The organism is Streptomyces flavovariabilis (assembly GCF_000725785.1).
Classification (GTDB): domain Bacteria; phylum Actinomycetota; class Actinomycetes; order Streptomycetales; family Streptomycetaceae; genus Streptomyces; species Streptomyces hawaiiensis.
In genome coordinates this window covers 171,140-286,482 of the sequence record NZ_JNXD01000005.1, presented here as the reverse complement: position 1 = coordinate 286,482, position 115,343 = coordinate 171,140, and the positions used below count along the sequence as shown (strand labels likewise).

The following is a 115,343-nucleotide window of genomic DNA, read 5'->3' as shown; positions in this document are numbered from 1 at the left end:
CCGACCCCCCGGGGGAGTCGAAGAACACCTTCCCGGCGGTGGGGGCGTTGGCGTGGTACGACGGCGGCACCGCCTGCGCCTCGACCGGCTCGGGCGTCGGGTCGGTCACGCCCTGGTCACCGGAGAGGTCACTGTCGTCGACGCCCTGGTCGGGCTCCTCGGCCTCCCGCATGCGGTCCGGGTCCCAGAGCCCCTCGATGATCGGGTTGATGTACTCGTTGGCTTCGCGCAGCCAGTCGTCCCGGTCCCAGTTCTTCCAGGCGCCGTTCTTCCATTTGTCGATGTCGATTCCGTGCTCGCGGAGCCGGTCCCTGATGTCGTCCGGGATTTTGAGCTTGCCGTCGTCGGAGGCGGTGGCCGACGCGGAAGCCTCGCCGTCCGCCGTGGCATCGCCCGACTCGCAGGCGGTGGCGGTCAGTGCGAGCGCCGAGGCAAGGGCTATGACGGCCAGCACGGGGGAGTTCCTGCGGCGCGCCCTCCCTCCTCGGCTGGCATGGGACGACGGCCGTATGGATCGCATGATCTGACTCCCCCTGATGTGGAACGAACGTGGACGAACCGGCGCTTCGGCCCCGATTCCCGCTGTCACGCGGGACGTTCGGGACGAGCTCACGGTGTCCGGGAACGGCACCACACACTATGCGGTGGCTGTGGGGGCGGTCCGACGGGTCCGCAACAGTTCCGTTACGGAAAGGATCTTGAGGCAACCCGTAACCCGGTGAGTGGTCCGCGGTTGGTAGCGGTGGGGGGCCTGCTGTCCGTGCGCGGTCCTCTGTGCCCGTGATCAGTGGGAGGTCAGGGAAGTCGTGGCGAAATCACCCATGGGGGTTGTGCGTCAGAGGAGGCCGCTGTGGGGCGTACGCAGGTGAAATCCCTTCCCGGCGGAGCCGTCGACGACACCGCCCTCACCTCGCGTTCCGCGCACGAGGGGATCCTGCGCCGCCAGGCCGCGCGTGAATCCGCCGCCCGGACCTACGCCCGTGCCCTGCCGATCGTTCCGGTGCGGGCCCGCGGACTGACCATCGAGGGCGCGGACGGCCGCCGCTACCTGGACTGCCTCTCCGGCGCCGGCACGCTCGCCCTCGGCCACAACCACCCGGTCGTCCTGGAGGCCATCCGTAAGGTCCTCGACTCCGGCGCGCCCCTGAACGCCCTCGACCTGGCGACACCCGTGAAGGAAGCCTTCCTCACCGAGCTGTTTCGCACCTTGCCGCCAGGCCTGGCCCGGCGGGCACGCGTGCGGTTCTGCGGACCGGCCGGCAGCGAAGCCGTCGAGACCGCCTACGCGCTGGTACGCGCGGCGACCGGCCGGAGCGGTCTCCTGGCGTTCACCGGCGCCGGTCACGGAAGTACCGCCAGGGTCCTCGACGGCACCCTCGCGGACACCCGTGACAGGCGGGTCGTCCGCCTGCCCTACCCGCAGGACTACCGCTGTCCCTTCGGCGTCGGGGGCGAGCGCGGTGCCGACCTCGCCGCCCGCTGGACCGAGTCCCTCCTCGACGACCCCGCGTCCGGGCCACTGCCCGCCGGGATGATCGTCGAGCCCGTCCAGGGCGGGGGCGGGGCGATCCCCGCGCCGGACACCTGGCTGCGGCGCATGCGACAGCTCACCGCCGACCGGTCCATCCCGCTGATCGCCGACGAGATGCAGACCGGCGTGGGCCGGACCGGCGCCTTCTGGGCGGTGGAGCACAGCGGGGTGACCCCCGACGTGATGGTTCTCTCCCAGGCCATCGGTGGCAGCCTGCCGCTGGCCGTCGTGGTCTACCGCGACGACCTCGACACCTGGCAACCCGGCACCCCCGCCGACACCTTCCCCGGCAACCAACTCGCCCTGGCCGCCGGCACGGCGACCCTCGCCCACGTCCGCGAGAACGCCCTCGCCGAGCGCGCGGTGACCCTGGGGGAGCGCATCCTGGGCCAACTCCAGCAGCTCGCCTCTGAGCTCGCGTACGTGGGGGATGTGCGGGGGAGGGGACTGATGATCGGAGTCGAGCTGGTGAATCCGGAGGGGGAGGGGCACGCCGGCTTCCCGGGTGCTCCCGGAACTGCGGAGAGCGGCGTGGCGGCATCGATGACGCAGGGCAGCGGCCGCCAACCTCTCCCCGCGGCCCCGGACCTGGCTGCCGCGGTCCAGCAGGAGTGCCTGCGGCGCGGCCTCATCGTCGGACTCGGCGGCCGTCACGCGAGCGTCGTGCAACTGCTGCCGCCCCTGACCCTCACCGATGAACAAGCGACCGCCGTACTGGACCGCCTGGCCGACGCGGTCCGGGCAGCGGCCCGATGCCGTGGAGGTGGCACGGCAGCCGCACCGTGAACGCGGTGAGCTTCCCCGGCGTGGAGCCCGCGGAAGGCCTGCGCGCCAGGCCGCCTGGGCGCCGGACGTCTGCGCGCCAGACGCCTGCGCGAGGGACGCCTTCCCGCCCAACGCCCGCCCACCAGACGGCTGAGCGCCATGAGCTCCGCACGCCCACACGCCACGCCCTCGCGTCCCGCAGCCAAGCCGAGTGAAGCTGCTCGGCTCGCAGCCCCCATCCGCATGATCCGGAACCATCCCACGAGGTACCTGCCGTGAACGCCACCCCCCACCCCGACGACCACGCACCGACGCCGGGACCAGGCTCCGCAGGCGCCCGGACGTCGGGGACATCGCCGCGCCCGAGAGTCCCGCACCAGCGGCCGGCGGCGAAACCCACCCAGGGGCTGAGCGAAGGCCATGTCACCGACCCCCTGGAGCATCCCGACCCGGGCACCGTCGCCCAGGCCGCCGCCGTGGAGAACCTGCTCCGCTGCTGGGCGCGCGAGACCGGCCAGTCCGCCCCGGCCGACGGCGTGCTGCGCATCCCCCTTCCCGCCAGCGGCACGGCCCTGCTCGCACCGGTCCGCTACTGGTCTCCGACAGGCTGGCACCGCTTCGGCCCTCCCCGTCTGTCCGGTGCTCCCGACCACGCCTCACCGGCCGACGCCGTCACGATCGCCGCCCTGCTCACGAGAGAGACGTCCGCAGACGGCTCTGCCGGCAGCCGCGCTCACGACTCCCTCCCCACGGTCGCCCCCAGTTCCCCCGTCGCTCTCCGCGACGGCGTCGGGCTCGTCGCAGGTGTTGCCGACTCCCTCCGACGTGTCGCCGCCTTCGTCACCGACCGGCGGGAACGCCCGGCCGACGGCCCCGACCTCTTCCTGTCCGCGGAACAGGCACTCGTCCTCGGACACCCCCTGCACCCAACCCCTAAGAGCCGCGAGGGACTCTCCGAGACCGAAGCCCGTCTGTACTCGCCCGAGTCGCGCGGCTCCTTCCCTCTGCACTGGATGGCTGTCGCTCCCTCCGTCCTCGCCACCGACTCCTCCTGGACCGAACGTGGCCGCCCTGTCGCCGCGCCCCGGCTCACCGCCCGCCTCGCCGGGACCGCGCCGGCGTTCCCGGACGGATACGCCCTGCTGCCCCTGCACCCCTGGCAGGCGCACGAGGTCCGGCACCGCCCGGAGACCGCCGCCCTGCTGGACACCGGACTGCTCCGTGACCTAGGCACCCACGGCCCTCACTGGCACCCCACCTCCTCCGTACGAACCGTCTACCGAACCCATGCCCCCGCGATGCTGAAGCTCTCGCTGGGCGTGCGCATCACCAACTCCCGCCGCCAGAACCTCCGCAAGGAACTTCACCGAGGTGTCGAGGTCCACCGCCTGCTCCGCAGCGGCCTCGCACAGCAGTGGCAGTCCGTGCACCCGGGTTTCGACATCGTTCGGGACCCGGCCTGGCTCGCCGTCGACACGGCCGACGGCGCCCCGATGCCCGGACTGGACGTGGTGATCCGCCACAACCCGTTCAGCCCCTCGGACGACGTCTCCTGCGTCGCCGGCCTCGTCTCGCAGCGCCCGTGCTCCCCGGCCCCGCCCGAGGACGCTTCGGGAGGCCTGGAGAAGCACGGCCCGGCCCTGCGGTCCCGGCTGGCCGAGGTCGTCACGCGGCTCGCCCGCCGCACCGGCCGCCCCCGCGGAGCCGTCGCCGCCGAGTGGTTCCTGCGCTACCTAGCGCACGTGGTGCGTCCTGTCCTCTGGCTGGACGGTGAGGCCGGCGTCGCCCTGGAAGCGCACCAGCAGAACACCCTGCTTCTGCTGGATGCCGACGGCTGGCCCACAGGCGGCCGGTACCGCGACAACCAGGGCTACTACTTCCGCGAGTCCCGGCGCGCGGACCTCGACGCCCGCTTGCCCGGCATCGGAGAGCGCAGCGACACGTTCGTCTGCGACGAGGTCACCGACGAGCGGCTCGTGTACTACCTGGTGGTCAACAACGTGCTCGGCCTCATCGGTGCGTTCGGCTCCCAGGGGCTGGCCGACGAGCGGTTGCTGCTCGCCGCCTTCCGCCGCTTCCTCGGGAACGTCGCCTCCGGACCGGCCCGGCTGCGCACCTCGCTCCCCGACCGGCTGCTCGACTCACCTGTCCTGCGCTGCAAGGCCAACCTGCTGACCCGGCTGCACGGTCTCGACGAACTCGTCGGCCCGGTCGACACCCAGTCCGTCTACGTCACCATCGCCAACCCCCTGCACCCCTGACCGCCCTGATCGGCCCTGACCACAACTGACCTCCTTCATCCCTGGGGACATGCCCCACCCCCCTCTTCGAGAGGAGCGTTCGGTGCCTCCCTCCGACCCGATCGCCAAGACCGGTATCGCCGCCCCTGGCATGGCCGACGCGGCCTCCGGCACCGGGTCCCCTACCGACTCCGACGCCGGACCGGGCACCGACTGCGACGCCGACTCCGCTGCCTGCGCCGATGCCGAGTCCGGCGCCTGCGACGGAGACTTCCCGAGGGACTTCGCCGGTGCCGACACGTTCGGCCGCGTCGACTCCCGCCTCGGAACGGCCGATGCAGATCCCGGCGCGCTGACCGGCAAGCACCTCGGAGAGGGCGGGCACAACGACGACACCATGGACCTGCGGCTCCCGGACGAGCTCATCGCGCTCGCCGCGGTTGACGCGCTCGACGGTGACGGAGCCCGGAAGGGGGACCAGGACACGGCGCTGCCCTCCCTCTCCCACACGGCGACGGATGGGCCGCCCGGGCTCTCCGTCGTCCTGCGCCATGACGACCTCCTCGACCGCGTCGCCGAATGGGGCCCGGCCGACACGCCGGCAGGCGTGTTCCACCTCGTCCCCGCGCGCCTCGAACGCGACCTTCCGCTCATCTGCCGCTGGATGAACGACCCCGCCGCCGCGGCGTTCTGGGAGCTGTCAGGACCGCAGGACGTGACGGAGGACCACCTGCGGGCCCAACTCGCCGGCGACGGACGCAGCGTGCCGTGCATCGGCGTACTGGACGGAGCACCGATGAGCTACTGGGAGATCTACCGGGCCGATCTCGACCCGCTGGCCCGGCACTACCCCGCCCGACCGCATGACACGGGGATCCATCTCCTGGTCGGTGGGGTCGCCGATCGGGGGCGTGGCCTCGGCGGTCTGCTGCTCCGGGCCGTGGCCGACCTCGCTCTCGCACAGCGGCCCTCCTGCGCACGCGTCATCGCGGAACCCGACATTCGCAACACCCCCTCCGTCGCCGCTTTCCTGACCGCCGGCTTCCGGTTCTCCGCCGAGGTCGACCTGCCCGCCAAGCGGGCCGCCCTCATGGTCCGAGACCGGTCCCTCCGGCACCTGTTGTAGCGCTGTGTCACGGCGCCATCACTCAATGAACGCGGCCCGTGCCGCCGCAGTTCCCACCCGCGCGCGAATACTTTCGAGCAGCTCGGCACGGCCCCACTCACACAGCAGGCACTCACGCAGCCGGTCGATACGCCGCCACCCCACCCCCCCCGAGGAGCCCACGGCCTTGATCCCAGCCCCCGCCCCCGCCTTGATCACCCGTTTGTCAGTGCAGGGTCGTAGGGTGGTCGCGCTATGACGAAGCCCTCACTCCCCGAACTCCTGCATGCCGCCGTCACTGCCGTCGGCGGTACGGAGCGCCCTGGTCAGGTGGCCATGGCCGAAGCCGTCGAGGAAGCGATCGACGACGGCTCCCACCTGCTGGTCCAGGCCGGCACCGGCACCGGCAAGTCGCTGGGTTACCTCGTGCCCGCGCTGGCGCACGGGGAGCGGGTGGTCGTCGCGACCGCCACCCTGGCCCTGCAGCGACAGCTGGTGGAACGCGACCTGCCGAGAACGGTCGAGTCGCTGCACCCCCTGCTGCGCCGCCGCCCGGAGTTCGCGATGCTCAAGGGCCGGTCGAACTACTTGTGCCTGCACCGACTGCACGAGGGCGTCCCGCAGGACGAGGAGGAGGGCCTCTTCGACCAGTTCGAGGCCGCCGCACCCACCAGCAAGCTGGGCCAGGACCTGCTGCGGGTGCGCGACTGGGCCGACGAGACCGAGACCGGAGACCGCGACGACCTCACACCCGGCATCTCGGACCGGGCCTGGGCGCAGGTGTCGGTGTCGTCGAGGGAGTGCCTGGGCGCCTCGAAGTGCGCGTACGGCGCGGAGTGCTTCGCCGAGATGTCCCGTGAGCGGGCCAAGCTCGCCGAGGTCGTCGTCACCAACCACGCGCTGCTCGCGATCGACGCCATCGAGGGCGCCCCGGTTCTCCCGCAGCACGAGGTGCTGATCGTCGACGAGGCGCACGAGCTGGTCTCCCGGGTCACCGGAGTCGCCACCGGCGAACTCACTCCCGGCCAGGTCAACCGCGCGGTGCGCCGTGCCGCGAAGCTCGTCAACGAGAAGGCCGCCGACCAGCTCCAGACCGCCGCCGAGGGTTTCGAACGGCTGATGGAGCTGGCGCTGCCGGGCCGTCTGGAGGATATTCCCGAAGACCTCGGGTACGCCCTCATGGCCCTGCGCGACGCGTGCCGCACGGTCATCTCCGCCATCGGCGCGACCCGCGACAAGTCCGTCCAGGACGAGGACGCCGTCCGCAAGCAGGCCCTCGCCTCCGTGGAGAACGTGCACGACGTGGCGGAGCGCATCACGAACGGCTCCGAGTGGGACGTGGTCTGGTACGAGCGCCACGACCGCTTCGGCGCCTCCCTGCGCGTCGCCCCCATGTCAGTCTCCGGACTGCTGCGGGAGAAACTCTTCGCGGACCGATCCGTGGTCCTGACGTCCGCGACGCTGAAGCTGGGCGGCGACTTCAACGGCGTAGGCGCTTCCCTGGGCCTGGCCCCCGAGGGCACCGAAGGCGACGACGTCCCGAAGTGGAAGGGCATCGACGTCGGCTCGCCCTTCGACTACCGCAAGCAGGGCATCCTCTACGTCGCCAAGCACCTGGCGCGTCCGGCGCGGGACGGCGATCGCGCGGACATGCTCGACGAACTCACGGAGCTGATCCAGGCGGCGGGCGGCCGCACCCTCGGCCTCTTCTCCTCGATGCGGGGCGCCCAGCTGGCCGCCGAAGGACTGCGTTCCCGTATCCCCGAGTTCCCGATCCTCCTGCAGGGCGAGGAGACGCTCGGCGAGCTCATCAAGAACTTCGCGGCCGACCCGAAGACCTGCCTCTTCGGCACTCTGTCGCTCTGGCAGGGCGTGGATGTCCCGGGACCCAGCTGCCAGCTGGTCGTCATGGACAAGATCCCGTTCCCGCGCCCGGACGACCCCCTGATGAGCGCCCGGCAGAAGGCTGTCGAGGAGGCAGGCGGCAACGGCTTCATGGCGGTCGCCGCCACCCACGCCGCCCTCCTGATGGCCCAGGGCGCCGGCCGTCTCGTCCGGGCGTCGGGCGACCGCGGGGTGGTCGCCGTCCTGGATCAGCGTCTGACGACGGCCCGGTACGGGGGCTACCTGAAGGCGTCACTGCCCGACTTCTGGTTCACGACGGACCGTAACCAGGTACGGAAGTCGCTGGCGTCGATCGACGCGGCTGCCAAGCAGTCGGCAGACGAATGAGCTGCGGGGGTTGGCCTGCGGCAGCTGAGTCACCGGCCAACCCCATCTGCATGGGCCTTCGGGGGCTCACTCGGGGACGGCAACCACCCCAGGACAGCGCAGGGCCCCGGAACCGGCGCAGGGGTCCCGGGGCCCGGTCAGAGGGCAGGCCCTATGGGCCCACCCGACAGGTTGCGCGCTGTCAGACGCGCCGCAGTACGGCCACCACCTTGCCGAGGATGGTGGCGTCGTCACCGGGGATCGGCTCGTAGGCCGCGTTGTGCGGCAGGAGCCAGACATGGCCGTCCTCGCGCTTGAAGCGCTTGACGGTGGCTTCGCCGTCGAGCATCGCGGCCACGATGTCGCCGTTCTCGGCGACCGGCTGACGCCGCACCGTGACCCAGTCGCCGTCGCAGATCGCCGCCTCGATCATCGAGTCACCGACGACCTTCAGGACGAACAGCTCACCGTCGCCGACGAGCTGGCGGGGGAGAGGAAAGACGTCCTCGACGGACTCCTCCGCGAGGATCGGGCCACCGGCGGCGATCCGGCCGACCAGCGGCACGTACGACGCGGCCGGCTTGCCCGCCGTGTCCGTGGGCTGCACCGAGGCTGCCTGGTCGGAACCGCGCACCTCATACGCCCGCGGGCGGTGCGGGTCACGGCGCAGGAAACCCTTGCGCTCCAGGGCCATCAGCTGGTGTGCGACGGAGGAGGTGCTGGAAAGGCCGACGGCCTGACCGATCTCCCGCATCGACGGCGGGTAGCCCCGCCGCTGCACGGAGTCCCTGATGACCTCGATCACGCGGCGCTGGCGATCGGTGAGTCCGGAGCTGTCCGCCCGGATGCCGGGAGGTCGGCCCGGCAGGGAGCGCTTGTGCCCCTCAGGGTTCGTGGCTTCGTTCATCGCATGCACCGGCTCCAGTCGGCCCTGGGAGCGGTCCTGGGCAGTAATGGCGGCACTGTCTGCGGTGGTGGTCACGTCGGCCCCTCTCGATGGTCTCCCTGCTGGACAACGGTAGTTGCTTTCGAAAGGTTGCGCCAAACACACGTTCGAGTGAAAAATCGCGAATCACCGGACGCGATCATGTGTCCGGGTGTATTGGCGGCCGCGCCACCTGGCGGGCAAAAGGGCCCATTGCTGTACTCTTCACCGCCGGGGTGATCGCCTCGTGGACTGGTGTCCCCAGTCTGCCATCCGGCATTCCCCTGCCCCGGGGCCAGCTCTCATCTGTGCGGGAGTCCCACGTCCCCTCCTCGCGGCGCCCACGGTATCTCCGCATGTGCCGCGGCGATACGGCTGTGCGGGAACGGATGCCGCCGTGTCCCGGACGAAGCCGTCGCAGCAGCGTCTCCAGAGGGGTGCGAGGCCGGTGCGGAATGGTCTGCCGCACGGCACCTGCGCCTACGCGCGCGACACGCGGGAACGGCGTGGATGTATGAGCCAATCCCCACATCTAGTGGTTGGATTGCGGCAGCAGCCCAGAAGTTGTGGTCCCCCGGGTCTCGAGGCCCATGGTCATCGCCTATGCTTGGGGCTGCTTCGTGGGGCGCAAGAGGTCCGGCGAGGCTATTGAGTCTGCTGTGAGGAGGGTTGGGAGTTCATGCACTGCCCTTTCTGCAGGCACCCCGACAGCCGTGTCGTCGACAGTCGCACGACCGACGACGGCACATCGATCCGCAGGCGCCGCCAGTGCCCTGACTGCTCCCGTCGTTTCACGACCGTGGAGACGTGCTCGCTCATGGTGGTGAAGCGGTCCGGAGTCACCGAACCCTTCAGCCGTACGAAGATCATCAATGGTGTGCGCAAGGCGTGCCAGGGGCGGCCCGTCACCGAGGACGCGCTCGCCCAGCTCGGCCAGCGGGTCGAGGAGGCGGTGCGGGCCACCGGAAGCGCCGAGCTGACCACCCACGACGTGGGGCTGGCCATACTCGGCCCGTTGCAGGAGCTCGATCTCGTCGCCTATCTGCGATTCGCCTCCGTCTACCGGGCGTTCGACTCGCTCGACGACTTCGAGGCGGCCATCGAGGAACTCAGGGCACAGACGGGACACCCCGAAGCGGACGACGGAGGCCGCGCGGACGCGGCTGCGGGGAGCCAGGAAGACGACCGCGGGCCCCAGGGGACGGAACAGATCCCCGAGCCCGCAGGCGCCGCCGACTGACCGGCGGGCCGGACCCGGAAGGCAGCTCCGGGGCCCGGCCGGGCGGCGGCGATGAGAAGACCTGTTGCGGGCGGTGTGAGTGCGCGCCCGTAACACCAGACAGAACACCGTGCCACGGGAACAACGGGGCACTTCAGGGCGTTTTCGCCCGTACAGGGAGGCGGCATGACAGAGACGGCGAGCGGTCCGGCACGGAGTTCCCGCGCCAAGAGCCCCAAGGCGAGCAAGGGCCTGCGTATCGAGCGCATCCACACCACCCCTGGGGTCCACCCCTACGACGAGGTGGCCTGGGAGCGCCGTGACGTCGTCATGACCAACTGGCGCGACGGCTCGGTCAACTTCGAGCAGCGTGGCGTCGAGTTCCCCGACTTCTGGTCGGTGAACGCGGTCAACATCGTCACCAGCAAGTACTTCCGCGGTGCCGTGGGCACCCCGCAGCGCGAGACCAGCCTGAAGCAGCTGATCGACCGCATCGTGAAGACGTACCGGAAGGCCGGGGAGGACCACAAGTACTTCGCCTCGCCCGCTGACGCCGAGATCTTCGAGCACGAGCTGGCGTACGCCCTCCTGCACCAGATCTTCAGCTTCAACAGCCCTGTCTGGTTCAACGTCGGCACCAAGCAGCCCCAGCAGGTCTCGGCCTGCTTCATCCTGTCCGTCGACGACTCCATGGAGTCGATCCTCGACTGGTACAAGGAAGAGGGCATGATCTTCAAGGGCGGCTCCGGGGCCGGCCTGAACCTCTCCCGGATCCGTTCCTCCAAGGAACTGCTGTCCTCCGGCGGCAACGCCTCCGGCCCGGTCTCCTTCATGCGCGGCGCCGACGCCTCCGCAGGAACGATCAAGTCCGGTGGCGCCACCCGCCGCGCCGCCAAGATGGTCGTCCTCGATGTGGACCACCCGGACATCGAGGACTTCATCGAGACCAAGGTCAAGGAAGAGGAGAAGATCCGCGTCCTGCGCGACGCGGGCTTCGACATGGACCTGGGCGGCGACGACATCGCGTCCGTCCAGTACCAGAACGCCAACAACTCGGTCCGCGTGAACGACGAGTTCATGACGGCCGTCGAGCAGGGCGGCCAGTTCGGCCTGCGCGGCCGGATGACCGGTGAGGTCATCGAGGAGGTCGACGCCAAGTCGCTCTTCCGCAAGATCGCCGAGGCCGCCTGGGCCTGCGCCGACCCCGGCATCCAGTACGACGACACCATCAACACCTGGCACACCTGCCCCGAGTCCGGCCGGATCACCGCGTCGAACCCGTGCAGCGAGTACATGCACCTGGACAACACGTCCTGCAACCTGGCCTCGCTGAACCTGATGAAGTTCCTGAAGGACGACGGCAAGGGCAACCAGTCCTTCGAGGCCGAGCGCTTCCAGAAGGTCGTCGAGCTGGTCATCACCGCGATGGACATCTCGATCTGCTTCGCGGACTTCCCGACGCAGAAGATCGGCGAGAACACGCGCGCGTTCCGCCAGCTCGGCATCGGCTACGCCAACCTCGGCGCCCTGCTGATGGCCACCGGCCACGCCTACGACTCCGACGGCGGTCGCTCGCTCGCCGGTGCCATCACCTCCCTGATGACCGGCACGGCCTACCGCCGCTCCGCGGAACTCGCCTCGGTGGTCGGCCCGTACGACGGTTACGCCCGGAACGCCGACGCCCACAAGCGCGTCATGAAGCAGCACTCGGACGCCAACGACAAGGCCGTCCGCATGGACGACCTGGACACCCCGGTGTGGGCCGCCGCCAGCGAGTCGTGGCAGGACGTGCTGCGCCTCGGCGAGAAGAACGGTTTCCGTAACTCCCAGGCGTCCGTGCTCGCCCCGACCGGCACCATCGGCCTGGCGATGTCCTGCGACACCACCGGTGTCGAGCCCGACCTCGCGCTGGTCAAGTTCAAGAAGCTCGTCGGCGGCGGCTCGATGCAGATCGTCAACGGCACCGTCCCGCAGGCCCTGCGCCGCATGGGCTACCTGGAAGAGCAGATCGAGGCGATCGTCGCCCACATCGCCGAGAACGGCAACGTGATCGACGCCCCCGGTCTCAAGCCCGAGCACTACGAGGTGTTCGACTGCGCCATGGGCGAGCGGGCCATCTCCCCGATGGGCCACGTCCGCATGATGGCCGCGATCCAGCCGTGGATCTCCGGAGCCATCTCCAAGACGGTCAACATGCCGGAGACGGCGACCGTCGAGGAGGTCGAGGAGATCTACTTCGAGGCCTGGAAGCTCGGCGTCAAGGCGCTCGCGATCTACCGTGACAACTGCAAGGTCGGCCAGCCCCTCTCCGCCAAGACCAAGGAGAAGGAGAAGGCAGAGATCACGGAGAAGGCCGAGGAGACGATCCGTACCGCGGTCGAGAAGGTCGTCGAGTACCGCCCGGTCCGCAAGCGCCTCCCGAAGGGACGTCCCGGCATCACCACGTCCTTCACCGTCGGCGGTGCCGAGGGCTACATGACCGCCAACTCCTACCCGGACGACGGTCTCGGTGAGGTCTTCCTGAAGATGTCCAAGCAGGGCTCGACCCTCGCGGGCATGATGGACGCCTTCTCCATCGCGGTCTCCGTCGGCCTCCAGTACGGCGTGCCGCTGGAGACGTACGTCTCGAAGTTCACCAACATGCGCTTCGAGCCGGCCGGTATGACGGACGACCCGGACGTGCGGATGGCGCAGTCGATCGTCGACTACATCTTCCGCCGCCTGGCGCTGGACTTCCTGCCTTTCGAGACGCGCTCCGCGCTCGGCATCCACTCGGCCGAGGAGCGTCAGCGTCATCTGGAGACGGGGTCTTACGAGCCGTCCGACGACGAGGTGGACGTGGAGGGCCTGGCCCAGTCGGCGCCGCGCGCCCAGGAGCTGAAGGCCGTTTCCGCTCCGGAGGCCGATGAGGCGGTCAAGCCCGCCCCGCAGCAGGCCCACACCAGTGCCGAACTGGTGGAGATGCAGCTCGGCATCCAGGCCGACGCCCCGCTGTGCTTCTCCTGCGGTACGAAGATGCAGCGCGCCGGTTCCTGCTACATCTGCGAGGGCTGCGGCTCGACCAGCGGCTGCAGCTGACACCGACGCCTGAGCCGATGACGGAGGGGCACCGCCTGCGGGCGGTGCCCCTCTCGTCGTTTCTGCCTCGTCGGTGGCGAGGTCAGGGCCGCTGTGCCGCACCCATCGTCCTGGTGAAGGCGACGGGATCGCCCTCGAAACCACGGACTCCCGGGCGGAATTCCCACGGACCGGAGCCGTCCCGGGTGAACTCCGCGACCGTCGCCGCCGTCGCCCCCAGGACCCCGCCGAAGTGGTCCTCCGCCAGGACGGTGTACCCCTCGCGGATACGCAGTCCAGGGTTGCTCACACTGACGAAGGTGCGCTCCGCCGGGCGCTGCTGGATGACGACTCCGACCACCACGCGCGCGTACCGGACGTCGAGCCGGTCGAGTTCCAGCGTCATGACTTCGTCGTAGCCGAAGCCCTGGCCATCCTTGCTGTCCCGGTTGAGAGTGATGGTGCCGTCGGGGGAGCGGCTGTCGAAGTGCACCACGTACGCGGGATCGCCGTGCGGGTCGTCCGCCGGATAGGTCGCCGCGACCAGGTCCAGATCGGTGGACGGCTGCCCCGCCGGACTGGGATCCCACCGCACCGCGATCTCGACCTTGCGAAGCCCCTTGTTGAGCCCGTCCACCAGCGTCCCCTTCCCCGTCGACCCGTCCGTTGGCCCCAACTGACGGGCGTCCATGAGTGTTTGTCCATCCTGCCACGCGCGCGATACGCGCGTGGCGGAGCGGTCCAGCCGAGAGTGACCGACGCCACGCTCCGTGGCCTTACCATGGCGCGGTGCTGGTCAAGTGGATTCGCTGCACCGTGGTGGACCGCCGCGGTTTCGAGCGGGGGCAGCGGAAGTGGGCGGGGCTTCTGGGGGAGCCGGGTTTTCGCGGGCAGGGGGGTGGCTGGAGCCGAGGGCGGCAGGACGTGGCGCACATCTTCGCGTTCTGGGAGAGCCGCGCCTTCTACGACTCCTTCATGGCGCGGTCTCACGACCGGCTCGCGTCGGCCCAGACGGGCACGTTCAAGAACGCCCAGGTCAGGCTCTTCGACTACCGCTTCGACGTGAAGACCGGTTTCGAACCGCGCTTCACGGACGCCGACCTGCTCCGGGTGGCACTCTGCCGTATCCACGAGGAGCGGGCCGAGCACTTCGTGCTGATGCAGGAGAAGGTCTGGAACCCGGCGATGGCCGGCTCGCCCGGAATGGTGCGCGGGCTGTTCGGTGAGGCACCCGGGAACGAGTTCCTGGTGCTGTCGATGTGGCGATCAGCCGCCGAGCACGGCAAATACCGCACCGAACGTGTGGAGCGGCTGGCCCTGAGGGCGCAGACCGAGGCGGACGTGGCGGCGCTCACGGGGGACGTCGTGGACATGGAGTCGGGTTGGACGGTCTGATTCCGCTGGGACTGCTCCGGGCACGGTGCTGACTCCGGGGAACCCGGGCAGCGCTGTTCCGATCGAACATGCGTGCGACCGGTGTGACCTGTGGTGCAGGAATCGTGTGACCTACGCTGTATGGGGGCCGTGGGAGTGCTCCAGCGGCCCTCACCCGATCTAGGGTCTTGGCATGGCACGACCACGGCGCATCGTCCTTGTCCGGCATGGCGAGTCAACGGGCAATGTTGATGACTCCGTCTACGAGCGTGAACCCGACCATGCCCTGGCGCTGACGGAGCGCGGCCGACGGCAGGCCGAGGCGGCGGGCGAGCAGCTGCGCGAGATCTTCGGTGACGAGCGGGTCAGCGTGTACGTCTCCCCGTACCGTCGTACGCACGAGACCCTGCGCGCGTTCCACCTCGACCCCGGACTCATACGGGTGCGCGAGGAGCCCCGGCTGCGTGAGCAGGACTGGGGCAACTGGCAGGACCGGGACGAGGTCCGCCTCCAGAAGGCCTACCGGGACGCCTACGGCCACTTCTTCTACCGATTCGCCCAGGGCGAGTCCGGCGCCGACGTCTACGACCGGGTCGGCGGATTCCTGGAGAGCCTGTTCCGCAGCTTCGAGGACCCCGACCACCCGCCGAACGTCCTCATCGTCACCCACGGCCTGGCGATGCGGCTGTTCTGCATGCGGTGGTTCCACTGGACGGTCGCGGAGTTCGAGTCGCTGTCGAACCCGGGGAACGGTGAGGTGCGGATGCTCGTTCTGGGGGACGACGGCAAGTACACGCTCGACCGGCCGTTCGACCGCTGGCGAGATCCCGAGCCGTACGGGGTCACCGGATAGAGTGGCAGGGCGATGACCGCTGATTCCTCCCCCGACGTGCGCCTGGACCGCGCCCTGGCCTGCCTGCGCGGACTGTCCGTCGGGGACGCCTTGGGCTCCCAGTACTTCGTGCCGGTGAACTACCCGCTGCTGAAGCGCCGCGAGGTGCCGTCCGGGCCGTGGCAGTGGACGGACGACACAGAGATGGCCGGCTCGGTCGTCGCCGTCCTGGCCGCCCACCACCGCATCGACCAGGACGCGCTCGCCCGCTCTTTCGCCGAGCACCACGACTTCGACCGGGGCTACGGTCCTGCGGTCAACCGACTGCTGCGTCTTGTCCGGGAAGGCGGGGACTGGCGGGAACTCGCCGCCGCGCTCTTCAAGGGACAGGGTTCCTGGGGCAACGGCGCGGCGATGCGGATCGCCCCGCTGGGAGCCTGGTACGCCGACGATCCGGAGCAGGCGACCCACCAGGCGGAGATCTCGGCCTACACCACCCATCAGCACCGCGAGGCCGTCGTCGGAGCCATGGCCGTCGCCGCGGCAGCCGCCTTCGCTGCCGCCCCGGACGGACCGCCCGGCGCCGAAGCCCTCCTCGACGGTGTCATCGACCTGGTGCCGAAGAGCGCCGTGGGTGCGGGACTCCGCCGGGCCCGGGACATGCTCGACTACGGCGACCCGGGCACGGTCGCGGCGGTACTGGGGTGCGGACGGCGTACGACGGCCCACGACACCGTGCCCTTCGCCCTCTGGTCGGCCGCCAGAAGTCTCGGCGACTACGAGCAGGCGTTCTGGACGACCGCCCAGGTGGGTGGGGACGTCGACACCACGTGCGCCATTGTCGGCGGCGTGATCGCCGCAGGGAAGGCGGGGACACCGCCCGCAGAGTGGGTCGAGCGGACGGAACCGCTTCCGGACTGGGTGCCCACGTCGGCCTGACCCCAGGGCCCTGTCACTCTCAGAAACTCACCGTGCGCACCGGGAACTCTCCGTGACCACCCGACCGTTGTCCTGACCTTCGCTGTGCGAGCCGTCGGGGCGCGCACACGAACGCGCGATTCCCGCCGCCGCGCTGGGTGTGAACCCCGCGGTCGGCTGGAACGGCCTGACGGTGGAGGGTGTCGTCGTCGGCGCGCCTGGGCCGGCAAGGCCGCGGTCTACCGCCGGTGGCCGTTTCGCGCTTCGCTCAGCGGTTCACGAGTGTGACAGAGTGCAGGCCGAACCTTTCCAGGGGCGGGATCTTCGAGGGATTCCCGGAGCCAACCATGAGATGTCACGAGAAGCCGCCAACCGGGGGATCAAGCGAGGCGAGGTGCGCCCCGAGGGTGCGAACGGCTAGGTCTTCGACGCCGAACCGGCGATGGTGATGTACCGCTCCAGGATGTGCGGCTGTGACGGGCAGGATCGCGAAGTCGAGGAGACGATCGACCAGTTGACGGTTTCGCTGCTGCGGCCGAACGATGCCTGACCAGGGGTCTCACCCGCCGCGACGCGGACGCGGCGGACCGGGGTGTCGCGGGCGGTTCCGGGCGGCGTAATCTAGGGGCGCCATGCCGTACGAACCGCCTACTCACACCGTCGAGCGCTCCCTTCGAGCCACGACCGGAGCGAAGATCGTTGCAGGTGTCGACGAGGTGGGGCGCGGCGCGTGGGCCGGTCCCGTCACCGTCTGCGCGGCGATCACCGGATTGCGCCGTCCGCCCGAGGGGCTCACGGACTCGAAGCTGCTCACCATCAAACGACGTACCGTCCTCGCCGAGGAACTGCGGACCTGGGTGTCGTCGTACGCGCTGGGGCATGCCTCCCCGGAGGAGATAGACACCCTGGGCATGACGGCCGCGCTGCGGCTCGCGGCGGGGCGTGCGCTGGACGCACTGCCGGTCCGTCCCGACGCGGTCATCCTCGACGGCAAGCACGACTACCTCGGTGCGCCCTGGCGGGTCCGTACGGTGATCAAGGGCGACCAGTCCTGCGTGGCGGTCGCCGCGGCCTCGGTGATCGCCAAGGTCCAGCGCGACAAAATGATGGCCGAACTGGGTATCGACCATGCAGACTTCGGTTTTGCGGACAACGCCGGGTATCCATCACCCGTGCACAAGGCCGCACTGGCGGAGCGGGGCCCCACCCCCTACCACCGCTTGTCGTGGGCGTATCTTGATGCGCTGCCCCAGTGGCGGCACCTCAAGAAGGTCCGCAGCTGGGCGGACGGAAGTGTTCCGGAAATCGAGGGTCAGCTCGGCTTCGATTTCTGACGGTTTCGTTCGCACGCCACCCGCCGACGCGGGTCGTACCAACGTTTGATAAATATCAAGTCATGCCTCTCATTCCCGAGGAGCCTCAGATTCACGAGAGTGCCCAGGGTCCCCGCGCCACTCCGGCCAGCGGCCGCACCGCGCCGACCCCCCGTCCCGTACCCGGCCCCCGTCCCGCGGCTCTGTCGCGTCCCGGTCGCCCCGGCCCTCTCCGGCCGGCGCCGCCGGCGCAACGTGCGCCGCGCGAGGTGGCCGCCGAGCCCGCCCCGTCGGGTCCCGCCGCCGGTGCCGCCACTGCGGTCACCCCGCAGATCCAGCTGATCCCGGCTTCCGTGGAGGGGGCGCTCGACGCCGCCGAGGAGGCTGTGGACCTGCTGCTGGACTCCGGTCGTGCCCCCGGTGACGTGCTGGTGATCACCACCGGGGAGCAGCACCCGTGGGCCGCCCACGAGCTGTCCTTCGGTGAAGCCTCCTACTGGGCCCAGCACGACGCCGGCGACGACGTCTTCTACACGGATGCCGCCATCGCGGCCCGCGCCGCGTCGCGTCCGGTGGTCGTGGTCGCCGTCAACGGCGGTCCCGAGGCCGCAGCCGTGAGCGCTCTGTCCCTGGCCCACTCCCGGGCCGGCGCCCTGCTGATCGTCTGCGGCGACCCGCAGCGGATCAACTCGGTGCTGGGCGCGGGCGTCTGAGCCGGTGCCGTAGCGCCCGGAGGTGCGCTGGGGGGGTGACTGCGGGCGCCGCCACGGCGGCGCCGCACGGCGGGTGGTTCACCATTCCCGCAGGGCGGGAGGCCGTTCCCGCGTGAGGTCTTGGCCGAGCTGGGGAGTGCTTCGGCTGCTGTGGCAGACCGCCGTGCTCGCGGCTCGGCCAGGTCAGGGTTCGGGTGCTTGCCGGGATGCCCTCGCAGGCATCGGAGCGTGCCGCCCGACGGGACGCGGTCCCGGATCCGTGCGGAACGGTCCGGCCGGGGCTCAGCGTGCCGCCGCTGCGCGGCGCAGTACCTCGGAGGCGCCGCCGGTGCGCGGTATGGGCGGCGGTGCCTCCGACGTAGCGAACGGCTCCGGCGCCGAAGCTGAGTGAGGGCGACGCCCGCCACGGCCCTCGCCCAGGACCTGCCAGCCGTCACGAGTCAGCGTGATGTACGCCCCGCAGCGCAGCCCGTGCAGGGTGCACGCGTCGCGCAGCCCCCACATCCACGCGCCGTCCTCCTCCGTCCAACGCGCGTCGCCCTCACGGCAGTAGAGCAGCACCGCGGTGCGTACCGGCGTGCGGCGGCGCAGATCGTGCGGGATGACCCGGCGCAGCTGCGCGAGCAGCGTGTTGCGGAACATCCAGCCGTCGGCCGGGGCCGGACGGCGCACGAACGAGGCGCTCGCCCGCAGCCGCTCGTCCGGGTCGAGCACGGCGACGACAGCGGTCGCAGGCTGTGGGTGGTGACGGGCGTGCAGCCCGCTGACGATCTCACGGGGGTTGCGCAGGAATGGGATCCCGGCGGCGGCCCATTCCGCGGGTTCGAGCAAGCGGTTGGCGGAAGCGGCGGACGTCGACGCCGCTGCCGAGGCCGGAGCGAATCCGAAGGTCACGGTCCTCCCTTCGGCTACGCGCCCACACTGCGGGCGGGGTCGGATTCCTGGGAGCGCGCACCGCAGCGAAGGCCTACCGGAGCGGCCGGCGAGCCGTGCGGGAGCGGACCTCAATTCTTCCTGTCGAACTTGAATGCGGCAACGAGCAATTGAGGCGCCCGACCGTTATCAGATGATGCGCGGCTAATATCCCCACCGCGCGCGTCGCCGGACCACCCATGGGGCGTTCGAGCACGACACGTTCGTACGTCATGGTGGTGTGCGGCGTCCAGAGGTGTGCGCCGGGGCAGCCGGCCGGCCAAGGCACGCCGTCAGCCCTGCACGGCCAGCACCAGCGGCAACACCCCCTGTGCACCGGAGCGCCGGAGCATGCGGGACGCGACCGCGAGGGTCCAGCCGGTCTCCGTGTAGTCGTCCACGAGGAGGACCGGGCCGTGGGCCTCGGCCAGGGCGGACGCGAGGGCGGGCGGCACGACCAGAGCCCCGTCGAGTGCCTTCAGCCGCTGGGCGCTGTTGCTCCGGGAGCCCGAGTGCGCGTCACCGGTGTACTCGACCGAGCCCAGCAGCGGCAGCCGGCCGATCTCAGCGATGCGGGCCCCGAGGGAGTTGATCAGCTGCGGTCGCGAGCGCGAGGCGACGGTGACGACGCCCGCCGGGCGTGGCCGGCTCTCCGGTGCACCCGGGGCCCAGCCGCCGGGACCTCTGGCCCAGTCGGCCAGTACGTCCACCACCGCCTTCGCCACGTCGTCCGGCACCGGCCCGTCGGGGGCCTGGGGTGCGAGCATGGGCCGCAGCCGGTTGCCCCACCCGATGTCCGACAGCCGTCCCAGTGCGCGTCCCGACGCGGCCTGTTCGCCGGCCGGGATGCGTCCCTTGAGGTCCACTCCGATCGCCGGCAGCCCGGTGGGCCACATCCGTCGGGGCTCCACTTCGACACCTGCCCGGCCCAGGTCCACACGCGCGGCGTCGAGCGCCTCCTCGGACGTGTCGACGGCGAAGCGCGGACCCGCGCAGTTGTCGCAGCGACCGCACGGCTTGGCGGCCTCGTCGTCCAACTGGCGCTGCAGGAACTCCATCCGGCAGTCGGTCGTCGTCGCGTACGCGCGCATGGCCTGCTGCTCGGCCTCGCGCTGACGTGCCACCCACGCGTACCGCTCGGCGTCGTACGTCCACGGCCGCCCGGTCGCGATCCAGCCGCCCTTGACGCGCTTGACCGCCCCGTCCACGTCGAGGACCTTGAGCATGGTCTCCAAGCGGGAGCGGCGCAGCTCCACCAGGGGCTCCAGGGCGGGCAGCGACAAAGGCTTCTCCGCGTGCGCGAGGATGTCGAGCGTGCGGCGCACCAAGTCTTCCGAGGGGAAGGCGAGCGACGCGAAGTACTTCCAGATCGCCTCGTCCTCCTTGCCCGGGAGCAGAAGCACCTCGGCATGCTTCACACCACGTCCTGCGCGGCCCACCTGCTGGTAGTAGGCGATGGGGGAGGAGGGCGAGCCCAGGTGCACGACGAACCCCAGGTCCGGCTTGTCGAATCCCATTCCGAGCGCTGAGGTGGCGACCAGCGCCTTCACCTTGTTCCCGAGCAGATCCTCCTCGGCCTGCTGACGATCGGCGTTCTCGGTCTTGCCCGTGTACGACGCGACCGTGTGCCCCCGCTGGCGGAGGAAGGCGGTGACCTCCTCGGCGGCGGCCACGGTGAGGGTGTAGATGATTCCGGACCCCGGCAGTTCGTCGAGGTGCTCGGCGAGCCAGGCCATACGGTGCGCGGCGTCCGACAGCCGCAGCACGCTCAGGCTCAGGCTGTCCCGGTCCAGCGGGCCCCGGAGCACCAGGGCGTCCGAACTGCCGCCGGTGCCGAGTTGTTCCGCGACGTCGGCCGTCACGCGCGCGTTGGCCGTGGCGGTGGTCGCGAGCACCGGAACTCCTGGTGGGAGGTCGGCGAGCATGGTGCGCAGCCTGCGGTAGTCCGGCCGGAAGTCGTGGCCCCAGTCGGAGATGCAGTGGGCCTCGTCCACCACCAGGAGACCGGTGGCGGCCGCGAGCCGGGGGAGCACCTGGTCCCGGAAGTCCGGATTGTTGAGCCGCTCGGGACTCACCAGCAGGACGTCCACCTCACCCGCGGCGATCTCGTCCTGAACTGCATCCCACTCCTCCGTGTTGGAGGAGTTGATGGTCCGGGCGTGGATGCCGGCCCGAGCGGCCGCCTCGACCTGGTTCCGCATGAGCGCGAGCAGCGGGGACACGATCACGGTCGGACCGCTGCCCCGCGCCCGCAGCAGCGACGTCGCCACGAAGTACACCGCGGACTTGCCCCAGCCCGTGCGCTGGACGACCAGGGCCCGGCGTCTGTCGGCGACCAGCGCCTCGATCGCCCGCCACTGGTCCTCGCGCAGCCGGGCCTCTCCCGAGACGTCCCCGACGAGACGGGTGAGGACCGCGTCGGCCGCCGCCCGGAGTTCCGCGTTGCTCGTGTGCTCCATGCGTTCCATACAACAGGACGGCACCGACATCCGGAGCGGCGCACCGAGGGTTGTGGACGAGCCGGCCTTGGCTGACGTGTCCCTGATCGGACTTATCCACAGGGTCAAGCGGAGGTTTGCGTTCCGCGAGATCGTCTTCGCATGACGAACCACAGCGAAACGACCGGATCCCCCGAGAACGGTGACATCACCGGGCCCGAGGCGCAGAGCGGGCACAACAACGGTGAACAGGGCGAGAAGGCGAGCGACGCGTCCCGGCTGCACGGCCCCGGCCCCGCGCACGACCGTCACGACGGCGAGCATCAGGTCACCCTGCGCACCCCGGCCGAACTGGCCGACGCCCTGCCGTACCTGCTCGGATACCGCCCCGAGGACAGCATCGTCCTGGTCGCCCTGCACGACAGGGACGGACGCGGGCGGTTCGGAGGCCGGGCCCGGCTCGGTATCCCCGCGAACGCGGACGACTGGCCGTCCGCAGCCCGGCAACTGTCCCATGGCCTCGTGACGGGCAGCGAGCGCCGAGGCGCACGGCCGGAGTCGATGGTCGCCTTCCTGTGCCAGGAACCGGACAAGGGCCAGACCGGCCGGCAGGTCATGGAGCGGCTGCGGCCCCTGGCCCAGAGGCTGCGCGTCGAGTGCGGTTCCCTCGGCGTGGTGGTGGTCGAGGCGCTGTGCATCTCGGAGGGCCGCTACTGGTCCTACTGCTGTGACAACGCAGCATGCTGCTCCCCCGACGGAGCCCCCATGGGCCTGCCCGGCACCTCCGTGCTGGCCGCGGCGGCCACCTACGCCGGTATCCAGGTCCGCGGCACACTGCGGGAGCTCCGGGCCCGGCTGCTGCCCTGGGAGAACGCCGCGGCCCTCGAGCAGGAGGCCGCCCTGGACACCGCCAGCATGGCGCTGGTGCCGAAGATCCTGGACGAAGCGGGCCGGGCCGCCGTGGCCGACGAGACGCTGGAACTGGCCGGGAGGGTCCTGGACCGCTTCGCCGAGGCGCAGCCCGTCTCCGGCGTCCTCCTGTCGGATCTCCGCGACGACGAACTGCTCGGGCACGACGAGGCCGCCCGGCTGATCCTCGGCCTCCAGGACCGAGCGACCCGCGACCGCGCGGCCGAGTGGATGGAGGGAGACGAAGCCGGGCGCGCCCTTCGCCTCTGGCGGGCACTGGCTCGCCGCTGCGTCGGGCCGTACGGCGAACATGCCGCTGCGCCGCTCACCCTCGCCGGCTGGGTCGCCTGGTCCACCGACGACGAACTGGAGGCTCGCGAAGCCCTTGCCATGGCCCTGGGCGCCGATCCCGACTACCTCTTCGCCCGACTCCTGCACCAGGCCTGCAACGAAGGCCTCGACCCGGAGTCGATCCGCAGCTGCCTGCGAGCGGAGCGCGAAGGCCGTGGGAGCGTGGGGACCGACCTCTTGGAAGCACGGGCGGACGGTGACGCGTCCGAGGAATGCGAGACGAGCGCGGCGCGGGACCTCGAGCGGCACGACAGTCCCTCACCGGTAGCGGCGCCCCCCGACCTCCGGCCCTTCGGTAAGCCTTCACGAGCAGTGGTGCCGGCCGGGGGCGAGTCGCACGACAGGCCTTCACGAGCAGTGGTGCCGCACGAAGGCGAGTCGCACGACAAGCCTTCACCGGCAGGGGTCCCGTCACGCCGTCGCCGCCGTTCCCGTCCCGTCGGCACCACCGGTGCAGCCCCCGGCCGTACCGGCGCGGAAGACCGTGACACGGGCGCCCGGACTCCCCGCCGGCGCACACCGGCGGGCACCGCACACCGTGCCGGTGCTACCGAAACCGGCCCTCGCCCAGGCCGTGCGGCAACGGCGGGTACCGCACGGCCCGGCAGCGTGCGAACGGGCGGCACGCGTGCGCGTACGTCCAAGAAGGCAGCCATGCCCTGCCGGGACACGGGCCAGGAAGGCGTACTGCCCGGCCACAGCACGGACGGCGAGGAGTGAGCTTCCGCCGGGCGGCGGCACCCAGGCGCGTGGGGCCGGGCCACGGGCGTGACTCGGAGGACGCTCCCGCCGTTCACCTAGATGGCGGAACGGCTGGACGCCGTGACGCCGCACTGCCCCTGCCCCGCCGGAGCCCTCCGGCACCGGCGCCGAACCCGATCGAGGCGCACCGAGCGCAGAGGAAGCCTTCCCATGCAACAGCCGACTCCGCCCTCCGCCGCCGACGGCCGCGGCCCCCAGGGCGGCCCCCCGCCGCCCCTCGGGGCGGATCTCGACCCGCCCGGGGCGGGGGCGCCGCGGGTGGGGGACCAGGTCGTCCCTCCGCGACCAGCGGCACGTGTCGACGGTTACGGACCGAGGTTCCCCGGCAGCTCGTCATACCCCTCCGCGCCCACCGGCCCCGACTCGCGCCCACCGTCGTCACCGGGACCGGGGCGTTCGTCCCCTCGGTGGGCAGGCCAGAATCGTCGCCCTGATACGGGCTTGGGATACGGCTCAGCCTCCCCGCCCATCGCTCAGGGGCGGAATCCCTCCCCCGGAGGGCACTCGTCGTCGCCCCCGCCCCGGGGGGCCACGATCCCCGGACTGCGCTGGTCCGCCGACTTGCCCCCCGCCCACACCGCGATGATCTGTGTCGCCCTTCCCGGCCTGGCCATCTCGACCGAGGAGGGACAGCTGACCGGCCGGGGTCTTGAGGGGTTCTACCGTGCCGGCCGGCGCGTGCTCTCCCGGTGTGAGGTCCGCGTCGCCGGACGAGAACCCCTCGCGGTACAGGCCCGCATGGCCTCGGCCGACCGTGCCAGGTTCGTGGGCACACTCCGCACCTCCCCGCAGGCGGGCCCGGACCCGGACCTGATCGTGGAACGGAACCGCTTCGCGGACGGCACGGAGCGGATCACCTTGCACAGCGCGGCTCCCCGCCCGCTGCGGCTACCGGTCGAGATCGTCTTGGGCACGGACCTGGCCGATCTCGGGGCGATCGCCTCCGGCAGCGCGGGGCCCGAACTCCCCGCCAGTGTCCACGGCTGCGGCCTGCGCTGGTCCTGCGCCACCGGCAACGCGTCCGTCACGGCCGAACCGCCTCCCTCGGACGCCCTTGCCTCGACCGGGCTGCTGCGGTGGGAGCTCGACCTGCCGCCCGGCGGCAGCAGAACCGTCGAACTGCGGGTGCGGCCGGACGGCGCGGGGCCCCTGCGAGCCATGGGACGCGCCGCGACCAGCCCTCTGGCCGCAGCGCGTGCGGAGGCCGACGACCTGAGAGTCCCCGCCCTCCTGCGGACGAGCATCGAGGACCTCCAGGCACTCCTTCTGCGTGACTCCGCGAACCCCGCCGACACCCACCTCGCGGCCGGGGCGCCCTGGCGCTGCGGTCTGGCTCCCGCCGACGCGCTCGTCGCCGCCCGGATGGCGCTGCCGCTCGGCACCGGCCTCGCCGCGGCAACGCTGCGGATCCTCGCCCGGACCCAACTCCCCGGATCCGGAACGCAGTCCGGAATGATCCCCGGCCCCAGAAGGGACGCCGGGCCGCACCTTCCGCCGCAGTGCACCGGAACAGAGGCCACGCTGCTCTTCCCCGCCCTACTCGCCGAGGCCCGCCGCTGGGGCCTCCCCGACCAGGAGACGGAAGAGCTGCTGCCCGCCGCCGAGCGCTGCCTGGCATGGCTGCGGACCACCGCGGGCGACGGCACGTACCTGCGCGACCCGAACCAGGGCGGGCTCGTCCGCTGCGAGACGCAGGCACACGCTCACCGCGCCGCCCTGCTCGGCGCCGACCTGCTCGACGCCTGCGGCCGGGCGGGGGGAGCGGCACTCCGGCAGTGGGCGCAGGCCTTACGGACCGCGTTCCGGCAGGACTTCTGGATCGAAGACCGTGGGGGCGGCCGGCCCGCGGCGGCCCGTGCGCCGGACGGCAGCCTGGTGCCCCACCTGGGCGCGGCCGCCGTGCACCTCCTGGACAGGGGCCTGCTGGGCGGGGGCGAGCCGGCGCCCGGCCTGCTCGACAAGGTCCGGACCGAGCACCTCGCCCGGCTGCTCGGCAGCCCGGTCATGGACTCGGGGTGGGGCCTGCGCGGGCTGGGTGCGAGGGAACCGGGGTTCAATCCGTTCGGCCACCGCGCCGGGGCCGTACGGATCCAGGAGACGGCACTCGCCGTCGCCGGACTGGCTGCCGCCGGCTACGAGAAGGAAGCGACCTCACTGCTGCGCGGCGTACTCGAGGCCGCTGAGACCTTCGCCCACCGGCTGCCCGAGATGTACGCGGGGGAGCAACGTACGGAAGGGAGCGCTCCGCTCCCGCACCCGGCAGCTTGCCGCCCCGCCGCCACAGCGGCGGCCGCCGGAGTCCTCCTCCTGACCACCCTCGCCGGGATCCGCCCCGACGCCCCGGCCGGGACGGTCACCCTGCGCCCCGTACGCAGCGCACCCCTCGGCGAGATCGGCTTCACGGGACTGCGCGTGGCGGGTGCCCCGTTCTCCGTACGGGTCAGCAGACTGGGCCTGGCCATGGTCGAGGAGGCGGCCGACGGACTGCAACTGGGAGTGTGACGTGCGACGACGTGCCCGTTCAGGACAAGAGGGCAGGCGGTGAAGTTCCTGCCGGACCGAAGTGGATCACTGGGTGAAGGGACCGGTGAAAGGAGTGTTTATCGTCAGGCAGACGACTATGATCGCCGCATGCCCTACGACCCGTCAGCGTTTCCGCCCTTCGCCGTCACCGTGGACCTGGTCGTGCTGACCGTGCGCCGCCATGCCCTGTGCGCGCTGGCGGTACGCAGGGGCGAACCGCCGTTCCAGGGGCGTTGGGCGCTGCCCGGCGGTTTCGTACGGGCCGACGAAGACCTGGCGCAGGCCGCGGCACGCGAGCTGGCCGAGGAGACCGGACTGCGTGTCCACGACCCTGCCGTTCCGGCCCAGGACAACGGCGCACATCTGGAGCAGCTCGCCACCTACGGAGACCCCAAGCGGGACCCCAGGATGAGAGTCGTCAGCGTCGCCCACCTCGCACTCGCTCCCGACCTGCCCGCGCCCAGGGCGGGCGGAGATGCCAGCAACGCCCGCTGGGCTCCGGTCGAGGAACTGCTGCAGCAGGGCGGCTACGGGCGTGACGCCGAGCCGGCCGCGCCGCTCGCCTTCGACCACGCGCAGATCCTCGCGGACGGAGTGGAGCGAGCCCGCTCCAAGATCGAGTACTCGTCGCTGGCCACCGCCTTCTGCCCGCCCGAGTTCACCGTCGGGGAACTGCGCCGTGTCTACGAGGCGGTGTGGGGCGTGGCGCTCGACCCGCGCAACTTCCACCGCAAGGTCACGGGCACACCCGGCTTCCTCGTCCCCACCGGTGGGACGACCACCCGCCAGGGCGGACGCCCGGCCCAGCTCTTCCGCGCCGGTGGCGCGACGCTGCTCAACCCCCCGATGCTGCGCCCCGAGGTGTGAGCGGCGGGCCGAGCGCGGGCGGTGCCGGGCCCGGAACTCGCTCCCCCCCGCAGCCCGGTCATGGGGGAGGGTCCTGCCGGAGGCAAGCCCTGCGATGCCCGAAAAACCGGACATAGCGCGCTATCTTGCTGTGAGTGATCCAGGCCTTCGGACTGACCAGCAACCCCCGCAAAGACCTTCCGCCCGCAGCCGAAGACGTCTCCTTCGAGGCGCGGGCGGGTCGCATCACCGCGCTGCTCGGAGCACCGGGCGCCGGCAAGACGACGGTTCTCAGACTCATGCTCGAACTCCAACAGGGTCGCGGCATCACCCACTTCCGGGGCCGCCCCCTGCACCGCATCGCCCATCCCTCGCGCGAGGTCGGCGTGCTGCTGGGCGACGTGCCCGGGCATCCCGCCCGCACCGTCCGCGGTCATCTGCGCATGCTGTGTGCCGCCGCCGGGGTCCCGGTCCGGCGTGCCGACGAAGTCCTCGATGCGGTCGGGCTCGTGAGTCTGCGCGACGAACGCCTCGGCACCCTCTCCCGCGGCATGGACCGCCGCCTCGGCCTGGCCTGCGTCCTGCTGGCCGACCCGCACACCCTCGTCCTCGACGACCCGGCCGCCGGGCTCTCCACCCGCGAGAGCGCCTGGCTGCACGGCATGCTGCGCGCCCACGCCGCCCAGGGGGGCACGGTCCTGTTCACCACGGCCGACCCCAAGGGGGCCGCCCGCACCGCCGACCGGGTCGTCACGCTGGAGCAGGGCAGGCTCGTGGCCGACCAGGAGGTGGCGGAGTTCTCGCGTACCCGCCTCCGCCCCCGTGTCGCCGTACGCAGCCCGCACGCGGCCCGTCTGGCAGCGCTCCTGGCCAAACAGGCCCGCACCTCACAGCGCTCCGTCGAAGTCGTCCGAGAGGGCGGCAACCGCCTTTCGGTGTACGGCGGTACCTGCGCGGACATCGGCGAGATCGCGTTCCGCCACGGCATCGTGGTTCACCAACTCGCCGACGAGGTCGGAGACATGGGGCCCGGTGCGGGCCTCGCTCAGCCAAGCGGGCCGCGTGAGGGAAGTCTCGCCGAGCACGGGCGCGTCACTGACACGCACCGGGCGCCCCTTACGCCCCGGCCCGGAGAGCCGGCATCGTCCCGCGACCCGTCGAGGCCGTTCGCAACAGATCTCACACCCCTCACAACCGAGCCGCGACCCACGCTTGAGCCGAAATCTCCCTCAGGCGCACCGGAGCAAGCCGCACCGGAGCAAGCCGCACCGGAGCAGGTCGCACAGCCGTCGCCTCCCTCCGCAGACCCTGCGGTCATCTCCACCGAGCTCCGACCCGCACTTGAGCCGCGACCCCTCGCTGACGCGCCCCGCCCGATCACAGGCGAGCCGTCGCTGTCCTTCGGGCACCCGCAGCCCGCCGCCGAGCCGCACGAACCCCTGGACGCCTCCTCGACCAGCCACCCGAGCGACGGTCCTTCGACGGCGACGGCGACGGCGGCCGCGCCCAGTCCACCCCGCCCCGGCACCCGCTCGGCTCGCACGCTCGACGCGCTGCCCCCTCTGCCGCCCCCCATCTCCGTCCGCCCCGCGCCCAGTCCCCTCCGCCCCCTGCGCTACGAGATCCGCCGTGCCGCCGGGATCGGTACCGGGTTCCTGACGGGGGCCGTCGTACTCGCCGTGTCCGCCGTCACCGCCGTCGTGCTCGCGCGCATCGGGCACACTCCGCAGCCGCGTCTGCTGGCCGCATGGCCGCAGGAGCTGCCCCTGCCGCCGGCGGCGCTCGGCGCGGGACTGCTCGGTGCGCTGGCCTTCGGCGACGAGTTCCGCCACCCCGCCCTGGCGGCGGACCGCGGCACCGTGCCCCGCCGGCTGGGGCTGCTGGCCGCCAAACTGGTCGTCGCCTCGGCCACCGCGCTCGTACTGGCCGTCCTCACCGTCGGCTGTGACGCCGAGGTGCTCTATCTCGTCTACGGACGGGAACTCGCCCAGGTTCCCGCCGACTGGCTCCCCCTGAGTGCGAGTTGGATCGGGCTCGTGGTCGGCTGCGCCTGGGCCGGCGTACTCGCCGCCGGTGTCTTCCGGTCCACGACCGCGGGACTCGCCGCAGTGGCCGCCGTCCCCCTCCTCGTCGTCCCCGTCGTGCACAAGCTCGTGAACGGACCGTCCGTGCGAACCGCGGCCGGACTTCCCGAGCGACTGCGAGAGACCCTCCTGCCGCGATGGCCCTTCGGGGGAGAGCGCTACTTGGAGGCCGCGCTCACGTTGATCTCCCAACCTGTGGGCGGGGCACTGACGTTGTCGCTGACCGCGCTGCTCTGCGCGTATCTGCTCACCACCCTGCGCAGCAGGTTCCGGTGACGACTGTCCGTAACCCTTAGTCCGGCCATGCGCACAACTCCCCGCAGAACGCCCATTTCTTTCCGATAAGGCGTCAATTGCGACGGGGTGAGCGATCACCCTTTCGTGTGCTTTTCACCAAAGACCTCAAGGGAGTTGGAGACGACGCCGACAAAGGATGCGTGAGTACCCTTGCGCACACCATGATGACCGCCGCCCGCTCCGCTGACTCCGGCCTCGCGAGCCCGGGCGAACTCAACCGCTACCCGTACGCCGAGGCGCCCGCCGTCGACCGCGTCGGGGTCCCTGCCTGGGACGGCGGGGACCCCGAGCTGGGCCGTATGGGCCGACGCGCCGCGGGCAGCCGCGGCCGCGGGCTGCACGGCCAGCTCGTTCAGCAACTGGGTCAGATGATCGTCTCCGGCGACCTGGGCGCCGACCGCCCGCTGGTGCCCGAGGAGATCGGCCAGCGCTTCGAGGTCTCCCGCACCGTCGTCCGCGAGTCCCTCCGAGTCCTGGAGGCCAAGGGCCTGGTGAGCGCCCGTCCGAACGTCGGTACACGCGTACGCCCCGTCAGCGACTGGAACCTCCTCGACCCGGACATCATCGAGTGGCGGGCCTTCGGGCCACAGCGCGACGACCAGCGCCGTGAGCTGAGCGAGCTGCGGTGGACGATGGAGCCGCTCGCCGCCCGCCTCGCGGCCGGGCACGGGCGCGAGGACGTCCAGCAGCGCCTCACGGACATGGTCGAGATCATGGGCCACGCGATGGCCCAGGGTGATGCGCTCACCTTCTCCCGCGCCGACTCGGAGTTCCACTCGCTGCTCATCCAGGTCGCGGGCAACCGCATGCTGGAGCACCTCTCCGGGATTGTGTCCGCGGCTCTCCAGGTCTCGGGCGGTCCGGTCACGGGCTGTGACCGGCCGAACGAGGCGTCCCTGGCGCACCACGGCCGCATCTGTGACGCCCTCGCAACCGGTGACGGGGCGGCGGCCGAGGCGGCCATGCGGCAACTTCTCACGGTCCATCCCGAGGTGGAACGGGTCGTGCCCGCCCCGCGCGAGCACTGACCGAGTTCCGCGGGCGGCGCGGCCGGGTGTGCCACCCCCCTCCTGTGGCAGTACCTGATCGGTGATCCGCCTCCCGTCGGACCCCGTGGGATCCTGTGATCCTGCGGGGTCCGACGGCGCGAAGGGGTCGGGGCTCGGCAGTGCGGCCGAGTCGCCACCGCATGTGACCTCTTCTGTCCGCGTCTGACCGTTTTCGTTCGCTTACGGGGTGTGACTCGGGCCACGCAGATTGGGCGTAACGCTCGCGGGATGAGCGCGATGACCTAAGAGGTGACAGCCGCGGAGGGAATACGGACGCCGTTCACGGCGCTGTGCATCCTCCCGGCCCCCGCCCGCGCCGTCGGCCCATCCCCAAGCCGGCGGTCGGCTCCTGTCCACTGTGGACGGGGCCGGAAGCCGTTTTCCAACGTTCCGAGAGGTTGTTCGTGTCGGCCAGCACATCCCGTACGCTCCCGCCGGAGATCGCCGAGTCCGTCTCTGTCATGGCGCTCATTGAGCGGGGAAAGGCTGAGGGGCAGATCGCCGGCGATGACGTGCGTCGGGCCTTCGAAGCTGACCAGATTCCGGCCACTCAGTGGAAGAACGTACTGCGCAGCCTCAACCAGATCCTCGAGGAAGAGGGTGTGACGCTGATGGTCAGTGCCGCAGAGCCCAAGCGCACCCGAAAGAGCGTCGCAGCGAAGAGTCCCGCCAAGCGCACCGCCACCAAGACGGTCGCGGCCAAGGCGGTGACCACCCGGAAGGCCACCGCCACCGCCACGCCGGAGGCGCCCGCCGCCGAGCCCGACGTCGAGGAGGAGGCGCCCGCCAAGAAGGCGGCTGCCAAGAAGACGACCGCCAAGAAGGCGGCCGCGAAGAAGACCGTCGCCAAGAAGACGGCGGCCAAGAAGGCCAGCGCCAAGAAGGACGACGCCGAGATCCTCGAGGAGGAGGTGCTCGAGGAGGCAGCCCCCGGCAAGGCGGGCGAGGAGCCCGAGGCTCCCGCCGAGAACGCCGGCTTCGTGCTCTCCGACGAGGACGAGGACGACGCGCCCGCGCAGCAGGTCGCCGCCGCCGGTGCCACCGCCGACCCGGTCAAGGACTACCTCAAGCAGATCGGCAAGGTCCCCCTGCTCAACGCCGAGCAGGAGGTCGAGCTCGCCAAGCGCATCGAGGCGGGACTGTTCGCCGAGGACAAGCTGGCCAACGCCGACAAGCTGGCGCCCAAGCTGAAGCGCGAGCTGGAGATCATCGCCGAGGACGGCCGCCGCGCCAAGAACCACCTCCTGGAGGCCAACCTCCGTCTGGTGGTCTCCCTGGCCAAGCGCTACACCGGCCGCGGCATGCTGTTCCTGGACCTCATCCAGGAGGGCAACCTCGGTCTGATCCGCGCGGTCGAGAAGTTCGACTACACCAAGGGCTACAAGTTCTCCACGTACGCCACCTGGTGGATCCGTCAGGCGATCACTCGCGCCATGGCCGACCAGGCCCGCACCATCCGTATCCCGGTGCACATGGTCGAGGTCATCAACAAGCTCGCGCGCGTGCAGCGTCAGATGCTCCAGGACCTGGGCCGCGAGCCCACCCCGGAGGAACTGGCCAAGGAACTCGACATGACCCCCGAGAAGGTCATCGAGGTCCAGAAGTACGGTCGCGAGCCCATCTCGCTGCACACCCCGCTGGGCGAGGACGGCGACAGCGAGTTCGGTGACCTCATCGAGGACTCCGAGGCAGTCGTCCCGGCCGACGCGGTCAGCTTCACCCTCCTGCAGGAGCAGCTGCACTCCGTCCTGGACACCTTGTCCGAGCGCGAGGCGGGCGTCGTCTCGATGCGCTTCGGCCTCACCGACGGTCAGCCCAAGACCCTCGACGAGATCGGCAAGGTCTACGGCGTCACGCGTGAGCGGATCCGCCAGATCGAGTCCAAGACCATGTCGAAGCTGCGCCACCCGTCCCGTTCGCAGGTGCTGCGCGACTACCTCGACTGAGCGAGGTCGTACGACACGAAAGGCCCGGCCCCCGAGGGGGACCGGGCCTTCGCGGTGCTGCCTCGTCGCGGGTGCGGGGTGTCACCCGGTGGATCACTCTGGGTGTCCCACGGACACCACGGAGTGAGGAGTGAGTATGCGTCGACTGGCCCGAGCTTGGGTCCTGCCGCTGGTCCTGGCCGCAGCGGTACCCGCCCTGTCAATGGGCTCCAGTGCCCCTTCGGCCGCCGACAGTGTGGTCATAGGAGGCTTTCCCGTCGAGGCGTCCCAGAGCCCGTGGACGGTGGCCCTGTCCAGTCGTGACCGGTTCGGAGGTACGCGCGCGGGGCAGTTCTGCGGCGGTGTGGCGGTCGGCCGCACCACCGTGCTCACCGCGGCCCACTGTCTGGACGAGGGCGTCCTGGGCGTGCCGTCGGAGCGCGTACGGGACCTCAAGGTCATAGCCGGGCGCACGGACCTGCCCTCGGGCCACGGTGGCCAGGAGGTCGCCGTGCGCCGCACGTGGGTGAACCCGGCCTACGACGGTGTGAGCAATGCCGGGGACTTCGCCTTGCTCACACTGGCCGAACCGCTCCAGGGCGACTCGATCATCACCATGGCGGCCGATGGTGACCCCGCGTATGCGGCGGGTGGGACCGCGACGGTGTACGGATGGGGCGACACCTCGGGTGTGGGTGATTACCCGGACAGCCTGCGGGCGGCGCGCGTGCGTGTGCTCCCCGACGCGCTGTGCGAGGAGGCGTATGCGGGCGGCTCGGACGGCACCTACGACGCCACGAGCATGCTGTGCGCGGGGGAGGCCGAGGGAGGCCGGGACGCCTGCCAGGGCGACAGCGGGGGGCCGCTGGTGGCCCAGGGGCGGTTGATCGGGATTGTGTCCTGGGGGATCGGCTGTGGCCGGGCCGGTAACCCCGGGGTGTACGTGCGGGTGTCCGACATCATGCGGACGCTCGGCTGGACACGGGCGCCAGAAGGCGTGTGAGGCGGCCTGGAAGAGCCTGCGCGGGGTTGTGGCACGAAGACGGGCGGCTGCCTCTGTGGGAGAGGCAGCCGCCCGTCCACCGGCCTGTGCCGGGCTGGCTCGTCGTCGGACGCGAGGTGTCAGCGCTCTTCTTCGGAGGCGTTCTCGGGAACGGACGTGAGCCGCTCCGTCTCGTCCTGTATCTCAGCGGCGATCTTCTTGAGTTCCGGCTCGAACTTGCGCCCGTGGTGGGCGCAGAAGAGCAGCTCTCCGCCGCTGAGCAGGACGACGCGCAGGTACGCCTGGGCGCCGCAGCGGTCGCAGCGATCAGCGGCCGTCAACTGGCTCGCAGGGGTCAGAACAGTAGTCACGTCGCCTCTTCTCTAGCTCGACGAGCTGTCGTACCAGGGTCAACATCCAACCAGCCCCAAAACGTTCCCGCTCGTGGCTTTTCCTCGAAAGAATCTTTGCGAGGCGGCTGTCTGCTGCCGGTTGGCGGCGAATGTGCCGTATTGCGTGTCTATGTGTCTTACGGGGCTTCGCGTTGTATCGGTGGTCGGTCCTCCCGGCTGGGTTGCCGGTTGTTCATGAGGACGTGCCCGGAGCCTAAATGGTTCATGCCTGGAAGGGAACGTGATGTGTACTTCACTCCATCGAGGCATCGAACACGCATGCGAGTCTGGACTAGTGTGAGTTTCCGACGAGGGTGGCGTTACAACGGCTCTACCAGGCCTCTGTACCCTCTCACCGGTGACCGAAGCCGCGCCCTTACCCATGAGGGCCCCATCTGAAATTCAGCGAGGAGCGAACCGCGTGACCGCCGAGACGTCCGTGCCGTCCACAGCTCTGCTGGCAGGAGCAGACCGGGACGGGTCCAACTACACCGCGCGGCACCTGCTCGTCCTCGAGGGGCTCGAGGCCGTGCGCAAGCGCCCGGGTATGTACATCGGGTCGACCGACAGCCGTGGCTTGATGCACTGCGTCTGGGAGATCATCGACAACTCCGTCGACGAGGCCCTGGGCGGGTACTGCGACCACATCGAGGTGATCCTCCAGGACGACGGCTCGGTCGAGGTCCGGGACAACGGCCGGGGCATCCCGATCGACGTCGAGCCCAAGACCGGCCTCTCCGGTGTCGAGGTCGTCATGACCAAGCTGCACGCCGGCGGCAAGTTCGGCGGCGGCTCATACGCCGCCTCCGGCGGCCTGCACGGCGTGGGCGCCTCCGTGGTGAACGCCCTGTCCGCCCGACTGGACGTCGAGGTGGACCGCGGGGGCCACACCCACGCGATCAGCTTCCGACGTGGTGTCCCCGGCGCCTTCGCCGGGAACGGCGCGGAGGCCAAGTTCGAGGCCAAGAGCGGCCTGCGCAAGGCCAAGAAGATCCCGAAGACCCGCACCGGCACGCGCGTGCGGTACTGGGCCGACCGCCAGATCTTCCTCAAGGACGCCAAGCTCTCCCTGGAACACCTGCACCAGCGTGCCCGCCAGACGGCGTTCCTGGTGCCCGGCCTGACCATCGTCGTGCGCGACGAGTACGGGCTGGGCGAGGGCGGCAGCAAGGGCGAGGAGTCCTTCCGCTTCGATGGCGGAATCAGCGAGTTCTGCGAGTACCTGGCGAACGACAAGCCGATCTGCGACGTCCTCCGCTTCTCCGGACAGGGCATCTTCAAGGAGACCGTCCCCGTCCTGGACGACCACGGCCAGATGACACCCACCGAAGTTACCCGCGAGCTCGGCGTCGACGTCGCACTGCGCTGGGGGACGGGTTACGACACGACACTTCGGTCGTACGTCAACATCATCGCCACGCCCAAGGGCGGCACCCACGTCGCCGGCTTCGAGCAGGCCGTCGCCAAGACGATGAACGAGGTGCTGCGCACCAAGAAGCTCCTGCGCGTCGCCGAGGACGACATCGTCAAGGACGACGCCCTGGAGGGCCTGACCGCGGTCGTCACCGTGCGCCTCGCCGAGCCCCAGTTCGAAGGCCAGACCAAGGAGGTCCTCGGGACCTCGGCGGCCCGCCGCATCGTGAACAACGTGGTCACGAAGGAACTCAAGGCGTTCCTGACGTCCACGAAGCGGGACGCCGCCCAGCAGGCCCGTGTCGTGCTGGAGAAGGCAGTCGCCGCAGCGCGTACGCGCATCGCCGCCCGGCAGCACAAGGACGCGCAGCGCCGCAAGACGGCCCTGGAGTCCTCCTCGCTGCCCGCCAAGCTGGCCGACTGCCGCAGCGACGACGTCGACCGCAGCGAGTTGTTCATCGTCGAGGGCGACTCCGCGCTCGGCACGGCGAAGCTCGCCCGGAACTCCGAGTTCCAGGCGCTGCTGCCGATCCGCGGCAAGATCCTCAACGTTCAGAAGTCCTCTGTGACGGACATGCTGAAGAACGCCGAGTGCGGCGCGATCATCCAGGTCATAGGAGCCGGCTCGGGCCGGACCTTCGACATCGACACCGCCCGCTACGGCAAGATCATCATGATGACCGACGCCGATGTCGACGGTTCGCACATCCGCACCCTGCTGCTGACGCTGTTCCACCGCTACATGCGGCCCATGGTCGAGGCCGGCCGGGTCTTCGCGGCGGTGCCGCCGCTGCACCGCATCGAGATCGTCCAGCCGAAGAAGGGGCAGGACAAGTACGTCTACACGTACTCGGACCGCGAACTGCGCGACACGCTCATGGAGTTCCAGAGCAAGGGCATCCGCTACAAGGACTCGATCCAGCGCTACAAGGGCCTCGGCGAGATGGACGCAGACCAGCTGGCCGAGACGACGATGGACCCGCGCCACCGCACTCTGCGCCGGATCAACCTCTCCGACCTGGAGGCCGCCGAGCAGGTCTTCGACCTGCTGATGGGCAACGACGTGGCGCCGCGCAAGGAATTCATCTCCAACTCGGCGGCGACGCTGGACCGGTCGCGGATCGACGCGTAGCCGCTGCGCCGACTGCTGCCGACTACGGCCGGGTGGGTTTCGCGACCCGCTCGGTGCCGCAGCGGTCCGCAATACATGGCGCCGGGCTGCCGTCCCGGCCGTGCCGTGCGTCTCTCCACCCCCGGGTGGAGAGACGCACGGCGGGGAATCCACCCACGATCCACCCAGGCTCCGATTCCATGACCTGGCGCATTCCGTAGCGTCGAAGGCGTCGGCGGCAGTCGCTGCCGGCATCTCCCTTTCTCGCTGACGGAGGCTGTGATGGGGCTCGCCGCCACCCTGCTCGTCCGGTCCTGCATCCTGGCCCGGCGCGGACAATCCCTGTGCCCTGGCGTGCCGCTGAGCGGGGCGTACGGTGACGGCACGACCCGGCCCGTGGGGAGGGAGCGCGTGTGAAGGAGAACGCCTGGACACGCTGGCCCTCGCGGGAAGCGCTCAGCCGCGAGGGACTCTCGACCTCCCGGTGCGTGCTGGCCTGGTCGGTACGGGGCCTGGTCCTCGGCCTGCTGCTGTGGGGCGCCTTGGTCGACAGTCAAGGGCTCGGCTGGAAGACGGCGGCCGGTGTCGCGGGCGTGCTTCTCGCCGCGCTGCTCGCCAGAGAGTTCTTCCGCACCACGCTCCAGCACCGGCTGTGGCCGTCGCTGGCGTCTTTCGCGCTGCTTCAGGGCATCGCCGTCGCGGCACATGTGTCGGGGTTCTCGCTGGCCGCCCTGGTGATGTGGTGCGGGTGCGCTGTCGCGGCACTGGAGCGGCTGCCCCCGACGGCCGCCTTCATCGCAGCAGGTGTGGCCTTCGGTTCGTACGGGTCCGTCATCGACGCCGACCTGCTGACGACCGTCGTCAACGGAGTCGGCGTCGGCCTCGCCGGATACACCCTGCGCCTCGACGCCGAGGCCCGTGGCAGCGCCCAGCGGCTGCTCGCCCAGGAGCGGGCCGCGCGCGCGGCCGAAGCGGAGACGGCGGCGCTGGCCGAGCGGGCCCGCATAGCGCGCGAGATCCACGACGTACTGGCCCACAGCCTCTCGGCGCAGCTCGTGCACCTGGAGGCGGCCCGGCTGCTGATCGAGCGGGGAGGGGAACGGGAACAGGTCCACGAGCGCGTGGTGGCGGCGCGGGAGATGGCGCGGGGCGGCCTCGCCGAGACCCGGCAGGCGCTCTCCGCCTTGCGCGGGGAGCTGACTCCGCTGGAGGATTTCCTGAGCGGGCTGGTGGGCACGGTAGGGGGCGCCGAGGTCACCATCACGGGTGAACGGAGGGCGCTGCCCACTGAGGCTTCCCAGGCCGTGCGCAGAGCGGCTCAGGAGGCTCTGACGAACGTCCGCAAGCATGCACCGGGCGCCAAAGTCCGCGTCATGCTCGACTACCGTCCGGACGAAGTGACCCTGGATGTACGGGACTCGGGCGGCTCGCCGGGCGAACTGACCGGGACGGGCGCCGGGTACGGTCTGCTGGGCATGCGGGAGCGTGCCGAGCTGCTGGGCGGTTCCCTCGAGGCCGGGCCGGGCGGGGAGGGGTTCGTGGTGACGTTGAAGGTGCCGGTATGACGCAGGATCCCGAGCGGAAGCCCGCCCGAGTGGTCGTCGCGGACGACCAGACCGTGGTGCGGGAGGGCATCGTGATGCTGCTCGGTCTGCTGCCCGGGATCGAGGTCGTCGGCGCCGCGGCAGACGGGGAGGAGGCGGTGGCGCTCGTCGCCGGACTCGCTCCGGACGTGGTGCTGATGGACCTGCGCATGCCCCGCTGCGACGGAGTGGAGGCGACCCGCCGGATCCGCGCGGAGCACCCCGGGACGCAGGTCGTGGTGCTCACGACGTTCGCGGACGACGAGTCGCTGTTCCCGGCGCTGGCTGCTGGTGCGCGCGGTTATCTGACCAAGGACGCGGACGGGGACGAGATCGTGCGGGCCGTGCACAGCGTGCTGTCGGGTGACGCGGGCCTCTCACCGGGCATTCAGAGGCGGCTGCTGGAGCGCCTGGCGGAGGCCGAGCCCAGACCGGCCGCGCCCTCCGGGCCACCGGACGGACTCACCGCCCGGGAGACGGAGGTACTGCTCCTGATCGCCGAGGGGCTCAGCAACCCGGAGATCGCCCGGCGGCTGCATGTCTCCACCGCGACCGTGAAGACGCACATCAACAACCTCTTCACCAAGACCGGGCTCAAGGACCGTGCGCAGGCGGTGCGTTACGCCTACGGCAAGGGACTCGTGCGGCCACCAGCGGGTTAGTCACCTGATGGGGTGAAGAGCGGAGGGAAGAAGAGTCGGGGATCTTCCCGTTCTGTCCATCCTTGGGCATGCAGCCAAGCAAGGGCCGTCCCCGTGGCGGCGGGGCCGGCCAGGAGAATCGGGTCGAGCCTCTCGACGGTCATGACCCGGTCCCGGCCGAGGAGGCCGGACAGCTCAGGTACGACGATCCCTGGTACGACGCCCTGGCCTCCGGCTGGGGCGAGTCGGACGCCGACGGGGCTCAGGCTCAACCGATGGTTCCGTCGGCACGGACGGGGGACGGGACGGGGGCCGCGGCGGCCGACGTGTACCTGGAAGTGCAGCGCAGTGCGGCCTTTCAGGAGGTGCGGCGGCGATACCGGAGGTTCGTGGTGCCGGCGTTCGCCGCGTTCTTCGCCTGGTACGTGGGGTACGTCGTGGCTGCCACGACCGTGCCGGAGCTGATGGCGCGGCCCGTGGCGGGAGCGGTGAACGTCGCGATGGTGGCGGGGCTCGGGCAGTTCCTGTCCACGTTCCTGCTCACCTGGGCGTACGCACGGCACGCGCGGCTGCGCAGGGACCGAGCCGCGCTCGAACTGCGGTGGGACACACAGGAACTGACACGTGGCGTGAGCGGTGGTACGTCGTGACGGGGGAACACCAGACGCTGGCGCTGCTGCTCTTCAGCGCGTTCGTCGCGGTCACGCTGGGGATCACCACATGGGTCAGCCGCAACCGGCGTGGCTCGGCGGAGGAGTTCTACGCGGGCGGGCGGCTCTTCTCACCCATGGAGAATGGTTTTGCCATCGCGGGTGACTACATGTCGGCAGCGTCCTTCCTGGGCGTCACCGGACTCATCGCGCTGTTCGGATACGACGGGCTGCTGTATGTCGTCGGGTTCCTCGTGGCGTGGCTGGTGGTGCTGTTCCTGGTGGCCGAACTGGTCCGCAACTGCGGCCGGTTCACGCTCGCCGACGTCGTGGCGGCCCGGATGAGGGAACGGCCGGTACGGATCGCGGCGGGAACCTCCTCGGTCACGGTGTCCGTTCTGTACCTGGTGGCACAGATGGTCGGCGCGGGCAGCCTGGTGGCGCTGCTGCTCGGGGGCACGAGCGACGCCGCGCGAGCCTGGACCGTCATCGGCGTGGGCGCGCTCATGGTGATCTATGTGTCGTTGGGTGGGATGCGGGCGACCACGTGGATCCAGATCGTCAAGGCCGTTCTGCTGCTCGGCGGCACGATCGCGCTGACGGCGCTCGTCCTGATGCGATTTCACGGCGACCTGAACCGGTTGCTGCTCACGGCGGCCGAGCGCAGCGGGCACGGGGCAGCGTTTCTGGCGCCGGGGCTGAAGTACGGCGGGGACTGGACCGCTCGTTTCGACTTCATCAGTCTGGGGCTGGCTCTGGTGCTGGGTACGGCGGGGCTGCCGCACATCCTGTCCCGCTTCTACACCGTGCCGACCGCGCGCGCCGCCCGCCGTTCGGTCGTCTGGGCCGTCGGGCTCATCGGCGGCTTCTACCTCATGACGATCGTGCTCGGATTCGGTGCGGCCGCTGTCCTGGGCCCCGACGCGGTGCGCGGGTCGAACGCGGCGGGGAACACGGCGGTCCCGCTGCTGGCGCTCGATCTGGGCGGTGGGGCGGGATCCACCGGCGGCACGGTCCTTTTCGCGATCGTCGCCGCGGTCGCCTTCGCCACGATCCTCGCCGTGGTCGCCGGCATCACGCTCGCGTCCTCGGCGTCCGTGGCCCACGACCTGTACGCGTCTCTGCGGCGCCGGGACGGGAAGCCGCGCAGCGAGGTGGCGGTGGCCCGTGTCGCGGCCGTCGGCGTCGGCGTGGTGGCGATCGCCCTCGGTCTGCTGGCGCGGGACCTCAACGTGGCGTTCCTGGTGGGCCTGGCCTTCGCCGTCGCCGCGTCGGCAAACCTGCCGGTGCTGCTCTACTCCCTGTTCTGGCGCGGCTTCACCACTCGGGGCGCCGTGTGGGCCGTCTACGGCGGTCTGGTCCCGGCCGTGGTGCTCGTGGTGCTGTCACCGGTGGTCTCGGGCAGCCCGGACTCGCTGTTCCCGGGCATCGACCTCCAGTGTTTCCCACTGCAGAACCCGGGTCTGGTCTCGATTCCCCTGGGCTTCCTCGCGGGCTGGCTGGGCACGGTCACCTCGACGGAGGTCCCTGACGAGGCCAAGCACGCGGAGACCGAGGTGCGGTCGCTGACCGGGGCGGGAGCGGCGTAGGGCTGCTGCCCTCGTTGGCGTGGGAATCATCACCGAGTTCGTAGACAGGCCGACAGGCGGACGTCCTAGCCGCGGGTCGCCCACACGTAACGGTGTTCCGGGCGGCCCGCGTCGCCGTACTTGAGGGTCAGTCTGGCCCGTCCCGTGCGCTCCAAGAGCTTCAGGTAGCGCTGGGCGGTCTGGCGGCTCACCCCGGTGCGCTCGGCGATCTCCTGGGCGGACAGGGGCCCGTCCGCGTGCATCAGAGACTGGCGGACCAGCTCCGCGGTGGTGGGGGAGTGCCCTTTGGGCAGGTCGGGCTCGGACGGCGCCGACAGGGCCCCGAAGATGCGGTCCACCTCGGCCTGTTCCGCCTCTCCACCACCGTCCAGGGTGCGGCGCAGCTCCGCGTAGGCCTCCAGCTTGGCGCGCAGGCCGGCGAAGGCGAACGGCTTGACCAGGTACTGCAGTGCGCCGTGCCGCATCGCCGCCTGCACGGTGGAGACGTCCCGGGCCGCCGTCACCATGATCACGTCGGTCTGGTCACCGCGCCGCCGCATCTCCTGGACGACCGCGAGCCCCGTCGCGTCAGGGAGGTAGTGGTCCAGCAGCACGAGGTCCAGCCGGGGCAGCGTCTCCAGCCGGTGCAGCGCCTCCGCGGCGCTGTGGGCCTCCCCGGCCACATGGAAGCCCGGCACCTTCTCGACGTAGGCGGCGTTGACCCGCGCGACCCTCATGTCGTCGTCCACGACCAGGACCTCGATCATCTCGACTCCTCCTCGGCGGTCTGCGGAGCTGACGGCACGGTCGATACGGCCGGTTCGGGCCCCGGCTCGGCCAGCGCCTCGGGCAGGACGACGGTGAACTCCGCGCCCCCGCCGTGCGCCTCGCCGACGGTCGCGCTGCCACCCTGCCGCTCCGCCAGCCTGCGCACCAGGGAGAGTCCGATACCCCGCTCGCGGTGAGCCGGCGGCTTCTTCGTAGACCATCCCGTGGTGAAGATCAACTCCCGGTGCTCCGGCGGGATCCCCGGCCCGGTGTCGCACACCCTGAGCATCGCCGTACGCCCCTCGGTGCGCAGTTCGACCTCCACGCGCGCGTGCGGCTTGCCGGCGACGGCGTCGAGGGCGTTGTCGACCAGGTTCCCCACGACGGTGACGAGCCCCTGCGGGTCGACCAGCCGGTCGGGGAGCCGGGTCCGGTCCGACACCCACAGGGCGACGCCCCGCTCGGCCGCGACGGTCGCCTTGCCGACCAGGAGGGCGGCGATCAGCGGGTCCTCGATCCGCTCGGTGACCTGTTCCGCGGTGGCCCGGTGGTCGCCGACCACCTCGCCGACGAACTCGACGGCGTCGTCGTACATCTCCAGTTCGAGCAGCCCCAGAAGCGTGTGCATCCGGTTGGCGTGCTCGTGGTCCTGGGCGCGCAGGGCGTCGATCAGGCCGTGGGTGGAGTCCAGTTCGCGGCCCAGCTGCTCCAGCTCGGTGCGGTCGCGCAGGGTGGCCACGGCGCCGCCGTCGTCTGTGGGCATGCGGTTGGCGACCAGCACCCGCTGCCCGCGCACGGTGAGCAGATCCGTGCCGGTGACGCGTCCGGCCAGCACATCGGCCGTACGGCCCGCGCCGAGCGCCTCGTCGGGCGTACGGCCCACCATCGTTTCCCCCAGGCCCAGCAAGCGCTGCGCCTCGTCGTTCACGAGGCGGATGCGGCCGGTGCGGTCCAGGGCGACGACGCCCTCCCGGATGCCGTGCAGCATCGCCTCGCGTTCCGACAGAAGCGCCGCGATGTCCGAGAAGGCCAGGTCCCTGGTCTGCCGCTGAACCCGTCGGGAGGTGACCCACGCGGCCAGCGCGCCCACGGCCAGGGCACCGCCGGCGTACGCGAGCAGCCCCGGGATCGCGTGGATCAGGCGGGCACGGACGCTGTCGTAGGCGATGCCGACCGAGACGGCCCCGACGACGGTGCCGTCGCTGTCGCGCAGCGGCACCTTGCCCCGGGCGGAGCGGCCCAGTGTGCCGCTGTCGATCTCCATGACCTCCCTGCCGGCCAAAGCCTGTCCGGGGTCGGTCGAGACGATGCCGCCGATCTGCTTGGGGTCCGTGTGCGACCAGCGCACGCCCCGCCAGTCCATCACCACGACGTACTCGGCCTTGGTGACCTTCCGGATCCGCTCCGCCTCCTTCTGCACCGGGCCGTTCGGCGAGGGAGGCGTGTCCCTCACCTCGGCCGCGAGCCCGGGCTGCTGCGCGGTCGTCTGCGCGATCGCGAGCGCGCGCCGCATCGCCTGGTCGTCCAGCTGGTTGCTGAGGGGCGCGAGGAACAATCCGGTCGCGAGCACCGCGACTCCCGCGGCGATCGCCACCTGCATCAGCAGGACCTGCGAGAACACCCGCCGGGGCAGGCCGAGGCGCAGGCGGCGTGCGGGGGGAGTGGGGCTCATACCCAAGACCGTACGTGGGGCCGGCCACCTGCCCTAGACGGGTGTGGCGTGGATCTCCAGATCAATGTGTGCAGAGGCAGTGCCACTGTATGAAGCGGCGGCATCCATGCTTGATGGACGGCATCCATGGTGGACGCGAGGGGGCCCTGCCGGACGGGCCGGCGCGGTCCGAAGGCGAGCCGGACGGTCAGCCGGCCAGCGCCGTCGCCAGCCTCGCCTCGCGCACCGCCACCACGTCCATCCGCGCGGGCGAGCCGAGGACGGACGCCCCGCAGCTCTCCGGTCGGGGCGGCAGGGCCGCGCTCTGGGCCACGTCGACCTGCCAGCGGCGTCCGTCGATGTGGGCGACGGTCACCTCCCAGCGCGGGGCCGCACCGGACGTCCGGACGACACTCAGCGCCTGGGCGTCGTATTCGCCGGTCCTGGTGCGCACGGCGAGCTCGGCGGCCTGGCCCGGCCGTTCCCAGGCCGAGCTGCCCCGGCACCCCTCCACGACGATCCGCCCCTCCCGGGCGCCGTGCAGGACCTCCTTGAGGGAGTGAGCCTCGGCCCGGCCGTACGCGTACCCGTACGGCAGTACGAGCACCGTGGGGGAGAAGCGGTGACCACCCAGATGGGTGACCTCCCAGACGCCTTCCACCCCGGACGTCGCCAGCTCGGCCGCGAGGGGCCGGCCCAGGAGCGCGCAGCAGCGGTCACGCTTGCCGTTGGTGCAGACGAGGGCGAGCGGGTCACCGTTGTGAGGCCGGCCACCGAGCAGCGCGTCGAACGTGCGGTGGTCGCCCCGGCCGAGAGCGGCGAAGTCGAGATCGAGCAGTTGCCCGGGGGCCGAGGTCGAGGCGCTGTGCAGCCACACGTTTCCCGGGACGACGTGCGCCGCGTACACCCGGCGTGCTGCGGGCATGCGGCGGTCCGCGTGGCGCCCGGGGCGGCGGATGAGCGCGATGCGGACGCCCGTGTCCTTCGCGGCAGCCTCCAGGGCACGCCCCAGGGCGGGGTCCAGGTGGCTCGAAGTGAGCGCCTTGGCGCCCCACGGACCGGGCTGTTCCAGCAACAGCCAGGTCCTCGCGGTGGCCGCGGTTCCCGAAACGGGCTCGTCGAAGTTCCGGGAGACGCTTGAGCACGTACTCACAGAGGTGAGCCTAACCTGACTTCGGTCGCGGCGACTTTCGGCCCCGTCCTGCGCTACTCCGGCAGTGGCTGCGGAGGCTTCGGACCTGTGTAGAGACCGCTCGGGCGCATCCGCAGCGGGCGTTCGCCGTACTCCTCCAGCGCGTGGGCGATCCACCCCGCCGTGCGGGCCACGGCGAAGATCGTCTCGCCCGCGGTCGGTGCCATGCCGCAGGAAGCGGTGAGCACGGCCAGGGCCAGGTCCACGTTGGCGTGCAGGGGGGCGTGGCGGGCAGTGGTCTCCACGATGTCGCGGGCCGCGAGGAGAGCGGGCTCCGCGCGCGGGATCTGCTCCAGGAGCGCGAACAGGGCACGCGCGCGTGGGTCCTCGCCGGGGTAGAGCCGGTGTCCCAGGCCCGGGATGCGGCGGCCGGCGCGCAGTTCGTCCGCGATCACGGGTGCCGCGTCGCCCTGGTCGAGCACGTCCTGCAGCAGCCGGTGGGCGAGCCCACTGGCCGCGCCGTGCAGCGGGCCCTCGATCACGCCCAGCCCGGCGGAGACCGCCGCGTAGGCGTGGGCACGGGCCGACGCGGCGACGCGCACCGCGAGGGTGGAGGCGGCCAGGTCGTGGTCGACGAGGAGGGCGAGGGCGGCGTCCAGGGCGCGCAGGGACGCCTCGTCGGGGTCCTTGTGCACCGACAGCCGGGACCACAGGCGGTGGGCCAGGGGGCCCTCGTCGCGGCGCTGGTGGCCTGCCGGAGGCAGAGCGGCCACGAGGGTGGGGATGAGGGTGCGCGCGGTGCCGAGCACGGCGTCCTCGGACAGGTCGAACCGCAGCGGGTCGGCGGTAGCGGCGGCGATCGTCGCGACCCGCAACAGGTCGGTCGGGGCGGCGTGTTCGGGCAGTGCGTCGACGGCACGGCGGGCGACGGCGACGGAAGCGGCGGGCGCGGTGAACGTGCTGCCCGGGAGCATCCGGCCCGTCCACAGCCACTCGGCGACCTCCTCGTAGGTGTGGCCTGCGGCCAGGTCCACCGCGTCGACACCGCGGAAGAAGTAGCGGTCGCTCTCGATGAGCGTGATGCGGGTGCGGACGGACAGCTCGCCGCCGGAGCCGGAACCGCCCGAGCCCTCCCGCCTGTTGCGCCGGGCGAGGGCCTCCACCTCCCCGGCGTCGAAGGTGCTTCCCCGGCCGCCGCTCACCCGCCGGCTGCTCAGCTGGCCCCGGCTCACGTACGCGTACACGGTCTCCGGCTTCACGCCGAGCAGTTCGGCGGCTTCCTTGGTGCTCAGCCGCCGTTCCGCGTCCAGGGGAACGGGTTCTTGATCGCGCATGGGGGTCACCGTATCCATCTAGCGGACCATTGACTGTCATGTTGATTCAATCAATATTGACACGACTTAAATCAATCATGGACAGTCGAATCAAGTCCAGGGAGGAAGTCATGTCCGTGAACAGGTCAGCAGTCACTCTCGTCGAAGCGCCCCGGGGGCTCGCCGGTGTCGTCGTCACCGACACCCGCATCGGTGACGTCCGCGGTCTGGAGGGCTTCTACCACTACCGGCAGTACTCGGCCGTCGACCTCGCCCGGACCCGCGGCTTCGAGGACGTCTGGCATCTGCTCGTGCGCGGAGAGCTGCCGGATGCCGAGCAGAGCGCGGCCTTCGCCGCCGAGACCGCCGCGCTGCGGCGGTTGCCCGGCGAGGTGCGAGCGGCGCTGCCGGCCATCGCTGCGGCCGGCGGGCGTTCAGGGCCGCTCGCCGGGATGCGCACCGCGCTGTCGCTCCTGGGCGCGGCCAGGGGGTTCCGTCCCGTGTACGACATCGACGCCGACCGGCGCCGGCAGGACACGATCGAGGCGGCCGCGGCCGTACCCACGCTGCTCACCGCCCTGCACCGGCTTGGCCGGGGACTCGAACCGGTGGAGCCGCGCGAGGATCTGGCCTACGCGGCGAACTACCTGTACATGTTGACCGGTTCGGTGCCGGCCGAGCCGCACGCCCGAGCCATCGAGCAATACCTGATCTCAACCATTGATCACGGATTCAATGCATCAACCTTCACTGCCCGGGTCATCGCGTCGACGGGCGCGGATGTGGCGGCGTGCCTGGCCGGAGCGGTGGCGGCGCTGTCGGGCCCGTTGCACGGGGGTGCGCCCAGCCGGGCGCTGGACACCCTGGACGCGATCGGCACCCCGGACCGCATCGGCCCCTGGGTGCGCCGGCGGGTGCTCGCCGGTGAGCGCATCATGGGGTTCGGGCACGCGATCTACCGCACGGAGGACCCGCGATCCCGGATGCTGCGAGAGGTCGCCCTGGGGTTCGGCGGTCCGCGAGTGGACTTCGCCGTCGAGGTCGAACGTCGCATCGAGGAGATCCTGGCGGAGCTGAAGCCGGGCCGGGAACTCCACACCAACGTCGAGTACTACGCGGGCGTGGTCATGGAACTCTGCGGGCTGCCCCGCGAGATGTTCACCCCGACGTTCGCCGCCGCCCGGGCCGTGGGCTGGAGTGCCAACATCTTGGAGCAGGCGGAGGACCCGAAGATCATCAGGCCGGTGGCACGGTATGTGGGGCCGGAGGCGCCGGCGCCTGTGCCCGCCTGAGGCAAAGCACCGCCGGGTGGGGGCCCGGCGTTGTCAACCGACTGTCCTCCGGGCGTGGTTCGCGTGACGCTGCCCGCCGTTCACCTCGATGCGAACCATGCCGTGAACGCGGATCCGCCGCATGTCATCAGGACCGTCAACAGCCGCACCGGCATGCGTTGGACCGTCATACGGAATCCGCCGATGCGGATGTCCAGGGCCGGGGCCTGCTCATGCTTCTCCTCGGTGCGGTCGCTCTTCATTTCGTGTTCCCTCCACGAGGTCTCCTGTGACCTCTGTACGAGGCGGCGCGATGCGGCCCTGTGGGGCCGGGGCCCTCGACAATCGGGCGGCGTGGAGCGCCGGTCGGCGATGGTCGGTTGGTCCGGTCCGCGGGATGCGCGGCAGTCAACCTTGTCGGCGCCTGGGGAAACGCGTCGGTTATTGGTTCGTTACCGCTCAGCCGAGTGATGCGTTCAGGAAAGGGATCCGCGACGTTCGGAGCCTGGGCCGGGGCCTGGAGCTTCTCGCTCGGCGGGTCCCCGACCGCCCCCCACTCGGCCGTGTCCGTGTCCTCCAGCCGCACGTGAGATGCCTGCCCAGGCGCCCGAGCCCGGCCTCGTCGCTCCGCAGCACGTTCCGGACGAAGCCGAAGAACGCCACACTCGTCAGGTGCCCATGCGGTAGCAGCACAGGGCGCTGATTCAGAGGGCGTTGGCGAAGAGGAACTGGCGCTGCTTCCTGGGGGCGCTGCCAGTGGCCGTCCGCCGGTCGTCGGGGTGCGGGTCGCCTGGAGGGGACCGGCGAGCGGTGGGCGGCGCTTGCCGTCTCCCAGAGTGCCGAGCGGTTCTGACCGGCGGCGAGGCGGAGAGGAGGCGCACGGAGGGAAGTGAGGGTCGCACAACTGGCGCCATGCCCGACGTCTGCTCCGCGAGTGCTGCGGCCATCGTTCACTTCGGTGTGGATCCCACGGCTCGTATCCTGGGGCGGCATCCCCATTCCCCACGTGTGCCGGGAACGCGAGCCGGTGCACGCGTCGGCGCGAGAGAGGTCGCACGGTGAGCCAGCCGAGCCCGAAACCGCAGCAGATCCCGGTTGTCGTCCTGGCCGGATTCCTCGGCTCGGGAAAGACCACCCTGCTCAATCACCTGCTGCACCGCAGCGGCGGCAGCCGTATCGGCGCGATCGTCAACGACTTCGGGGCGATCGAGATCGACGCGATGGCCGTGGCGGGAGCGCTCGGCGATTCGACGGTCTCCCTCGGCAACGGCTGTCTGTGCTGTGCCGTCGACGCGAGCGAACTGGACCAGTACCTGGAGCGGCTTGCGGAGCCCTCCCTCGGCATCGACGTCATCGTCATCGAGGCCAGCGGTCTCGCCGAGCCGCAGGAACTCGTGCGGATGCTGCTCGCCAGCGAGCATCCCGGGGTCGTCTGCGGAGGGCTCGTCGAGGTCGTCGACGCCGCCGAGTTCGACGACACCCGGGCCAGGCACCCCGAGATCGACCGGCATCTCGCGCTGGCCGACCTCGTCGTGGTCAACAAGCTCGACCGGGCGGAGGACGGCGAACGTGTCCTCCGGCTGGTCCGGTCCCTCGTCGATCGCGCTGCCGTCGTCCCGGCCACCTACGGCCGGATCGACCCCGAGTTCCTCTTCGACTGCCGGCCCAGCGAGGAGCGCATCGGGCAGCTCTCCTTCGACGACCTGCACGCAGACGACTTGCACTCGGACGACTTGCACGCAGACGACCTGCACACGGACGACCTGCACACGGACGACCTGCATGCAGACCACCCGCACGAAGACGACCCGCACGAAGGCGGCCCACGAGGCCACGGCCACGACCCGCACGACGGCCAGCCGCACCAGCACGGCGCGGACGGCCACGCCGGCCACCTGCACGCCGCGTACGACAGCCTGTCGTTCGTCTCCCGGGAACCCCTCGACCCGCGCCGGCTGATGACGTTTCTCGACAGCCGGCCCGAGGGGCTGTACCGCATCAAGGGCTACGTCGACTTCGGGCCGTACGACGTCCGCAACCGTTACGTTGTCCATGCCGTCGGACGGTTCCTGCGCTTCTACCCGGAGCCCTGGCCGGGCGGCGACGAGCGCCTCACCCAGCTGGTCCTCATCGGTTCCGGGATCGACGCCTCCGCCCTGGACAAGGAGCTGGAGGAGTGCAGGAGCGAGGCCCCACACGCCGACGAGCACGGCATGTGGGGCGTCCTGCGGTACGTACGCGACCCCGAGGAGGACCTCGTGGACCCGGCCTAGACCGGCCCGGCCACCACCGCCACCGTCTTCGCCAGGGACACCCCCGAGCCGTCGCGGCGGGGATCGATCTCCGGAAGGTCGGCCGGGGTGCCGTTCTTCTGGGCCGCCAGGGCGGGAACGGGGCCCGCCCAGGCCAGGGACAGGCAGTCCTCGCCCTTCAGGAACCGCTGGCAGCGGACACCACCGGTGGCGCGGCCCTTGCGCGGGTACTGGTCGAACGGGGTCAGCTTGGCCGTGGTCTGGACGGAGTCGTCCAGCGTGCCCCGCGAGCCCGCGACGGTGAAGACGACGGCGTCCACGGCCGGGTCCACCGCGGTGAAGGAGATGACCTTCGCGCCCTCGGTGAGCTTGATGCCGGCCACACCGCCGGCCGGGCGGCCCTGCGGGCGGACCTGGGACGCCTGGAAGCGCAGCAGCTGCGCGTCGTCGGTGACGAAGACCAGGTCCTCCTCACCGGTGCGCAGCTCGACCGCGCCGACGATCCGGTCGCCCTCCTTGAGGGTGATCACCTCGAGCTCTTCCTTGTTGGCCGGATAGTCCGGCACCACGCGCTTGACGATGCCCTGTGCCGTACCGAGCGCCAGGCCCGGCGACGACTCGTCGAGCGTGGCCAGGCAGACCACCGTCTCGTCGTCCTCCAGGGAGACGAATTCCGCCAGCGGGGCGCCCCCCGCGAGGTTCGGCGCCGCCGGCGTCTCCGGGAGCTGGGGCAGGTCGATCACGTTCAGCCGCAGCAGCCTGCCCGCGGAGGTGACCGCGCCCACCTCGCCGCGTGCGGTGGCCGGCACCGCCGAGACGATCACGTCGTGCTTCACGCGCTTGGCACCGGCGTCCTCCGCGAACGGCTCGTTGCCGGCCGTGCGGGCCAGCAGACCCGTCGAGGACAGCAGCACCCGGCACGGGTCGTCGGCCACCTGGAGCGGCACGGCCGCGACCGGGGCACCGCCCGACTCCAGCAGGACCGTACGCCGGTCGGTGCCGAACTTCTTGGCGACCGTGGCCAGTTCGGAGGAGACCAGCTTGCGCAGCTCCGTGTCCGAGTCGAGGATCCGCGTCAGTTCCTCGATCTCCGCGTTGAGCCGGTCCTTCTCGGACTCCAGCTCGATGCGGTCGAACTTGGTCAGACGGCGCAGCGGCGTGTCAAGGATGTACTGCGTCTGCACCTCGCTCAGCGAGAACTGCTCCATCAGGCGCTGCTTGGCCTGCGCGGAGTTCTCACTGGAGCGGATCAGACGGATGACCTCGTCGATGTCCAGCAGAGCCGTCAGCAGGCCCTCGACCAGGTGCAGCCGGTCGCGCTTCTTGCCGCGGCGGAACTCCGAGCGCCGCCGTACGACGTTGAACCGGTGGTCGAGGTAGACCTCCAGGAGCTCCTTCAGGCCCAGTGTGAGCGGCTGGCCGTCGACCAGGGCCACGTTGTTGATGCCGAAGGACTCCTCCATCGGCGTCAGCTTGTACAGCTGCTCCAGGACCGCCTCCGGCACGAAGCCGTTCTTGATCTCGATGACCAGGCGCAGGCCGTGCGCGCGGTCGGTGAGGTCCTTGACGTCGGCGATGCCCTGGATCTTCTTCGAACCGACCAGGTCCTTGATCTTGGCGATGACCTTCTCGGGGCCGACCGTGAAGGGCAGCTCCGTGACGACGAGACCCTTGCGGCGGGCCGTCACGGGCTCCACCGACACCGTCGCCCGGATCTTGAACGTGCCGCGGCCCGTCTCGTACGCGTCCCGGATGCCGGACAGGCCGACGATGCGGCCGCCGGTCGGCAGGTCGGGGCCGGGGACGTGCTTCATCAGGGCGTCGAGATCCGCGTTCGGGTACCGGATCAGGTGGCGGGCGGCGGCGATGACCTCGCGCAGGTTGTGCGGCGCCATGTTCGTGGCCATGCCGACGGCGATGCCCGAGGCGCCGTTGACCAGGAGGTTCGGGAAGGCGGCCGGCAGGGCCACCGGCTCCTGCTCCTGGCCGTCGTAGTTGGGATTGAAGTCGACGGTGTCCTCGTCGATCGACTCCGTCATCAGGCTCGTCGCCTCGGCCATCCGGCACTCGGTGTACCGCATGGCTGCCGGCGGGTCGTCGTTGCCGAGCGAGCCGAAGTTGCCGTGGCCGTCGACCAGGGGGACCCGCATCGAGAAGGGCTGGGCCATGCGCACGAGGGCGTCGTAGATCGACGCGTCGCCGTGCGGGTGCAGCTTGCCCATCACCTCGCCGACGACACGGGCGCACTTGACGTATCCGCGCTCGGGGCGCAGGCCCATCTCGCTCATCTGGTAGACGATGCGGCGGTGCACCGGCTTGAGGCCGTCGCGTGCGTCCGGCAGGGCGCGGGAGTAGATGACCGAGTACGCGTACTCGAGGAAGGAGCCCTGCATCTCGTCGACGACGTCGATGTCGAGGATCCGCTCCTCGTACGAGTCGTCGGGCGGCGGGGTCTTCGTGCTGCGGCGGGCCATCGCTGCCGGCTCCTCCTGTTACTGGTCGCTCGCCTACGGGGTGTTCATGCCGCTGACGAGAGGCCGACCGTGCTCAGCCCTTCGGGCCTGACACGCGCTCGTCCACTCGCCACCGACCGCCCCTGCGGCTCGCTCATGCTGCTGCGATCCGGATCTGACGCCGACCATTGTGGACCGCCGCACTGACAAGCGGCACCAGGACCCGGTCCGGGGCGGCCTCTGGCGCTGTCGGACCCAGGTCGCGGCCGGGAACTTCACCAGGGCTTCGCACGCTTGCATACAGTGGCAGGACCGGCAGGAATCCGCGGTCTGAACAACCGCTTCGCGATCGAAGGGACGTACATGCCCATGGGTCACACGGCCACAGCCCAGGCAGGCTCCGGGGGCCTGACAGCGACCGAGCACCGCCTGGCCAACGGCCTGCGCGTGGTGCTCTCCGAGGACCACCTGACCCCGGTCGCGGCGGTGTGCCTCTGGTACGACGTCGGCTCACGCCACGAAGTCAAGGGGCGCACCGGCCTGGCTCACCTTTTCGAGCACTTGATGTTCCAGGGATCCGCCCAGGTCAAGGGCAACGGCCACTTCGAGCTCGTCCAGGGCGCGGGCGGCTCGCTGAACGGCACGACCAGCTTCGAGCGGACCAACTACTTCGAGACCATGCCCACCCACCAGCTGGAGCTCGCCCTCTGGCTGGAGGCCGACCGCATGGGCTCGCTGCTGACCGCGCTCGACGACGAGTCGATGGAGAACCAGCGCGATGTCGTCAAGAACGAGCGCCGCCAGCGCTACGACAACGTCCCCTACGGCACCGCCTTCGAGAAGCTGACCGCCCTCGCCTACCCCGAGGGCCACCCTTACCACCACACCCCGATCGGCTCGATGGCCGACCTGGACGCGGCGACCCTGGAGGACGCCCGCGCGTTCTTCCGCACCTACTACGCGCCGAACAACGCCGTGCTCTCCGTGGTCGGCGACATCGACCCGGAGCAGACCCTCGCCTGGGTCGAGAAGTACTTCGGCTCCATCCCCGGTCACGACGGCAAGCCGGCCCCGCGCGACGGCTCGCTGCCGGAGACCATCGGCGAGCAGCTGCGCGAGGTCGTCGAGGAGGAGGTCCCGGCGCGCGCCCTGATGGCCGCCTACCGGCTTCCGCACGACGGCACGCGCGCGTGCGACGCGGCCGACCTCGCCCTCACCGTCCTCGGCGGCGGCGAGTCCTCCCGCCTCTACAACCGCCTCGTACGGCGCGACCGTACGGCCGTGGCCGCCGGCTTCGGCCTGCTGCGGCTCGCCGGGGCCCCCTCCCTGGGGTGGCTGGACGTGAAGACCTCCGGTGACGTGGAGGTTCCGGTCATCGAGACCGCCATCGACGAGGAGCTCGCCCGGTTCGCCGAGGAGGGCCCCACGGCCGAGGAGATGGAGCGCGCCCAGGCCCAGCTGGAGCGCGAGTGGCTGGACCGGCTCGGCACGGTCGCGGGCCGCGCCGACGAACTGTGCCGGTACGCCGTGCTGTTCGGCGACCCGCAGCTCGCCCTGACCGCCGTCCAGCGTGTGCTGGAGATCACGGCGGAGGAGGTCCAGGAGGTCGCCAAGGTCCGCCTGCGGCCCGACAACCGCGCGGTGCTCGTCTACGAGCCCGTCGCCGACGAGGACGCCACCGAGGACGCCGCAGCCGCGGCCACCGACGAGAACGAGGAGGCGGCCAAGTGACCGAGCTCGCCACGATGGACTTCCACCCCCGGCCGCAGGCGGGCGACGCCCGGCCGTGGGCGTTCCCGGCCCCCGAGCGCGGCACGCTCGACAACGGCCTGACGGTGCTGCGCTGCCACCGCCCCGGCCAGCAGGTCGTCGCCGTGGAGGTGCTGCTGGACGCCCCCCTGGACGCCGAGCCGGCCGGCCTCGACGGTGTGGCCACGATCATGGCCCGGGCCTTCTCCGAGGGCACCGACAAGCACTCCGCCGAGGAGTTCGCCGCCGAGCTGGAGCGTGCGGGCGCCACCCTCGACGCGCACGCCGACCACCCCGGCGTCCGGATCAGCCTGGAGGTGCCGGCCTCGCGGCTCGCCAAGGGGCTGAACCTGATCGCCGACGCCCTGAGGGCGCCCGCGTTCGCCGACAGCGAGGTCGAGCGGCTGGTGAACAACCGCCTCGACGAGATCCCGCACGAGCTGGCCAACCCCTCCCGCCGCGCCGCCAAGGAGCTCTCCAAGGAGCTGTTCCCGACGGGCTCGCGCATGTCGCGGCCCCGGCAGGGCAGTGAGGAGACGGTCGCCACGATCGACTCCGCGGCCGTACGCGGCTTCTACGAGAAGCACGTCCGCCCCGCCACGGCCACCGCCGTGGTCGTCGGCGACCTCACCGGCATCGACCTCGACGCCCTGCTCGGGGACACGCTGGGTGCCTGGACGGGCTCCTCGGCCGAGCCGCGCCCCGTGCCGCCGGTGACCGCCGACGACACCGGCCGGGTCGTCATCGTGGACCGCCCCGGCGCCGTCCAGACGCAGCTGCTGATCGGCCGGGTCGGCCCGGACCGGCACGACCGCGTGTGGCCCGCCCAGGTGCTCGGCACGTACTGCCTCGGCGGCACCCTCACCTCCCGCCTGGACCGCGTCCTGCGTGAGGAGAAGGGCTACACCTACGGCGTGCGGGCGTTCGGCCAGGTCCTCAGGTCCACCCCGGACGGCACGGGTGCCGCCATGCTCGCCATCAGCGGTTCCGTCGACACGCCCAATACCGGCCCCGCCCTGCAGGACCTCTGGACGGTGCTGCGCACCCTCGCGGCCGAGGGGCTGACCGAAGCCGAACGGGACGTCGCCGTGCAGAACCTGGTGGGCGTGGCCCCGCTGAAGTACGAGACGGCGGCGGCCGTCGCGAGCACGCTGGCCGACCAGGTCGAGCAGCACCTGCCCGACGACTACCAGGCCACGCTGTACCGGCAGCTCGCCGCGACCGGAACCGTGGAGGCCACCGCCGCGGCCGTGAGCGCCTTCCCGGTGGACCGTCTGGTGACCGTCCTCGTCGGTGACGCGGCGCAGATCAAGGCGCCTGTCGAGGCTCTGGGCATCGGCGAAGTCACCGTCGTCGCCGCCGAGTAGCGGCACGCGCGCGCAGGGGCCCTGGTTGTCTTCTGAGGCACCAGGGCCCCTTTATGCCCGAATCGATACGGATGTTGCCTGTCTGCCCTGTGGGATGCGCTACAAAAGCCGGGATCCGTTTGGGAATTGAAAGTGGCGCCGCTTAGCGTCATCCGGGCTGTTCGTCAGGCAGTGCGCCGCACCCGCGGCACCGGACAGTCATCGCCGAGTCCCCGTACGGCGCGAGCCAGGGGAGCCGGGGACCCACCGCAGTCCCTGGGGTGAATCGGACGCCCGCGCGAGCCGCGAGGGAGTCCGTAGGAGACCTTCCTGCTCCGAACCCGTCAGCTAACCCGGTAGGCGAGAAGGAAGGAAAGGACCAGCCACCACATGGCGTTCACTCGCGCCACCGGGAAGCACCGTCGTCCCAGCAGGATCCAGCGCGGCACCGCCCGTGCGGCGGGCGTCGCGGCCCTCGCCACCACCGGCGTGATCGGCACCGTGGCGGCCCCTGCGGCCTTCGCCGCCGAGCCCGGCGCCGAGCAGACGGGCCTCACTCCGGTCGTCACCATGGGCGACACCGCGGCCCAGCAGATCGACGCCCAAGCCGTCGCGCAGCAGCAGGCCGCCGAGGAGGCCGCCGCCAAGCGGAAGGCCGAGGAGGCCGCCCGCAAGCGCGCCGCGGAGCTGGCCGAGAGGGCCAAGGAGGCGGCCGAGAAGGCCCGCGAGGCCAAGGAGCGCGCCGCCCGCGAGGCCGAGCGCAAGCGTCTCAACACCTTCGTGTCCCCGATCTCCGGCTCGTACGTCTCCACCGGTTACAAGGCCGGCAGCGGCCTGTGGTCCTCCGGCAGCCACACCGGTGTCGACTTCCACGCCGCCACCGGCACCTCTGTCCACGCGGTCGGCGCGGGCACCGTCGTCGAGGCCGGCTGGGGCGGCTCCTACGGCAATCAGATCGTGATCAAGATGAACGACGGGACGTACACCCAGTACGGCCACCTGTCCTCCACCAGCGTCTCGGTGGGCCAGCAGGTCACCCCCGGCCAGCAGATCGGCCTGTCCGGCGCGACCGGCAACGTCACCGGGCCGCACCTGCACTTCGAGGCCCGCACGAGCCCCGAGTACGGCTCGGACATCGACCCGGTCGCCTACCTCCGCTCGCACGGCGTCAACCTCTGACCGGAACCCCTCCGCTCTCCCCGCAGCCCCGTCTCCCCGAGCCGGGGCTTTCGGTGTTTACGGCGGCAGGCTGTCCAAAAAATATCCATGGATTCCCGCCTGCCGTCGGAAATTCCGGCTCATTGCAATAGAGTCACGGAACACGCGCCGCTCGTCGGCGTTTCACGGGGATTAAGCGGAGGTCGGTCATGCGTATTCCCGCGCACTCGGTGTGCACGGCCATCCGGGACGACATCGTCGCCGGTGCCCACCCGCGTGGCAGTCGGCTCACCGAAGAACTCCTCGCGCGCCGCTACGGCGTCTCGCGGGTCCCTGTCCGGGAGGCCCTGCGCACACTGGAGGCCGAGGGCTTCGTGGTGACCCGGCGGCATGCGGGCGCGTGTGTGGCCGAACCCACCGAGCAGGAGGCCGCCGACCTGCTGGAGATGCGCATGCTGCTGGAGCCGCTCGGAGCGGCCCGCGCCGCCCAGCGCCGCACCGAGTCGCATCTGAAGGTGCTGCGCGGCCTGGTCCGGCTGGGCCAGGAGCGGGCCCGCCGGGGGAACAGCGAGGACCTGCGCTCTCTCGGCGGCTGGTTCCACGAGACGCTCGCCCAGGCCTCCGGCAGTCCCGCGCTGACCTCGGTGCTCACCCAGCTCCGACACAAGATCGCGTGGATGTACGCCGTGGACGCGCCGGTCAGTCCGGTGGAGTCCTGGACGGAGCACGGCGCGATCGTGGACGCGGTGGCGCGCGGGGACAGTGAGCGAGCGCGGGCGGTCACGGCGATGCACACCGAGCGCGCGACGGGCGCGCACCGTCTGCGTCTCGGCTCCGCCGGGGAGCGCGCCGACCGTGTGAGGAACTCGCAACATCCCGTAAACACGGCGGGCCTGCGGCATTAACACGGCAGCCGTATACAAAGGGAGCGACTAATTCCCGGGTGCCTGTTTTCGATGCCCGGAATTTCCGCTGTCCGGAATCGGGAAATTCCCGTCCTGTGCCGACCGGGAATGGCGAAGGGCCCGCCCGGTGAATTCGGACGAGCCCTTCGCTGTGCGCCGGTCGGGCGCTCGGGAAATCAGACGGTCTCGGGCAGTTCCTCGAGACCCTCGGAGACCAGCTTCGCCAGCCGGTCCAGGGCGGCGTCCGCGCCCTCGGCGTCGGAGGCGAGGACGATCTCCTCGCCACCCTGGGCGCCGAGGCCCAGGACGGCCAGCATCGAGGCCGCGTTGACGGGGTTGCCGTCTGCCTTGGCGATCGTCACCGGGACGCCTGCGGCCGTGGCGGCTCGGACGAAGATGGAGGCGGGGCGGGCGTGGAGACCCTCGGCCCAGCCGACGTTGACGCGGCGCTCAGCCATGTGTTGCTGCCCTTCGGTGTTCAGGGTTGTCTAGACCAGTTTCCCATATCGTGAAGCTGCGCCGGGAGCAGTCCTCGAAGACCACCCCGGGGTGCCGTCGGATCGCGGCCTCGACCCGACTGACGCCCTCCACAGACTGCCTCGCGCCGTTGTCAGGCGCTAGCCGTACTCTGGGGCCCATGCAGACCTCGCCGGACCGGCACGAGTATCCCGCCCACTGGGAAGCCGACGTGGTGCTGCGCGACGGGGGTACCGCGCGCATCCGGCCCATCACCGTTGATGACGCCGATCGCCTGGTCAGCTTCTACGAGCAGGTCTCCGACGAGTCGAAGTACTACCGCTTCTTCGCGCCGTACCCTCGCCTGTCCGCCAAGGACGTCCACCGCTTCACGCACCACGACTTTGTGGACCGGGTGGGACTCGCGGCCACGGTCGGCGGCGAGTTCATCGCCACCGTACGCTACGACCGGATCGGCGCCGACGGAACGCCCGCGTCCGCACCCGCCGACGAGGCCGAGGTCGCCTTCCTCGTGCAGGACGCACATCAGGGCCGTGGGGTCGCCTCCGCCCTGCTCGAACACATCGGCGCCGTCGCCCGCGAGCGCGGCATCCGCCGCTTCGCCGCCGAGGTGCTGCCCGCCAACAACAAGATGATCAAGGTGTTCACGGACGCCGGCTACACCCAGAAGCGCAGCTTCGAGGACGGCGTGGTCCGTCTGGAGTTCGACCTCGAACCCACCGACCGTTCCCTCGCCGTGCAGTACGCGCGCGAACACCGCGCCGAGGCGCGCTCCGTGCAGCGGCTGCTCGCCCCCGGCTCGGTCGCGGTCGTCGGCGCCGGGCGCACACCCGGCGGCGTGGGCCGCAGCGTCCTCGGCAACATCCGGGACGCCGGCTACAGCGGCCGTCTGTACGCCGTGAACAAAGCCCTTCCCGAGGGGCAGAAGGAGCTCGACGGGGTGCCCGCGCACCGCTCCGTGCGGGACATCGACGGCCCGGTCGACCTCGCGGTCGTCGCCGTGCCGGCCGAGCACGTCCCCGAGGTCGTCACCGAGTGCGGCGAACACGGCGTGCAGGGGCTCGTCGTGGTCTCCGCGGGGTACGCCGAGAGCGGCCCCGAGGGACGCGAACGCCAGCGCGCCCTCGTGCGGCACGCACGCACGTACGGCATGCGCATCATCGGTCCCAACGCCTTCGGCATCATCAACACCTCCCCGCGAGTACGGCTCAACGCCTCTCTCGCCCCCGAGGTGCCGCGCCCGGGCCGGATCGGCCTGTTCGCCCAGTCCGGCGCCATCGGCATCGCCCTGCTGTCCCGGCTGCACCGGCGCGGCGGCGGCGTCACGGGTGTGACCGGCGTCTCCACCTTCGTCTCCTCCGGCAACCGCGCCGACGTCTCCGGCAACGATGTCCTGCAGTACTGGTACGAGGACCCCGACACCGACGTCGTCCTCATGTACCTGGAGTCCATCGGCAACCCCCGTAAGTTCACCCGTCTCGCCCGCCGGACCGCCGCCGCGAAGCCCCTGGTCGTCGTCCAGGGCGCGCGGCACGGCGCCGCTCCCCAGGGGCACGCCGTACGGGCGACCCGGCTGCCGCACGCGACCGTGTCGGCGCTGCTGAGGCAGGCCGGCGTCATCCGCGTCGACACCATCACCGAGCTGGTGGACGCGGGCCTGCTGCTCGACCGCCAGCCCCTGCCCGCCGGCCCCCGGGTCGCGATCCTGGGCAACTCGGAGTCGCTCGGCCTGCTCACCTACGACGCGTGCCTCGCCGAGGGGCTGAGGCCGCACCCCCCGCAGGATCTGACCACCGCGGCCTCCGCGGCCGACTTCCACGCCGCCCTGTCCCGCGCGCTGGCCGACGACCGGTGCGACGCCGTCGTCGTCACCGCCATACCGGCGGTGGGGGAGGGCTCGGTCGGCGACGCCGCCCTCGCGCAGGCCCTGCGCTCGGCCTCGGCCGCCGCCCCGGCCAAGCCGGTCCTGGTGGTCCACGTGGAGCTCGGCGGCCTGGCGGAGGCCCTGTCGGCGGCGGCGAGCACGGCACCGCAGGCCGCAGCGGGCACCCCGTCGCAGACCGCCCCCGGTCCGGCACCCGTCGAAGAACGCCTCCCCACGACCGAGGCCCCGGAGGGCGCCCGCCTCATCCCCGCCTACCCCGCCGCCGAGCGCGCCGTCCGCGCCCTCGGCCAGGCCGTCACCTACGCGCAGTGGCGGCGCGACGCCTCCGACCCCGGCAAGGTGCCCGAGTACGAGGACATCGACGAGAAGGGCGCCGCCGCGCTGATCGACGGCCTGCTCACGCGCGGGCAGGGACTCACGCTCGGCACGGACGACACCTGCGACCTCCTCGGCCACTACGGCGTCCAGGTCCACCGCGCCCTGCCCGCCCCGACCCCCGACGCCGCCGCCGAAGCCGCCCGCACCCTCGGCTACCCCGTGGCCCTCAAGGCCACCGCCCCGCACCTCAGGCACCGTGCCGACCTGGGCGGTGTCCGCCTCGACCTCGCCGGCGAAGACCAACTGCGCCAGGCGTACGCCGAGTTGACCGAGCAGTTCGGCGCGCCGGAGGAGCTGCGCCCCGTGGTGCAGCGGATGGCGCCGCGCGGCGTGGACGTCGTCGTACGGGCCGTCATCGACCCCGCGGCCGGAGCCGTGCTCTCCTTCGGGCTCGCCGGCGCCGCCTCGCAGCTGCTCGGGGACACGGCGCACCGGCTCATCCCGGTCACCGACCGGGAGGCGACCTCGCTGGTGCGCTCGATCCGCACCGCCCCCCTGCTGTTCGGCTGGCGCGGCTCCGCACCGGCCGACACCCGCGCCCTGGAGGAACTGCTGCTGCGGGTGTCCCGGCTGGTCGACGACCACCCCGAGGTCGTCGCGGTCACCCTGGAACCGGTCGTCGTCGCCTCGCACGGCCTGAGCGTCCTCGGCGCCTCCGTCCGCCTCGCACCCCCGCCCGCGCGCGACGACCTCGGCCCGCGGACCCTCCCCGCCTACTGACAGGGGGCGAGCTGTCCCTCGCAGTCAGTGGTCCCCCGTAGGATGGACCTCATGGCCAAGACCAGTACGACGACCCAGGGGCTGCGGGCGGCGATCGAGCGCAGCGGCTACTACCCGGCCCTCGTGGCCGAGGCGGTGGAAGCCGCCGTGGGCGGCGAGCCCATGCGGTCGTTCCTGGTCCACCAGGAGACGACGTTCGACCAGAACGAGGTGCGGCGGCACGTGACGGTGCTCGTCCTCACGGACAACCGCTTCATCGTCAGCCACACCGACGAACAGGCCGCCGACAGCACCTCCCCGACGCCGTACGCCACGACGTCGACGGAGTCCGTGAAGATCGGCCGCATCTCGTCGATCGTGGTCAGCCGCGTGGTCGCCAACCCCGAGTCGTACAAGCCGGGAACCCTGCCCCGCGAGGTCGTCCTCACCATCGGCTGGGGCGCCGTCTCCCGCATCGACCTGGAGCCGGCCGCCTGCGGCGACCCCAACTGCGAGGCGGACCACGGCTACACCGGCAACTCGACGGCGGACGACCTCAGTCTGCGCGTCAGCGAGGCCGGGGACGGACCGGAGACCGTGCGCGAGGCGCTCGCGTTCGCGCAGGCCCTCTCCGAGGCGACCGCGGACACGACCCGCTGATGGCACAGCCCATGACGGCCTGGGACCACGACCCCGAACCGCTCACCATCGCCTCCGCGCCCGCCCCCGAGTACGGCAGCGGATCACTCGCCGACCTCCTGCCCACCCTGGCCGCAGGCCTCGGCGTACCGGACATGAGCGCCACGATCACCGAGCTGGCCCCCGCCGACCGGAACTGCGTGTTCCTGATCGATGGCCTCGGCTGGGAGCAGCTGCGGGCGCACCCCGAGGACGCCCCGTTCATGACGTCCCTGCTCGCCACCTCCCGCGGTGGCACCGGGCGTCCGCTCACCGCCGGCTACCCGGCGACCACGGCCACCTCCCTCGCCTCCGTCGGCACCGGCCTGCCGCCCGGCGCGCACGGCCTGCCCGGCTACACCGTCCGCAACCCGGACACCGGCGAGCTGATGAACCAGCTGCGCTGGCAGCCGTGGACCCCGCCCGGCCCCTGGCAGCCGTACCCCACGGTCTTCCAGCTGGCACATGCGGCCGGGGTGCACGCCGCGCAGGTGTCGTCCCCGACCTTCGAGAACACCCCGCTGACGAGGGTCGCGCTCAGTGGCGGAACGTTCCTGGGGCGGCTGACCGGCGAGGACCGTATGGACCTGGCGGCCGAGCAACTGGCCGCGGGCGACCGCTCCCTGGTGTACACCTACTTCGCCGAGGTCGACGGCGCCGGCCACCGCTTCGGCGTCGACTCCGACGCCTGGCGCGGCCAGCTCATGTACGCCGACCGCCTGGTCCAGCGCCTGGCCGAGCAGCTGCCGCCGCGCAGCGCGCTCTACGTCACCGCCGACCACGGCATGATCGACGTGCCGTTCGACGAGCAGCACCGCATCGACTTCGACGAGGACTGGGAGCTGAGCGCCGGTGTGGCCCTCCTCGGCGGCGAGGGCCGCGCCCGCCATGTCTACGCGGTGCCCGGCGCGGCGAACGATGTCCTGACCTGCTGGCGCGAGGTGCTCGGCGAGCAGTTCTGGGTGGCCTCACGCGACGAGGCCATCGCGGCGGGCTGGTTCGGCCCGCGGATCGACGAGCGGGTGTACGGCAGGATCGGTGACGTGGTCGCGGCCGCGCGGGACGACGTCCTGCTCATCGCCTCCGAGCGGGAGCCCAAGGAGTCGGCGATGGTCGGCAACCACGGTTCGATGACCCCCGCCGAGCAGCTGGTCCCCCTGCTCGAAGTACGCTCCTGAAACAGCCCCACCCCGACCTTCCACGCCGAAAGGTGCTCAACTCCACATGCCCGAGCTGGTGTTCTTCTGCGGAACGATGGACTGCGGGAAGTCGACGCTGGCTCTCCAGATCGAGCACAACCGCTCGGCGCGCGGCCTGCAGGGCATGATCTTCTCGCGCGACGACCGGGCCGGCGAGGGCAAGCTGTCCTCGCGCCTGGGCCTGGTCACCGACGCGGTGGAGGTCGGCGACGGGCAGGACCTCTACGGCTACCTCGTCGACCACCTCTCGCAGGGCGGCCGCGCGGACTACGTGATCGCCGACGAGGCGCAGTTCCTCGCACCGGAGCAGATCGACCAGCTCGCGCGCGTGGTCGACGACCTGAGCCTCGACGTCTACGCCTTCGGCATCACGACCGACTTCCGCTCCAAGCTGTTCCCCGGCTCGCAGCGGCTGGTGGAACTGGCCGACCGGGTCGAGGTGCTCCAGGTCGAGGCCCTGTGCTGGTGCGGAGCCCGCGCCACGCACAACGCCCGCACGATAGGCGGGGTGATGGTCGTCGAGGGCGCCCAAGTGGTCGTCGGCGACGTCACCCACGCTCCCGACGAGGTGGGGTACGAGGTCCTGTGCCGCCGTCACCACCGTCGCCGGATGACCGCGGCGACGGCCCGCGCGGCGGCCCTGTCCCCGGACGTGCTGCCGATGACGTCCGCCTGACCTGCGGCCGGCGCTCCGGCTGTCAGCTCGGCCGTTGCAGCAGCGCGAACCGCGCCCCCTCCGGGTCCGCCACCCTCGCCACCCGTCCATGGGCGGTGTCGTGCACCGGCTCGAGGACGTGCCCGCCCAGGCGGACGAGGTGGTCCAGGGCGTCGTCGACGTCGGCGACCTGGAAGTACGTGACCCAGTGCGGTCCCCGGTCGCGGGGCAGGGCGCGCCCCAGGCCGTGGATGCCGGCGACGGGTTCGCCGCCGAGGCGCAGGGTCACGTAGTCGAGGTCGGCGGAGACCACCGGCTCCTCCTCGTAGCCGAACACCGTCCGGTAGAACTTGGCGACGCTCGCCGACTCGAAGGTCAGCAGCTCGTTCCAGGCAGGTGTGCCGGGAACGCCCGAGACGGCGGTGCCGCGGTGTGCGGCCGCCTGCCAGATACCGAAGACCGCGCCCGAGAGGTCGGAGCCGATGGCCAGACGGCCGGCGTCGGCGGCGTCCAGCGGTCCCACGCCGATCGTGCCGCCGCGACTGCGCACCGTCTCGGCCGTCAGATCCACGTCCTCCGACGCGAAGTAGGGAGTCCACGCGATGGGCAGATGGCGGTCCGGTGGCAGCCGGCCGACACCGGCCACCTCGCGCCCGTCGAGCAGTGCGCGCACATACGGACCGAGTTGCTGGGGGCCGGGCTGGAACTCCCAGCCGAACAGTGCTCCGTAGAACTCCTCGGTGGTGTCCAGGCCGTGCACCATCAGGCTCACCCAGCAGGGCGCGCCGGGCACGTGCCGAGCGGGTGTGTCACCGTTCGGGCCGGCGGACTCCCGTGCGTCGGTCATCGTCACTCTCTTCTCGGCCTCGCGGTGGCCGTGCTCTCCGCAGCCTGGTGGGGCGGCCCTGCAGGGCGTCCCTTGCCCGGGAGAATGCCCGATGTGCGGGCCCCCGTCCCTCGCGGCACGCGTGTCGGCACGTGTCGTTCAGCTGTACAGCATGTGCTTGTTCCCGTACGCGGCGTGATCGATCCGCTCCGGCCGAGCAGAGTAGCCGGACACGGACGGCTCGGCCACCCCCGTGCGCGAGGATGGGGACCATGAACGCCATCATCTCCGCATCCGACCTCGCGAGGGACCTCGCGGGTGCCCGCCCGCCGGTCCTGCTCGACGTCCGCTGGCAGCTCACCGCGGCCAGGGCGGCCGGCGAACCGCCGTTCGACGGCCGGGCCGAGTACGAGACAGGGCACCTCCCCGGGGCCGTATACGTCGACCTGGACCAGGAGTTGGCCTCCGCGCCGGGCGAGGGCGGCCGGCATCCGCTGCCCGACCTCGCGCACTTCGGTGCCGTGATGCGCCGGGCGGGCGTGTCGGCCGGAACGCCGGTGGTCGTCTACGACGGCGGCCAGGGGTGGGCGGCGGCCCGGGCCTGGTGGCTGCTGCGCTGGACGGGTCACCCGGACGTGCGGGTCCTCGACGGCGGGTTGCCGTCCTGGGAGGGGCCGTTGGAGAAGTCCGTGCCGGCTCCGGCGGAGGGCGACTTCGTGCCCGAGCCGGGGGTGACGGGGTTGCTCGACGCGGATGCGGCCGCGGCTCTGGCCCGGTCGGGTGTGTTGCTGGACGCGCGGGCGGGGGAGCGGTACCGGGGCGAGGTGGAGCCGATCGACCCGGTGGCCGGGCACATTCCGGGCGCGGTGTCGGCGCCCACCATGGAGAACGTGGGGGCCGACGGGTGCTTCCTTCCCGCCGGGGAACTGCGGGCGAGGTTCGAGGGACTTGGCGTGAGGCAGGGGGCACGGGTCGGCGTGTACTGCGGGTCGGGGGTCTCCGCCGCCCACGAGGTCCTGGCGCTGGCGGCCGCGGGGATCCCGGCCGAGTTGTATGTGGGGTCGTGGTCGGAGTGGTCCTCCGACCCGGGCCGGCCGGTCGCCGTCGGTCCGGACCCGCAGTGACCTGACACGAAGACAGGGCCGCGCGCCGTGGGGGCGCGGCCCTGTCTTCGTGAGCCGGCTCGGTTACTCCTGCTTCTTGCGCCGCGTCCCGAACACGATCTCGTCCCAGCTCGGGACGGCCGCTCTGCGGCCCGGGCGTACGCCGTCCGCCTCGGCCTGGCGGTCGGTGGCACCGATGAGCCGGTCACGGTGGCTGCCCACGGATCGCGGCATGAGGACGTCCGCGTAGGCGGAACCGGCCGAGGCCGCGGGAGCCGGAGGCTCCTCCTCCTCCACCTCGGCGACGACGGGCTCCTCCTCGGGTTCCGCCGGGGGGAGTTCCGGAACCACCAGGTCGCCGCGGAAGCTCGGCACCGCCTCGAGCAGGCTGGTCAGCGAGTCGCGCTCGCCCGTGGTCTCCTCGGCCGGTTCGGACGCCTGCGCGGGCAGGCTGGGCCGCTCGCGCTCGGGGCGGTCCAGCGGTCTGTCACGCGGCAGCCGGGCGATCCGGGGGACGAACGGGAAGCTGGGCTCGGGCGCGGCCAGGTCGTCGGACTCGCCGATCAGGGAGCGGGCCTCGTCGTCGACTGCCTGGACGAGCCGCCGGGGCGGGTCGTACGTCCAGCTCGCCGAGTGCGGCTCACTTGCGACGCGGTAGACGAGCAGGACCTCCCACGTGCCGTCGTCGCGCCGCCATGAGTCCCACTGGACGGTGTCCTTGTCGGCGCCGCGCACCAGCAGCCGCTCCTGCACCGCCTCGCCCAGCGGCGGCCCGGAATTCTCGCCGGGGCGGCGGACCGGGGTCTTGCGGGCCCGCTCGGCCATGAAGGCGCGCTCGGCGAGCACGGGACCCTCGAAGCGGCGCACCCGGTCGACGGGGATCCCGGCCATCTGCGCGACCTCTTCCGCGGTCGCGCCTGCACGTATACGCGCCTGGATGTCGCGGGGGCGGAGGTGGCTTTCGACCTCGATCTCGATCTGGCCGAGACGGGGACGGTCGCCGCGCACGGCAGCGCGCAGGCGTTCGTCGATCGGAAGCGTGTACTCCGTAGAATCGGCAGCCTTCAGCACCAGCCGTGTGCCGTCATTCGAGACGGCCACGACACGCAGTTCGGGCATGGGGACCTCCCGGGTGGTGCCTGCCGACGTCACGTGCGTCGCTGCTTCCGCTAGTCGAGTGTGGCCTGCCCGGGTGCAGCCTGCCACAACCTTGCCGAGTTGCCCGGCGTGTCGGGCGCGGGCCCGGGATCGCCGTTATGGCACGGTTACCTATTCGCAACGCTAAGTGACGAACGCTGTCACCCTGTGCAACTAGCCCCCTCCCGGCGGTCCTTAAAGGCCCTGTACACCCTGACGGGAGACCGGACCCAGGGCTCGCAACAGTACTCCATTTGGGCCACGTGCGTGGATTGGCGCGCCGTCCAACTTCTGACGGGGGGTGGGACTTGGCCGCCCCCTGCCCCCGTTCCGCGATCTTGAACGTGGGGAACTTCACGTAATCACCAGAATCGGAACTACGAGTTCGGTCGCACGTCCCCTTCCGGTGCCTCCAGCGCGTCGCCTACGCCCCCAGAACCCTCCGCAAGTAGTCGTTCTGGAACCGCCGGTCAGGGTCGAGACGATCCCGCAGCGCCGTGAACTCACCGAAGCGCGGATACACCCGGGAGAAGTACTCGGCGTCCCGCGTGTGGACTTTGCCCCAGTGCGGACGGCCCTCGTGAGCGGTGAAGATACGCTCGGCCGCCGTGAAGTACCGCTGGTAGGGAGTGCCCTGGAACATGTGGACGGCGATGTACGCGCTGTCCCGGCCGGAGGCGGTGGACAGCGTGATGTCGTCGGCGGGGGCGGTGCGCACCTCGACGGGGAAGCTGACCCTGAGGCCGGAGCGGTCGACCATCGCCTTCAGCTCGCGCAGCGCGTCGACGACGGCCGCGCGCGGAACGGCGTACTCCATCTCCACGAAGCGCACCCGGCGCGGGGACGTGAAGACCTTGTAGGGGATGTCCGTGTAGGTCCGTGCGGACAGGGCCTTGCTGGAGATCTGGGCGATCGCGGGGATCGTGGCGGGCGCCGCGCGGCCGACCCAGTTGGCCACCTGGAAGACGCCGTTCGAGAGGAACTCGTCCTCGAACCAGCTCTTGAGCTGCGGCACGGGCTGCTCAGGCCCCGCACTGCGGTTGTTGCGTTTGGTGTTGGTGCTGCCGGTGTGCGGGAACCAGTAGAACTCGAAGTGCTCGTTCTCGGCCCAGAGTTCCTCGAAGTCGGAGAGGACCTTGTCGAACGGCATCGGCTCCTCGCGGGCCGTGAGCAGGAAGACCGGCTCGACGGCGAAGGTGATCGCGGTGACGACGCCCAGGGCGCCGAGGCCGACGCGTGCGGCGGCGAAGACGTCCGGGTTCTCCTTCTCGGAGCACGTGAGCAAGGAACCGTCGCCGGTGACCAGCTCCAGGCCCTTGATCTGGGCGGCGATCGAGCCGGAGTCGCGTCCTGTGCCGTGCGTGCCGGTGCTGGTGGCCCCGGAGACCGTCTGCTCCATGATGTCGCCCATGTTCGTGAGCGACAGACCCTCGCGCGCGAGGGCCATGTTGAGCCTCTTGAGCGGGGTGCCGGCCTCCACCGTGACCGTCATGTTCTCGCGATCGATGTCGCGTATGCCGGTCAACAGTTGAGGGCGGATCAACACACCGTCCGTCGCGGCTATGGACGTGAAGGAGTGCCCGGCGCCAACGGCCTTCACCTTCAGCCCGTCCTCGGCGGCCCGCCGCACGGCGGCGGCCAGCTCGTCGACGGAGGCCGGGGTGACCTCACGCGCGGGACGCGCGGAGACGTTGCGGCCCCAGTTACGCCACGTGCCGTTCTTTCCGTTCGCTGTGCTGCTCAACGGAGCCTCCCCGACCCGGTGCCGGCCGCTTGAGCCGGCGGAACCCGAGGAAACCCACCGCGACCGCGACGGCCCCGGCCACCGCCGGAACCCCGTACCCGGCACGCGCCCCGGCCGCGTCGATCACCCAGCCGGCCGTGGAGGAGCCGAGTGCGACTCCCGCCGTGAGCCCGGTGCTCACCCAGGTCATGCCTTCGGTGAGCTGCGCGCGTGGTACGTGCTCTTCGATGAGGGACATCGTCGTGATCATGGTGGGAGCGATGGACAGACCCGCAACGAACAGCGCCACGGCCAGAAACGGCAAGTTTCCGACCAGTAGGAGGGGGATCATACTCACGGCCATGGCACACACGCCCAGCAGCCACCTGCGTTCCGGCGCCCCGGCGAAGTGCAGCAGCCCGAAGATCATGCCCGCCGCACAGGAACCCGCCGCGTACACCGCGAGGACGATGCTCGCGGCGGCCTTGTGTCCCTCCTCGTCGGCGAAGGCCACGGTGACCACGTCGATGGCCCCGAAGATCGCCCCGGTGGCGACGAAGGTGGCAACAAGGACCTGGAGCCCCGGTGCGCTCATCGCGCTGCCGCCGCCCTTCCGTTCGCGTGGGTGCGGCTCGGGTTCGGTGGCGCGCTGCGCGGTCAGCCAGAAGACGCCGACCGCGAGGAAACAGGCGGCGAGCAGCGGACCGGCCTCCGGGAACCAGGCCGTGGACAGGCCGATGGAGATGATCGGCCCGAAGATGAAGCACACCTCGTCCACCACGGACTCGAAGGAGTACGCGGTGTGCAGCTGCGGCGTCCCCCGGTACAGGGCCGCCCAGCGGGCCCGGATCATCGTGCCGACGCTCGGGACGCAGCCGATGCCCACACACGCCACGAACAGCACCCAGTCGGGCCACCCGTAGTGCGCCGCACACAGCAGGGCGGCCGCCGCGGTCAGCGAGATCAGCGTCGCCGGGCGCAGCACGCGTCGCTGCCCGTACTGGTCGACCAGCCGCGAGACCTGCGGTCCGGCGGCCGCGGCGGACAGCGCGATGACGGCCGACAGGGCGCCGGCCAGGCCGTACCTCCCGGTGAGCTGGGAGATCATCGTGACCACGCCGATGCCCATCATGGAGACGGGGATGCGACCGAGGAAGCCCGCAGTGGAGAAACCCTTGGAGCCGGGGGCTGCGAACAGGGCGCGATAGGGGCTGGGCAACGGGGTCTCCGAAGGAATCGGTAAGCAGTGAACGCAGACGACACAGCTTACGCCTGGAGGCCCGGCCGCATCCGTTCGGCCCAGTCCCGGATCCGCCTGCCGCGCGGGTGTCACCCCGCCGTTTCCCGGCTGTCCGTGCCGGGTGGCAGGATCGACTCATGCCAGACGCGCGCGATGTCAGCCCCTACGACGCCCTGCTCCTGCTCTCCTTCGGCGGCCCGGAAGGCCCGGACGACGTGGTCCCGTTCCTGGAGAACGTGACGCGTGGGCGCGGCATCCCCAAGGAACGCCTGAAGGAAGTCGGGCAGCACTACTTCCTGTTCGGCGGGGTCAGCCCGATCAACGACCAGAACCGCGCCCTGCTGGACGCCCTGCGCAAGGACTTCGCCGACCACGGCCTGGACCTGCCGGTCTACTGGGGCAACCGCAACTGGGCGCCGTACCTGACGGACACGCTGCGCGAGATGGTCCGCGACGGCCGCCGCCGCATCCTGGTCCTCGCCACCAGCGCCTACGCCTCGTACTCGGGCTGTCGCCAGTACCGCGAGAACCTCGCCGACGCGCTGGCGGCCCTGGAGGCGGAAGGCCTGGAGCTGCCGAAGGTCGACAAGCTGCGGCACTACTTCAACCACCCGGGCTTCCTGGAGCCCATGATCGACGGGGTGCTGCGGTCTCTCGCCGAGCTTCCCGAGGACGTCCGGGACGGGGCGCACCTCGCCTTCTCGACGCACTCGATCCCGACGGCCGCCGCCGACACCTCCGGCCCCGTCGAGGAGCACGGCGACGGCGGCGCGTACGTGAAACAGCACCTGGACGTGGCGCAGCAGATCGCCGACGCCGTCCGGGAGCGCACGGGCGTGGACCACCCCTGGCAGCTCGTCTACCAGTCCCGCTCCGGTGCCCCGCACATCCCGTGGCTGGAGCCGGACATCTGCGACCACCTCGACGAGAGGCACGCGGCCGGCGTCCCGGCCGTCGTCGTCGCCCCCATCGGCTTCGTCTCCGACCACATGGAGGTCCTGTACGACCTCGACACGGAGGCCAGGGCCAGGGCCGAGGAGCTCGGGCTGCCGATGCGGCGCTCGGCCACCGTCGGCGCCGATCCGAGGTTCGCCGCCGCGATCCGCGAGCTCGTCACGGAGCGCGCGGCCGCCGAGCGCGGGCAGGACGTCACGCGGTGCGCCCTGGGCGCCCTCGGGGCGAGCCACGACCTCTGCCCGGTCGGCTGCTGCCCGGCCCGCGCCCCCCGGCCCGCCGCCGCGGGCGCCGACAGCACCTACGCGTGAGGAAACCCGTGACCGACTCCCTGCACACGGACCTGCTCGAACTCGCCCAGGAGGCCGCCCGCCGCGCCGGCGCGCTGCTGCGGGACGGACGCCCGGCCGACCTCGCGGTCGCCGCCACCAAGTCCAGCCCCATCGACGTCGTCACCGAGATGGACATCGCGGCGGAGAAGCTGATCACGGACCTGATCGCCGAGCGCCGCCCGGACGACGGCGTCCTCGGTGAGGAGGGCGCCGCCACGGAGGGCACCAGCGGTGTCCGCTGGGTGATCGACCCGCTCGACGGCACGGTGAACTACCTGTACGGGCTGCCCACCTGGGCCGTCTCCATCGCCGCCGAACAGGACGGCGAGACCGTCGCCGGAGTCGTCACGGTCCCGATGCGCGGCGAGACGTTCCACGCCGTGCGCGGCCGTGGCGCCTGGGCCACCGGCGCCTGGGACGGCGAGCGGAGGCTGGCCTGCCGCCCCGCGCCGCCCCTGGACCAGGCCCTGGTCTCCACGGGCTTCAACTACGTCGCCGACGTCCGGGCCCACCAGGCCGATGTGGCGCAGCGGCTGATCCCGCTGCTGCGCGACATCCGGCGCGGCGGCTCGGCCGCGGTCGACCTGTGCGACGTGGCCGCCGGACGCCTCGACGGCTACTACGAGCGCGGCCTGCACCCCTGGGACCTCGCGGCGGGGGACCTGATCGCCCGGGAGGCGGGCGCGCTGACCGGTGGACGCCCCGGAGAGCGCCCGTCGGGCGCTCTGGCAGTGGCGGGTACTCCCGGTGTCTTCGAGCCCCTCCAGCGCCTCCTGGAGGACTTCGGGGCCTGGCACGACTGATCGACACGGGGCCCGTCCGGTGACGACCGCGGAGTGCTGAACACCGGGTGACCCCCCTGCGACCACGAGACGGGCCCCGGCGCTGGATTCGCCGGGGCCCGTCTCGTACAGCCTGATCAGACGCTCGTCGTCGCGCCGACCTCCACACCGTGCTCGGCGGCGAGACGGCGCAGGTCGTCGAGCTCGCCCTGCTCCACGTCGACAAGGAAGTCGTCGCCCTCGTCGCGAGCCCGGGACAGATCGGACTCGGTCGCCCTTATGCGCTGCAGAAGTCCTGCGGTGAATGCGTCCATGCTGCGCCCCCTCGTCCTGGGTCGTGGGTCGATGGCACGGGGGTGTGCCGTTCGGAAGGGACGATCACGCCGCATGTGGATGCCCAGCGCCGCTCGGCCGGGCGGCGACGGTGCCGGACACCCACGCCCGCCCTGCGCAAAAGCGGATTGATGCGCACCGCATGGTGGTGCGGCGCCAGGAGAGCGTGATCGTGGGATGTAAAGCCGTCCTCCCCAAGCTCCCTTCCGTGGAAACCTAACCGGAGGAGAAAATCTCGTATTCCTCCTCGGGCCACCGCCCTCCCACCCGCCTTACCTCCGACTTATGGCCGAAAAGGGCAGGATGGAGGGCAACACCCAGGCACCGTCGAAGACCCCTGCCCGCGTGCGCCCGCTTGACGGGCTACGCGGGTGGACATGAGGAAGGACCAGGAACGTGCGCGTACTCGTCGTCGAGGACGAGCAACTGCTCGCCGATGCGGTGGCCACCGGACTGCGCCGGGAGGCCATGGCCGTCGACGTCGTGTACGACGGTGCGGCCGCCCTGGAGCGCATCGGCGTCAACGACTACGACGTGGTCGTCCTCGACCGCGACCTCCCGCTCGTGCACGGCGACGACGTCTGCCGCAAGATCGTCGAACTGGGCATGCCCACGCGCGTGCTGATGCTGACGGCCTCCGGCGACGTCAGTGACCGGGTCGAGGGACTGGAGATCGGTGCCGACGACTACCTGCCCAAGCCGTTCGCGTTCAGTGAGCTCATCGCGCGGGTGCGCGCCCTCGGCCGGCGCACCAGCGTGCCCCTGCCGCCTGTCCTGGAGCGCGCCGGGATCAAGCTCGACCCCAACCGCCGCGAGGTCTTCCGCGACGGCCAGGAGGTGCAGCTCGCTCCCAAGGAGTTCGCGGTTCTGGAGGTGCTCATGCGCAGCGAGGGCGCCGTCGTCTCCGCGGAGCAGCTCCTGGAGAAGGCCTGGGACGAGAACACCGATCCGTTCACGAACGTCGTGCGCGTGACGGTCATGACGCTGCGCCGCAAGCTGGGCGAGCCGCCCGTCATCGTCACCGTCCCCGGCTCCGGCTACCGGATCTGATACCCCGTGGCAGCGACTCCCGCGCCCCCGCAGGCGCCCCCCAAGCCCACCTGGGACCCCAGAAGGCCCGTGCCGCCCTTCCCGTGGCTGCGCCCGACCATCCGCATAAGGCTCACGCTGCTCTACGGCGGCATGTTCCTGATCGCCGGCATCCTGCTGCTGTCGATCATCTACCTGCTGGCCGCCGAGGCCCTGAACGTGGGCAGCGAGCTGCCGTTCAAGATCGTCGAGGGCAAGGTCACCAGCGAAATCTGCAATCTGCCCAGCCAGGCCTCGCCCAGCGAGTTCAACGAGGCCATGAACGCCTGCGTCAACGAGCAGCGCCGGAACGCCCTGGACAATCTGCTCAGCCGCTCGCTCCTGGCCCTGCTGGGCCTGGCGGTCATCGCTTTCGCCTTCGGCTACGCCATGGCCGGCCGGGTCCTCTCGCCGCTGGGCCGGATCACCCGCACCGCCCGCGCGGTGGCGGGCTCCGACCTGTCCCGCCGGATCGAGCTGGACGGCCCCGACGACGAGCTGAAGGAGCTGGCGGACACCTTCGACGACATGCTGGAGCGGCTCCAGCGCGCCTTCACCGCCCAGCAGCGCTTCGTCGGCAACGCCTCGCACGAGCTGAGAACACCACTGGCGATCAACCGCACGCTCCTCGAGGTGCACCTGTCCGACCCGCAGGCGCCGATGGAACTCCAGCAGCTCGGCAAGACGCTGCTGGCCACCAACGAGCGCAGCGAGCAGCTCGTGGAGGGCCTGCTGCTGCTCGCCCGCAGCGACAACCAGATCGTCGAGCGGGGGCCGGTGGATCTCGCCGAGGTCGCCTCGCAGGCCATCGACCAGGTGCACGCCGAGGCCGAGGGCAGGGGCGTGACCATCCGCGGCGAGCGGAAGTCCGCGGTCGTCCAGGGCAACGGCGTGCTGCTGGAGCGGATCGCGCTCAACCTGGTGCAGAACGCCGTGCGCTACAACGTGGCGGAGGGCGGCTGGGTCGAGGTCACCACCGAGGTCCAGCACGGCCAGGCGGTCCTCGTCGTCTCCAACACGGGCCCGGTCGTGCCGGCGTACGAGATCGACAACCTCTTCGAGCCGTTCCGGCGGCTGCGCACGGAGCGGACCGGCAGCGACAAGGGCGTCGGGCTCGGGCTGTCCATCGTCCGGTCCGTGGCCCGGGCGCACGGCGGGCACATCTACGCCCAGCCTCGTGAGGGGGGTGGACTCGTCATGCGAGTCGCGCTGCCGATCTGAGATCATGTCGCCGATCAACTCGGTGGCACACGGGGATGTTCGCTTTGCGCGGAATTTCTGAGGCTTCACCGTGCGTGCACCGTGTGTGATCGATCACAGGGACGCCTTTCCGGCCATCTACTCTCCGTGATCATGTCCTTTGTCGGAAAGCCGGGAAAATCCCGGTTTTCGGGGGTCTTGATCACGGGAAGTACACGGTGAGACGCCTTTGGCGTGCGGCATTCGGACCGTGTACGGTCCCCATCGCCATCCAAGCCGATCACTCATGAGGGGTCCGGTTGGGTGTCGATTGAGTAACAGACCTTGATGTGAGGCAAAATCTCCGCCTCAGGTCGGGCACAAGTCCGGCCTCTCACGCGTTACGTGCGCTGGAGACACCGCAGACACCCAGAGGGGGAGAGCGACCATGGCAACCGATTACGACACTCCACGCAAGACCGACGACGACGTCGACTCGGACAGTCTCGAAGAGCTGAAGGCTCGGAGGAACGACAAGTCGGCCTCCGCCGTGGACGTCGACGAGTTCGAGGCCGCAGAGGGCCTCGAGCTGCCCGGAGCCGATCTCTCGAACGAGGAACTGGCAGTCCGGGTGCTCCCGAAGCAGCAGGACGAGTTCACGTGCATGAGCTGCTTCCTGGTGCACCACCGCAGCCAGCTGGCCCGGGAGAAGAACGGTCAGCCGATCTGCCGCGACTGCGACTGAGGGCGGGTCGGCCGTGACCGGCTCGACCCCTCCCTGGAAGCGCCGCTTCTCCAAGCGGAAAGCGGACGAAGGGCCGAAGGACGGCCCGCAGTACGGCGCGCGTGACGACGAGCGAGGCTCATCCGGTACGGGGACGGCCTCGCTCGAACCGGCAGCGGACCGGGGTGACCTCCCGGCGTCCGTGGACGTCCCCGCACCCGTCGCGAGACGGCGGGCGGGGACGCTCCGGGAGCGGGCCAGGGAAGGCGCCCGCAAGGGCGGCGACCGGGCCCGGGCCGGACTCGCCTACCTCGCCGACCGGATCATCGAACTGGCCCCGCGCGTCCCCGTGCGGGACCTGGCGACACTGCGCAGGCAGTTCCCGGGCCTCGGGCCCGAGGAGCTGGCGGACAAGCTCGTGGCGGGCGCCGCGAACGCGACGGCGACGGTCGGAGCGGGTATCGGCGCGGCCGCGATGCTCCCTGTGCCCCCGGCGATGCCGACGGAACTGGCCGCCGAGGTCACCGGCGTCGCGGTGATCGAGCTGAAGCTGATCGCCGAACTCCACGAGGTCTACGGCGTACGCCCGGCCGGCAATCTCAAGCAGCGCAGCACCGCGTACCTCGACTCGTGGTCGGGGGAGCGCGGGATCGACGCGTCCAAGCCGTCGACGTTCAGTGCGGCGCTGAACAGCCGCATGAAGCGCGAACTGCGGCAGCGGATCATGAAGCGAATGGTTCGCAGTATGCCGAACCTGATGCCGTTCCTGGTGGGCGCCGCCGTGGGGGCGGTCATGAACCGCGGCGAGACGAGAAAGCTCGCCGGCCGGATCCGCGGGGACCTGCGCAAGATCCAGGTGTCCTGGGAGGCCCTTGAGGCGCTCCCCGCCCTGGAACGTCCGGCGGACGCCCTGGAGATGGGCGAGATCACCAGCGACCCCCTGGGCCGCCACCAGGGCCACCGGCGCGACGGCGGACACGGCCACCAGCACGGCGACGGGCACTGAGACCGGCCGTCGGACGGCGGCCGGGTGATGCCCCGCGCAGGTGTGCTACGCCTGCTTCGCCGTCCGCAGCGCCTCCGCCAGGCGCTCCGGCTCGCGCGTGGACAGATACAGGTACGGAGTCGGGTCCTGCGGGTCCGTGACCTCCACGCGCACGGCCGTGGGGATGTACGCGCGCAGCAGGAGGAAGGCGCGCGGGTCGGCCTTGTAGGTGCGCCAGGCGCGGGTCTCCTCGGGGTCCAGCACCTCCGTCTCGCCCAGCGCCGCCAGCGGGATCTTCGCCTCTCCCGCGATCAGTGAGTCGCCCACCACGCGGATGCGGACCGAGCCGTACGAGCTCGCGGCGACGGCCGCGACCGCGGTGCCCCCGGCCAGGCCGCCGAGCATCGGCAGCGTGCCGAACGGGAGCAGGATCAGGGCCATGGAGACGCCCACGAGGAACGAGATCAGCCACCAGGTCCGCGGGGCGGTGAGGCGTTCTTCGTACGGGGCGGCGGAGAGCTGCATGGGGCCAAGCTTGACACGGTGTCCGGAAGGGGCCGACGCGCGGGTAAGGTCTGCGGCTGTGAGTGGTACTTCCGCAGCTCTTCAGCCTCCGGCCGACGCCGTGTCGCCGGTGCGGCACCCGGACGCGCCCGCGCCCGGTGAGCTCCTCGGCGCGCACTACGGCGCGTGTTTCGGCTGTGGCGGCGACCAGCCGCACGGGCTGCACCTGGAGGCCCGGGCCGGTGAGGGCGTGTCGCTGACCGCCGAGTTCACCGTTCAGCCCGCCCACCAGGGCGCTCCGGGCCTCGCCCACGGGGGCGTGCTCGCCTCCGCCCTGGACGAGACCCTCGGCTCGCTGAACTGGCTGCTGCGCACGATCGCGGTGACCGGGCGGCTGGAGACCGACTTCGTACGGCCCGTGCCCGTCGGCACCACGCTGCACCTGGAGGCGGAGGTGACGGCGGTGGCCGGGCGGAAGATCTACTCCACCGCGACCGGACGCGTCGGCGGCCCCGACGGACCCGTCGCCGTGCGCGCGGAGGCGCTCTTCATCGAGGTGAAGGTCGATCACTTCGTCGACCACGGCCGCCAGGAGGAGATCCAGGCGGCGATGAACGACCCGGACCAGGTCCGGCGCGCCCGTGCGTTCGAGGTGAACCCGTGAGCACAGCAGGTCCTGTGCGGCCCGACAGCCCCGACAGCCCCATGAACCCGGAGAGCCCCATCACTCCCGCGAGCATCGTGAGCCGGCAGCCGCTGGACGTGCTGATCCGGCGCGTCGATCCGGACGTACCGCTTCCGTCGTACGCGCAGCCCGGTGACGCCGGGGCCGATCTGCGGACCACCGAGGCGTGCGAACTGGCCCCCGGTGAGCGGGCCGTGCTGCCCACGGGCGTGTCTGTGGCGCTGCCGGAGGGGTACGCGGCCTTCGTACACCCGCGATCCGGTCTGGCCGCCCGCTGCGGCGTCGCCCTGGTGAATGCCCCGGGGACGGTTGATGCCGGGTACCGTGGGGAGATCAAGGTGATCGTGGTGAATCTCGACCCGCGCGAGGCCGTGCGGTTCGAGCGCTTCGACCGGATCGCCCAACTGGTAGTCCAGCAGGTCGAGAGGGTCCGCTTCCGGGAGGTCGCGGAACTTCCCGGCTCCGCGCGGGCCGAGGGGGGCTTCGGGTCCACCGGAGGCCATGCCGCGGTGGACGGCACGAGCGGCACAAGCGGTCAGGCCGTCGTGGGCGGTCGGACGGGTGGGAATCGATACGCTTCGGTCGTATCCGACCGGGAAGGACAGTGACGTGTTCGGACGTCGCAAGAAGAGGGATGCCGCCGAGGACGCGGCCGGCGAGGCCGAGCAGGTCGTCGACGGTGTCGACACTGAGGCGGACGACGAGCGCGAGCGCCTGAGGCTCGAGCCCGCGCCGCGCCCCGACGGGCCCTGGGACGACTCGGAGGTCCGTGACCCGGGCGAAGGCCGGGTCGACCTCGGCGGTCTGTTCGTGCCGGGCGTCGACGGCATGGAGCTCAGGGTCGAGGTCGCGGGCGACGCGATCGTGGCGGCCACGGTCGTGCTGCGCGACAGCGCCATCCAGCTCCAGGGCTTCGCCGCGCCCAAGCGCGAGGGCATCTGGGGCGAGGTGCGCGAGGAGATCGGCACCGGCATCACCCAGCAGGGCGGCATCGTCGACGAGGTCGAGGGGCCGCTGGGCTGGGAGCTGCGCGCCCAGGTGCCCGTACAGCTGCCGGACGGCACCGGCGGCTTCCAGGTCGTTCGGTTCGTCGGCGTGGACGGCCCCCGCTGGTTCCTGCGCGGGGTCATCTCGGGCCAGGGCGCGGTGCAGCCGCAGGCCGCCGGGCTGCTCGAGCAGATCTTCCGGGACACGGTCGTGGTCCGGGGCGAGGGCCCGATGGCGCCCCGCGACCCGATCGTCCTGAAGCTGCCGGACGACGCGCAGATGGTCCCCGAGGGTGTGCAGCAGGAAGAGGGCTCCCGTTTCGCCGGCGGAATGGGCCAGCTCCAGCGCGGACCGGAGATCACCGAGGTCCGCTGAGCCACGGAGACACCAGGGCCGCACCCCACCGGGGGCGCGGCCCTTTCTCGTGCACGGAACCTTGACGGCGCATTGGTCTGTACCTACGGTCTCCGACCAACGCGTCTGTTCATAAAGGCGCTTCACGTTCGCATACGAGAACGGAAGGCCCTCACGCATGCGCAGAACCGCTCTCCTCGCGGCCTCGGCCGCCCTCGTCGCCGGTGTCCTCGCCTGGCCCGCCGACGCCGCCCCCAGCGCCCCCGCCGCCTTCGCCCACCCCGGAGTCACCGTCTCCAAGGGCCAGTTGGACTTCACCCGGTCCAAGGTCAACGCCGGCGCCCAGCCCTGGAAGGGCGCCTTCGACCAGATGATGGCGAGCAAGTACGCCGACCTGAACCGCACGCCCAAGCCCCGGGCGATCGTCGAATGCGGTTCGTACTCCAACCCCAACCTCGGCTGTACCGACGAGCGCGAGGACGCGATCGCCGCGTACACCCACGCCCTCGCCTGGTACCTCACCCGCGACGAACGGCACGCCCGCAAGGCCATCGAGGTGATGGACGCCTGGTCCGCCGTGATCAGGGACCACACCAACAGCAACGCGCCCCTGCAGACCGGCTGGGCCGGCTCCTCCTGGCCGAAGGCCGCCGAGATCATCACGTACACGTACACCGGCACCTGGGCGAACTCCGGCCGCTTCGCCACCATGCTCCGCACCGTCTACCTGCCCGAGATCATCAACGGCTCGAACTCCAACGGCAACTGGGAGCTGTCGATGATGGAGGCCGCCGTCGGCATCTCCGTCTTCCTGGAGGACAAGGCGTCGTACGACAAGGCCATGGCGAAGTTCCGCACGCGCACGGCCGCCTACGTCTACCTGGAGTCCGACGGCGCGTTGCCGAAGACCGTGCCGAGCCAGAACCTGAACACCCGGGAGAAGATCGTCAAGTACTGGCAGGGTCAGTCGACCTTCGTCAACGGACTCAGCCAGGAGACCTGCCGCGACTTCACCCACACCGGCTACGGCCTCTCGGCCATCTCGCACGTCGCCGAGACCAGCCGCATCCAGGGCCAGGACCTCTACGGCACCGACGTGGGCGAGCGGCTGCGGCACGGGCTCGGCCTCCACGCCAAGTACCAGCTGGGCGCCGGTGCCGAGGGCCGGCTGTGCGGCGGCTCGCTCAAGCTCGGCCTGGGGCCGGTGACCGAGGTCGGCCACAACGCCCTGGCCAACCGTCTCGGGCACGCCATGACCAACACCAGAACCCTGACCCTGCGGGGCCGCCCCGCGGGCAGCAACAACCTCTTCGTCGCCTGGGAGACCCTCACCCACGGCGACAACCCCGCTTGACCCCCTGACCGGCCGGGCGCCGGGCGGGGGCCCCGGCACCCGGTCCACCGGCGGACCGGGCGCGTCAGAGTCGCGTCAAAGTGCGCCCCGGAGCAGCGCCCGGCGCCCGTACGGCGCGCTCTCCGGCCGTAGGGTCGACGCTGCGCAGTCGGCAGACCACCGGAAGACAATGGGGCCATGGCACGCGGCAAGCTTCGGATCCACCTCGGCGCGGCGCCGGGCGTCGGCAAGACGTACGCGATGCTGTCCGAGGCGCACCGCCGTGTCGAGCGGGGCACCGACTGCGTGGTGGCCTTCGTCGAACATCACGGCCGGCCCCGCACCGAGGTGCTGCTGCACGGCCTGGAGCAGGTGCCGCGCAGGGAGCTGGAGTACCGGGGCGGGATCTTCCCCGAGATGGACCTCGACGCCGTCCTCGCCCGCCGCCCCCAGGTCGCCCTGGTGGACGAACTCGCCCACACCAACATCCCCGGCTCCCGCAACGCCAAGCGCTGGCAGGACGTGGAGGAACTGCTCGCCGCCGGGATCGACGTGATCTCGACCGTCGACATCCAGCACCTGGAGTCCCTCGGCGACGTCGTCGAGTCGATCACCGGGGTGCGGCAGCAGGAGACCGTGCCGGACGAGGTGGTACGCCGGGCCGGCCAGGTCGAGCTGGTCGACATGACGCCGGAGGCGCTGCGGCGGCGGATGGCGCACGGCAACATCTACCAGCCCGACAAGGTCGACGCCGCGCTGTCGAACTACTTCCGGCCCGGCAACCTGACCGCCCTGCGCGAGCTGGCGCTGCTGTGGGTGGCCGACCGGGCCGACGCCTACCTCACCCAGTACCGCAGCGAGCACCGGGTGTCGCGGATCTGGGGCTCGCGCGAGCGGATCGTGGTCGGTCTGACCGGTGGCCCCGAGGGCCGCACGCTCATCCGCCGGGGCGCCCGGCTGGCCGAGAAGGGCGCCGGCGGAGAGGTGCTGGCCGTCTACATAGCCCGCAGCGACGGGCTGACCTCGGCTTCGCCCAAGGAGCTGGCCCTGCAGCGCACCCTGGTCGAAGATCTTGGCGGAACGTTCCACCATGTCGTCGGCGACGACATACCGGCCGCGCTGCTCGCCTTCGCCCGCGGCGTGAACGCCACCCAGATCGTGCTGGGCTCCTCGCGCCGCAAGACCTGGCAGTACGTCTTCGGGCCCGGCGTCGGCGCGACGGTCGCCCGCGAGTCCGGGCCCGACCTCGACGTGCACATCGTCACCCACGACGAGGTCGCCAAGGGCCGCGGACTGCCGGTGGCCAGGGGCGCGCGCCTCGGGCGGTCCCGGCGGGTGTGGGGCTGGATCGCCGGCGTCGCCGGCCCGCCGCTCCTCGCGGCGCTGCTCAACACCGTCGACCTCGGCCTCGCCAACGACATGCTGCTGTTCCTGGCGCTGACGGTGGCGGCGGCCCTGCTCGGCGGACTGCTGCCCGCCCTGGCGTCGGCGGCGGTGGGCTCCCTGCTGCTGAACTACTTCTACACACCGCCCCTGCACCGGTGGGCCATCGCCGACCCGAAGAACATCGTCGCCATCGTGATCTTCGTCGCGGTCGGCGTGGCGGTGGCCTCCGTGGTCGACCTCGCCGCGCGCCGTACGCATCAGGCCGCCCGGCTACGGGCCGAGTCCGAGATCCTGTCCTTCCTGGCCGGCAACGTGCTGCGTGGCGAGACCGGCCTGGAGGACCTGCTGGAGCGGGTCCGGGAGACCTTCGGCATGGAGTCCGCGGCCCTGCTGGAACGGGCGGGCGATGTCGAGCCGTGGACCTGCGCCGGCCGCGTCGGCCGGGGCCGTCCCATCGAGCGGCCCGACCAGGCGGACGTGGACATGCCTGTCGGCGACCACATGGCCCTGGCGCTGACCGGCCGTGTGCTGCCCGCCGAGGACCGCCGGGTGCTGGCCGCCTTCGCCGCCCAGGCCGCCGTCGTCCTGGACCGTCGCCGGCTCCGCGAGGAGGCCGGCCGGGCCCGCACGCTCGCCGAGGGCAACCGCATCCGCACGGCGCTCCTGGCCGCCGTCAGCCACGATCTGCGGACCCCCCTCGCCGGGATCAAGGCCGCGGTGACCTCCCTGCGCTCCGAGGACGTCGAATGGTCCGAGGAGGACCGGGCCGAGCTCCTGGAGGGCATAGAGGAGGGCGCCGACCGGCTCGACCACCTCGTCGGCAATCTGCTCGACATGTCCCGGCTCCAGACCGGCACCGTCACCCCGCTGATCCGCGAGATCGACCTCGACGAGGTGGTGCCGATGGCGCTCGGCGGCGTGCCCGAGGGCAGCGCCGGCCTGGACGTGCCCGAGACCCTGCCCATGGTCGCCGTGGACCCCGGGCTGCTGGAAAGGGCGATGGCCAACCTCGTCGAGAACGCCGTCAAGTACAGTCCGCCCGGCGCCCCCGTGCTGGTCGCCGCCAGTGCGCTCGCCGACCGGGTCGAGGTGCGGGTCGTCGACCGGGGGCCCGGCGTCCCCGACGAGGCCAAGGAGCGCATCTTCGAGCCCTTCCAGCGCTACGGCGACGCCCCGCGCGGCGCGGGCGTGGGTCTGGGACTCGCGGTGGCGCGCGGCTTCGCCGAGGCCATGGGCGGCACCCTGAACGCCGAGGACACCCCCGGCGGCGGGCTCACCATGGTCCTCACGCTCCGCGCGGCGGGAACCCGCCCGGAGCTCCACCCCGCAGCAGAACCGGAAAGGCAGGCCTCATGACCCGCGTCCTCGTGGTCGACGACGAGCCGCAGATCGTGCGCGCCCTCGTGATCAACCTCAAGGCACGCACGTACGAGGTCGACGCGGCCCACGACGGGGCCACCGCCCTCCGGCTCGCCGCCGCCCGCCACCCCGATGTGGTCGTCCTGGACCTCGGGCTGCCCGACATGGACGGCGTCGAGGTGATCAGGGGCCTGCGCGGCTGGACCCGGGTGCCGATCCTGGTGCTGTCCGCCCGGCACTCCTCCGACGAGAAGGTCGAGGCGCTGGACGCGGGTGCCGACGACTACGTCACCAAACCGTTCGGCATGGACGAGCTGCTGGCCCGGCTGCGGGCCGCCGTGCGCCGGGCCGAACCCGGCGGCGGCGAGGACGACGTGATCGTGGACACCGGCGAGTTCACCGTCGACCTGGCCGCGAAGAAGGTCAACCGCGCCGGCAAGGACGTACGGCTGACCCCCACCGAGTGGCACCTGCTGGAGGTCCTCGTGCGCAACAGCGGCCGCCTGGTCGGGCAGAAGCAGCTGCTCCAGGAGGTGTGGGGGCCGTCGTACGGCACGGAGACGAACTATCTGCGCGTGTACATGGCGCAGTTGCGGCGGAAGCTGGAGGCGGATCCCTCCCACCCGAAGCACTTCATCACCGAGCCGGGGATGGGGTATCGCTTCGAGAAGTGAGTGGCGGTTCACGGCCGGGGGCCAGGGGATCAACCCCCGGGGGATGCGGCATCACCGAGGCGGGGAGGGGCCATCGCTTCGAGAAACAGGCTCCTCGCCCTTCGTCAGCACGCCCCGGTACGCTTCAGATATGAGTGCTGTTCCCCGATCCGAAAAGCCGGCGGGCCGTTTCCGGCGCATGCTCGACCGGCTCTCCTCGTCACAGGAGGACCTGGAGTCCGAGGAACTGCGCGAGGACAGCGAGACGGCCGGCTGCATCCGTATCGGAGACTGTCAGGACCGCCAGATAGTGACCGTTACTGGTACCTTGCGCACGGTCACCCTTCGGCCGCGCGCCGGAGTGCCGGCCCTGGAGGCCGAGCTGTTCGACGGCTCCGCCGCGCTGGACGTGGTGTGGCTCGGCAGGCGCTCCATCGTCGGGATAGAGCCGGGGCGCAAGCTGATCGCGTCGGGCCGGATCTCGATGAGCCGGGGCCGACGGGTGCTGTTCAATCCCAAGTACGAACTGAGACCCCTCGGACGGGAGTAGCCGGTGACGTCGCTCGACAAGCCGACCGAAGAGAATTCTGCGGACGACGCCCGGGCGGTGACCGAGGCCGCCCTGTTCGAGGCGTTCGGCGGCGTGCGGGGCATGGTGGAGACGGTGTTGCCCGGCCTCCTCTTCGTCACCATCTACACGATCAACAAGGACCTGCATCTGTCGGCGATCGCGGCGCTGGCCGTGTCGCTGGTGCTGGTCGTGGTCCGGCTGGTGATGAAGGACACCGTCAAGCACGCCTTCAGCGGTGTCTTCGGCGTGGCCTTCGGTGTCGTCTTCGCGATGATGACCGGCAACGCCAAGGACTTCTACCTGCCCGGCATGCTCTACACGCTGGGTCTGGGACTCGCCTACATCATCACCACCCTGTGCGGGGTGCCGCTGATCGGGCTGATCCTCGGCCCGGTCTTCAAGGAGAACCTCTCCTGGCGCACCCGCAACCCGGGCCGCAAGAAGGCGTACGCGAAGGCCAGCTACGCCTGGGGCGCGATCCTGCTCGCCAAGTGCGCGATCCTCTTCCCGCTGTACTGGTGGGCCGACACCACGCAGCTGGGCTGGGTCCTGGTCGCCCTGAAGATCCCGCCCTTCCTGCTCGCGGTGTACCTGACGTGGGTGTTCCTCGCGAAGGCACCCGCCCCCATCGACGTGTTCGCCGAGATGGAGGCGGAGGAGAAGGCGGCCGAGGAGCAGGAGCGGCAGGCTGCCGCCCGGTCCGCCGAGCAGTGAACCCCCGGAGCTGACGGACGGGGCGTCCCGAGCACTCGGGACGCCCCTTCCGCTTGCTCCCGCGGACGCGCTCAGCTCGCCGCGTTCCGCCGTACGGACAGCAGGTCCTCCAGCTGCTCCTCCCGGGCCTGCGCGGCCACGAAGAGGAGTTCGTCGCCGGCCTCCAGGGAGTCCTCCCGGGAGGGGGTCAGGACGCGGTTGCCGCGGATGATCGTCACCAGGGACGTGTCCTGCGGCCACTCGACGTCGCCGACCTGCGTGCCGGCCAGCGCCGACTCCTCCGGCAGGGTCAGCTCGACCAGGTTGGCGTCGCCGTGGCTGAAGCGCAGCAGACGGACCAGGTCGCCGACGCTCACCGCCTCCTCGACCAGGGCCGACATCAGACGCGGGGTCGAGACGGCGACGTCCACGCCCCAGGACTCGTTGAACAACCACTCGTTCTTGGGGTTGTTCACACGGGCGACGACGCGCGGGACGCCGTACTCCGTCTTGGCGAGGAGCGAGACGACCAGGTTCACCTTGTCGTCGCCGGTCGCGGCGATCACGACGTTGCAGCGCTGGAGCGCCGCCTCGTCGAGGGACGTGATCTCGCAGGCGTCGGCGAGCAGCCATTCCGCCTGCGGGACGCGCTCGACCGAGATGGCGGTCGGCGCCTTGTCGATCAGCAGGATCTCGTGGCCGTTCTCCAGCAGTTCGCCCGCGATCGAGCGGCCGACGGCGCCGGCTCCGGCAATGGCGACCCTCATCAGTGACCGCCCTCCTCTTCGGGACCCTTGGCGAACGCCGCCTCGACCTTGTCGACCTCGTCGGTGCGCATCATCACGTGCACCAGGTCGCCCTCCTGCAGCACCGTGTGCGAGGTGGGCAGGACCGCCTCGCCGAGCCGCGTCAGGAACGCGACGCGCACGCCCGTCTCCTCCTGGATCCGGCTGATCTTGTGGCCGACCCAGGCGGGGGAGGTGTGCACCTCGGCGAGCTGGACACCGCCGGTGGGGTCGCGCCACAGCGGCTCGGCGCCGGAGGGGAGCAGACGGCGCAGCATCTGGTCGGCCGTCCAGCGGACCGTCGCGACGGTGGGGATGCCCAGGCGCTGGTAGACCTCGGCGCGGCGGGGGTCGTAGATGCGGGCGGCGACGTTCTCGATGCCGAACATCTCGCGGGCCACGCGAGCGGCGATGATGTTGGAGTTGTCACCGCTGGAGACGGCGGCGAAGGCGCCGGCCTCCTCGATGCCGGCCTCGCGCAGGGTGTCCTGGTCGAAGCCGACGCCCGTGACGCGGCGTCCGCCGAACCCCGAGCCCAGCCTGCGGAAGGCGGTGGGGTCCTGGTCGACCACGGCGACCGTGTGCCCCTGTTGCTCCAGGTTCTGGGCCAGCGCGGAACCCACCCTTCCGCAACCCATGATGACGATGTGCATGGCCTCACACCACGCTTCCCGCAGACCTTCCGGCCTGCGTCAGTGTTCTGCTCATGTCTCTCTCTCGGCTCGCCGGGCAGCACTTCGCGGCCTTCTGTGCGGGCCGCAAGGCACCATCATGCCGGGGAACGCCGGGTGTGATCCCGTTCGGTGTCCGCACGCCCGGCCGATCGCCTGTGTCCAACGTATAGGCAAGGCCGCAGGAACCCGCCAGGACCCTCGGGCACGGCGGGGCCGGGGCCCGGTGGGCGTCGCACAGCGGAACGCGGCTGTCGAGCAGCGCGGCGCCGGGTGGTGCTCACGGCGTGCACCAGCAGCGTCATGCCCGCAGCGACCGGCCGGTAGCCCAGGATGGACCTGGTACAGCTCACGAACAGGCAGGGGGAGGAGCCGCCATGGGTCACGAGATCGACGTCCTGGTGCTGGGCGGAGCGGGTGTCGACACGATCGTGCACGTGCCCGAACTGCCCGTGCCGTTCGCGGACAGCCACATGATCCGGCCCGGGATCGTGACCCGGGCGGGCCAGAGCGGGGACTTCGTGGCGCTCGGGACGAGCGCGCTGGGCCTGCGCACGCACCACCTCGACCTGCTCGGCGACGACCCCGAGGGCGACCTCGTCCGGGCGCTGCACCAGGAACACGGCATCGGGCTCACCGCCGTCCCGCAGCCGCTCGGCACCAAACGCGCCGTGAACCTCGTCGGCCCCGACGGCAGGCGGCTGTCCCTCTACGACGCCACCCGGGCCGCCGACACGGACCGGCTGCCCGAGGCCACGGTGCGCGCACTCGCGGCCGTCAGCCGGCACGCCCACGTCGTCATCACCCAGCCGTGCGCCCACGCCCTGCCCGCCCTGCGCGAGGCAGGCCTCACGATCTCCACCGACCTGCACGACTGGGACGGCTCCCACCCCTACCACGAGCCCTTCGCCCACCAGGCCGACCTGGTCTTCCTGTCCACCACGGCCCTGACCGACCCGGAACGGACCATGCGGCGGCTCACCGAGCGCGGCCGGGCCCGGATCGTCGTCGCCACCGCCGGGGCGGACGGGGCGTACCTGCTGGCCGACGGCGAGCTCACCCACATACCCGCCGCCCCACCCCCGGCCCCGGTCGTCGACTCCAACGGCGCGGGCGACGCCTTCGCCGCCGCTTTCCTCCACGCCTGGCTGCACGGCACCCCGCCCCACCGCAGCGCCCTGCACGGCACGGTGGCCGGCGCCTACGCCTGCACGATCCCGTCGACCCGGACCGCCGCCATCGGACGGGAGGAACTGAACGCGGGGGTGGCGGGGCTGGAGCGGTCCGAGCAGCCGGGGGCCTCGTACTCCTAGCGCGCCCCCGGCGACACGTCCTTGCGGCGGCTGATGCTGCGGACGCTCGCCATCGTCAGGATTCCGAGGGCGACGAGAGTGGCCGCGGCGCCGATCAGCTGGGCAGGCGTGTGCATGGAACCTCCAGGGGCGGCAACGGCCGGAAGACGGACAGGGCTTAGTCATATAGGCATGGGAAGGAGGTGACCTGCGGAATCCGCAGCCGCCCGGGCCTTTGAATTCACTCGGAGAGCAGACGGAGCGCCGATGAGGGGTGGCGGGTGGGCGACCCCGCAATCGAACGCCTACGATCCTCTGTTGTGTCCAAACTGACCGACGTGCCCAAACGGATCCTGATCGGGCGCGCACTGCGCAGCGACCGGCTGGGCGAAACGCTCCTGCCGAAGCGCATCGCACTCCCCGTCTTCGCCTCCGACCCGCTGTCCTCCGTGGCGTACGCGCCCGGCGAGGTCCTGCTGGTCCTGTCGATCGCGGGCGTGACGGCGTACCACTTCAGCCCGTGGATCGCCGTCGCGGTCGTCGTGCTGATGTTCACCGTGGTCGCCTCGTACCGGCAGAACGTGCACGCCTACCCCAGCGGCGGCGGCGACTACGAGGTCGCGAACACCAACCTCGGCCCCAAGGCGGGCCTGACGGTCGCCAGCGCGCTGCTCGTCGACTACGTCCTCACCGTCGCCGTGTCGATCTCCTCCGGCATCGAGAACCTCGGCTCCGCGATCCCCTTCGTCGTCGAGCACAAGGTCGCCTGCGCGATCGGTGTGATCGTGCTGCTGACGCTGATGAACCTGCGCGGCGTACGCGAGTCGGGCACGCTGTTCGCGATTCCGACGTACATCTTCGTCGCGGGCGTCTTCACCATGATCGCGTGGGGCGCCTTCCGCGGACTGGTCATGGACGACACCATGCGGGCACCGACGGCGGACTACGTCATCAAGCCCGAACACCAGGGCCTGGCCGGATTCGCCCTGGTCTTCCTGCTGCTGCGTGCCTTCTCCTCCGGCTGCGCCGCCCTCACCGGCGTCGAGGCGATCTCCAACGGTGTCCCGGCCTTCCGCAAGCCCAAGTCGAAGAACGCCGCGACCACCCTCGCGGCGATGGGCCTGCTGGCCGTCACCATGTTCTGCGGCATCATCGCGCTGGCCGCCGCCACCGACGTCCGCATGGCCGAGAACCCGGCCAAGGACCTCGTCCACAACGGTGTCCCACTCGGCCCGGACTACGTCCAGAACCCCGTGATCTCCCAGGTCGCCGAGGCAGTCTTCGGCAAGGGCAGCTTCCTGTTCGTCATCCTGGCCGCCGCCACCGCGCTGGTGCTGTTCCTCGCCGCCAACACCGCCTACAACGGCTTCCCCCTGCTCGGCTCGATCCTCGCCCAGGACCGCTACCTGCCGCGCCAGCTGCACACCCGCGGCGACCGCCTCGCCTTCTCCAACGGCATCGTGCTCCTCGCCGGCGCCGCCGGACTGCTGGTGGGGATCTACGGCGCCGACTCCACCCGCCTGATCCAGCTGTACATCGTCGGCGTGTTCGTGTCCTTCACGCTCAGCCAGACCGGCATGGTCCGGCACTGGAACCGCCACCTGGCCACCGAGAAGGACCAGGCCAAGCGCCGCCACATGATCCGCTCCCGCGCCATCAACGCCTTCGGCGCCTTCTTCACCGGCCTCGTCCTGGTCGTCGTCCTCCTCACCAAGTTCACCCACGGCGCATGGGTCGCCCTGCTCGGCATGGTGATCTTCTACGCGACGATGACGGCCATCCGTAAGCACTACGACCGGGTCGCCGCCGAGATCGCCGCCCCCGAGGGCCCGAGCGACGACAGCGTACGGCCCTCCCGCGTCCACTCGGTCGTGCTGATCTCCAAGATCCACCGCCCGACACTGCGCGCCCTGGCCTACGCCAAGCTGATGCGCTCGGACACGCTGGAGGCCCTCAGCGTCAACGTCGACCCGGCGGAGACCAAGGCCCTGCGCGAGGAGTGGGAGCGGCGCGGCATCGACGTACCGCTGAAGATCCTGGACTCGCCCTACCGCGAGATCACCCGGCCGATCATCGAGTACGTCAAGAGCCTGCGCAAGGAATCGCCGCGGGACGCGGTGTCCGTGATCATCCCCGAGTACGTCGTCGGCCACTGGTACGAGCACCTGCTGCACAACCAGAGCGCCCTGCGGCTGAAGGGCCGGCTGCTGTTCACGCCCGGAATCATGGTCACCTCGATTCCGTACCAGCTCCAGTCGTCCGAGGCGGCCAAGCGGCGAGCCCGCCGGCAGCAGGACTGGAACGCGCCGGGGTCGGTGCGGCGCGGTCCCGCGCAGGTGCGGTCGAAGGAGTCCACCGAGCACAAGCCGTGAGACGACGGCTGATGTGAAACGGCCGGGTGGCAGCCACGTAGACTGGTGGGCTGTTGTCCGGCCGTTTCCGTTCGGCCCTTGCCCCTCACGCGTTTTGGAGTCACCCCGCCATGCAGGCAGAACCGAGGAAATCGCTGGTGGGGGAGGAGTACGAGGTCGAGATCGGCCCCGTCGCCCACGGTGGTCACTGCATCGCCCGCACGTCCGAGGGCCAGGTGCTGTTCGTACGGCACGCGCTGCCCGGTGAGCGGGTCGTGGCGCGGGTGACGGAGGGCGAGCAGGGCGCGCGGTTCCTGCGCGCCGACGCCGTGACCGTGCTCGAGGCATCCAAGGACCGTATCGACGAGCCCTGCCCGTTCGCCGGCCCCGGCCGCTGCGGCGGCTGCGACTGGCAGCACGCCAAGCCGGGCGCGCAGCGGCGCCTGAAGGCCGACGTCATCGCCGAACAGCTCCAGCACCTCGCCGGACTCACCCCGGAGGAGGCCGGCTGGGACGGCACGGTCCTGCCCGCCGAGGGCGACAAGGTGCCCGCGGGCCAGGTCCCCGCGTGGCGCACCCGCGTCCAGTACGCCGTCACCGCCGACGGCCGGGCGGGCCTGCGCCGGCACCGCTCCCACGAGGTGGAGCCGATCGACCACTGCATGATCGCCGCGGAGGGCGTCAGCGAGCTGGGCATCGAGAAGCGGGTCTGGACGGGCATGGACTCCGTCGAGGCCATCGCGGCGACGGGCTCCCAGGACCGCCAGGTGATCCTCACCCCGAAGCCGGGCGCGCGCCTCCCCCTCGTCGAACTCGACCACCCGGTCTCCGTGCTGCGCGTGGACGAGCGCTCCGGCGGTGTGCACCGCGTCCACGGCCGCCCCTTCGTCCGCGAACGCGCCGACGGCCGCACGCACCGCGTCGGCAACGGCGGCTTCTGGCAGGTCCACCCGAAGGCCGCGGACACCCTGGTGACCGCGGTCATGCAGGGTCTGCTGCCGCGCAAGGGCGACATGGCCCTCGACCTGTACTGCGGCGCCGGCCTCTTCGCCGGCGCCCTCGCCGACCGCGTCGGCGACCAGGGCGCGGTCCTCGGCATCGAGTCCGGCAAGCGGGCGGTGGAGGACGCGCGGCACAACCTCGCCGACTTCGACCGCGTCCGCATCGAACTGGGCAAGGTCGAGAGCGTGCTGCCGCGCACGGGCATCACGGAGGTCGACCTGATCGTCCTCGACCCGCCCCGGGCGGGAGCGGGCCGCAAGACGGTGGAGCAGCTGTCCTCGCTGGGCGCGCGCCGGATCGCGTACGTGGCCTGCGATCCGGCTGCGCTGGCGCGGGACTTGGGGTACTTCCGGGACGGGGGATACCGGGTGCGGACGCTTCGGGCGTTCGATCTGTTTCCGATGACGCATCATGTGGAGTGCGTGGCGATTCTGGAGCCTGCCGCGAAGGGTGCCTGACCTGCGGTTTTGCGGCGCGTTGTGGTCGCTCGACCTGTTTCCCTTCGTGTAGCGGTTCGAGCGGGCGGGACGCCCCGCGAACGCTGCCTGACCTGCGACTTCGTGGGGGAGGCGTACGCATCGGCGACACCCTCGCGACGTAGCTGGAAGCTTCTCGACGCTCGGATGACGCTCGTCTCGGGGCTCTGGGCCGGCCGCATGGCCGGGGAATTCCAGCCATCGGAAATTCCTGCCTCCCTGGTCGGTCACAATCCGGCCCAAGCGGGTGCCGGGGCCCGAGCGCGGCTTGGCCGAGGACGTTCTCGGCCAAGCCTTTGCGGTCGTCGTCCTCGCGGTGTACATCTGGCGGGCCGTCACGTTGCTCCCACCTCCCACGGCCCTGTTCTCCTTGCACGTGCTCTCTACGAGGACCTCTCCTCCAGGAATATGACCGCGAGCTGCGTCAACGCCCCGGCACGTACTACACCCCGCCGCGTCTGGTGAAGGAGAGGGTTCGACCCCACCGCCGCTCGGCACCCTGAACTCGACGGTGATTGAGAGCGAGGCGTGGGGCGACGGGCAGCGGCGTGTCCGTCACCTGGGCGCTCAGGTCTTCAGGAGTAGGTTCACGTGCGCGTGCCCCACCGGATCCGGACGTCGTCGCGCCGCCGGTTCCTTGGTCTTCGTCCTCGTTCACCAGTTCCCGTAGTCCTCCACGTAGGTGCCGATCAGCTCGAGCAGGGCGTCGGCCCGGTGCCGGTCCTCGCGTTGCTCGCGCAGGGCCTTGTCGGCGGCCTGGAGGCGGGCCAGGGCGGCCGGTTCACCGTCGACCAGGTCGTCGACCACCGACACCGTGGTGACCAGGTCCAGGCATTCGGTGAGCAGGCGGCGGGTGGCCGGGACGGGGGGAGCAGGGTCGGGGGCGGCGAAGTTGGTGGTCAGGTAGCGCGCGGGGTCGGTGAGGCTCCAGCCGACGACGGTTCCGTGCTGGACGAGGAGCGCCACGTCGGGGGCGATGCCGATGCGGGCATCCAGTGGTTCGTCGAGGACGTCGAGGTCGCGCAGGCAGGTCAGCACGGCATCGCCGGGAGCACGGCACAGCACCGTGCACATCTCGTGCCGGAAGTCCTTGACCTCGTCCGCGCGGAGCCCGCCCAGGCGTACTTCGGGCGGGACGGGAAGGCGGGCCGAGTCCTCGGCTGAGGCGGACTCTTCCGGAATTCGGAATTCAGCCCCGACCAGCTGTCGGTCGCTCGGGGCGAAGCGGAAAACGTCGGGGAGGTCCCACAGCAGGTCCTGGCTGCCGAACGTGTCCGCGAGGAACTTCTCCCGTTCCACCCGATCCGCATAGGGGGAAACGATCAGGAAGGTACCGAGGAGACGGGGAACGACGTCGAGCGGCTCGTCCGTCACCGTCGCGGACCAGCCGCCGTCGAACTTCAGTTTCGTCGTCATCACTGCCTCATCTGATCTGTACCGCCGGAGGCTGGAAGCGGCCGTCCTTGGCGGGAATCCTGCCGTTCACGATGTCCTCGTGCGTCACCGGCGCACCGGGGTCTGTTGGTTTCCCGCCGAGCGCCGTGGCTCCGGAGTCGCCCTTGATGCCCGACGGTCCGTACGCCGTGATGGCCTGGCCCTGGGTGTTGCCGGGGCCGTCGATCACCACGATGTCGTCGCCCTGTCTGAAGGTGAATGTCCCGGCCGTGCCTGTCGAGTGGTACACGGCGTCTGGGTTCTTGAGAATCTCGATGACTCGTTCGTCGCTGAAGTCGTGTCGGGTGTCCCCGTGGTAGTCGTGGCGCTTCTTGAACCCGCTGTCCTGTGCTCTCTCGACGATGTCGTCCACGACCTTGTTGATCCGCTTCTGGGCCCGCTCCTCCTTCGTGTACTTGGGCATGAGGCCCAGCGGGTCGCACCCGCTGTGCGGGTTGTGCACGTACGCGACGGGGTTCGGGGCGGGAGCGAGGCCGAGGGGGTCGGGGGAGGTGTAGCGGCCGGTTTCGGGGTCGTAGTGGCGGAAGTAGTTGTAGTGGAGGCCGGTTTCGGGGTCGTAGTACTGGCCGGGGAAGCGGAGGGGGGTGTAGGTGCTGCTGTCCCGGGACCAGGCCGTGGTGCCCCAGAGCGTGCTCCGGGTGCGCCAGGCGATGTCGCCCGTCTCGTCGATCAGTTCGGTGGGGGTGCCGATGAGGTCGGTGGCGATGGCGAAGAACCGGCGGTCGATCTCCTCCTGGCGGTCGTCGGCCGTGAGGATGCGCTCGGTCTGGGCCAGGGGGACGTCGGCACGGTGGTCCCAGGTGAGGGCGACCGTGTTCGGGGCATCCGGCTGGTGGCTGGTCTGTTCGCACAGGGTGAGGCCGTCCCAGGTGAAACGGACCTCCTCCACCACGCTCTCGCCGTCGGTCGCCAGGCGCTGTTTCGTGGTGCGGCGGCCGAGTGGGTCGTAGCGGTACCTCCAGCGGGTTCCGTCGGGGGTGGTCACGGAGGTGAGGCGGTTCTCCGTGTCCCACTCGTAGCGCCAGGTGTCGGGCTTGCGGGAGAGGCGGGTCTTCTGCCGCAGGGTGACCCGGCCGAGGGCGTCATGTTCGAAGCGGACGTCTCCGGCGCGGGTGAGGGTGGTGCCGGTGTAGGCGCGCGGTCCGGTGGCCTCGCTGCCGGGGTGGCGGGACGGCCAGGATGCGGAGGTCTGGTTGCCGGCGTCGTCGTAGGCGTACCGCTCCGTCCAGCCCTGGGCGTGGACGGAAGTGACGCGGCCCGCCCGGTCGAGGCCGAAGGTGCGGGTGCCCGACAGCCGGTCCGCGACGGAGGTCAGGTGACCGTCGGCGCGATAGGAGTAGGCGCGGCTGTTGACGTTGTGCCCGCCGGCGGTGATGTGCTGCGCGGAGAGCCGTCCGGCCTCGTCCCAGGCGGAGGTCATGGTGATCGCGTCGCCGAAGACGCGGGCGAGTTCCCGGCCGGCGGCGTCGTGGGTGAAGTCGATCCGGTGACCGCCGGTAGTCAGGCGGCGGGGTTGTCCGTCGGCGCCGTAGGAGTAGGAGGTGACGTGACCGGTGGGCGTGGTGCGGCGCGTACGGCGGCCCAGGGCGTCGTACGCGTATGAGAGGGGACGGCCGTCGACCAGTTCCGTCTTGGTGAGTCCGCGTCGGTCGTACTGGTAGCGGAGTTCGCTGTCCGGTCCGGCTGCCTCCAGCAGGCGTCCTGCCCTGTCGTGGGTGTAGGTCGTCACCTGACCGTCGACGTCCTTGCGGACCACCTGGCCGAGCTGGTCGCGCTCGAACGAGATGGTCCCGCCGAGCGCGTCGGTGCGGGCGGCGAGCCGGCCCGCGGCGTCCACCCGGTAGGTGAGGGTGCGGCCGTCGAAGTCGGTCTCGGAGACGATGTCGCCGGCGGCGTCGTAGTCGTAGGTCCAGGTCAGCCCCTGTGGGTTGGTGACGCGGGTGAGGCGCAGCTCGGCGTCGTGCTCGAACTCGTAGCGGGCGCCGTCGGGTCGGGTGCGGGCGACCGGCAGGTCGAAGTGGGTGTACTCGAAGCGGGAGACGCCACCGACCGCGTCCGTGTGGGTGAGGCAGTTGCCCTCGCCGTCGTAGGTCCACGACTCCGTGGCTCCGTCGGGGCCGGTGCGCCGGGCGAGCTGCCCGTCGGCGTGCCACTCCAGGCGGGTGACACCGCCCACCGGATCGGTGATGCGGACCGGCCTTCCGAGGGCGTCCCGCTCCGTGCGGGTGACGCCGCCGGCCGGGTCGCTCACCTCCACGGGCAGGCCTGCCGCGTCACACGCCACTCGTGTCGTGGCTCCGAGGGCGTCGGTGACCGACGTGAGTCGGCCGGCGGGGTCGTAGCTGTAACGGGTAGTGGAGCCGGCCTGGTCGGTGACTGCCGTGCGGTTGCCGCGTTCGTCGAACTCATTGACCCTGCGGGTGCCGTCCGGCCCGACGACCTCCACCGGAAGACCGAACCGGCCGCGCACGGTACGCAGTTCGCTTCCGTCGGGGCGGGTGGCGGAGACGGCCCGACCGTCCTCGTCGTAGGAGAACGTGGTGGTGAGGCCCAGGGGATCGGTGCGGGTCAGAAGGTTGCCGCGCGTGTCGTAGGTGAACCGGGTGGTGTGGCCGAGGGGGTCGGTGACGGCCAGGAGACGGCAGCCCGGGCCGAACAGGTGGCGGGTGCTGTGTCCGCCGGCAGTGGTGACTGTGGTGGTGCGGTGGCCGGTTTCCGGGTCGGGTTCGGTGTAGGTGAGGGTGATCTGGACGTGGCCCGCCTCGCCGCCCTCCGACACCACGCGGTCGCGGTCGTCGTAGATGTAGTCGTAGCGGCTGTTGTTGGAGTCGATCCAGGCGATGACGCGGCGGCGGTCGTCGTAGACGAAGGTGGTGGTGGCACCGGAGGGCTTGGTGACGGTGGTGAGGTTGCCTTCCTGGTAGCTGTAGTGCATCAGGGGAAGGTCCGCGCCGCCCTCGCCCGCGCCGGCCAGGGACAGGGCGGTGACCAGGCCGTCGGCGGACGACAGCTTCACCTGGTGGCCCGCCGAGTGGACCAGGGCCAGCGGCAGGCCGTCCTCGCCGCGGTCGACGGTGATGGCGTGGCCGTTGCGTTCGGTGATGCCCGACAGCCATGCGACGCCGTCGCCTCCCGGTTTGCTGCCGGGCGGGGCGGTGAAGTGGAAGATCAGGCCGCTGTCGGGGTCGGTGACGGTGTAGTCGCCGTCGGCGTCGCGGGCCAGCAGGGTGCGGGCGGTGCCGGACTCGGGACGAGTTGGGGCGCCGGGGACCGGGTGCGGGTAGGGGATCAGGAGCCCGTCGGCGGTGACGTGGACGACGCCGATGGCGTCGATCTGGAGGCGCTCGTCGACGGTGGAGGTCCAGGCGGGGCCGAGGAAGCGGCCGACCGCGCAGCCGGACTCGGTGCGGCGGGTGAAGACCAGCGGCAGGATGCCGGGCAGTTCGACGTCGGTCTGGGGCAGGAACATCCGGCCCGAGGCGAGGTCGACGGGGTCGGTGCCGTCGGTGGTGCGCTCGCCGTCGGGGCGGTTGTGGGTGCCGTCGGGGGCGTCGTCGACCAGCTTGCGCAGCCGTGCGGCGTCGGCGGCCTCCTCGGCGATGCGGATGCCCTTGACCGCGGCGCCGCCGCCACCGGTGGCGGCGGTCAGCGCGAGGTCGGGGATCAGCCTGCCGAAGCCCTCGGCCGGGTCCTTCATGAAGTCGCTGACCATCTGCTTGCCGGTGCCGACCGGGTCGTTGGCGGCGACGATCAGCCCGGCGGCCAGGCTGTTGAGGGATGTGGCGTACTCGGCCGGATGCGTGATGTTGTACGGGTCGACGGGGTTGACGCTGCGGACGAAGTTGAGGATGCCCGCCGTGCCCTTGATGATCCCGCCGCCGACATGGTCGCCCATGATCTGGAACTCCTGGAACCCGCTCCCCAGTTGTTCGGCGTAGGAGGGCTTCTGCGGGGCCATGTCGCGGGCGGCACGGACCGCGGTGCGTGCCGTTTCCGCCGCCGAGTTCCGCTGCTTGCGGGCCTCGGCGAGGATGTCCTGCGCCTCCTGCATCAGCTTCTTGCCGGGGTCCTCGAACGTCGCCGCGGGCCTGGGCGGGAGCGAGGCCGGATCGCGCTTGTCGGCGGGCTGGGCGTTGTAGCGGTCGACGGCGGCGTTGTAGCCGTCGATCTTCTTGCGGTGGGCTTCGGCGGCGTCCTCGGAGGCCTTGACACCCTCCTTCCACTTGTCGATCGCCGTCTGCGCCTGTGCCTGCGCCCAGGTGATCGTGCCGGCGAACGCGTCGAGCGCGCCGAGCGCCTTCGCGCAGGCGTCGGCGGCGGCGTACCACTTGGGCGGCTGGGTGCTCACCGCGGTGCGCAGCGCTTGGGCCGTCTCGCCCTTGAGCCGGGAGGAGTCCAGGCCCTTGAGACCGTCACCGGCGTCGTCGAAGGCCGTCTGGAAGGCCCGGAGCTTGTCGGCGGTGGCGGTGACCTTGCTCGGGCTGCCGTAGATCAGCTTGGTCTTGTCCTCGGTCTGCCCGAGGTCCATCTCGTCGACCTCGGCGCCCATGCGGTTGGCGACCGAACGGGACTGCTCGCGCACCCAGTCGGCACCGGACTCCCAGCCGACGTCCTGCAGCCGGTCGGCGGTCCAGTTACCGGCGTCCTCGACCCGGTTGCCGGCCCATTCGACACCGTCCTCGACCGCGTTCTCGACCGAGTCGGGCGTGATGTCGCTGATGAAGTCGCCTATACCCACCGTCAGTTCCCCCCGGACTCACCCTGCTGCTGCGCCTGCTGGGCGCGTTCCTCGGGCGAGGGCCCGAAGGTGTTGTCCAGCGCCTGGTTCCACTGGTCCTCGGAGACCCCCGACGCGTCGATGATCGCCTGCGACCGCCGGCCGCCCTCGCCCTCGGTGAGAACCGTGCGGCCGGTGTCCTTCCACGTCTGCTCGATGTCCTCACCCGCCTTGTCGAACGACTCCGCGCTCCAGTCCGGGTTCAGGTAGTCCGGCGTGACGATGTCGCCCCAGCCCTGCTGGGTGATCTCCTCCTCGGTGGCGTGCGGGTTGCCGCCCATCACGGAGTTGACGCCCACCTTCAGCGTGCCCTCGACGTACTGGTCGTGCTCCCACTGGGTGCCCGCCGCCAAGCCGAGGCGGTTCGCGAGCGCGCTGGCGTCGCCCACCAGGGCCCGCACACCCCACTCCCACCGCTCGCAGAAGTCCTCGAAGTCGACCGAGAGGCCGTGGTGCCCGGCCTCCATCCCGGTCATCGCCAGCTCCGAAAAGCCCTTGCCCAGCACCGACCCGGTGGCGCCGCCCAGATCCCCGAGCCCATCGATGGTCGCGCCCACGCCCTGCGTGAACTTCGCGACAGACGCCTTGTCGAACTGCAGATCGGCCCCGTCACCGCCCATGACCACGCCCCTCCTTCGCCTCGCCGGAGTCGACGGCGACGCCGTCCGCGACGATGCCGACGACCGGCGGGAAGAACATCGACCCGTCCTCGGTGGCGATGTCGACGGCCAGGCCGGCGGGTTCGTCCAAAGACGGCACGACCTCGTCGACGATGCGCGCGCCCAACAACGCCGCGTAGTCCATGGGCTGATCACCGGACCCGTGCAGCAGAGCGAACCGGGCCAGTGCGGCCTCGTCGGTGAACCCGCAGATCCACCGCACCCCGCCCGACCACGCCGACCAGAGGCCCCCACCGGCCGTCGGCACCAGCAGAACCGAGCGCCGCATCTCACCGACCAGCGCACGAGGGTCACCGACTCCCCTTCTCTGCTCGGCGATTCGCTCGGCGAGCGCTGTCCTGGTCTGCCGCACGACCTCTCCCCGTCCTAGGTGACTGATGGCACCGTAGATCAAGAAGACGCACGCGAACATGTCGGCGGTTCTCCTGGAAGCTCATCATGGCCCTGCATGTCGCCCTCAGTTCGAGACCGCCGTGGAGACAGGGCCAGCCCTCACGTGCAGCGGGACGCGAGCTGGGGGAAAGCGTCTTCCCACACGGCGCGCACGGTACGGCCGACGAGTGTGCGCAGCACCAGCCACAGCTTGCGGAGCAGATCCTGGTTGAGGTAACTGGGCAGGTCATCACGCAGACCCTCGTGCAGGACAGTGCGGTACAGGACCATGCGCTGGCGAGGCTTGCTCATGTCGTACGAGGTCATCTCCGGCCGGGCCATGTGCAATGGCAGCTCCACGCCCCCTGGGCCGGGCCGTGCAACTCGTCCAGCGACTCCGGCAGCCGGAGCCGGAACTTCTCCCGGTACAGCGCGAGGTCCTCGGCGACTGCGCCCGAGACGTCGCTCGGCGTGGGTGCGGGCGGGCTGTGGGCTGGAGGGCGTGACTCCATTCTGGCGGTCTGAGAAGCGGTGCGGGTCATGATGTTCGAGCCTGCGTCCGGAGTGAGCAGGAGCGGGCTCGTGCGGGTGAGCTGGTCGTGGCGGCCCCTTCCGCCCGAAGAGGAGGGAGGGGCGGTTGGTCATGACGCTCATTTGACGCTCTGGGCGCCCGCACCCGGGACAGAGAGTCGATAGTGCGGCTCTGACCTGTGCTTTTCTGTGACTCGCCCAAGCCGATATCTTTCCGATGACGCATCATGTGGAGTGCGTTGCCATCCTCGAACCGGCGACAAAGGGCGTCTGACCTGCGGTTTTTTGGTTCGGGTGGGTCGTTCGACCTGTTTCCTGCGTGCAGCGGGCCGAACGGACGGGTCGACCCTCGCAAGCCTCCTGACCTGCGAATTCATGAGGGAGGCGCTTGCATCATCGATGCCTTCAGGGAGTCGTTCGGAGATTCTTGACGCTTGGATGACGCTCGAAGCGGAAGTCTCAACCTCCCGGACCTCTTCGGCTGTGGCCGTGCGGACCGGACCATCGGCACGGGGGGAAGCGCTCCGGTATGGGCGTCCCGCTGCACCTTTCCAGCGGCCGCGCGAGCTGCCATCCCGGCCTCAGGCTCGTCGGAGCCGGGAGCGCGGCCCGTCCAAGCCTCAGAACGTGGCGCCGTAGTCCGAGGTCTTGAGTGGCTGGTATCACCTCGCCACCTAGATACCAGTCAGGTATCATCACTGTATGGCGATGACACTCCGACTCCCCGATGACCTTGATGCGAAGCTCACCGAGCGTGCTCGTCGGGAGCGCCGCAGCAAGCAGGAACTCGCCATCGAGGCCATCCGCGACGCCCAGAATCGGGCCGAACTGGCAGTCGATGACGTGCTGGCCGACCTCATGAACAGCGATGCGGAAATCCTGGACTACCTGAAGTGACCGAGGTGCGCTACATCCAGATCGACGAGATCTTGGCCATCGCTCGCACGGTCAATGGTACCGAGCACAGCGTGCGTGACATGGGACTTTTGGTGTCAGCGATCGAACGGCCCCGGACCAACGTGTTCGGGGCCGAGCTGTATCCCACGCTGCACGAGAAGGCGGCGGCACTGCTGCACTCTGTTGCCCGAAATCACGCGCTGATCGATGGCAACAAGCGCACCGCCTGGCTCGCCATGCGCGTCTTCCTCCGGCTCAACGGCGTCAGCGCCAGTATTGCCCCGCCGCCCGCCTCCATTGCAGGACCGTTCGTCGAGGACGTCGCGCAGGACAACATCGATGTCCCGGTCATCGCCAAGCGCCTCTCGGCCTGGTTCCCCGTTTCCTGACGCACGAGACGTGAGCGTCGGTTCGGCAGTGAGCTTGCGGGTGGACTCGTACGTTCAGCGCAGCGGCGACATGGGATTCGTACGCACATCAGGCTCGACCGGAGACAGCAGCGCATCCCGCAGGGCCGGCTCGCGCTCGACCAGACGCTCGCGACCACCGCCGGCCCGGCGGACCCGACCCAGGGGAGCCCGGCCGGGCTCAAGTTCCCGCACGCCGAGCGACACCGTGCCCTCACGAACGCCTGCGGCGCGGGCAACCGCCCTGATTCCGCCGTGCTCCAGCGACCGGGCCTCCGCCCCTGTCAACAGACGGCGCTGTCACTCGTTCAAGTGAGGCAGAACCGCCGCGAACTTCGCTGCCAGTGCTGTCCGTTGCTCGCCCAACCCACCGCTACCGCCGTCTCAACCACCGCTACGAGCGGAAGCCAGGCAACTGCCTGGCCTTTCTCGGGCTGGCATCCGTCCTCTGCTGCTACAAACGACTCATCCACCTCACCACGTAGGACACGGTCTAAGTTCAACCACGTCCAGAAGGTCGCGACGGCCCACGCCGTGGCTCGGTCCGTAGGCCCATCGCGCCGCTCTGCGCACGGTGGAGGGGGTGGGGGCCGAAAGCATCGGGCGCGGCGGCAGCCGTGGTCAGGTGGTGTGCGGCGTCGGTGAGGCTTCAGCTCACTACGGCGCCGTACGGGCCAGGTCCCTGCCGATGGCTGTGCCTGTACGTCCAGGCTCTTCATCCTTCCAGCAGGTCGCTGACGTACTCGCGGAGTTGAGGAGGGAGGTCGGCGAGGACGAGCTCCTGCAGAGGTGCGATGTGCTCAAGGTCGACATGTCCGGTGGACGTCAGTGCGATGACGGCGTGCAGTTCGGCTTCCAGGGCGGCGTTCTCGCTTTCGCAGACTGCGGTTGCCGCCAGCAGTGTCGCCAAGGTCGACGCCTGGACGGGTGTGTACGCACCCAGGTGGTCGGTCACTTCGTCGGCCGCGCGTTCTCGTGCCTGTGCATCGGCTTCCGAAATCATTCGCGCAATACCGATGAAGTCGTGAGACTTCAATGCGAAACACCCGTTCGTCACCAGTACGGAAGTGGAAACTGAGCCGACCAGGGAATGTGTGGGGCATGGGCCGCATCCGGATTGTAGTGCGGACTGTTCGGTTGTGCACCTGTCGGTGATACAGGTTCCCCGCATCATCCTGGTACTTCCCGTCGATCGATATGCGGTAGATGCCCCTACGTGCCGCGTTGGAGTCGATGGGGGCGGTTCCGTCCTTGTCGTGCACCCCGGAAGCGTCATGTGGAGTGCTGGGCGACTCCTGTGCCCGCAAGAAGGGCCTTCATCTGCTGCTTTGTATTCCAGGTGGTCGATTCGATTTGTTTTGGCTCATGAAATGCGTTAGCTGAGGCTCGCTTGCGCATAACAGCCTGATCTGCAGCTTATAGGGCTGGCACGGGTTTCGCGGGCGACGTGGCGAGGCGGAATGCGGAATTTTGACGCTCGGATAACGCTCGAATTCGGAAGTCTCAGCCTCACTGATCTCTGCCGCCCGGACCGTCAGCACGGGGCAAGGGCTCCGGCTCGGGCATCCTACTGCGCCTCCCCAATGGTGGGTGCGAGCTGCCGACCGAACGCATCACTCGAACAGACCGGGAAGTGGGGCGCGTGAAGCTCATCGGACCTCAGAATTCGTGCACTACGACCCAGTAGTCGGATTCTTCGACCGAGGCGGCACACAGGTGGCGGCCGTCAACTGAAACGGCCATGAACTCGGGTGAACCCGTCGCCGCGCAGATTCGGGACGGGGGGTTTTTGCCGACTGGGTCCTTTACACGCACCCAGCCGATCTGGCTCCCACCAGGTACGGGCGGGAGGATGAGGAACTCTCCGTTCTCCCCGTAGAGCGAAGCTTGTGAGGCATGGCGATGCCACGCCTCGTCCAGTCCCTCGGCGGCGTGGGGAGTGGAGGCGAGGATTGCGGCGACCGGCTCCACCTCGAATCCGCTGACCGCGTAGATGGCGGCGTTCACGGGTGGGCCGTCAGGTGCCGCTTTCCCCGTCACCTCAAGTCCGCAGCGCCCAAGGGCGTCCAGTTACTCCGCTGCCTGCCGGTCGTTCATGATTCTGACCTTTCGTCGGCCCTTACGGCATTCAGTCGCCTTCGTAGAACAGGTCGTGGGTGAGGTATCGCGCGGTTTCAGATTTCATGGATGGCGACGGTCGGGTGCCGTTCCGCAGTACGACCGGGCCCGGAAGTTGCGCGGACATCGCCCACGCCCACCAGCTCGGGCTGGTCAAGCCCCTGGTTGAGAGACCTGCGGTGGAGATCCTCGCCGATGCCGACTACCAGACCCCTGGGTGCCCAAACCTGAGGTCGGATGGTGGCACACCGCATCACAAGTTCAAGAAGAACGCCAACTCATCAGATCGACATACCCGTTGGGATCACCCGGCAGAGGAACGGCAAGTCTTGATCGGTGCGCAGGCGCGAGTGTACGCCGACTGCTCCGGGTCTGGTTGGTCAGAGAGACGTAGGAGGGTGACGGTGGCTGCGCCTGTGATGCCACTGGGCACACCATCCGGCGGATCAGGCAACCGCCCGGAGACCGGCTGAGGCCGGCGGCCGAGGACACGTAAGGATGCAGATAGTGATCAATCGTAGGCCGGTGTGCCTTGGACTCCTTGCCACGGCCGTGGCCGACTTGTTGTATCTCGGGGGCACCGGTTGTGGTGGGGACGGAGACGAGGAGGCGGCCGACAAGGCTCTGGCGGGGACGCAACTGTGCGGTGGCGACGCGGTGTCCGCCCAGGCGTCCAAGGCGCTGAAGGTGATCACGGTATCGTCGCGGTTCGGGACGACGGCGGAGAAGTCCACCGTCGCGCGGGCCGCGATGGACCTTGTCGAGGCGTTTCCGTTCGCCACCGGGGGGGCGCGATGACGTCTGCCGCATCTACACGGCCGACGATGCGCCGTTTCGCGATCCGAGTCACCTGGGGGCTGGATGGCGGCCCCCCGACGGGGACTCCGGCCCCGGATTTCACCGTGCTGGATATAGGGGAGCGCACCCTGGCGGGGGCGAACAGGGCGTCGATCCGGTTCGCGTGCCGGAGCGACAGGCCCGAGGGTGACATTGAGGCGTTGAAGGACGCTCACGCGACCGTGGCCCACTCCTTCTCGCTGGCCATGGCCAAGGAACTGCGTTGCGAGAAGAACGGTGGGCTCCCCGCGCGGCCCGTGCTGGATCCCGCGTAGCCGCCGGCGTATGGGGAACCGACCATGACCAGGCGGCCCTTTCTGTCCGGAGGAGGGGCCGCCTGCTGTATGCGGTGCGCCACGGGCGAGCACGGGGCCAAGGACCATGTCTCCAGGGGGCACCGATTTCGCGCTCGCCCACATTTCCGACCCGGCCCGGCTCCCCGTACCGGACGGTGCGGAGAAGGACTCCTCGGCGAAGACCCGGTAAAGATCCGCGTACCGGTCGCCCACCCCTCGCCGACCGGGCTGTGCTGACCCGCCAGGACCTGTCGGTGAACGCTGGGGGCGTCCCCTGGCCGACGGTGGCGAGTGCCGCATGGGGGTCCTGCTGCCTATGCGCTGAATTGCGCACTGCCGACGCCGGGGAACTGGCGCGCTGTCAGAGGCTTCACTTGTCAGCCAGCCCAACTGGCCGAAGCTGCGTCGGGCGGGCACAGCAGTACAGCCTGAAAAGTGATCTTCTCCTGGCCCGGAAGTTCGGGCTGTTCCGCCCAGAACTTCACGGCGTCGTTCAGGGTGCGGAAGAGGATTTCGCGTTCCTCGGCGCTCTCCGAAAGTACTGCGTCGGCGTCGTCGATGGTAAGGAGGAAGTGCTTGGCGCTGATCCAGCGAAGATCGGTCAGACAGTCCCGCAGTGCGTTCCAGTTCCAGCCGAAGTGGCCCGGGAGGCGTAGTGCCTCGTGGAACTGAGTGAACACCCCCTCGGAGTCGTTCATTTCCTGTCCTCGCATTCGGGCCGAGTAGATCAGTCCGGTGGGAGGCAGGGCGCGCGCAACGGAGAGCGTGGAGTCGATCGGGACGACACGGACTTCTTCCTCGTTCCGTTCCCACCAGGTGGCGTTGCTCATTGGCTGGTCTCCATCACGATGTACGTCTGATCATGCGGCGGAGTGCAGTAACTTCCCGAATTCGACAGCCAGGGGGCGGCGTCTGCTGGCGTGTGTACATGATCACGGCCATGTCGGCGAGGCAGACGAGCACACCGGTGCTGGCCGGGTCGAAGCGGAGGATGTGGGACACGTCCCAGAGCCAGTCCTGGCGCGGTCTTCGTCGAGGTGCCTACGAGGCGGGGCGTGACGGGCCGCGGATCCTCCGGCAGGGTGGCGTGCCAGCGAGTGGGTGCTCTGCCTCGATCTTTCGTGACGCTCTGCCGCTTCATCTCCTCGACAATCCTCATTCTTGCTGTTCAGAGGCGCTTTTCATTCGTCTGACCACCCGTCGGACGCCATGCTTCATGAAAGCGCGAGGTGAGAAATAAGGCAGCCGTGACCTCGCGACCCGTCCCACTCTGTCTGATGGCCGGCGCCTCGAGGCGGCTCCCCGCACCTACCCTGCAATCTTCTAGGGTCTCCATGACGTCCCCCCGTGTGACCATGCACATGTAAAACACGACACAAGGGGGATCACGTGAACTTCCGGAAGAGTCACTTACGAATCGTCGCGGCCACTGTCGGCCTCGCCACGGCCGTCACGCTCGGACTCGGGGCTTCGCCCGCATCGGCGAAGGTGTCCGACGGATGGGTGCGCGGATACGACGCGTACGCCAACGACTGGGACGACGAAGGGGAACTCTCCAACCTCAGTCCCTGGGCCTCATCAAACGCCACATGCCTGTGGCAGCGCATCCTGTGGGCAGAAGGCGCCTCCGCCACCAACTACGACGGCAAGATCTTCGCGGTGAGCCACATCAACGGGGTGTTCAACTACCGGACCCAGTACACGACGATAGACCTCCAGAAGCGGTGGGGCCTGAGCGGTGACGGCATCGTCGGCAGCAACACGTTCAAGCGGGCCGCCAAGCAGCTCTCCCACGTCAGCGGCAGCACCAGTCCCGGCAAAACCCTGACCCTGCGCTATCAAGGGAAAGCCCACAGCTTCGAAGTGCCCCGCAACGCGGAAGGCAAGTACCTCTTCCGCGACGGCGACAACGGCTGGCGCCAGGCCGGATACAAGTACCGCACCTGTAGCTGACAACCCGCCACACGATTGATCTTGGTCGCGTATGGCGACATACGGAAGGCCGCGCGTGCTTGCCTGGGTTGTGAAGACTGGGCGAGCCGCACGGCCCACCCCGCACAAGTCGACTACGAAAATCGTGCCCGTCCACACGGCAGCCTGATGAATCCTTCACCAGACGTAACCCCAGGCCGACACGCCCCCGATACCAATCGCGCGGCAGCCCGTTAGCCTCGTTCGTTCATGAGTCCTCGTCGGTGTGCTGACGGGAACTCTGTGTTTGCGAGGTGGGGTCTTCTAGGGGCTGGGGGCGTGCGGACGACCAGCCGCATGCCCTTGGGTCAGGTGCTCAGGTCGAACATGTCGGCGATCTCGGTGTCCCGGGCGCCGCGCCGTTCGATGGCGCCGGAGTCATGGGCCGGCGACCATGCCTTCTTCGGGATCTTCAGGACGGCCTGGCGGATGGTGTCGGTGATGGTCATTCCGACGGAATACGACAGCCACCGGCCGGGCCTGGTGCGCCAGTCGAGGAAGTGATCGGTGCCGCCGGCGGAGTCGGGACGGATCAGCGTTGGCGTCCCCGCCGCAGATGTCTGGGGAGTTGGGAGCCCAAGGCTGTCGCGAGCGCGACATCCAGCAGGACCTTCCCGGGCGGCACGGCCTCGTCGGCTGCCGTCCGCACTGCTCAACGAGAAGCCGTCACTGAGCGCGCGGGTCGTCAGACCGTGGCGGTCGGCGGGATCCAGCGGCGGGTGCGGGGGACCGTGCTGGAGACGCCGTAGTCCTTCTTGAGGGTTTCGGGGATCGCGTAGTGCATGACGCGTCCACGGGTGAGGGAGGACAGCTCGAGGACCGTGGTGAGGTGGCCGAGGCGGTCCAGGGCCCAGGCGCCGAGCGGGGAGCGGTCCTCGATGCTCTCCAGGATGCCGAGGAGGTGGGGCACGGCCTTCACGACGGTGTCCCACGAAGTGCGCGGGACCTGGAGCCAGTCGGCGCAGGTGTCGCCGACGAGGTGGCGGATGAGGGCGGAGACGATGGGGTCGAAGAGGGTGCCGGGCACCACCTCCTCGTAGAGGTCGATCAGCTGCCGGGTCAGATGCGTGCCCTCCTCGGAGGGTCCCATGTGCCGGACCATGTACAGGTCGAGGAACTGCCGGGCCTCGTCGAGGGTCCGGGGGACGGCGTCCTGGTCGACGCCGAGCATGGCACCGACGACCCGCCACGCGTAGTAGTACGCCTCCGCGCCCTCGGTCGACATGTGGATGCCGAGGCGATGCAGGCTGTCCAGCACGAGCAGGGAGAAGAACATCTGCCCGCCGATCATGTCCTCCTGGCAGATCGGCGTGCCCAGTGCCGCTGTGTCCCACCGGTTCTCGCGAGTGAGGTGGTGGCGGATGGAGGCGTGCAGGAGGCGGACCTTCTGGGCGGCGGGGATGAAGCGGCTGCCGGCCTCGAAGGCGTCGGGCTGCATCAGATGGACGGTGAACTGGCCTGTCTCCGCCATCCGTTTGGAGGGGTACTTCAATCCGTGGGTGGCCGACAGCAGCTTCGCCACGTGCGGGACGAGGTAGCAGGCGGGCATGGAGGCGAAGGACAGCGCGGTGGAGATGTGCACGTTGTTGTCGATGAAGAACAGCCGCGCTTTCTCCATCTCCGCCCAGTCCACCGAGGAGGGCGGTACGCGGGTGGCCTCGAGGTACTCGCGCGCGACGTCGGGCAGCCCGTCCGGGAGGGGAGCGCCGGCGGTCGAGACGTAGCGCATCAGGGTGTTGAACTTGCCCACCTCCCCGCGTGCGAAGAGCTCGGCGACGGTGGCATCGGCGAGTTCGTCCCCGGCCTGCCGCAGGGCGTCCATCGATGCGTCGGTGTAGGGCATGGAAGGTTCCTCGGTTTTCTCGGAGCGGACACGACAGACGCGAGGGGCGCCGGCCCGGGACGACACGGGCTCGAGTCACCCCACACGGCGGTCAGGACAGGCGTACTGCCGCGGAGTGCGCCAGCGCGGTCAGCGTGCCGGCGGCGTGCGCCGGAAGATCCAGTTCGCGGAGGGCACCGAGGGCCTCCTCGACCCGTACGTGGATCATGTCCTCGATGCGGTCCGGCGCCCTGAGGCGGCGCATCACCTCGCGCACCGCATCCAGCCCTTCCCCGTCCGGGTCATCCCGGCCCAGAAGCGAGTGCAGCAGTTCCCGCTCCGTGTCGTCGGCAAGACGCCATGCCTCCGCCAGCAGCGTCGTGGGCCGCCGGCCGCGCACGTCGTCGGCATTGGCCTTGCCGGTGTGCTCGGGTTCTCCGAACAGCCCGAGCAGGTCGTCCCGGAGCTGGAACGCCTCACCCAGCGGCAGCCCGTACGCGGAGTAGCCCTCGCGCAGCCGCGCGCCCGCCCCGGCCAGCGCTCCACCGATCAACAGGGGCTGTTCGACGGTGTACTTGGCGGTCTTGTACCGGATCACCTTCAGCGATGCCTCGGTGTCCGGGCCTGCTCCGGTACGCAGGATCTCCAGACACTCGCCCGCGATCAGCTCGCGGGCCATCACCGCCCACAACGGGCGGGCCCGGACGAGATACGCGGCGGGCAGACCGCTGGTGGCGAACAACTGCCCGGCCAGTGCCATCAGCAGGTCACCCACCAGCATCGCCAGCGAACGCGCGGCGCCGTCGGCGTCCGCACGAGCCCCTACGGCCTCGCGTAGGGCGACATGGGCCGTGGGCTGCCCGTGCCGCAGCGAACTGTCGTCGATGAGGTCGTCGTGCACGACCGCGGCGGCATGCACCAGCTCCATCGAGGCCGCCGCCCGCACCAGCGCGTCGCTGTCCGGCTGCCCCACCGCCCGCCACCCCCAGTAGCAGAACGCCGCCCGCAGCCGCTTGCCGTACGCGACCGCTGCCTCCAGCCTGTCGGCCACCGCACCGAGCATCGGATCAACCGCCGCGAACTCGTCGGCTTCCCGGGCGACGAACTGCCGCAGGACCTCGTCCACGCGGGCCTTGAAGGCGTCCGGCTCCCACCGGTCAGACGTCACCGGTGGCCCTCCGGGCCAGGGCGCGCCGGGCGAGGATCTCCAAGTGGGCGGGGGGCACGGCCGCGTACCGGTCCAGCACCAGGCGGCCACGCGCCACGAGTTCGTGCTCGGCCTCCGCAGCAAGCTCTTCGGCGTCCGACCGGCGCAGCAGCCCTCGCACGGTCCCGAGCGCCGAACCCACCGTGCTCACCGCCAGATCGGCCAGCCCGGCGGCCAGGAGCAGAGCCTGTCCTTCTAAGCCTCCTCGGTGTCCCGCTTCCTGAGTCACGCCATCCCCCTCATCTGTCGTACGTCCAGGCAACCCTGGGCGCACACCGGTGCCTTCCGAGCATCGCGTCGCACCGGGTGTGACAGTGGAAGAACTCACGAACGGAGGATCCGTCCGCTCGGCCGTGCGGATCACAGCCGGATCGATGGTGACCGGCGACTCCCGTGACGCAGCTCACCGTGTCTGCGGGTGCGTTGACTCCGTCAGGGCCTCGGCCTCGTGCCGGCGTCGAGTGCCCGCCGTGAATTCCCGCGCGTACGCCGCCTCGTCCATCCTGTCGCGCAGGCGGGCCACGACGCGTTCCACGTCTCCCCGCTCCGCCGGTGGATGCGGGGCGCCGGCGCGTTCCCGGGTCGCTGCCGCCGTGCCGAGGAGACGGGTTGCCCGTTCCGGGGCGTCCTTCAGGGAGTAGGCGCCCGCCAGGCCTTCCAGGGCCAGGGCGACCGAGCGGGGGTCCTTGGTCGTGACGGCGGCTGTGAGGCCGTCCCGGTGGTGGGTCAGGGCGCGGTCGGCGTCGCCGCGCTGTTCGGCGATGAAGCCCAGTTCGGCCAGGACCAGCGCGAGGCCGGGGCCGTCGCCGCGGCGGCGGTTCCAGGCGAGCCAGGGGCGCAGCAGCTCCTCGGCGGCGTCGAGGCGGCCCTGGCGGCGGGCGCTCAGCGCGAGGCCCAGCGCGGCGAACTGCTCGGCCGGCTGGTTGCCCTGCCCGACCGCGATCCGCAGGGCGCGCCTGTGCAGGCCGTCGGCCTCGTCGTAGCGCTGGGTGAGCAGGGCGATCCGGCCGAGACCCGAAAGTTTCGCGGACATCTCGGGCCATGCCTCCAGGGCCTGGGCGATGCTCAGGCTCTCCCGGTGCAGTCGGGCGGCGAGGTCGTAGTCGCCGTTGATCTCGGCGAGCCTGCCGAGCACGTCCGTCGTCTTCAGCCGGCCCCACAGGTCGCCCAGCTCCGCGAAGTGGGCGCGGGCCTCCTCGGCGTTGCCGCGCAGCGACTCCAGGTCCCCGCGGGCCAGGGCGAAGCACGCGCGCGTGGTCAGGGCGGCGGCGGTGCCCCACGCGTCGCGCAGGGTGCGGAACCGGACCAGGACGCGCTCGACCCGCTGCTCGCCCTCGACCAGCGCCCCCACCGTCCACTGCGCGTGCGCCAGGAACCACTGTGCCCTGGCCGACTCCGGGGTGGACTCCGGCGGGTACTCCTCCAGGGCGTCGCACTCCGGGTCGTGCTCACCCAGCAGCAGGCGGATGCCCGTGTACCAGTACATCGCCTCCACGCGCTCCTCGGGCGCGGCCCCGCCCGGCGTGTCCAGGGCTGTCGCCAGTGCCCGGCGGGCCTCTCCCAGCCGGCCACGGACGTACCAGTACCAGGTCAGCGAGTTGACGAGGCGCAGCGCTTCCCGCGCGGCCCCGGCCCGGTCGGCCTCCGCCAGCGCGCGCTGTATGTTCGCCGCCTCCAGGTCCAGGTACTGGAACCAGCGGGACTGCTCCCGCTCGTGCAGACGCGGCCGGGCCCGCTCGGCGAGGCGGACGCAGTGGCGCAGGTGCCGGGCGGCGGTCCCGGCGTACTCACCGGACCCGGCGAGCCGGTCACGCGCGTAGACCGCGACGGATTCCAGCAGCCGGTAGCGCGGGCCCTGCGGCCCCTCGGTGCGGACGGCCAGCGAGCGTTCGACGAGCAGGCTCAGCGCGTCGAGGACGTCGGCGGGGGACACGCCGCCGCCGGAGCACACGTCCTCGGCGGCCCGCAGTGCGCACCCGTCGCCGAACACCGACAACCGGCGCAGCACGGTCCGTTCGCGCTCGTCGAGCAGGCTCCAGCTCCAGTCGAGCGTGGCCTGCAGCGTGCGGTGGCGTGCAGGGGCGTCCCGGAAGCCGTTGCTGAGCACCTTGAGCCGGTCGTCGAGCCGGTCGTGCAGTTCCCTGACACCCAGCGATCTCACGCGCGTGGCGGCCAGTTCCAGGGCGAGCGGGATGCCGTCGAGGCGGCGGCACACATCGGCGACGAGAGGAGCGGTGGTGGCGTCGAGGACGAACTGCGGGTCCGTGGCCCTGGCCCTGGCCACGAAGAGGCGTACGGCGCCCGCGCTCGTCAGGGCGTCGAGGTCGGGGCCGTCCTCCGGGGGGAGCGACAGCGGCGCGACCGGATACACCGTCTCGTCCCGGGTGCGCAGCGGTTCCTGGCTGGTCGTCAGGATGCGCAGGTGCGGTGCCCGGCTCAGCAGCAGGCCGGCCAGTCGCGCGACGGCCTCCACGACGTGCTCGCAGTTGTCCAGCAGGAGCAGCAGCCGCCGGCCGGCCAGCGCGTTCGCCAGGCGGTCCGTCGGGCCCTCGGCGTCGCCGTCCGAGGTGTTCTGCCGGATTCCCAGCGTCGCCATGACCTGCTCGGCCAGCACCTCCGCGCCGGCGAACCGCTTCGGGCCCCCGGCGTCCGCGAGCCCCACCAGCCAGGTGCCCTCGCCTAAGGCGCCCGCCAGACTCTCCGCCGCGGCCTGGGCGAGACGGGTCTTGCCGACCCCGCCCGGGCCGGTGAGCGTCACCAGACGGCGTTGCAGGAGCAGGGTCCGGACGGCCCGGACGTCCTGTTCGCGGCCCACCAGGGCCGACGCCGAGCCGGCCGGCTCGGGCCCCGCCTGCGGCCCCGCGGCGGATCGCGCGGGCGGCGCCGGGCGGGCCAGAACCGGATCGTGGCGCAGGATGGCCTGCTGCAGTGCCTCCAGGGACGGTCCGGGGGTCAGCCCCAACTCCTCGTCGAGCCGGCGCCGCAGATCGTTGAAGCAGTCGAGCGCGTCGGAGGAGCGGCCCGCCCGGTGGAGCGCCCGCATCAGCGCGCCCCGCAGTCCCTCGCGCAGCGGATGCCGCTCCACCAGCTCCGTCAGCTCGCCCACCAGCAGGCTGTGCTCGCCCAACTCCAGTCGTACTTCGGCGTGTTCCTCGACGGCCGCCAGGCGCTCCTCCTCCAGGCTCGCCGCCGTCGGCCGCACGGACGGCCGGTCCGTGAACTCGGCGAAGGCGGGACCCCGCCACAGCGCCAGCGCCTCGGCGTACAGCGGTGCCCGCGTCACCGGGTCCTCGCCGGACCGGGCCCGGGCGATCAGTGCACGGAACCGCCCGGCGTCGAGCGCTCCGGCCGGGACGTCCAGGACGTATCCGGGCGGCCGGTGTGCGATCAGTTCGCGGCCGCCCGGCTCCGCGTCCTCCAAAGCGCGCCGCAACTGGGAGACCTTGGCCTGGAGCGACGCCGTCGGCCTTGCCGTGAACGTCGAGCCGCCCCACAGGTCCTCGATGAGCCGCGCCGCCGGGACGACCCGCCCGTGGTGGGCGAGCAGCTCGGCGAGGAGCATGCGCACCTTGACCTCGGGGACCCGCACGACCCGACTCTCGTCCGTGCGCACCTCCAGCGGTCCCAGCACCCCGAATTCCATGATCCGAGCGTAACCGGCGGACGACCGGCGCCACATGCGACGAACAGGGCTCTGCCGTTGCTCCGGAGGGCGCCCCCGCAGCGTTTCCGAAGTCGTCCGAAGCGAATCCGAAGGGGCGAATGCCAGGGTTTTGCGGTAAGCGGTCCGGCGCTGGTGCGGAAGGCCACCCCGGGCCGCTTTCCCCTCGGCGGGCCCCGCGTGCCGGCCCGCACAGCACACCACTTCGTACTGGAGGAACAGATTCATGGGTGACAACCACACCTCGGTGTCGGTGCTCGGCCTCGGCCTGATGGGGCAGGCCCTGGCCGCCGCCTTCCTGAAGGCGGGCCATGCCACCACCGTGTGGAACCGGTCGGCGGACAAGGCCGATCGTCTCGTCGCGGACGGCGCGGTCCTCGCCGCGGACCCCGCCGACGCCGTCGCGGCGAGCGACCTCGTGGTCGTGTGCGTGTCGACGTACGACGTGGTGCACGACGTCATCGGCTCGCTCGGTGACGCCCTGTGCGGCAAGACCGTCGTCAACCTGACCACGGGCTCCTCCGAGCAGGCCAGACAGACCGCCGAGTGGGCGGAGAAGCACGATGCGCGGTACCTCGACGGTGCCATCATGATCACCCCGCCCGGCATCGGCGCCGCCACCTCCGTCCTCTTCTACGCCGGTGACCAGGCCGTCTTCGACGCCCACGAGCCGGTGCTGAAGCTCCTCGGCGGCGGCACCACCTATCTCGGCACCGACCACGGCAAGCCCGCCCTGTTCGACGTGTCGCTGCTCGGTCTGATGTGGGGTGCCCTCAACAGCTTCCTGCACGGCGTTGCCATCGTGGAGACCGGTGGCGTCAAGGCGCAGGAGTTCCTGCCGTGGGCGCACATGTGGCTGGACGCCATCAAGATGTTCACGGCCGACTACGCCGCGCAGATCGACGCCGGCGACGAGCGGTTTCCGGCCAACGACGCCACCCTGGAGACGCACCTGGGCGCGCTCAAGCACCTCGTCGAGGAGAGCGAGGCGCTCGGCATCGACACCGAACTGCCCAAGTACTCCGAGGCGTTGATGGAGGGCATCATCGCCCAGGGCCACGCCGGGAACAGCTACGCCAGCGTCGTGAAGGCATACCGCCGCCCGAACCGGTGATGCCCTGCCGCGCGGGATCGCTGCCGCGCGCAGCCCACCACGGACCCGGCCTGACCGGGCGCCGCGGTACGGGGACGGTGGTCGGAATCCGGTCGCCCACGACGGCCGGCCGAGCCTGGGGTGCGGTCATGGACCGGAATGCGTGGCACGGGAAGTACGACACGGCCGATTCCTGGATGGCGCGGCGCCTGCGGACCGTGCGGCAGCAGATCCGCCACGCCCCGGACGATGCCCCGGCCGGACCGCTGAAGGCGGTCAGCCTGTGCGTCGGGGAGGGCAGGGGTCTTCTCCACGTCCTCGCCCGTCATCCCCGGCGCCACGAGGTGCGGGCGAGACTGGTCGAACCGGACCCCCGCAACGCCGAGGCGGCGTCGGACACGGCACGCCGGGCGCACCTGGACGGGACGACATGGCCTCGTCGGATACGACGTGCTGCGGACCGGCGCGGAGAAGCGAGGCGCCCCGTCCGCCCGTGACACGCCGGCGTCGTAATCGCGCCGATTTCGCGGTCGTTGCGTACGGCTGGGTGAGCGTCGGGGCGAGCGGCGCGAGAATGGTGAGGGCCCGGAAGCGGGCTCCGCGGGCCGGTACGGTGCCGAGACAGGCAAGGTCCGGGATCAGGCACGCTCCCCAGATGTGATCGGACCGTCTTCAGACCGGCACCCACGCGCCGGAACGGAGGACTGACTCATGGCCACCCCGCTCACCGCCGCCCGGCTCGTCGCCGCGTTGAAGGCCGAGGGCTGCGCCGTTCACGAGGTCGCCGGCTGGCGCACCAACAACCGGAACCACAAAGGCCCTTGGGGGCCCGTGCACGGCGTGATGATTCACCACACCGTCACCGGCCCCGGCACGGACGTCGTCGGGCTGATCTTCCACGGCCACAGCGCCCTGCCCGGCCCGCTCGCCACCGGATGCGTCACCAAGGACGGCGTCGTCCACCTCACCGGCAACGGCCGGGCAAACCACGCCGGCGGCGGCGACGGCGACGTGCTCAACGCCGTCATCGGCGAGTCGTACGGCACCTACCCGCCCCCGACGCACGAGCACGACGGCTCGGCCGGGGCGGTCGACGGAAACGCCCGCTTCTACGGCTGGGAGTGCGAGAACAAGGGCGACGGCAAGGACCCGTGGCCGCCCGCCCAGTACGTCGCGATGGTCAAGGCCACCGCCGCGATCTGCCGCGCGCACGGCTGGGGCCCCAAGAGCGCCATCGGCCACCTGGAATGGAGCGACTGGAAGATCGACCCGCGCGGATTCGACATGGCCGGCTTCCGCCGTGACGTCGCCGACGCCCTGGCCCACCCGGCGGGCCGGTGGGAAGGAGAGGACCCCATGCCCCAGTACGTCAACCTCGGTGCCGCCGCGCGGTACCAACTCGCGCCCGGCGCCTGGGACTCGGTCGAGTTCACCGCGGAGTGGACCGACGAGACCGGCGACCACGCCACCGGAGGCAGCGTCTTCGTCCGCGGCCCGGCCCGCTTCAGCGGAACCCTCGGCCTGCACATCGACGGTCTGCCGGCCGGCGCGGTCGTCCAGGCGCGCATGTCGGAGTACCAGGGTGACCGGCACCGGGCGGACCACCCGATCCACGAGATCGTGGGGACGGGCGGCGGCACCTTCGCGGTACTGCCCGTGACGAAGCGGATCTCGTCGGGCCGCAGTATGCGGGTGCGGCTGCTGAACCAGGCCCCCGTTCCGGTCACCGTGGCGAGCGCCGTACTGACCGTGCTGGTGTGGAAGGAGACCTGAGCACCGGCATTTCACCGGGAGACGATCGCCCGCCTCGGTACGTATAGCCGGGCATGAACCGAAGCGAGCCATGTCCGTTACGAGTTGAACGAACACGCGGCCCTGTGATTAGGGTGCGGGCGATGTTCTGCGCACACGCCACTCCCTTACTCCCGGCCGGAAGAGGCGCCCTCGCCTCGAGTCGCTTCGGGAGGGCCCGTGAGTGACACGGTGGCCACCATCCGCCCGGGGGCCGAAGCGACCCGGGTCACGCGGACGAAGGAGCAGGGCGCGGCGCTCCGCCCGGTCCGGCAGCGGGACGCGTTCTTCGACAACGCCAAGTACCTCGCGATCGTGCTCGTGGCCGTGGGGCACGCCTGGGAGCCACTGCGCCAGGGCAGCAGGGCCGTCACCGCCCTCTACATGTTCGTCTACGCCTTCCACATGCCGGCGTTCATCATCGTCTCCGGCTACTTCTCCCGTACCTTCGACGGCAGCCCGGCCCGCATCGGCCGCCTGGTCACCGGTGTCGCCGTCCCGTACGTGGTGTTCGAGACGGCGTACACGTGCTTCACCCGCTGGACCAGCCAGGACCCCGACCGCCCGGTGAGCCTGCTGGACCCCCTGTACCTCACCTGGTTCCTCGCGGCGCTGTTCGTCTGGCGGCTGACGACACCCCTGTGGCGGCTGGTGCGGTGGCCGCTCCCGCTCGCCCTGGTCATCGCGATGGCGGCGACGACCGCGCCGTCCATCGGCCACGACCTCGATCTGCAGCGCACCCTGCAGTTCCTGCCGTACTTCGTGTGCGGTCTGCTGCTGCGGCCGGAGCACTTCCGTCTGGTGCGACGGCGCGAGGTGCGGATCCTCGCCGTGCCGGTGGCCGTCAGCGCGCTGGCCATGGCCTACTGGGCGGTCCCGCGGATGGACTACGCCTGGTTCTTCCACGCCGACAGCGCACGGGAGCTGGGCGTCCCCCTCTGGTACGGGCCCCTGATGACCCTGGCCGCCTTCGGCTGCTCCCTCGTCCTGGCCGGCTGCTTCCTCGCCTGGGTGCCCGGGCGCCGGACCTGGTTCACCGTGCTGGGCGCCGGCACCCTGTCCGGCTACCTGCTGCACGGCTTCGTCGCGCAGGCCGTGAAGTACGGAGGCTGGTACGAGCCGGCCTGGGTCCGCGGCCCCGCCGGCGTGATCGCCGCCACCCTGGTCGCGGCCGTCGTCGTCACCGCCCTGTGCACACCGTCGGTACGGCGGGTCTTCCGCTGTGTGACGGAACCCCGGATGGCGTGGGCCTTGCGCGACACGGCCGCCACCCGGTCCGGTGCCCGTCGGGCTGCGCCCTGACCGACCGGCCCGCACGCTGGAGAGACAGCG

93 protein-coding genes, 3 pseudogenes and 1 riboswitch (1 of these 97 cut by a window edge) are annotated in these 115,343 nt (G+C 70.9%); of the genes and pseudogenes, 60 read left to right on the top strand and 36 right to left on the bottom strand.

Going from position 1 to position 115,343, the window contains the following annotated elements:
- Positions 1-520, bottom strand: partial view of a trypsin-like serine peptidase gene (locus IO24_RS0111980; protein WP_031134827.1) — the 5' end (the start) only. 704 nt of this gene lie to the left of the window's left edge; 520 of the gene's 1,224 nt are visible here — the first part of the coding sequence; its start codon is at positions 518-520; its stop codon lies beyond the left edge, outside the window.
- A gap of 330 nt (positions 521-850) precedes the next feature.
- On the opposite strand from IO24_RS0111980, the gene IO24_RS0111975 reads away from it, so the two are divergent.
- The 4 genes from IO24_RS0111975 (at position 851) to IO24_RS0111955 (ending at position 7,873) form a co-directional block, all read left to right on the top strand.
- Entirely contained in the window at positions 851-2,317 is a 1,467-nt protein-coding gene (locus IO24_RS0111975; protein ID WP_167551604.1) for an aminotransferase class III-fold pyridoxal phosphate-dependent enzyme, read from the top strand.
- 254 nt (positions 2,318-2,571) lie between these two features.
- Positions 2,572-4,557 carry an IucA/IucC family protein gene (locus tag IO24_RS0111970; protein ID WP_031134824.1) on the top strand — a complete coding sequence of 662 codons (1,986 nt, stop codon included), beginning with the start codon at positions 2,572-2,574 and terminating at the stop codon, positions 4,555-4,557.
- A gap of 82 nt (positions 4,558-4,639) precedes the next feature.
- On the top strand, positions 4,640-5,662 hold the full coding sequence (locus tag IO24_RS0111965) for a GNAT family N-acetyltransferase (protein ID WP_031134822.1): 1,023 nt from the start codon (positions 4,640-4,642) through the stop codon (positions 5,660-5,662).
- Positions 5,663-5,896: 234 nt separating this feature from the next.
- Positions 5,897-7,873, top strand: a complete 1,977-nt coding sequence (locus IO24_RS0111955; RefSeq protein WP_031134818.1) for an ATP-dependent DNA helicase — start codon at positions 5,897-5,899, stop codon at positions 7,871-7,873.
- A gap of 181 nt (positions 7,874-8,054) precedes the next feature.
- Here the strand turns inward: IO24_RS0111955 and lexA are convergent, their stop codons facing one another.
- Positions 8,055-8,834, bottom strand: coding sequence for a transcriptional repressor LexA (lexA, locus tag IO24_RS0111950; RefSeq protein WP_030845416.1), 780 nt, complete (start codon positions 8,832-8,834; stop codon positions 8,055-8,057).
- A 622-nt stretch (positions 8,835-9,456) separates the two neighbouring features.
- Between lexA and nrdR the strand changes: the two genes are divergently transcribed.
- Both nrdR and IO24_RS0111940 read left to right on the top strand, forming a co-directional pair.
- On the top strand, positions 9,457-10,017 hold the full coding sequence (nrdR, locus tag IO24_RS0111945; RefSeq protein ID WP_031134816.1) for a transcriptional regulator NrdR: 561 nt from the start codon (positions 9,457-9,459) through the stop codon (positions 10,015-10,017).
- Between the two features lie 165 nt (positions 10,018-10,182).
- Positions 10,183-13,074, top strand: a complete 2,892-nt coding sequence (locus IO24_RS0111940; protein WP_031134814.1) for a vitamin B12-dependent ribonucleotide reductase — start codon at positions 10,183-10,185, stop codon at positions 13,072-13,074.
- 82 nt (positions 13,075-13,156) lie between these two features.
- Here the strand turns inward: IO24_RS0111940 and IO24_RS0111935 are convergent, their stop codons facing one another.
- Positions 13,157-13,690, bottom strand: coding sequence for a TerD family protein (locus tag IO24_RS0111935; protein ID WP_031134813.1), 534 nt, complete (start codon positions 13,688-13,690; stop codon positions 13,157-13,159).
- A gap of 152 nt (positions 13,691-13,842) precedes the next feature.
- On the opposite strand from IO24_RS0111935, the gene IO24_RS40570 reads away from it, so the two are divergent.
- From IO24_RS40570 to IO24_RS0111905, 5 genes are all read left to right on the top strand, one after another.
- The gene (locus tag IO24_RS40570; RefSeq protein ID WP_037667765.1) at positions 13,843-14,448 is read left to right on the top strand and encodes a YdbC family protein; all 606 of its coding nucleotides are present in this window, start codon (positions 13,843-13,845) and stop codon (positions 14,446-14,448) included.
- 172 nt (positions 14,449-14,620) lie between these two features.
- Positions 14,621-15,280 carry a histidine phosphatase family protein gene (locus IO24_RS0111925; protein ID WP_031134809.1) on the top strand — a complete coding sequence of 220 codons (660 nt, stop codon included), beginning with the start codon at positions 14,621-14,623 and terminating at the stop codon, positions 15,278-15,280.
- Positions 15,281-15,292: 12 nt separating this feature from the next.
- Positions 15,293-16,198 carry an ADP-ribosylglycohydrolase family protein gene (locus IO24_RS0111920; protein ID WP_031134807.1) on the top strand — a complete coding sequence of 302 codons (906 nt, stop codon included), beginning with the start codon at positions 15,293-15,295 and terminating at the stop codon, positions 16,196-16,198.
- Positions 16,199-16,809: 611 nt separating this feature from the next.
- On the top strand, positions 16,810-17,511 hold the full coding sequence (locus IO24_RS0111910) for a ribonuclease HII (protein WP_031134805.1): 702 nt from the start codon (positions 16,810-16,812) through the stop codon (positions 17,509-17,511).
- A 62-nt stretch (positions 17,512-17,573) separates the two neighbouring features.
- Positions 17,574-18,203 carry a hypothetical protein gene (locus IO24_RS0111905; RefSeq protein WP_078899179.1) on the top strand — a complete coding sequence of 210 codons (630 nt, stop codon included), beginning with the start codon at positions 17,574-17,576 and terminating at the stop codon, positions 18,201-18,203.
- A gap of 282 nt (positions 18,204-18,485) precedes the next feature.
- On the opposite strand, the gene IO24_RS0111900 is transcribed toward IO24_RS0111905, so the two are convergent.
- Both IO24_RS0111900 and IO24_RS0111895 read right to left on the bottom strand, forming a co-directional pair.
- On the bottom strand, positions 18,486-19,097 hold the full coding sequence (locus tag IO24_RS0111900) for a hypothetical protein (protein WP_031134800.1): 612 nt from the start codon (positions 19,095-19,097) through the stop codon (positions 18,486-18,488).
- A 311-nt stretch (positions 19,098-19,408) separates the two neighbouring features.
- A complete protein-coding gene (locus IO24_RS0111895) occupies positions 19,409-21,574 on the bottom strand; it encodes a RecQ family ATP-dependent DNA helicase (protein ID WP_031134799.1) in 2,166 nt (721 codons plus the stop codon).
- Between the two features lie 141 nt (positions 21,575-21,715).
- On the opposite strand from IO24_RS0111895, the gene IO24_RS0111885 reads away from it, so the two are divergent.
- From IO24_RS0111885 to IO24_RS0111855, 7 genes are all read left to right on the top strand, one after another.
- Positions 21,716-23,533: a DUF4192 domain-containing protein gene (locus tag IO24_RS0111885; RefSeq protein WP_037667763.1), complete on the top strand. Its 1,818-nt coding sequence runs from the start codon at positions 21,716-21,718 to the stop codon at positions 23,531-23,533.
- 624 nt (positions 23,534-24,157) lie between these two features.
- The gene (locus tag IO24_RS0111880) at positions 24,158-26,077 is read left to right on the top strand and encodes a glycogen debranching N-terminal domain-containing protein (RefSeq protein WP_045296090.1); all 1,920 of its coding nucleotides are present in this window, start codon (positions 24,158-24,160) and stop codon (positions 26,075-26,077) included.
- A gap of 129 nt (positions 26,078-26,206) precedes the next feature.
- Positions 26,207-26,965 (top strand): NUDIX hydrolase, encoded by a 759-nt coding sequence (locus IO24_RS0111875; RefSeq protein ID WP_031134793.1) that lies wholly within the window; start codon positions 26,207-26,209, stop codon positions 26,963-26,965.
- Between the two features lie 134 nt (positions 26,966-27,099).
- Positions 27,100-29,304, top strand: a complete 2,205-nt coding sequence (locus IO24_RS0111870; RefSeq protein ID WP_031134791.1) for an ABC transporter ATP-binding protein — start codon at positions 27,100-27,102, stop codon at positions 29,302-29,304.
- A gap of 161 nt (positions 29,305-29,465) precedes the next feature.
- Complete coding sequence (locus IO24_RS0111865) at positions 29,466-30,353, top strand: FadR/GntR family transcriptional regulator (RefSeq protein ID WP_078899177.1); 888 nt, start codon at positions 29,466-29,468, stop codon at positions 30,351-30,353.
- Between the two features lie 425 nt (positions 30,354-30,778).
- Positions 30,779-32,320, top strand: coding sequence for an RNA polymerase sigma factor (locus IO24_RS0111860; RefSeq protein ID WP_031134788.1), 1,542 nt, complete (start codon positions 30,779-30,781; stop codon positions 32,318-32,320).
- 136 nt (positions 32,321-32,456) lie between these two features.
- Positions 32,457-33,302 carry a S1 family peptidase gene (locus IO24_RS0111855; protein ID WP_031134787.1) on the top strand — a complete coding sequence of 282 codons (846 nt, stop codon included), beginning with the start codon at positions 32,457-32,459 and terminating at the stop codon, positions 33,300-33,302.
- A gap of 119 nt (positions 33,303-33,421) precedes the next feature.
- Here the strand turns inward: IO24_RS0111855 and IO24_RS0111850 are convergent, their stop codons facing one another.
- On the bottom strand, positions 33,422-33,652 hold the full coding sequence (locus IO24_RS0111850) for a DUF7455 domain-containing protein (RefSeq protein WP_031134785.1): 231 nt from the start codon (positions 33,650-33,652) through the stop codon (positions 33,422-33,424).
- A 442-nt stretch (positions 33,653-34,094) separates the two neighbouring features.
- Between IO24_RS0111850 and IO24_RS0111845 the strand changes: the two genes are divergently transcribed.
- From IO24_RS0111845 to IO24_RS0111820, 5 genes are all read left to right on the top strand, one after another.
- Complete coding sequence (locus tag IO24_RS0111845) at positions 34,095-36,218, top strand: DNA gyrase/topoisomerase IV subunit B (protein ID WP_031134783.1); 2,124 nt, start codon at positions 34,095-34,097, stop codon at positions 36,216-36,218.
- Positions 36,219-36,610: 392 nt separating this feature from the next.
- A complete protein-coding gene (locus IO24_RS0111835) occupies positions 36,611-37,762 on the top strand; it encodes a sensor histidine kinase (protein WP_031134781.1) in 1,152 nt (383 codons plus the stop codon).
- The gene (locus IO24_RS0111830) at positions 37,759-38,442 is read left to right on the top strand and encodes a response regulator transcription factor (RefSeq protein WP_031134779.1); all 684 of its coding nucleotides are present in this window, start codon (positions 37,759-37,761) and stop codon (positions 38,440-38,442) included. The genes IO24_RS0111835 and IO24_RS0111830 overlap by 4 nt, the downstream gene beginning before the upstream one ends.
- Positions 38,443-38,510: 68 nt before the next feature.
- A complete protein-coding gene (locus tag IO24_RS0111825) occupies positions 38,511-39,071 on the top strand; it encodes a DUF485 domain-containing protein (RefSeq protein ID WP_031134776.1) in 561 nt (186 codons plus the stop codon).
- Positions 39,068-40,660, top strand: coding sequence for a solute symporter family protein (locus IO24_RS0111820; RefSeq protein ID WP_031134774.1), 1,593 nt, complete (start codon positions 39,068-39,070; stop codon positions 40,658-40,660). The genes IO24_RS0111825 and IO24_RS0111820 overlap by 4 nt, the downstream gene beginning before the upstream one ends.
- 65 nt (positions 40,661-40,725) lie before the next feature.
- On the opposite strand, the gene IO24_RS0111815 is transcribed toward IO24_RS0111820, so the two are convergent.
- From IO24_RS0111815 to IO24_RS0111800, 4 genes are all read right to left on the bottom strand, one after another.
- On the bottom strand, positions 40,726-41,406 hold the full coding sequence (locus IO24_RS0111815) for a response regulator (RefSeq protein ID WP_031134773.1): 681 nt from the start codon (positions 41,404-41,406) through the stop codon (positions 40,726-40,728).
- Positions 41,403-43,079, bottom strand: coding sequence for a sensor histidine kinase (locus tag IO24_RS0111810; RefSeq protein ID WP_031134772.1), 1,677 nt, complete (start codon positions 43,077-43,079; stop codon positions 41,403-41,405). The genes IO24_RS0111815 and IO24_RS0111810 overlap by 4 nt, the downstream gene beginning before the upstream one ends.
- A gap of 187 nt (positions 43,080-43,266) precedes the next feature.
- Positions 43,267-44,211, bottom strand: a complete 945-nt coding sequence (locus tag IO24_RS0111805; RefSeq protein ID WP_031134770.1) for a sucrase ferredoxin — start codon at positions 44,209-44,211, stop codon at positions 43,267-43,269.
- Positions 44,212-44,264: 53 nt separating this feature from the next.
- Positions 44,265-45,524, bottom strand: a complete 1,260-nt coding sequence (locus tag IO24_RS0111800; protein WP_031134768.1) for a citrate synthase — start codon at positions 45,522-45,524, stop codon at positions 44,265-44,267.
- 110 nt (positions 45,525-45,634) lie between these two features.
- On the opposite strand from IO24_RS0111800, the gene IO24_RS0111795 reads away from it, so the two are divergent.
- On the top strand, positions 45,635-46,795 hold the full coding sequence (locus tag IO24_RS0111795) for a citrate synthase (RefSeq protein ID WP_031134766.1): 1,161 nt from the start codon (positions 45,635-45,637) through the stop codon (positions 46,793-46,795).
- Between the two features lie 80 nt (positions 46,796-46,875).
- On the opposite strand, the gene IO24_RS45145 is transcribed toward IO24_RS0111795, so the two are convergent.
- Positions 46,876-47,037: a hypothetical protein gene (locus tag IO24_RS45145; protein WP_157851249.1), complete on the bottom strand. Its 162-nt coding sequence runs from the start codon at positions 47,035-47,037 to the stop codon at positions 46,876-46,878.
- A gap of 795 nt (positions 47,038-47,832) precedes the next feature.
- Here IO24_RS45145 and IO24_RS0111785 point away from each other — a divergent pair.
- On the top strand, positions 47,833-49,047 hold the full coding sequence (locus IO24_RS0111785; protein ID WP_031134764.1) for a CobW family GTP-binding protein: 1,215 nt from the start codon (positions 47,833-47,835) through the stop codon (positions 49,045-49,047).
- Here the strand turns inward: IO24_RS0111785 and IO24_RS0111780 are convergent.
- Positions 49,044-51,500, bottom strand: coding sequence for a DNA gyrase/topoisomerase IV subunit A (locus tag IO24_RS0111780; RefSeq protein WP_031134762.1), 2,457 nt, complete (start codon positions 51,498-51,500; stop codon positions 49,044-49,046). The two genes, IO24_RS0111785 and IO24_RS0111780, sit on opposite strands and share 4 nt — an antisense overlap.
- A gap of 342 nt (positions 51,501-51,842) precedes the next feature.
- Between IO24_RS0111780 and IO24_RS0111775 the strand changes: the two genes are divergently transcribed.
- The 4 genes from IO24_RS0111775 to IO24_RS0111760 all read left to right on the top strand — a co-directional run bounded on the left by IO24_RS0111775 (position 51,843) and on the right by IO24_RS0111760 (position 56,637).
- Positions 51,843-53,210, top strand: coding sequence for a M16 family metallopeptidase (locus tag IO24_RS0111775; RefSeq protein ID WP_037667786.1), 1,368 nt, complete (start codon positions 51,843-51,845; stop codon positions 53,208-53,210).
- Positions 53,207-54,595: a M16 family metallopeptidase gene (locus IO24_RS0111770; protein WP_031134758.1), complete on the top strand. Its 1,389-nt coding sequence runs from the start codon at positions 53,207-53,209 to the stop codon at positions 54,593-54,595. The genes IO24_RS0111775 and IO24_RS0111770 overlap by 4 nt, the downstream gene beginning before the upstream one ends.
- A gap of 192 nt (positions 54,596-54,787) precedes the next feature.
- A riboswitch (cyclic di-AMP (ydaO/yuaA leader) is annotated at positions 54,788-54,951 on the top strand.
- A gap of 13 nt (positions 54,952-54,964) precedes the next feature.
- Positions 54,965-55,753, top strand: coding sequence for a M23 family metallopeptidase (locus IO24_RS0111765; RefSeq protein WP_031134756.1), 789 nt, complete (start codon positions 54,965-54,967; stop codon positions 55,751-55,753).
- A gap of 188 nt (positions 55,754-55,941) precedes the next feature.
- Positions 55,942-56,637: a GntR family transcriptional regulator gene (locus IO24_RS0111760; RefSeq protein WP_031134755.1), complete on the top strand. Its 696-nt coding sequence runs from the start codon at positions 55,942-55,944 to the stop codon at positions 56,635-56,637.
- Between the two features lie 176 nt (positions 56,638-56,813).
- Here IO24_RS0111760 and IO24_RS0111755 read toward each other — a convergent pair whose 3' ends face one another.
- Entirely contained in the window at positions 56,814-57,095 is a 282-nt protein-coding gene (locus tag IO24_RS0111755) for an HPr family phosphocarrier protein (protein WP_003993478.1), read from the bottom strand.
- A 179-nt stretch (positions 57,096-57,274) separates the two neighbouring features.
- On the opposite strand from IO24_RS0111755, the gene IO24_RS0111750 reads away from it, so the two are divergent.
- From IO24_RS0111750 to IO24_RS0111735, 4 genes are read left to right on the top strand one after another with little or no spacing between them, the layout of a single operon-like run.
- The gene (locus IO24_RS0111750) at positions 57,275-60,097 is read left to right on the top strand and encodes a bifunctional acetate--CoA ligase family protein/GNAT family N-acetyltransferase (RefSeq protein ID WP_031134753.1); all 2,823 of its coding nucleotides are present in this window, start codon (positions 57,275-57,277) and stop codon (positions 60,095-60,097) included.
- Positions 60,098-60,139: 42 nt separating this feature from the next.
- The gene (locus IO24_RS0111745; RefSeq protein ID WP_031134750.1) at positions 60,140-60,736 is read left to right on the top strand and encodes a DUF5998 family protein; all 597 of its coding nucleotides are present in this window, start codon (positions 60,140-60,142) and stop codon (positions 60,734-60,736) included.
- A complete protein-coding gene (locus tag IO24_RS0111740; protein WP_031134748.1) occupies positions 60,736-61,932 on the top strand; it encodes an alkaline phosphatase family protein in 1,197 nt (398 codons plus the stop codon). The genes IO24_RS0111745 and IO24_RS0111740 overlap by 1 nt, the downstream gene beginning before the upstream one ends.
- A 46-nt stretch (positions 61,933-61,978) precedes the next feature.
- Entirely contained in the window at positions 61,979-62,629 is a 651-nt protein-coding gene (locus tag IO24_RS0111735) for a thymidine kinase (RefSeq protein WP_031134746.1), read from the top strand.
- Between the two features lie 22 nt (positions 62,630-62,651).
- Here the strand turns inward: IO24_RS0111735 and IO24_RS0111730 are convergent, their stop codons facing one another.
- Entirely contained in the window at positions 62,652-63,455 is an 804-nt protein-coding gene (locus IO24_RS0111730; RefSeq protein ID WP_031134744.1) for a VOC family protein, read from the bottom strand.
- Between the two features lie 251 nt (positions 63,456-63,706).
- Here IO24_RS0111730 and IO24_RS0111720 point away from each other — a divergent pair, with 251 nt between their 5' ends.
- A complete protein-coding gene (locus IO24_RS0111720; protein WP_031134742.1) occupies positions 63,707-64,558 on the top strand; it encodes a sulfurtransferase in 852 nt (283 codons plus the stop codon).
- A 63-nt stretch (positions 64,559-64,621) separates the two neighbouring features.
- Here the strand turns inward: IO24_RS0111720 and sepH are convergent, their stop codons facing one another.
- The 3 genes from sepH to IO24_RS0111705 all read right to left on the bottom strand — a co-directional run bounded on the left by sepH (position 64,622) and on the right by IO24_RS0111705 (position 68,616).
- Positions 64,622-65,656, bottom strand: coding sequence for a septation protein SepH (gene sepH / locus IO24_RS0111715; protein ID WP_031134740.1), 1,035 nt, complete (start codon positions 65,654-65,656; stop codon positions 64,622-64,624).
- Between the two features lie 442 nt (positions 65,657-66,098).
- A complete protein-coding gene (locus tag IO24_RS0111710) occupies positions 66,099-67,418 on the bottom strand; it encodes a D-arabinono-1,4-lactone oxidase (RefSeq protein ID WP_031134739.1) in 1,320 nt (439 codons plus the stop codon).
- Positions 67,378-68,616, bottom strand: a complete 1,239-nt coding sequence (locus IO24_RS0111705; RefSeq protein ID WP_031134737.1) for an MFS transporter — start codon at positions 68,614-68,616, stop codon at positions 67,378-67,380. Before IO24_RS0111705 ends, IO24_RS0111710 begins: the two co-directional genes overlap by 41 nt.
- Positions 68,617-68,774: 158 nt before the next feature.
- Here IO24_RS0111705 and IO24_RS0111700 point away from each other — a divergent pair, with 158 nt between their 5' ends.
- Entirely contained in the window at positions 68,775-69,902 is a 1,128-nt protein-coding gene (locus IO24_RS0111700) for a ferrochelatase (protein WP_031134735.1), read from the top strand.
- Between the two features lie 8 nt (positions 69,903-69,910).
- Entirely contained in the window at positions 69,911-70,726 is an 816-nt protein-coding gene (locus IO24_RS0111695; protein ID WP_031134733.1) for an inositol monophosphatase family protein, read from the top strand.
- A 116-nt stretch (positions 70,727-70,842) separates the two neighbouring features.
- On the opposite strand, the gene IO24_RS45605 is transcribed toward IO24_RS0111695, so the two are convergent.
- Complete coding sequence (locus IO24_RS45605) at positions 70,843-71,019, bottom strand: hypothetical protein (protein ID WP_167551603.1); 177 nt, start codon at positions 71,017-71,019, stop codon at positions 70,843-70,845.
- A 415-nt stretch (positions 71,020-71,434) separates the two neighbouring features.
- On the opposite strand from IO24_RS45605, the gene IO24_RS0111685 reads away from it, so the two are divergent.
- The 4 genes from IO24_RS0111685 (at position 71,435) to IO24_RS0111670 (ending at position 75,015) form a co-directional block, all read left to right on the top strand.
- Positions 71,435-72,088, top strand: a complete 654-nt coding sequence (locus tag IO24_RS0111685; RefSeq protein WP_031134731.1) for a response regulator transcription factor — start codon at positions 71,435-71,437, stop codon at positions 72,086-72,088.
- A gap of 6 nt (positions 72,089-72,094) precedes the next feature.
- Positions 72,095-73,327, top strand: coding sequence for a sensor histidine kinase (locus IO24_RS0111680; RefSeq protein ID WP_031134729.1), 1,233 nt, complete (start codon positions 72,095-72,097; stop codon positions 73,325-73,327).
- A 406-nt stretch (positions 73,328-73,733) separates the two neighbouring features.
- Positions 73,734-74,030 (top strand): DUF4193 domain-containing protein, encoded by a 297-nt coding sequence (locus IO24_RS0111675; protein ID WP_003993510.1) that lies wholly within the window; start codon positions 73,734-73,736, stop codon positions 74,028-74,030.
- A 13-nt stretch (positions 74,031-74,043) separates the two neighbouring features.
- Positions 74,044-75,015, top strand: a complete 972-nt coding sequence (locus IO24_RS0111670; protein ID WP_031134725.1) for a hypothetical protein — start codon at positions 74,044-74,046, stop codon at positions 75,013-75,015.
- 45 nt (positions 75,016-75,060) lie between these two features.
- Here the strand turns inward: IO24_RS0111670 and IO24_RS0111665 are convergent, their stop codons facing one another.
- Positions 75,061-75,519, bottom strand: coding sequence for a DUF3093 domain-containing protein (locus IO24_RS0111665; protein ID WP_031134724.1), 459 nt, complete (start codon positions 75,517-75,519; stop codon positions 75,061-75,063).
- A 58-nt stretch (positions 75,520-75,577) separates the two neighbouring features.
- Here IO24_RS0111665 and IO24_RS0111660 point away from each other — a divergent pair, with 58 nt between their 5' ends.
- The 8 genes from IO24_RS0111660 to IO24_RS0111625 all read left to right on the top strand — a co-directional run bounded on the left by IO24_RS0111660 (position 75,578) and on the right by IO24_RS0111625 (position 83,540).
- A complete protein-coding gene (locus tag IO24_RS0111660) occupies positions 75,578-76,162 on the top strand; it encodes a PaaI family thioesterase (protein WP_031134722.1) in 585 nt (194 codons plus the stop codon).
- Positions 76,163-76,203: 41 nt separating this feature from the next.
- Positions 76,204-76,791 (top strand): dUTP diphosphatase, encoded by a 588-nt coding sequence (gene dut / locus IO24_RS0111655; protein ID WP_045296105.1) that lies wholly within the window; start codon positions 76,204-76,206, stop codon positions 76,789-76,791.
- A 1-nt stretch (position 76,792) separates the two neighbouring features.
- Entirely contained in the window at positions 76,793-77,545 is a 753-nt protein-coding gene (locus tag IO24_RS0111650) for a DUF3710 domain-containing protein (protein ID WP_031134719.1), read from the top strand.
- A 157-nt stretch (positions 77,546-77,702) separates the two neighbouring features.
- Positions 77,703-78,878 (top strand): alginate lyase family protein, encoded by a 1,176-nt coding sequence (locus tag IO24_RS0111645; protein ID WP_031134717.1) that lies wholly within the window; start codon positions 77,703-77,705, stop codon positions 78,876-78,878.
- Between the two features lie 177 nt (positions 78,879-79,055).
- Positions 79,056-81,599 carry a sensor histidine kinase gene (locus IO24_RS0111640; RefSeq protein ID WP_031134715.1) on the top strand — a complete coding sequence of 848 codons (2,544 nt, stop codon included), beginning with the start codon at positions 79,056-79,058 and terminating at the stop codon, positions 81,597-81,599.
- Positions 81,596-82,276 carry a response regulator gene (locus IO24_RS0111635; RefSeq protein WP_031134714.1) on the top strand — a complete coding sequence of 227 codons (681 nt, stop codon included), beginning with the start codon at positions 81,596-81,598 and terminating at the stop codon, positions 82,274-82,276. Before IO24_RS0111640 ends, IO24_RS0111635 begins: the two co-directional genes overlap by 4 nt.
- A gap of 130 nt (positions 82,277-82,406) precedes the next feature.
- Positions 82,407-82,805, top strand: coding sequence for an OB-fold nucleic acid binding domain-containing protein (locus IO24_RS0111630; protein WP_078899176.1), 399 nt, complete (start codon positions 82,407-82,409; stop codon positions 82,803-82,805).
- 3 nt (positions 82,806-82,808) lie between these two features.
- Positions 82,809-83,540 carry a DUF3159 domain-containing protein gene (locus IO24_RS0111625; protein ID WP_031134709.1) on the top strand — a complete coding sequence of 244 codons (732 nt, stop codon included), beginning with the start codon at positions 82,809-82,811 and terminating at the stop codon, positions 83,538-83,540.
- Between the two features lie 71 nt (positions 83,541-83,611).
- On the opposite strand, the gene IO24_RS0111620 is transcribed toward IO24_RS0111625, so the two are convergent.
- Together IO24_RS0111620 and IO24_RS0111615 are read right to left on the bottom strand one after the other, a co-directional pair.
- Positions 83,612-84,286 (bottom strand): potassium channel family protein, encoded by a 675-nt coding sequence (locus IO24_RS0111620; RefSeq protein ID WP_031134707.1) that lies wholly within the window; start codon positions 84,284-84,286, stop codon positions 83,612-83,614.
- Positions 84,286-84,957: a potassium channel family protein gene (locus IO24_RS0111615; RefSeq protein WP_031134706.1), complete on the bottom strand. Its 672-nt coding sequence runs from the start codon at positions 84,955-84,957 to the stop codon at positions 84,286-84,288. Before IO24_RS0111615 ends, IO24_RS0111620 begins: the two co-directional genes overlap by 1 nt.
- 395 nt (positions 84,958-85,352) lie before the next feature.
- Here IO24_RS0111615 and IO24_RS0111610 point away from each other — a divergent pair, with 395 nt between their 5' ends.
- The 3 genes from IO24_RS0111610 to IO24_RS0111595 all read left to right on the top strand — a co-directional run bounded on the left by IO24_RS0111610 (position 85,353) and on the right by IO24_RS0111595 (position 90,078).
- Positions 85,353-86,288, top strand: a complete 936-nt coding sequence (locus IO24_RS0111610; protein ID WP_031134704.1) for a PfkB family carbohydrate kinase — start codon at positions 85,353-85,355, stop codon at positions 86,286-86,288.
- A 299-nt stretch (positions 86,289-86,587) separates the two neighbouring features.
- A complete protein-coding gene (locus IO24_RS0111600; protein WP_031134702.1) occupies positions 86,588-88,639 on the top strand; it encodes an APC family permease in 2,052 nt (683 codons plus the stop codon).
- A gap of 110 nt (positions 88,640-88,749) precedes the next feature.
- On the top strand, positions 88,750-90,078 hold the full coding sequence (locus IO24_RS0111595) for a class I SAM-dependent RNA methyltransferase (protein ID WP_031134699.1): 1,329 nt from the start codon (positions 88,750-88,752) through the stop codon (positions 90,076-90,078).
- Positions 90,079-90,750: 672 nt separating this feature from the next.
- Here the strand turns inward: IO24_RS0111595 and IO24_RS0111590 are convergent.
- The 5 genes from IO24_RS0111590 to IO24_RS47545 all read right to left on the bottom strand — a co-directional run bounded on the left by IO24_RS0111590 (position 90,751) and on the right by IO24_RS47545 (position 97,740).
- Positions 90,751-91,512, bottom strand: a complete 762-nt coding sequence (locus IO24_RS0111590) for a hypothetical protein (protein WP_031134697.1) — start codon at positions 91,510-91,512, stop codon at positions 90,751-90,753.
- 7 nt (positions 91,513-91,519) lie between these two features.
- Complete coding sequence (locus IO24_RS0111585; RefSeq protein ID WP_037667759.1) at positions 91,520-96,289, bottom strand: putative T7SS-secreted protein; 4,770 nt, start codon at positions 96,287-96,289, stop codon at positions 91,520-91,522.
- 2 nt (positions 96,290-96,291) lie between these two features.
- The gene (locus IO24_RS0111580) at positions 96,292-96,948 is read right to left on the bottom strand and encodes a hypothetical protein (protein WP_031134694.1); all 657 of its coding nucleotides are present in this window, start codon (positions 96,946-96,948) and stop codon (positions 96,292-96,294) included.
- A complete protein-coding gene (locus tag IO24_RS0111575) occupies positions 96,938-97,360 on the bottom strand; it encodes a hypothetical protein (protein ID WP_199808828.1) in 423 nt (140 codons plus the stop codon). Before IO24_RS0111575 ends, IO24_RS0111580 begins: the two co-directional genes overlap by 11 nt.
- Before the next feature lie 140 nt (positions 97,361-97,500).
- On the bottom strand, positions 97,501-97,740 hold the full coding sequence (locus IO24_RS47545; RefSeq protein ID WP_425274831.1) for a hypothetical protein: 240 nt from the start codon (positions 97,738-97,740) through the stop codon (positions 97,501-97,503).
- 873 nt (positions 97,741-98,613) lie between these two features.
- Here IO24_RS47545 and IO24_RS0111565 point away from each other — a divergent pair.
- Positions 98,614-98,808 carry a ribbon-helix-helix domain-containing protein gene (locus tag IO24_RS0111565; protein WP_031134690.1) on the top strand — a complete coding sequence of 65 codons (195 nt, stop codon included), beginning with the start codon at positions 98,614-98,616 and terminating at the stop codon, positions 98,806-98,808.
- Positions 98,805-99,197: a type II toxin-antitoxin system death-on-curing family toxin gene (locus IO24_RS0111560; protein ID WP_031134689.1), complete on the top strand. Its 393-nt coding sequence runs from the start codon at positions 98,805-98,807 to the stop codon at positions 99,195-99,197. Before IO24_RS0111565 ends, IO24_RS0111560 begins: the two co-directional genes overlap by 4 nt.
- 57 nt (positions 99,198-99,254) lie before the next feature.
- Here IO24_RS0111560 and IO24_RS42835 read toward each other — a convergent pair.
- Positions 99,255-99,581 (bottom strand): annotated as a pseudogene (locus tag IO24_RS42835) (ISAzo13 family transposase); the annotation flags it as partial.
- Between the two features lie 8 nt (positions 99,582-99,589).
- On the opposite strand from IO24_RS42835, the pseudogene IO24_RS45940 reads away from it, so the two are divergent.
- A pseudogene (locus tag IO24_RS45940) lies at positions 99,590-99,700 on the top strand (IS5/IS1182 family transposase); the annotation flags it as partial.
- A 230-nt stretch (positions 99,701-99,930) separates the two neighbouring features.
- On the opposite strand, the gene IO24_RS46315 reads toward IO24_RS45940, so the two are convergent.
- The 3 genes and pseudogenes from IO24_RS46315 to IO24_RS40555 form a co-directional block, all read right to left on the bottom strand.
- Positions 99,931-100,251 (bottom strand): hypothetical protein, encoded by a 321-nt coding sequence (locus IO24_RS46315; RefSeq protein ID WP_234335200.1) that lies wholly within the window; start codon positions 100,249-100,251, stop codon positions 99,931-99,933.
- A 109-nt stretch (positions 100,252-100,360) separates the two neighbouring features.
- Positions 100,361-100,477, bottom strand: a pseudogene (locus IO24_RS47540) (polymorphic toxin type 30 domain-containing protein); the annotation flags it as partial.
- A 397-nt stretch (positions 100,478-100,874) separates the two neighbouring features.
- Positions 100,875-101,222 carry a PH domain-containing protein gene (locus IO24_RS40555; RefSeq protein WP_234335199.1) on the bottom strand — a complete coding sequence of 116 codons (348 nt, stop codon included), beginning with the start codon at positions 101,220-101,222 and terminating at the stop codon, positions 100,875-100,877.
- Positions 101,223-101,831: 609 nt separating this feature from the next.
- On the opposite strand from IO24_RS40555, the gene IO24_RS46310 reads away from it, so the two are divergent.
- The gene (locus IO24_RS46310; protein WP_031134686.1) at positions 101,832-102,131 is read left to right on the top strand and encodes a hypothetical protein; all 300 of its coding nucleotides are present in this window, start codon (positions 101,832-101,834) and stop codon (positions 102,129-102,131) included.
- 712 nt (positions 102,132-102,843) lie between these two features.
- Here IO24_RS46310 and IO24_RS0111535 read toward each other — a convergent pair.
- Complete coding sequence (locus IO24_RS0111535) at positions 102,844-103,296, bottom strand: barstar family protein (protein ID WP_031134682.1); 453 nt, start codon at positions 103,294-103,296, stop codon at positions 102,844-102,846.
- 559 nt (positions 103,297-103,855) lie between these two features.
- Between IO24_RS0111535 and IO24_RS0111530 the strand changes: the two genes are divergently transcribed.
- Positions 103,856-104,419 (top strand): peptidoglycan-binding domain-containing protein, encoded by a 564-nt coding sequence (locus IO24_RS0111530; protein WP_031134680.1) that lies wholly within the window; start codon positions 103,856-103,858, stop codon positions 104,417-104,419.
- A 326-nt stretch (positions 104,420-104,745) separates the two neighbouring features.
- On the opposite strand, the gene IO24_RS45140 is transcribed toward IO24_RS0111530, so the two are convergent.
- The 5 genes from IO24_RS45140 to IO24_RS47135 form a co-directional block, all read right to left on the bottom strand.
- A complete protein-coding gene (locus IO24_RS45140; RefSeq protein ID WP_157851247.1) occupies positions 104,746-104,886 on the bottom strand; it encodes a hypothetical protein in 141 nt (46 codons plus the stop codon).
- Between the two features lie 236 nt (positions 104,887-105,122).
- Positions 105,123-106,280, bottom strand: a complete 1,158-nt coding sequence (locus IO24_RS0111520) for an oxygenase MpaB family protein (protein ID WP_031134678.1) — start codon at positions 106,278-106,280, stop codon at positions 105,123-105,125.
- 91 nt (positions 106,281-106,371) lie between these two features.
- Positions 106,372-107,427, bottom strand: coding sequence for a polyprenyl synthetase family protein (locus tag IO24_RS0111515; RefSeq protein ID WP_031134676.1), 1,056 nt, complete (start codon positions 107,425-107,427; stop codon positions 106,372-106,374).
- Positions 107,417-107,695, bottom strand: a complete 279-nt coding sequence (locus tag IO24_RS0111510; protein ID WP_031134674.1) for a hypothetical protein — start codon at positions 107,693-107,695, stop codon at positions 107,417-107,419. The genes IO24_RS0111515 and IO24_RS0111510 overlap by 11 nt, the downstream gene beginning before the upstream one ends.
- 174 nt (positions 107,696-107,869) lie before the next feature.
- Positions 107,870-111,109 carry an AfsR/SARP family transcriptional regulator gene (locus IO24_RS47135; RefSeq protein WP_037667782.1) on the bottom strand — a complete coding sequence of 1,080 codons (3,240 nt, stop codon included), beginning with the start codon at positions 111,107-111,109 and terminating at the stop codon, positions 107,870-107,872.
- A 244-nt stretch (positions 111,110-111,353) separates the two neighbouring features.
- Between IO24_RS47135 and IO24_RS0111500 the strand changes: the two genes are divergently transcribed.
- The 4 genes from IO24_RS0111500 to IO24_RS0111490 all read left to right on the top strand — a co-directional run bounded on the left by IO24_RS0111500 (position 111,354) and on the right by IO24_RS0111490 (position 115,313).
- Positions 111,354-112,241 (top strand): NAD(P)-dependent oxidoreductase, encoded by an 888-nt coding sequence (locus IO24_RS0111500; protein ID WP_031134669.1) that lies wholly within the window; start codon positions 111,354-111,356, stop codon positions 112,239-112,241.
- Between the two features lie 128 nt (positions 112,242-112,369).
- A complete protein-coding gene (locus IO24_RS46300) occupies positions 112,370-112,717 on the top strand; it encodes a hypothetical protein (RefSeq protein WP_234335198.1) in 348 nt (115 codons plus the stop codon).
- A gap of 214 nt (positions 112,718-112,931) precedes the next feature.
- Complete coding sequence (locus IO24_RS0111495) at positions 112,932-113,993, top strand: peptidoglycan recognition protein family protein (RefSeq protein WP_031134668.1); 1,062 nt, start codon at positions 112,932-112,934, stop codon at positions 113,991-113,993.
- A 198-nt stretch (positions 113,994-114,191) separates the two neighbouring features.
- A complete protein-coding gene (locus tag IO24_RS0111490) occupies positions 114,192-115,313 on the top strand; it encodes an acyltransferase family protein (RefSeq protein ID WP_045296088.1) in 1,122 nt (373 codons plus the stop codon).
- Positions 115,314-115,343: the final 30 nt, after the last annotated feature.

Bases quoted from the DNA above. Each gene is read 5' to 3' on its own strand.
- IO24_RS0111955 (WP_031134818.1), top strand. From the start codon at position 5,897: ATGACGAAGCCCTCACTCCCCGAACTCCTGCATGCCGCCGTCACTGCC.
- nrdR (WP_031134816.1), top strand. From the start codon at position 9,457: ATGCACTGCCCTTTCTGCAGGCACCCCGACAGCCGTGTCGTCGACAGT.
- IO24_RS0111940 (WP_031134814.1), top strand. From the start codon at position 10,183: ATGACAGAGACGGCGAGCGGTCCGGCACGGAGTTCCCGCGCCAAGAGC.
- IO24_RS0111925 (WP_031134809.1), top strand. From the start codon at position 14,621: ATGGCACGACCACGGCGCATCGTCCTTGTCCGGCATGGCGAGTCAACG.
- IO24_RS0111920 (WP_031134807.1), top strand. From the start codon at position 15,293: ATGACCGCTGATTCCTCCCCCGACGTGCGCCTGGACCGCGCCCTGGCC.
- IO24_RS0111910 (WP_031134805.1), top strand. From the start codon at position 16,810: ATGCCGTACGAACCGCCTACTCACACCGTCGAGCGCTCCCTTCGAGCC.
- IO24_RS0111905 (WP_078899179.1), top strand. From the start codon at position 17,574: ATGCCTCTCATTCCCGAGGAGCCTCAGATTCACGAGAGTGCCCAGGGT.
- IO24_RS0111895 (WP_031134799.1), bottom strand. From the start codon at position 21,574: ATGGAGCACACGAGCAACGCGGAACTCCGGGCGGCGGCCGACGCGGTC.
- IO24_RS0111885 (WP_037667763.1), top strand. From the start codon at position 21,716: ATGACGAACCACAGCGAAACGACCGGATCCCCCGAGAACGGTGACATC.
- IO24_RS0111880 (WP_045296090.1), top strand. From the start codon at position 24,158: ATGATCTGTGTCGCCCTTCCCGGCCTGGCCATCTCGACCGAGGAGGGA.
- IO24_RS0111875 (WP_031134793.1), top strand. From the start codon at position 26,207: ATGCCCTACGACCCGTCAGCGTTTCCGCCCTTCGCCGTCACCGTGGAC.
- IO24_RS0111855 (WP_031134787.1), top strand. From the start codon at position 32,457: ATGCGTCGACTGGCCCGAGCTTGGGTCCTGCCGCTGGTCCTGGCCGCA.
- IO24_RS0111830 (WP_031134779.1), top strand. From the start codon at position 37,759: ATGACGCAGGATCCCGAGCGGAAGCCCGCCCGAGTGGTCGTCGCGGAC.
- IO24_RS0111825 (WP_031134776.1), top strand. From the start codon at position 38,511: ATGCAGCCAAGCAAGGGCCGTCCCCGTGGCGGCGGGGCCGGCCAGGAG.
- IO24_RS0111815 (WP_031134773.1), bottom strand. From the start codon at position 41,406: ATGATCGAGGTCCTGGTCGTGGACGACGACATGAGGGTCGCGCGGGTC.
- IO24_RS0111810 (WP_031134772.1), bottom strand. From the start codon at position 43,079: ATGAGCCCCACTCCCCCCGCACGCCGCCTGCGCCTCGGCCTGCCCCGG.
- IO24_RS0111800 (WP_031134768.1), bottom strand. From the start codon at position 45,524: ATGCGCGATCAAGAACCCGTTCCCCTGGACGCGGAACGGCGGCTGAGC.
- IO24_RS0111795 (WP_031134766.1), top strand. From the start codon at position 45,635: ATGTCCGTGAACAGGTCAGCAGTCACTCTCGTCGAAGCGCCCCGGGGG.
- IO24_RS45145 (WP_157851249.1), bottom strand. From the start codon at position 47,037: ATGAAGAGCGACCGCACCGAGGAGAAGCATGAGCAGGCCCCGGCCCTG.
- IO24_RS0111780 (WP_031134762.1), bottom strand. From the start codon at position 51,500: ATGGCCCGCCGCAGCACGAAGACCCCGCCGCCCGACGACTCGTACGAG.
- IO24_RS0111775 (WP_037667786.1), top strand. From the start codon at position 51,843: ATGCCCATGGGTCACACGGCCACAGCCCAGGCAGGCTCCGGGGGCCTG.
- IO24_RS0111765 (WP_031134756.1), top strand. From the start codon at position 54,965: ATGGCGTTCACTCGCGCCACCGGGAAGCACCGTCGTCCCAGCAGGATC.
- IO24_RS0111760 (WP_031134755.1), top strand. From the start codon at position 55,942: ATGCGTATTCCCGCGCACTCGGTGTGCACGGCCATCCGGGACGACATC.
- IO24_RS0111755 (WP_003993478.1), bottom strand. From the start codon at position 57,095: ATGGCTGAGCGCCGCGTCAACGTCGGCTGGGCCGAGGGTCTCCACGCC.
- IO24_RS0111750 (WP_031134753.1), top strand. From the start codon at position 57,275: ATGCAGACCTCGCCGGACCGGCACGAGTATCCCGCCCACTGGGAAGCC.
- IO24_RS0111745 (WP_031134750.1), top strand. From the start codon at position 60,140: ATGGACCTCATGGCCAAGACCAGTACGACGACCCAGGGGCTGCGGGCG.
- IO24_RS0111740 (WP_031134748.1), top strand. From the start codon at position 60,736: ATGGCACAGCCCATGACGGCCTGGGACCACGACCCCGAACCGCTCACC.
- IO24_RS0111735 (WP_031134746.1), top strand. From the start codon at position 61,979: ATGCCCGAGCTGGTGTTCTTCTGCGGAACGATGGACTGCGGGAAGTCG.
- IO24_RS0111730 (WP_031134744.1), bottom strand. From the start codon at position 63,455: ATGACCGACGCACGGGAGTCCGCCGGCCCGAACGGTGACACACCCGCT.
- IO24_RS0111720 (WP_031134742.1), top strand. From the start codon at position 63,707: ATGAACGCCATCATCTCCGCATCCGACCTCGCGAGGGACCTCGCGGGT.
- sepH (WP_031134740.1), bottom strand. From the start codon at position 65,656: ATGCCCGAACTGCGTGTCGTGGCCGTCTCGAATGACGGCACACGGCTG.
- IO24_RS0111700 (WP_031134735.1), top strand. From the start codon at position 68,775: ATGCCAGACGCGCGCGATGTCAGCCCCTACGACGCCCTGCTCCTGCTC.
- IO24_RS45605 (WP_167551603.1), bottom strand. From the start codon at position 71,019: ATGGACGCATTCACCGCAGGACTTCTGCAGCGCATAAGGGCGACCGAG.
- IO24_RS0111675 (WP_003993510.1), top strand. From the start codon at position 73,734: ATGGCAACCGATTACGACACTCCACGCAAGACCGACGACGACGTCGAC.
- IO24_RS0111665 (WP_031134724.1), bottom strand. From the start codon at position 75,519: ATGCAGCTCTCCGCCGCCCCGTACGAAGAACGCCTCACCGCCCCGCGG.
- dut (WP_045296105.1), top strand. From the start codon at position 76,204: ATGAACCCGGAGAGCCCCATCACTCCCGCGAGCATCGTGAGCCGGCAG.
- IO24_RS0111645 (WP_031134717.1), top strand. From the start codon at position 77,703: ATGCGCAGAACCGCTCTCCTCGCGGCCTCGGCCGCCCTCGTCGCCGGT.
- IO24_RS0111640 (WP_031134715.1), top strand. From the start codon at position 79,056: ATGGCACGCGGCAAGCTTCGGATCCACCTCGGCGCGGCGCCGGGCGTC.
- IO24_RS0111635 (WP_031134714.1), top strand. From the start codon at position 81,596: ATGACCCGCGTCCTCGTGGTCGACGACGAGCCGCAGATCGTGCGCGCC.
- IO24_RS0111630 (WP_078899176.1), top strand. From the start codon at position 82,407: ATGAGTGCTGTTCCCCGATCCGAAAAGCCGGCGGGCCGTTTCCGGCGC.
- IO24_RS0111620 (WP_031134707.1), bottom strand. From the start codon at position 84,286: ATGAGGGTCGCCATTGCCGGAGCCGGCGCCGTCGGCCGCTCGATCGCG.
- IO24_RS0111615 (WP_031134706.1), bottom strand. From the start codon at position 84,957: ATGCACATCGTCATCATGGGTTGCGGAAGGGTGGGTTCCGCGCTGGCC.
- IO24_RS0111610 (WP_031134704.1), top strand. From the start codon at position 85,353: ATGGGTCACGAGATCGACGTCCTGGTGCTGGGCGGAGCGGGTGTCGAC.
- IO24_RS0111595 (WP_031134699.1), top strand. From the start codon at position 88,750: ATGCAGGCAGAACCGAGGAAATCGCTGGTGGGGGAGGAGTACGAGGTC.
- IO24_RS0111590 (WP_031134697.1), bottom strand. From the start codon at position 91,512: ATGACGACGAAACTGAAGTTCGACGGCGGCTGGTCCGCGACGGTGACG.
- IO24_RS0111580 (WP_031134694.1), bottom strand. From the start codon at position 96,948: ATGGGCGGTGACGGGGCCGATCTGCAGTTCGACAAGGCGTCTGTCGCG.
- IO24_RS0111565 (WP_031134690.1), top strand. From the start codon at position 98,614: ATGGCGATGACACTCCGACTCCCCGATGACCTTGATGCGAAGCTCACC.
- IO24_RS46310 (WP_031134686.1), top strand. From the start codon at position 101,832: ATGCAGATAGTGATCAATCGTAGGCCGGTGTGCCTTGGACTCCTTGCC.
- IO24_RS0111535 (WP_031134682.1), bottom strand. From the start codon at position 103,296: ATGAGCAACGCCACCTGGTGGGAACGGAACGAGGAAGAAGTCCGTGTC.
- IO24_RS45140 (WP_157851247.1), bottom strand. From the start codon at position 104,886: ATGACCATCACCGACACCATCCGCCAGGCCGTCCTGAAGATCCCGAAG.
- IO24_RS0111520 (WP_031134678.1), bottom strand. From the start codon at position 106,280: ATGCCCTACACCGACGCATCGATGGACGCCCTGCGGCAGGCCGGGGAC.
- IO24_RS47135 (WP_037667782.1), bottom strand. From the start codon at position 111,109: ATGGAATTCGGGGTGCTGGGACCGCTGGAGGTGCGCACGGACGAGAGT.
- IO24_RS0111500 (WP_031134669.1), top strand. From the start codon at position 111,354: ATGGGTGACAACCACACCTCGGTGTCGGTGCTCGGCCTCGGCCTGATG.
- IO24_RS46300 (WP_234335198.1), top strand. From the start codon at position 112,370: ATGGACCGGAATGCGTGGCACGGGAAGTACGACACGGCCGATTCCTGG.
- IO24_RS0111495 (WP_031134668.1), top strand. From the start codon at position 112,932: ATGGCCACCCCGCTCACCGCCGCCCGGCTCGTCGCCGCGTTGAAGGCC.